The 112,027-nt window shown below is 70.5% G+C and carries 108 protein-coding genes, 2 pseudogenes and 1 riboswitch; of the genes and pseudogenes, 43 read left to right on the plus strand and 67 right to left on the minus strand.

Features of this window, described 5'->3' with window-relative positions:
• Nucleotides 1-283: 283 nt before the first annotated feature.
• From ACIHFD_RS34755 to ACIHFD_RS34780, 6 genes are all read right to left on the minus strand, one after another.
• Entirely contained in the window at nt 284-1,921 is a 1,638-nt protein-coding gene (locus ACIHFD_RS34755) for a CotH kinase family protein (protein ID WP_397370547.1), read from the minus strand.
• 10 nt (nt 1,922-1,931) lie between these two features.
• A complete protein-coding gene (locus ACIHFD_RS34760) occupies nt 1,932-2,609 on the minus strand; it encodes a DUF4956 domain-containing protein (protein WP_355199756.1) in 678 nt (225 codons plus the stop codon).
• Nucleotides 2,610-2,616: 7 nt separating this feature from the next.
• Nucleotides 2,617-3,495 (minus strand): polyphosphate polymerase domain-containing protein, encoded by an 879-nt coding sequence (locus ACIHFD_RS34765; protein ID WP_397370548.1) that lies wholly within the window; start codon nt 3,493-3,495, stop codon nt 2,617-2,619.
• A gap of 143 nt (nt 3,496-3,638) precedes the next feature.
• Nucleotides 3,639-5,096, minus strand: coding sequence for a sensor histidine kinase (locus ACIHFD_RS34770; RefSeq protein WP_397370549.1), 1,458 nt, complete (start codon nt 5,094-5,096; stop codon nt 3,639-3,641).
• On the minus strand, nt 5,093-5,794 hold the full coding sequence (locus ACIHFD_RS34775; protein WP_397370550.1) for a response regulator transcription factor: 702 nt from the start codon (nt 5,792-5,794) through the stop codon (nt 5,093-5,095). The genes ACIHFD_RS34770 and ACIHFD_RS34775 overlap by 4 nt, the downstream gene beginning before the upstream one ends.
• A 54-nt stretch (nt 5,795-5,848) precedes the next feature.
• Entirely contained in the window at nt 5,849-6,094 is a 246-nt protein-coding gene (locus tag ACIHFD_RS34780) for a hypothetical protein (protein WP_397370551.1), read from the minus strand.
• 150 nt (nt 6,095-6,244) lie between these two features.
• Here ACIHFD_RS34780 and ACIHFD_RS34785 point away from each other — a divergent pair, with 150 nt between their 5' ends.
• Nucleotides 6,245-7,177, plus strand: a complete 933-nt coding sequence (locus ACIHFD_RS34785; protein WP_397370552.1) for a hypothetical protein — start codon at nt 6,245-6,247, stop codon at nt 7,175-7,177.
• A gap of 84 nt (nt 7,178-7,261) precedes the next feature.
• Here the strand turns inward: ACIHFD_RS34785 and ACIHFD_RS34790 are convergent, their stop codons facing one another.
• The 5 genes from ACIHFD_RS34790 to ACIHFD_RS34810 all read right to left on the minus strand — a co-directional run bounded on the left by ACIHFD_RS34790 (nt 7,262) and on the right by ACIHFD_RS34810 (nt 10,562).
• Nucleotides 7,262-7,459 carry a hypothetical protein gene (locus tag ACIHFD_RS34790; protein ID WP_397370553.1) on the minus strand — a complete coding sequence of 66 codons (198 nt, stop codon included), beginning with the start codon at nt 7,457-7,459 and terminating at the stop codon, nt 7,262-7,264.
• Nucleotides 7,453-8,238, minus strand: a complete 786-nt coding sequence (locus tag ACIHFD_RS34795; RefSeq protein ID WP_397370554.1) for a hypothetical protein — start codon at nt 8,236-8,238, stop codon at nt 7,453-7,455. Before ACIHFD_RS34795 ends, ACIHFD_RS34790 begins: the two co-directional genes overlap by 7 nt.
• Before the next feature lie 144 nt (nt 8,239-8,382).
• Nucleotides 8,383-9,069, minus strand: a complete 687-nt coding sequence (locus ACIHFD_RS34800; RefSeq protein ID WP_397370555.1) for an SDR family NAD(P)-dependent oxidoreductase — start codon at nt 9,067-9,069, stop codon at nt 8,383-8,385.
• 266 nt (nt 9,070-9,335) lie between these two features.
• Nucleotides 9,336-9,728 (minus strand): ester cyclase, encoded by a 393-nt coding sequence (locus ACIHFD_RS34805; RefSeq protein ID WP_397370556.1) that lies wholly within the window; start codon nt 9,726-9,728, stop codon nt 9,336-9,338.
• Nucleotides 9,729-9,821: 93 nt separating this feature from the next.
• Nucleotides 9,822-10,562, minus strand: a complete 741-nt coding sequence (locus tag ACIHFD_RS34810) for an SDR family NAD(P)-dependent oxidoreductase (protein ID WP_397370557.1) — start codon at nt 10,560-10,562, stop codon at nt 9,822-9,824.
• A gap of 94 nt (nt 10,563-10,656) precedes the next feature.
• Between ACIHFD_RS34810 and ACIHFD_RS34815 the strand changes: the two genes are divergently transcribed.
• Nucleotides 10,657-11,265, plus strand: coding sequence for a TetR/AcrR family transcriptional regulator (locus ACIHFD_RS34815; RefSeq protein ID WP_397370558.1), 609 nt, complete (start codon nt 10,657-10,659; stop codon nt 11,263-11,265).
• Here ACIHFD_RS34815 and ACIHFD_RS34820 read toward each other — a convergent pair.
• The 3 genes from ACIHFD_RS34820 to ACIHFD_RS34830 form a co-directional block, all read right to left on the minus strand.
• On the minus strand, nt 11,154-11,861 hold the full coding sequence (locus tag ACIHFD_RS34820; RefSeq protein WP_397370559.1) for a hypothetical protein: 708 nt from the start codon (nt 11,859-11,861) through the stop codon (nt 11,154-11,156). The genes ACIHFD_RS34815 and ACIHFD_RS34820 overlap by 112 nt on opposite strands.
• The gene (locus ACIHFD_RS34825) at nt 11,830-12,141 is read right to left on the minus strand and encodes a hypothetical protein (RefSeq protein WP_397370560.1); all 312 of its coding nucleotides are present in this window, start codon (nt 12,139-12,141) and stop codon (nt 11,830-11,832) included. Before ACIHFD_RS34825 ends, ACIHFD_RS34820 begins: the two co-directional genes overlap by 32 nt.
• Before the next feature lie 228 nt (nt 12,142-12,369).
• Nucleotides 12,370-13,185: a type II CAAX prenyl endopeptidase Rce1 family protein gene (locus tag ACIHFD_RS34830; RefSeq protein WP_397370561.1), complete on the minus strand. Its 816-nt coding sequence runs from the start codon at nt 13,183-13,185 to the stop codon at nt 12,370-12,372.
• 835 nt (nt 13,186-14,020) lie between these two features.
• Between ACIHFD_RS34830 and ACIHFD_RS34835 the strand changes: the two genes are divergently transcribed.
• Together ACIHFD_RS34835 and ACIHFD_RS34840 are read left to right on the plus strand one after the other, a co-directional pair.
• Nucleotides 14,021-14,344, plus strand: coding sequence for a hypothetical protein (locus ACIHFD_RS34835; RefSeq protein ID WP_397370562.1), 324 nt, complete (start codon nt 14,021-14,023; stop codon nt 14,342-14,344).
• The gene (locus tag ACIHFD_RS34840; RefSeq protein WP_397370563.1) at nt 14,344-14,574 is read left to right on the plus strand and encodes a hypothetical protein; all 231 of its coding nucleotides are present in this window, start codon (nt 14,344-14,346) and stop codon (nt 14,572-14,574) included. The genes ACIHFD_RS34835 and ACIHFD_RS34840 overlap by 1 nt, the downstream gene beginning before the upstream one ends.
• A 27-nt stretch (nt 14,575-14,601) precedes the next feature.
• On the opposite strand, the gene ACIHFD_RS34845 is transcribed toward ACIHFD_RS34840, so the two are convergent.
• On the minus strand, nt 14,602-15,132 hold the full coding sequence (locus tag ACIHFD_RS34845) for a DinB family protein (RefSeq protein ID WP_397370564.1): 531 nt from the start codon (nt 15,130-15,132) through the stop codon (nt 14,602-14,604).
• Between the two features lie 63 nt (nt 15,133-15,195).
• Here ACIHFD_RS34845 and ACIHFD_RS34850 point away from each other — a divergent pair, with 63 nt between their 5' ends.
• From ACIHFD_RS34850 to ACIHFD_RS34860, 3 genes are all read left to right on the plus strand, one after another.
• Complete coding sequence (locus tag ACIHFD_RS34850) at nt 15,196-15,336, plus strand: hypothetical protein (RefSeq protein WP_397370565.1); 141 nt, start codon at nt 15,196-15,198, stop codon at nt 15,334-15,336.
• 78 nt (nt 15,337-15,414) lie between these two features.
• The gene (locus ACIHFD_RS34855; RefSeq protein WP_397370566.1) at nt 15,415-15,666 is read left to right on the plus strand and encodes a hypothetical protein; all 252 of its coding nucleotides are present in this window, start codon (nt 15,415-15,417) and stop codon (nt 15,664-15,666) included.
• Between the two features lie 366 nt (nt 15,667-16,032).
• Nucleotides 16,033-16,281 carry a hypothetical protein gene (locus ACIHFD_RS34860; protein ID WP_397370567.1) on the plus strand — a complete coding sequence of 83 codons (249 nt, stop codon included), beginning with the start codon at nt 16,033-16,035 and terminating at the stop codon, nt 16,279-16,281.
• Nucleotides 16,282-16,351: 70 nt separating this feature from the next.
• Here ACIHFD_RS34860 and ACIHFD_RS34865 read toward each other — a convergent pair whose 3' ends face one another.
• The 3 genes from ACIHFD_RS34865 to ACIHFD_RS34875 form a co-directional block, all read right to left on the minus strand.
• Nucleotides 16,352-16,579 carry a hypothetical protein gene (locus tag ACIHFD_RS34865; protein WP_397370568.1) on the minus strand — a complete coding sequence of 76 codons (228 nt, stop codon included), beginning with the start codon at nt 16,577-16,579 and terminating at the stop codon, nt 16,352-16,354.
• Nucleotides 16,580-16,664: 85 nt separating this feature from the next.
• Nucleotides 16,665-16,835: a hypothetical protein gene (locus ACIHFD_RS34870; protein WP_397370569.1), complete on the minus strand. Its 171-nt coding sequence runs from the start codon at nt 16,833-16,835 to the stop codon at nt 16,665-16,667.
• Nucleotides 16,836-17,369: 534 nt separating this feature from the next.
• Nucleotides 17,370-18,827: an FAD-binding protein gene (locus ACIHFD_RS34875; protein WP_397370570.1), complete on the minus strand. Its 1,458-nt coding sequence runs from the start codon at nt 18,825-18,827 to the stop codon at nt 17,370-17,372.
• 410 nt (nt 18,828-19,237) lie between these two features.
• On the opposite strand from ACIHFD_RS34875, the gene ACIHFD_RS34880 reads away from it, so the two are divergent.
• The 3 genes and pseudogenes from ACIHFD_RS34880 to ACIHFD_RS34890 all read left to right on the plus strand — a co-directional run.
• Nucleotides 19,238-20,182, plus strand: a complete 945-nt coding sequence (locus ACIHFD_RS34880; protein ID WP_397370571.1) for a zinc-binding dehydrogenase — start codon at nt 19,238-19,240, stop codon at nt 20,180-20,182.
• A gap of 35 nt (nt 20,183-20,217) precedes the next feature.
• Nucleotides 20,218-21,060: an LLM class flavin-dependent oxidoreductase gene (locus ACIHFD_RS34885; RefSeq protein ID WP_397370572.1), complete on the plus strand. Its 843-nt coding sequence runs from the start codon at nt 20,218-20,220 to the stop codon at nt 21,058-21,060.
• Nucleotides 21,061-21,592: 532 nt separating this feature from the next.
• Nucleotides 21,593-21,979, plus strand: a pseudogene (locus ACIHFD_RS34890) (SDR family NAD(P)-dependent oxidoreductase); the annotation flags it as partial.
• A 346-nt stretch (nt 21,980-22,325) separates the two neighbouring features.
• On the opposite strand, the gene ACIHFD_RS34895 reads toward ACIHFD_RS34890, so the two are convergent.
• The 7 genes from ACIHFD_RS34895 to ACIHFD_RS34925 form a co-directional block, all read right to left on the minus strand.
• Nucleotides 22,326-22,550 carry a DUF4158 domain-containing protein gene (locus tag ACIHFD_RS34895; RefSeq protein WP_397370573.1) on the minus strand — a complete coding sequence of 75 codons (225 nt, stop codon included), beginning with the start codon at nt 22,548-22,550 and terminating at the stop codon, nt 22,326-22,328.
• A 7-nt stretch (nt 22,551-22,557) separates the two neighbouring features.
• Complete coding sequence (locus tag ACIHFD_RS34900; RefSeq protein WP_397370703.1) at nt 22,558-22,725, minus strand: DUF4158 domain-containing protein; 168 nt, start codon at nt 22,723-22,725, stop codon at nt 22,558-22,560.
• Complete coding sequence (locus tag ACIHFD_RS34905; protein WP_397370574.1) at nt 22,664-22,918, minus strand: DUF4158 domain-containing protein; 255 nt, start codon at nt 22,916-22,918, stop codon at nt 22,664-22,666. The genes ACIHFD_RS34900 and ACIHFD_RS34905 overlap by 62 nt, the downstream gene beginning before the upstream one ends.
• Nucleotides 22,919-23,297: 379 nt before the next feature.
• Nucleotides 23,298-24,419, minus strand: coding sequence for a low temperature requirement protein A (locus ACIHFD_RS34910; RefSeq protein ID WP_397370575.1), 1,122 nt, complete (start codon nt 24,417-24,419; stop codon nt 23,298-23,300).
• Between the two features lie 120 nt (nt 24,420-24,539).
• Complete coding sequence (locus ACIHFD_RS34915; RefSeq protein ID WP_397370576.1) at nt 24,540-24,911, minus strand: hypothetical protein; 372 nt, start codon at nt 24,909-24,911, stop codon at nt 24,540-24,542.
• Nucleotides 24,912-24,921: 10 nt separating this feature from the next.
• Nucleotides 24,922-26,211 (minus strand): sensor histidine kinase, encoded by a 1,290-nt coding sequence (locus ACIHFD_RS34920; protein WP_397370577.1) that lies wholly within the window; start codon nt 26,209-26,211, stop codon nt 24,922-24,924.
• A gap of 591 nt (nt 26,212-26,802) precedes the next feature.
• Nucleotides 26,803-26,976: a hypothetical protein gene (locus ACIHFD_RS34925; RefSeq protein ID WP_397370578.1), complete on the minus strand. Its 174-nt coding sequence runs from the start codon at nt 26,974-26,976 to the stop codon at nt 26,803-26,805.
• 302 nt (nt 26,977-27,278) lie between these two features.
• Between ACIHFD_RS34925 and ACIHFD_RS34930 the strand changes: the two genes are divergently transcribed.
• The 7 genes and pseudogenes from ACIHFD_RS34930 (at nt 27,279) to ACIHFD_RS34960 (ending at nt 32,053) form a co-directional block, all read left to right on the plus strand.
• Complete coding sequence (locus tag ACIHFD_RS34930) at nt 27,279-27,500, plus strand: hypothetical protein (RefSeq protein ID WP_397370579.1); 222 nt, start codon at nt 27,279-27,281, stop codon at nt 27,498-27,500.
• Between the two features lie 29 nt (nt 27,501-27,529).
• Nucleotides 27,530-29,161: a serine/threonine-protein kinase gene (locus tag ACIHFD_RS34935; RefSeq protein ID WP_397370580.1), complete on the plus strand. Its 1,632-nt coding sequence runs from the start codon at nt 27,530-27,532 to the stop codon at nt 29,159-29,161.
• A gap of 367 nt (nt 29,162-29,528) precedes the next feature.
• On the plus strand, nt 29,529-29,693 hold the full coding sequence (locus ACIHFD_RS34940; protein ID WP_397370581.1) for a hypothetical protein: 165 nt from the start codon (nt 29,529-29,531) through the stop codon (nt 29,691-29,693).
• Nucleotides 29,694-29,702: 9 nt separating this feature from the next.
• Nucleotides 29,703-30,341, plus strand: coding sequence for a hypothetical protein (locus ACIHFD_RS34945; RefSeq protein WP_397370582.1), 639 nt, complete (start codon nt 29,703-29,705; stop codon nt 30,339-30,341).
• A 61-nt stretch (nt 30,342-30,402) separates the two neighbouring features.
• Nucleotides 30,403-30,555 (plus strand): annotated as a pseudogene (locus tag ACIHFD_RS34950) (DUF2278 family protein); the annotation flags it as partial.
• An 89-nt stretch (nt 30,556-30,644) separates the two neighbouring features.
• The gene (locus tag ACIHFD_RS34955; protein WP_397370583.1) at nt 30,645-31,232 is read left to right on the plus strand and encodes a lamin tail domain-containing protein; all 588 of its coding nucleotides are present in this window, start codon (nt 30,645-30,647) and stop codon (nt 31,230-31,232) included.
• A complete protein-coding gene (locus ACIHFD_RS34960) occupies nt 31,232-32,053 on the plus strand; it encodes a class I SAM-dependent methyltransferase (RefSeq protein ID WP_355199806.1) in 822 nt (273 codons plus the stop codon). Before ACIHFD_RS34955 ends, ACIHFD_RS34960 begins: the two co-directional genes overlap by 1 nt.
• A gap of 276 nt (nt 32,054-32,329) precedes the next feature.
• On the opposite strand, the gene ACIHFD_RS34965 is transcribed toward ACIHFD_RS34960, so the two are convergent.
• Complete coding sequence (locus tag ACIHFD_RS34965) at nt 32,330-32,530, minus strand: hypothetical protein (RefSeq protein WP_397370584.1); 201 nt, start codon at nt 32,528-32,530, stop codon at nt 32,330-32,332.
• A gap of 180 nt (nt 32,531-32,710) precedes the next feature.
• Between ACIHFD_RS34965 and ACIHFD_RS34970 the strand changes: the two genes are divergently transcribed.
• On the plus strand, nt 32,711-34,999 hold the full coding sequence (locus tag ACIHFD_RS34970; RefSeq protein ID WP_397370585.1) for a polysaccharide lyase 8 family protein: 2,289 nt from the start codon (nt 32,711-32,713) through the stop codon (nt 34,997-34,999).
• A gap of 80 nt (nt 35,000-35,079) precedes the next feature.
• Entirely contained in the window at nt 35,080-36,879 is a 1,800-nt protein-coding gene (locus ACIHFD_RS34975) for a cytochrome c oxidase assembly protein (protein ID WP_397370586.1), read from the plus strand.
• A 10-nt stretch (nt 36,880-36,889) separates the two neighbouring features.
• Here ACIHFD_RS34975 and ACIHFD_RS34980 read toward each other — a convergent pair whose 3' ends face one another.
• Nucleotides 36,890-37,408 (minus strand): PadR family transcriptional regulator, encoded by a 519-nt coding sequence (locus tag ACIHFD_RS34980; RefSeq protein WP_397370587.1) that lies wholly within the window; start codon nt 37,406-37,408, stop codon nt 36,890-36,892.
• A 127-nt stretch (nt 37,409-37,535) separates the two neighbouring features.
• Here ACIHFD_RS34980 and ACIHFD_RS34985 point away from each other — a divergent pair, with 127 nt between their 5' ends.
• On the plus strand, nt 37,536-37,757 hold the full coding sequence (locus ACIHFD_RS34985) for a hypothetical protein (protein ID WP_363975334.1): 222 nt from the start codon (nt 37,536-37,538) through the stop codon (nt 37,755-37,757).
• A 259-nt stretch (nt 37,758-38,016) separates the two neighbouring features.
• Here the strand turns inward: ACIHFD_RS34985 and ACIHFD_RS34990 are convergent, their stop codons facing one another.
• From ACIHFD_RS34990 to ACIHFD_RS35015, 6 genes are all read right to left on the minus strand, one after another.
• Complete coding sequence (locus ACIHFD_RS34990; protein WP_397370588.1) at nt 38,017-38,484, minus strand: aldehyde dehydrogenase family protein; 468 nt, start codon at nt 38,482-38,484, stop codon at nt 38,017-38,019.
• Nucleotides 38,445-38,912, minus strand: a complete 468-nt coding sequence (locus tag ACIHFD_RS34995) for an aldehyde dehydrogenase family protein (RefSeq protein ID WP_397370589.1) — start codon at nt 38,910-38,912, stop codon at nt 38,445-38,447. The genes ACIHFD_RS34990 and ACIHFD_RS34995 overlap by 40 nt, the downstream gene beginning before the upstream one ends.
• A gap of 245 nt (nt 38,913-39,157) precedes the next feature.
• Nucleotides 39,158-39,415 carry a hypothetical protein gene (locus ACIHFD_RS35000; protein ID WP_397370590.1) on the minus strand — a complete coding sequence of 86 codons (258 nt, stop codon included), beginning with the start codon at nt 39,413-39,415 and terminating at the stop codon, nt 39,158-39,160.
• On the minus strand, nt 39,412-39,576 hold the full coding sequence (locus tag ACIHFD_RS35005) for a hypothetical protein (RefSeq protein ID WP_397370591.1): 165 nt from the start codon (nt 39,574-39,576) through the stop codon (nt 39,412-39,414). Before ACIHFD_RS35005 ends, ACIHFD_RS35000 begins: the two co-directional genes overlap by 4 nt.
• A 6-nt stretch (nt 39,577-39,582) precedes the next feature.
• On the minus strand, nt 39,583-40,392 hold the full coding sequence (modA, locus tag ACIHFD_RS35010) for a molybdate ABC transporter substrate-binding protein (RefSeq protein WP_355199813.1): 810 nt from the start codon (nt 40,390-40,392) through the stop codon (nt 39,583-39,585).
• Nucleotides 40,393-40,402: 10 nt separating this feature from the next.
• On the minus strand, nt 40,403-40,816 hold the full coding sequence (locus ACIHFD_RS35015) for a molybdopterin-binding protein (RefSeq protein WP_397370592.1): 414 nt from the start codon (nt 40,814-40,816) through the stop codon (nt 40,403-40,405).
• A gap of 81 nt (nt 40,817-40,897) precedes the next feature.
• Here ACIHFD_RS35015 and ACIHFD_RS35020 point away from each other — a divergent pair, with 81 nt between their 5' ends.
• Both ACIHFD_RS35020 and ACIHFD_RS35025 read left to right on the plus strand, forming a co-directional pair.
• Nucleotides 40,898-41,239, plus strand: coding sequence for a hypothetical protein (locus tag ACIHFD_RS35020; RefSeq protein WP_397370593.1), 342 nt, complete (start codon nt 40,898-40,900; stop codon nt 41,237-41,239).
• A gap of 47 nt (nt 41,240-41,286) precedes the next feature.
• Nucleotides 41,287-41,418: a hypothetical protein gene (locus ACIHFD_RS35025; protein ID WP_397370594.1), complete on the plus strand. Its 132-nt coding sequence runs from the start codon at nt 41,287-41,289 to the stop codon at nt 41,416-41,418.
• A 15-nt stretch (nt 41,419-41,433) separates the two neighbouring features.
• Here ACIHFD_RS35025 and ACIHFD_RS35030 read toward each other — a convergent pair whose 3' ends face one another.
• Nucleotides 41,434-42,138, minus strand: coding sequence for an FCD domain-containing protein (locus ACIHFD_RS35030; RefSeq protein ID WP_350735496.1), 705 nt, complete (start codon nt 42,136-42,138; stop codon nt 41,434-41,436).
• A gap of 195 nt (nt 42,139-42,333) precedes the next feature.
• Between ACIHFD_RS35030 and ACIHFD_RS35035 the strand changes: the two genes are divergently transcribed.
• The 6 genes from ACIHFD_RS35035 to ACIHFD_RS35060 are packed head-to-tail and all read left to right on the plus strand — an operon-like array spanning nt 42,334 to nt 48,364.
• Nucleotides 42,334-43,620, plus strand: a complete 1,287-nt coding sequence (locus ACIHFD_RS35035; RefSeq protein ID WP_397370595.1) for an ABC transporter substrate-binding protein — start codon at nt 42,334-42,336, stop codon at nt 43,618-43,620.
• A 28-nt stretch (nt 43,621-43,648) separates the two neighbouring features.
• Nucleotides 43,649-44,599, plus strand: coding sequence for a sugar ABC transporter permease (locus tag ACIHFD_RS35040; RefSeq protein WP_350735502.1), 951 nt, complete (start codon nt 43,649-43,651; stop codon nt 44,597-44,599).
• A complete protein-coding gene (locus ACIHFD_RS35045) occupies nt 44,596-45,411 on the plus strand; it encodes a carbohydrate ABC transporter permease (RefSeq protein WP_397370596.1) in 816 nt (271 codons plus the stop codon). The genes ACIHFD_RS35040 and ACIHFD_RS35045 overlap by 4 nt, the downstream gene beginning before the upstream one ends.
• A gap of 5 nt (nt 45,412-45,416) precedes the next feature.
• Complete coding sequence (dgoD, locus tag ACIHFD_RS35050; RefSeq protein ID WP_350735507.1) at nt 45,417-46,565, plus strand: galactonate dehydratase; 1,149 nt, start codon at nt 45,417-45,419, stop codon at nt 46,563-46,565.
• A gap of 34 nt (nt 46,566-46,599) precedes the next feature.
• The gene (gene manD, locus ACIHFD_RS35055; protein ID WP_363975308.1) at nt 46,600-47,829 is read left to right on the plus strand and encodes a D-mannonate dehydratase ManD; all 1,230 of its coding nucleotides are present in this window, start codon (nt 46,600-46,602) and stop codon (nt 47,827-47,829) included.
• On the plus strand, nt 47,819-48,364 hold the full coding sequence (locus ACIHFD_RS35060) for a gluconokinase (RefSeq protein ID WP_397370597.1): 546 nt from the start codon (nt 47,819-47,821) through the stop codon (nt 48,362-48,364). Before manD ends, ACIHFD_RS35060 begins: the two co-directional genes overlap by 11 nt.
• 450 nt (nt 48,365-48,814) lie before the next feature.
• Here the strand turns inward: ACIHFD_RS35060 and ACIHFD_RS35065 are convergent, their stop codons facing one another.
• From ACIHFD_RS35065 to ACIHFD_RS35090, 6 genes are all read right to left on the minus strand, one after another.
• Nucleotides 48,815-50,119 (minus strand): vanadium-dependent haloperoxidase, encoded by a 1,305-nt coding sequence (locus ACIHFD_RS35065; RefSeq protein ID WP_397370598.1) that lies wholly within the window; start codon nt 50,117-50,119, stop codon nt 48,815-48,817.
• Between the two features lie 570 nt (nt 50,120-50,689).
• Nucleotides 50,690-50,929, minus strand: coding sequence for a hypothetical protein (locus tag ACIHFD_RS35070; protein ID WP_397370599.1), 240 nt, complete (start codon nt 50,927-50,929; stop codon nt 50,690-50,692).
• Nucleotides 50,926-51,210 carry a YrhB domain-containing protein gene (locus ACIHFD_RS35075; protein ID WP_355199824.1) on the minus strand — a complete coding sequence of 95 codons (285 nt, stop codon included), beginning with the start codon at nt 51,208-51,210 and terminating at the stop codon, nt 50,926-50,928. The genes ACIHFD_RS35070 and ACIHFD_RS35075 overlap by 4 nt, the downstream gene beginning before the upstream one ends.
• 19 nt (nt 51,211-51,229) lie before the next feature.
• Nucleotides 51,230-55,222 carry a toxin glutamine deamidase domain-containing protein gene (locus ACIHFD_RS35080; protein WP_397370600.1) on the minus strand — a complete coding sequence of 1,331 codons (3,993 nt, stop codon included), beginning with the start codon at nt 55,220-55,222 and terminating at the stop codon, nt 51,230-51,232.
• Complete coding sequence (locus tag ACIHFD_RS35085; protein ID WP_364257940.1) at nt 55,219-55,518, minus strand: hypothetical protein; 300 nt, start codon at nt 55,516-55,518, stop codon at nt 55,219-55,221. Before ACIHFD_RS35085 ends, ACIHFD_RS35080 begins: the two co-directional genes overlap by 4 nt.
• A 21-nt stretch (nt 55,519-55,539) precedes the next feature.
• Nucleotides 55,540-55,926 (minus strand): YbaB/EbfC family nucleoid-associated protein, encoded by a 387-nt coding sequence (locus ACIHFD_RS35090; RefSeq protein ID WP_364257937.1) that lies wholly within the window; start codon nt 55,924-55,926, stop codon nt 55,540-55,542.
• Nucleotides 55,927-56,123: 197 nt separating this feature from the next.
• On the opposite strand from ACIHFD_RS35090, the gene ACIHFD_RS35095 reads away from it, so the two are divergent.
• Entirely contained in the window at nt 56,124-59,210 is a 3,087-nt protein-coding gene (locus tag ACIHFD_RS35095) for a BTAD domain-containing putative transcriptional regulator (RefSeq protein WP_397370601.1), read from the plus strand.
• A 51-nt stretch (nt 59,211-59,261) separates the two neighbouring features.
• Nucleotides 59,262-60,470, plus strand: coding sequence for an FAD-dependent monooxygenase (locus ACIHFD_RS35100; RefSeq protein ID WP_397370602.1), 1,209 nt, complete (start codon nt 59,262-59,264; stop codon nt 60,468-60,470).
• A 17-nt stretch (nt 60,471-60,487) separates the two neighbouring features.
• Here ACIHFD_RS35100 and ACIHFD_RS35105 read toward each other — a convergent pair whose 3' ends face one another.
• Together ACIHFD_RS35105 and ACIHFD_RS35110 are read right to left on the minus strand one after the other, a co-directional pair.
• Nucleotides 60,488-61,780 (minus strand): condensation domain-containing protein, encoded by a 1,293-nt coding sequence (locus ACIHFD_RS35105; protein WP_397370603.1) that lies wholly within the window; start codon nt 61,778-61,780, stop codon nt 60,488-60,490.
• A gap of 10 nt (nt 61,781-61,790) precedes the next feature.
• Nucleotides 61,791-63,206, minus strand: a complete 1,416-nt coding sequence (locus tag ACIHFD_RS35110) for a condensation domain-containing protein (protein WP_397370604.1) — start codon at nt 63,204-63,206, stop codon at nt 61,791-61,793.
• Nucleotides 63,207-63,465: 259 nt separating this feature from the next.
• Between ACIHFD_RS35110 and ACIHFD_RS35115 the strand changes: the two genes are divergently transcribed.
• Genes ACIHFD_RS35115 through ACIHFD_RS35125 form a run of 3 tightly spaced genes read left to right on the plus strand, consistent with a single transcriptional unit; the run spans nt 63,466 to nt 66,468 of the window.
• On the plus strand, nt 63,466-64,377 hold the full coding sequence (locus ACIHFD_RS35115) for a thiamine pyrophosphate-dependent dehydrogenase E1 component subunit alpha (RefSeq protein ID WP_397370605.1): 912 nt from the start codon (nt 63,466-63,468) through the stop codon (nt 64,375-64,377).
• Between the two features lie 4 nt (nt 64,378-64,381).
• A complete protein-coding gene (locus tag ACIHFD_RS35120) occupies nt 64,382-65,383 on the plus strand; it encodes a transketolase C-terminal domain-containing protein (RefSeq protein ID WP_355199833.1) in 1,002 nt (333 codons plus the stop codon).
• Nucleotides 65,380-66,468, plus strand: a complete 1,089-nt coding sequence (locus tag ACIHFD_RS35125; RefSeq protein ID WP_397370606.1) for a 2-oxo acid dehydrogenase subunit E2 — start codon at nt 65,380-65,382, stop codon at nt 66,466-66,468. The genes ACIHFD_RS35120 and ACIHFD_RS35125 overlap by 4 nt, the downstream gene beginning before the upstream one ends.
• Here ACIHFD_RS35125 and ACIHFD_RS35130 read toward each other — a convergent pair.
• Genes ACIHFD_RS35130 through ACIHFD_RS35165 form a run of 8 tightly spaced genes read right to left on the minus strand, consistent with a single transcriptional unit; the run spans nt 66,458 to nt 81,486 of the window.
• Nucleotides 66,458-69,517 (minus strand): amino acid adenylation domain-containing protein, encoded by a 3,060-nt coding sequence (locus tag ACIHFD_RS35130; protein WP_397370607.1) that lies wholly within the window; start codon nt 69,515-69,517, stop codon nt 66,458-66,460. The two genes, ACIHFD_RS35125 and ACIHFD_RS35130, sit on opposite strands and share 11 nt — an antisense overlap.
• Nucleotides 69,514-71,385 carry an amino acid adenylation domain-containing protein gene (locus ACIHFD_RS35135; protein ID WP_397370608.1) on the minus strand — a complete coding sequence of 624 codons (1,872 nt, stop codon included), beginning with the start codon at nt 71,383-71,385 and terminating at the stop codon, nt 69,514-69,516. Before ACIHFD_RS35135 ends, ACIHFD_RS35130 begins: the two co-directional genes overlap by 4 nt.
• Nucleotides 71,386-71,400: 15 nt before the next feature.
• The gene (locus ACIHFD_RS35140; protein WP_364258045.1) at nt 71,401-71,565 is read right to left on the minus strand and encodes an MbtH family NRPS accessory protein; all 165 of its coding nucleotides are present in this window, start codon (nt 71,563-71,565) and stop codon (nt 71,401-71,403) included.
• Nucleotides 71,566-71,573: 8 nt separating this feature from the next.
• Nucleotides 71,574-72,869, minus strand: coding sequence for a condensation domain-containing protein (locus tag ACIHFD_RS35145; protein ID WP_397370609.1), 1,296 nt, complete (start codon nt 72,867-72,869; stop codon nt 71,574-71,576).
• A gap of 8 nt (nt 72,870-72,877) precedes the next feature.
• Complete coding sequence (locus ACIHFD_RS35150) at nt 72,878-73,117, minus strand: phosphopantetheine-binding protein (RefSeq protein WP_350735567.1); 240 nt, start codon at nt 73,115-73,117, stop codon at nt 72,878-72,880.
• A complete protein-coding gene (locus tag ACIHFD_RS35155) occupies nt 73,111-74,610 on the minus strand; it encodes a condensation domain-containing protein (RefSeq protein WP_397370610.1) in 1,500 nt (499 codons plus the stop codon). Before ACIHFD_RS35155 ends, ACIHFD_RS35150 begins: the two co-directional genes overlap by 7 nt.
• Nucleotides 74,607-76,127 (minus strand): AMP-binding protein, encoded by a 1,521-nt coding sequence (locus ACIHFD_RS35160; RefSeq protein ID WP_397370611.1) that lies wholly within the window; start codon nt 76,125-76,127, stop codon nt 74,607-74,609. The genes ACIHFD_RS35155 and ACIHFD_RS35160 overlap by 4 nt, the downstream gene beginning before the upstream one ends.
• 37 nt (nt 76,128-76,164) lie before the next feature.
• Nucleotides 76,165-81,486: an amino acid adenylation domain-containing protein gene (locus ACIHFD_RS35165; RefSeq protein WP_397370612.1), complete on the minus strand. Its 5,322-nt coding sequence runs from the start codon at nt 81,484-81,486 to the stop codon at nt 76,165-76,167.
• A 433-nt stretch (nt 81,487-81,919) separates the two neighbouring features.
• Between ACIHFD_RS35165 and ACIHFD_RS35170 the strand changes: the two genes are divergently transcribed.
• Complete coding sequence (locus tag ACIHFD_RS35170) at nt 81,920-83,152, plus strand: alkyl sulfatase dimerization domain-containing protein (RefSeq protein ID WP_397370613.1); 1,233 nt, start codon at nt 81,920-81,922, stop codon at nt 83,150-83,152.
• Nucleotides 83,153-83,451: 299 nt separating this feature from the next.
• Here ACIHFD_RS35170 and ACIHFD_RS35175 read toward each other — a convergent pair whose 3' ends face one another.
• The 3 genes from ACIHFD_RS35175 to ACIHFD_RS35185 form a co-directional block, all read right to left on the minus strand.
• Nucleotides 83,452-84,138, minus strand: coding sequence for a TIGR00266 family protein (locus tag ACIHFD_RS35175; protein ID WP_397370614.1), 687 nt, complete (start codon nt 84,136-84,138; stop codon nt 83,452-83,454).
• A gap of 304 nt (nt 84,139-84,442) precedes the next feature.
• Nucleotides 84,443-85,960, minus strand: a complete 1,518-nt coding sequence (locus tag ACIHFD_RS35180) for a multicopper oxidase family protein (protein WP_397370615.1) — start codon at nt 85,958-85,960, stop codon at nt 84,443-84,445.
• Nucleotides 85,961-86,026: 66 nt separating this feature from the next.
• On the minus strand, nt 86,027-87,493 hold the full coding sequence (locus ACIHFD_RS35185; protein WP_397370616.1) for a carboxylesterase/lipase family protein: 1,467 nt from the start codon (nt 87,491-87,493) through the stop codon (nt 86,027-86,029).
• Nucleotides 87,494-87,622: 129 nt separating this feature from the next.
• On the opposite strand from ACIHFD_RS35185, the gene ACIHFD_RS35190 reads away from it, so the two are divergent.
• The 5 genes from ACIHFD_RS35190 (at nt 87,623) to ACIHFD_RS35210 (ending at nt 92,851) form a co-directional block, all read left to right on the plus strand.
• On the plus strand, nt 87,623-88,591 hold the full coding sequence (locus ACIHFD_RS35190; RefSeq protein ID WP_397370617.1) for an Lrp/AsnC family transcriptional regulator: 969 nt from the start codon (nt 87,623-87,625) through the stop codon (nt 88,589-88,591).
• A 286-nt stretch (nt 88,592-88,877) separates the two neighbouring features.
• Entirely contained in the window at nt 88,878-89,147 is a 270-nt protein-coding gene (locus tag ACIHFD_RS35195) for a metal-sensitive transcriptional regulator (RefSeq protein WP_350735590.1), read from the plus strand.
• Between the two features lie 82 nt (nt 89,148-89,229).
• Nucleotides 89,230-90,621 (plus strand): rhodanese-like domain-containing protein, encoded by a 1,392-nt coding sequence (locus ACIHFD_RS35200; RefSeq protein WP_397370618.1) that lies wholly within the window; start codon nt 89,230-89,232, stop codon nt 90,619-90,621.
• A 355-nt stretch (nt 90,622-90,976) separates the two neighbouring features.
• Nucleotides 90,977-91,121: riboswitch (cyclic di-AMP (ydaO/yuaA leader) on the plus strand.
• 11 nt (nt 91,122-91,132) lie between these two features.
• Nucleotides 91,133-91,900 carry a glycoside hydrolase family 25 protein gene (locus ACIHFD_RS35205; RefSeq protein WP_397370619.1) on the plus strand — a complete coding sequence of 256 codons (768 nt, stop codon included), beginning with the start codon at nt 91,133-91,135 and terminating at the stop codon, nt 91,898-91,900.
• Between the two features lie 273 nt (nt 91,901-92,173).
• Nucleotides 92,174-92,851 carry a DUF4142 domain-containing protein gene (locus ACIHFD_RS35210; protein ID WP_397370620.1) on the plus strand — a complete coding sequence of 226 codons (678 nt, stop codon included), beginning with the start codon at nt 92,174-92,176 and terminating at the stop codon, nt 92,849-92,851.
• Between the two features lie 68 nt (nt 92,852-92,919).
• Here the strand turns inward: ACIHFD_RS35210 and ACIHFD_RS35215 are convergent, their stop codons facing one another.
• From ACIHFD_RS35215 to ACIHFD_RS35225, 3 genes are all read right to left on the minus strand, one after another.
• A complete protein-coding gene (locus ACIHFD_RS35215; RefSeq protein WP_397370621.1) occupies nt 92,920-93,420 on the minus strand; it encodes a MarR family winged helix-turn-helix transcriptional regulator in 501 nt (166 codons plus the stop codon).
• A 120-nt stretch (nt 93,421-93,540) separates the two neighbouring features.
• Nucleotides 93,541-94,563, minus strand: coding sequence for a patatin family protein (locus tag ACIHFD_RS35220; RefSeq protein WP_397370622.1), 1,023 nt, complete (start codon nt 94,561-94,563; stop codon nt 93,541-93,543).
• A 23-nt stretch (nt 94,564-94,586) separates the two neighbouring features.
• A complete protein-coding gene (locus ACIHFD_RS35225; protein WP_397370623.1) occupies nt 94,587-94,973 on the minus strand; it encodes a hypothetical protein in 387 nt (128 codons plus the stop codon).
• 114 nt (nt 94,974-95,087) lie between these two features.
• Here ACIHFD_RS35225 and ACIHFD_RS35230 point away from each other — a divergent pair, with 114 nt between their 5' ends.
• Nucleotides 95,088-95,684 carry a TetR/AcrR family transcriptional regulator gene (locus ACIHFD_RS35230; RefSeq protein WP_397370624.1) on the plus strand — a complete coding sequence of 199 codons (597 nt, stop codon included), beginning with the start codon at nt 95,088-95,090 and terminating at the stop codon, nt 95,682-95,684.
• A 140-nt stretch (nt 95,685-95,824) separates the two neighbouring features.
• On the opposite strand, the gene ACIHFD_RS35235 is transcribed toward ACIHFD_RS35230, so the two are convergent.
• The 8 genes from ACIHFD_RS35235 to ACIHFD_RS35270 form a co-directional block, all read right to left on the minus strand.
• Entirely contained in the window at nt 95,825-96,271 is a 447-nt protein-coding gene (locus tag ACIHFD_RS35235) for a LysR substrate-binding domain-containing protein (RefSeq protein ID WP_397370625.1), read from the minus strand.
• 168 nt (nt 96,272-96,439) lie between these two features.
• On the minus strand, nt 96,440-97,585 hold the full coding sequence (gene dgoD / locus ACIHFD_RS35240; protein WP_355199855.1) for a galactonate dehydratase: 1,146 nt from the start codon (nt 97,583-97,585) through the stop codon (nt 96,440-96,442).
• Nucleotides 97,586-97,596: 11 nt separating this feature from the next.
• Nucleotides 97,597-98,340, minus strand: coding sequence for an SDR family NAD(P)-dependent oxidoreductase (locus ACIHFD_RS35245; RefSeq protein WP_397370626.1), 744 nt, complete (start codon nt 98,338-98,340; stop codon nt 97,597-97,599).
• On the minus strand, nt 98,337-99,578 hold the full coding sequence (locus tag ACIHFD_RS35250) for a cellulase-like family protein (RefSeq protein ID WP_397370627.1): 1,242 nt from the start codon (nt 99,576-99,578) through the stop codon (nt 98,337-98,339). Before ACIHFD_RS35250 ends, ACIHFD_RS35245 begins: the two co-directional genes overlap by 4 nt.
• 9 nt (nt 99,579-99,587) lie before the next feature.
• Nucleotides 99,588-100,418: a carbohydrate ABC transporter permease gene (locus tag ACIHFD_RS35255; protein ID WP_364257846.1), complete on the minus strand. Its 831-nt coding sequence runs from the start codon at nt 100,416-100,418 to the stop codon at nt 99,588-99,590.
• Complete coding sequence (locus ACIHFD_RS35260) at nt 100,415-101,356, minus strand: carbohydrate ABC transporter permease (RefSeq protein ID WP_397370628.1); 942 nt, start codon at nt 101,354-101,356, stop codon at nt 100,415-100,417. The genes ACIHFD_RS35255 and ACIHFD_RS35260 overlap by 4 nt, the downstream gene beginning before the upstream one ends.
• Nucleotides 101,353-102,684 (minus strand): ABC transporter substrate-binding protein, encoded by a 1,332-nt coding sequence (locus tag ACIHFD_RS35265; protein ID WP_397370629.1) that lies wholly within the window; start codon nt 102,682-102,684, stop codon nt 101,353-101,355. The genes ACIHFD_RS35260 and ACIHFD_RS35265 overlap by 4 nt, the downstream gene beginning before the upstream one ends.
• Nucleotides 102,685-102,800: 116 nt before the next feature.
• Nucleotides 102,801-105,146: a beta-galactosidase gene (locus ACIHFD_RS35270; protein ID WP_397370630.1), complete on the minus strand. Its 2,346-nt coding sequence runs from the start codon at nt 105,144-105,146 to the stop codon at nt 102,801-102,803.
• A 77-nt stretch (nt 105,147-105,223) separates the two neighbouring features.
• Between ACIHFD_RS35270 and ACIHFD_RS35275 the strand changes: the two genes are divergently transcribed.
• Nucleotides 105,224-106,096: a helix-turn-helix domain-containing protein gene (locus ACIHFD_RS35275; protein ID WP_363975156.1), complete on the plus strand. Its 873-nt coding sequence runs from the start codon at nt 105,224-105,226 to the stop codon at nt 106,094-106,096.
• A 26-nt stretch (nt 106,097-106,122) separates the two neighbouring features.
• On the opposite strand, the gene ACIHFD_RS35280 is transcribed toward ACIHFD_RS35275, so the two are convergent.
• The gene (locus ACIHFD_RS35280) at nt 106,123-106,314 is read right to left on the minus strand and encodes a hypothetical protein (protein ID WP_397370631.1); all 192 of its coding nucleotides are present in this window, start codon (nt 106,312-106,314) and stop codon (nt 106,123-106,125) included.
• 91 nt (nt 106,315-106,405) lie between these two features.
• Here ACIHFD_RS35280 and ACIHFD_RS35285 point away from each other — a divergent pair, with 91 nt between their 5' ends.
• Nucleotides 106,406-108,043, plus strand: a complete 1,638-nt coding sequence (locus tag ACIHFD_RS35285) for an arabinogalactan endo-beta-1,4-galactanase (protein WP_397370632.1) — start codon at nt 106,406-106,408, stop codon at nt 108,041-108,043.
• Between the two features lie 101 nt (nt 108,044-108,144).
• Here the strand turns inward: ACIHFD_RS35285 and ACIHFD_RS35290 are convergent, their stop codons facing one another.
• Nucleotides 108,145-109,077 carry a U32 family peptidase gene (locus tag ACIHFD_RS35290; RefSeq protein ID WP_350735634.1) on the minus strand — a complete coding sequence of 311 codons (933 nt, stop codon included), beginning with the start codon at nt 109,075-109,077 and terminating at the stop codon, nt 108,145-108,147.
• A gap of 137 nt (nt 109,078-109,214) precedes the next feature.
• Here ACIHFD_RS35290 and ACIHFD_RS35295 point away from each other — a divergent pair, with 137 nt between their 5' ends.
• Nucleotides 109,215-109,979, plus strand: a complete 765-nt coding sequence (locus ACIHFD_RS35295; RefSeq protein WP_397370633.1) for an IclR family transcriptional regulator — start codon at nt 109,215-109,217, stop codon at nt 109,977-109,979.
• A 194-nt stretch (nt 109,980-110,173) separates the two neighbouring features.
• Here the strand turns inward: ACIHFD_RS35295 and ACIHFD_RS35300 are convergent, their stop codons facing one another.
• On the minus strand, nt 110,174-111,634 hold the full coding sequence (locus ACIHFD_RS35300; RefSeq protein WP_397370634.1) for an MDR family MFS transporter: 1,461 nt from the start codon (nt 111,632-111,634) through the stop codon (nt 110,174-110,176).
• Nucleotides 111,635-112,027 lie beyond the last annotated feature (393 nt).

Genomic DNA, 112,027 nt, shown 5'->3' on the forward strand with positions numbered 1-112,027 from the left:
AGGCAGATGTACGGGCGGGCCGGCTTCGCACTCCTGCGTCATCGCATCCTGCTCGGCTAACCACGTTCCGTCACCACCGAAAGTGGGCCAGAGCCAGTGACCGTACAGACCCCCGTAACTCAGTATTCGAGCGGTACAGGGCTGTGCGCTGGGCGGGCAGCACGCCGAGCGTGACGGTGGTCAGGCGATGGAGTCCATGATGCGTTTCCTTGAGCGGCCCTCGCAGGTGGTGATGGGTCCGCCGGGGCTCTGAGGCGCGGCGGACCCATCGCTGCGGGGGGTGTTACGTGCCGCTGATCGCCTTGTCCGACCCCAAGGTCTTGGTCCGGGTCTGCAGGAAGATGCGCAGGGTCTTCGCCTCTTCCTCGATCTTGGCGGTGTCGGCCTTCTCGTTCAGCTTGTAGGCCGCGACGAGGTCGTCCAGCAGGCCGGAGGCGGTGCCGCCGGCCAGCAGTTTGGTGTACAGGGCCCGGTACTGCTCCTCATAGAGCTTCTTGAAGGTGGCATTCGCAAGGAACTTCTCCTTCAAGGGGTGGCCCATGCGCATAATGCCGCCGCCACCTTCCGGGCGCGTCTGCTCGCCGCCGTCGGACGGAGTGAAGCCCCGAGCCTGCTGGGATTGCTGACCTTGCTGCTGGGTCTGCTGGGGGCGTCCCCGGCCGAAGCCCATGCTGATCGTGTCGTTCACGCCGCTCTCCGCGTTTCCGCTGAACGCGAGGTTGAGGTCCCAGGTGACGACCTTGAACTTCTTGGTGTCCAGGTCGTACCACAGGTAGTAGTTACGCCCGGGCCCCGCCATGTCGTCGAAGTTCACCATGAGGTTCTGCAGGACCAGGTACCGGGCGAACGACTCCACATCCAGGCGCTCGTCGAGACCCTCGGCGAACTCGGCGTCGGAGGCTTCGTTCCCCCACCTGACCAGGTCGATGACCGGCTGCAGGTCCTTGCCGCCGACCTTGTTGATCTGCTTGAAGTCCTCGGTGTACCCGGTCTGGTCCTCGCCCTTGTAGTCGAAGGACCCCGAGGCCAGCGACTTGTACAGCACGCCGTTGCCGAGACCTTCGGCGTATCCCTCGTCCAGGTACTCCACCAGCAGCCGCGGCGCGGCAGAGCGGCCGTTGACCGTGAAGGAGGCGTAGGTGGAGCTCTGGGTCGGCTCGCCGGCGGCGCCGACCACCGAGATGCCCAGCGCCTCGTTCAGCATCGCCGTCGAGCTCGTCGAGGCCGGGCGCACGGCCATCTGGCTGTGGCCCTGGTAGCGGCGGCCGTCCACGAACTCGTCGAAGCTGATCAGCCACGGCAGGTTCTCCGGCTCCTCGCCCTTGAGTTGGGCGCCGAAGCCCCCCGGCCCGCCACCACCGCCGAACCTGCCACCGCGGCCGGTCTGTGGCTGCCCGGCCGCGGGCTGTCCATCGCCAGGCGGTTGAAAGCCTTCGGACGGCTGGAAGCCTTCGGGAACCTGGAAGCCCTCCGGCAGCCCTTCGGGCCGCCGGCCGCCCCCGGGCATGCCGCGCTGCTTGGACTGCCCCTTCCAGGTCAGCCCCATCAGGGTGGAGTTGCCTTTGAGGCGGACGCCCACGCTGGGGATGCGGGTGCCGTCGATGGTCAGGTCCGCCTCGACGTACTCCTTTTCGCCGTCCTTGAAGTACTCCGTCAGCATGTCCTCGTACGCCGCGTCGGTGAAGGTGAGCTTCACGTCGTGCGCCACGGAGGCGTCGAACAGGTCCTTGGTGCCGGTCAGGTTCGTGACGACGGTCTCGGTCTCGGCGGCCTGGGCGCTGGTGACGTACGGGCGGATGGTCCCGCTGCCGAACACGCCCCAGCACGCCGCCAGGAACGCCGTGCACAGCGCGACCAGTTTCCAGTTGTGCCGGAGCTTGACGGGGATGCGGTGCTTGAGCCGTTTGGGCTGTGCTGTCATGCGCGTGCCCCTACAGGTCGGTCTGGTCGTACCCGGTCAGGACGGTGACCGACTGGCCGTGGTTGCGCTCGCGCAGGGCGGCGATGACGTCCGACGGCTCGCTACCCTTCTTGATCTTGACGGTGTACATCAGCTCCGTGAGCGCGCCGGCCCTGATGGACTCCATGCTGACCAGCTCGAACTCGTCGGTGTGGCGCACCAGGACGTCCTGGATGGCGTGGGTGTAGTCGTCGTCGGAAGGCACCTGCACCTTGACGACCTGGCGGCGCACGTTGAGCTGGAACCAGTTGAACCGGTGCATGACCATGATGATCAGCGAGATCGCCACGGCGGCCACGATGGCCAGCAGGTAGAAGCGGGTGCCGACGGCCATGCCGACGCCCATCACCAGGAAGATGAACCCGACGTCGCGGGTCTCTTTGATGGCGTTGCGGAAGCGGACCACCGACAGAGCGCCGACCAGGGCGAAGGCACGGGCGATGTTCGAGCCGACGACCAGCATGATGAGCGAGATCAGCATGCCGAGGATGACCAGCGTCTGCACGTACGACTGGCTGTAGGAGACGTTGCGGTGCGTCGCCCGGTACACCCAGCCGATCATCGCGCTGAGCACGAACGAGAGGGACATCGCGATCGCGATGTCAGCCACGCTGAACGTGCCGGACAGGTCCTGGAAGGAGAAGTCCATGGGGGGGTCATGCCTCCGAGAGAACGGTCGACCGGCGGCGGTCGAGGTCAAGGTCGTAGCCGGCACCGCGACCGGCGTCCTGGTGGGCGTCGTGGTCGGGGATGTGGAAGATCGAGCGCGGGGCCAGCCCGTGGGCCTCGACGCTCTGGCAGTACTTGGAGACCCGCACCACCTGCAGGTTCCGCTTGGCGGTGAGGTCGGTCAGCCAGTACGGCACGCGCTCGTTCGCCTTGACCTCCACGATCGCCTTGCGGGCGGGCACGATGAGCCGGTTCTCGGCGTCGGCGCCGAGGTGGAAGTCCCGGTCACGGCCGCGGATGCGGCGGTCGAAGGTGACGCGCAGGCCCACGTCGGCGTCGCGGCCCACGTACGCGTGCCGCTGGTAACCGGTCATCGCGACGGCCCGCAGGTCCAGGCGCAGCACCAGGTCGAGCACCTCCTCCAGGAAGGCCCGCTGGGATGGGTCGTGCTCGACCATCTGCCGCCCGTCGCACAGGCGCAGCGCGTCGGTGTACGGCAGCTGTACCCGCCGCTTCTGAGTGACCCGATTCACCCGCTGCTTGATCTCGATGTACACCGGGGTGTCCAGGTTCACCGAGAACCGGTCACCGTAGTGGCGGATGCGCAGCTTTCTGCGGAACTTCAACCCCTCGATCTTCTCCCAGTAGAAGCGGAGCTGCCGGGTGTCGTAGTAGACGCTCCAGATGCCGTAGCCCGCGTCGCCGCTGTGCCGGTCGCGATCCAGCCGCTGCTCGATCTCCTCCCGCAGCTCGACCGCCTCTGCCGCGTCCACGAGGTACTTGATCTCGTACCGGTTCAAGGCGTGCAGCTTGCTCGGCGCCCGCAGCCGGTGACCCAGCTCATCGCCCACCTCGGCACCGGACACCGGCCGATCAGAGCCGTCAGCGGCGGAAACCGCTCGTTTACGGAACCTTTCCAGCATGTCCCTCCTTTCGTCAGCACACATCCGACAGCATGAAGCTGGGAATAATGTGTGAACCGAATCTGACGTGAAGGTGAACGGAGGGTTCAGCCGTCTTCGGGCTGCCTGAGTGGCAGGAGCACGCGGAAGGTGGTGCCGCGGCGCGGGGTGCTCGTCACCTCGATCCGGCCGTGGTGCGCCTGCACGAGCGCCGCGGCGATGGCCAGGCCCAGCCCGGTTCCACCGCTGTCGCGGGGGCGGCCCGCATCGGCGCGGTAGAAGCGGTCGAACAGGTACGGCAGGTGCTCGGGATCGATGCCCTGACCTTCGTCGCGCACCTCGATCAGCGCGGCCCTGGCGTGGGGGGCGGGTCCGGAGCCGACGTGCACCACCCCGGGAGCGGGCACCCCGGCGACCGCGCGCGGGCCGACTTCGACCCGGACCTCCGCTCCCGGGGCCGTGTGCTGGATGGCGTTGCCGACCAGGTTGGCGATGACCTGGTGCAACCGGTGTTCGTCACCGAGCACGAACACCGGTTCGTCGGAGACGGCCAGCCGGATGGGCCGATCGCGGTCCCGGGCCCGGGCGGCGTGCACCACGTCCCCGGCCAGCACGTGCAGGTCCACGACGGCCGGCTCCAGCGTGGGCTCCTGGTCCATGCGGGCCAGCAGCAGCATGTCCTCGACCAGGACGCCCATGCGGGCGGCTTCGGCCTCGATCCTGCGCAGCAGCCGCTCGGCCGCCGGGTCCCGGGGGCCTTGGCCGTGGTGGTAGAGCTCGGCGAAGCCCCGGATCGAGGTGAGCGGCGTGCGCAGTTCATGGGAGGCGTCGGCGACGAAGTGCCGCAGTCGCCGTTCGGAGCGCTCGGACTCGCGCAGCGCCATCGCCAGGCGCTCCAGCATGATGTTGAGCGCTCTGCCGAGCCGCCCGCTCTCGGTTGTCGGGTCGGTGTCACCGACTCTGCGGTCGAGGTCTCCGCCGGCGATGGCCTCGGCCGTACGTTCCATGCGGGTGAGCGGGCGCAGCCCCAGGCGCACCACCGCGAGGGCGAGCGTGCCGAGCAGCAGCAGCACCAGGCTGCCCACCGCCACCTCGATGATCAGGATCTGGTGCACGGTCGCCTGGTTGGGCTCCAGCGACATCGACACCGCCAGTCTGGTGCCGTCGGGCAGGTCCTTCACCAGCACGCGCCACTGCTCCGACCCCGTCCTGGCGGGCACGGTGACGGGACCTCGCGCGACCGTGAAGATCACGGCAGGGGGGATGGCCGGGCCATTCGTGTTCTCCGTGGGCAGGTTGCGCAGCAGAGCCCCGGAAGGACTGTAGAAGGCGATCCTGAACTGCGTCGGAAGCTCAACGGCCCGGCCCATGTCGACCGGCGGCGGAGGGGGTACCGGGCGCCGGCCGAACGTGGTGGCCACCTCGGTCAGCTGGGCGTCCACCCTCGCCAGCAGCGAACGGTCCAGGAGCAGCACGCTCGCCGTGGCGAAGGCCGCCAGTCCGGCAGCGCACAGCCCCAGCAGCGCGATCAGCAGCCGATGCCGCAGGGGCAGGGCCGGTTTCACGAGGGTCCCTGCAGCCGGTAGCCGACCCCACGCAACGTGTGGATCAGCGGCGGGCCATCGGCGTCGATCTTGCGCCGCAGGTAGCTGATGTAGGACTCGACGATCCTGCTCTCGCCGTCGAAGTCGAAGTCCCACACGCGGTCGAGGATCTGCGCCTTGCTGACCACCCGCTCGGCGTTGATCATCAGGTAGCGCAGCAGGCTGAATTCCGTCGGTGACAGATGAATCGGCCGCCCGGACCGCCGCACACTGTGGGCCTGCTCGTCGAGCTCCAGATCCGCGTACCGCAGCACGCCGTCGTCGGCCTGCTCCTCCACGGGCCGCGTCCTGCGCATGATGGCCCGTAGCCGCAGCACCACCTCTTCCAGGCTGAACGGCTTGGTCACGTAGTCGTCGCCACCGGCGGTCAGCCCCGCGATCCGATCGGACACCGTGTCCCTGGCGGTCAGGAACAGCATCATGGGGCTGTCGCCGGCCTCGCGGAGCTTGCGGGCGACCGCGAACCCGTCCACGCCGGGCATCATCACGTCCAGCACGATGATGTCAGGCCGCTCGCGGGCCACCTCCGCCAGCGCCTGGCGTCCGTCGGAGGCGGTCCGCACGGCGAAGCCGTTCAGCTCCAGAGCTTCGGACAGCAGCTCGCGAATGTTCGGCTCGTCATCGACGACCAGGACTTTCGCGGCAGGTTGTTCGTTCACGACCTCGTTCTACACGCTCATGGTGAGAGCAACGTGTGAAGCGTCGCCGCCGCATCAGTAGAGGGTCTGGCCACCGCCGAACGGCCACCTGTCCGAGGTGTCGCTCTGCCGCTCCATGCTGCCGTGCTCCGATGCGGGCACGGCCTCGCAGGTGCTGGTGATCCAGGTCGTACGGGACGCCCCGCTTCCCCGCCCGCCCACCATACGTTCCTGGCCGGAGCCGCTCAGGACGTAGCGCAGCTCGCCTGCCTTGACCCAGCGGTCGAGCTGCTCGGCGTTCGGCGCGGGGTCGGACCCCATGAATCCGCCTGAGCCGCCCCGCCGGTCGGCTCCGGGCTAGCCACCCGAACCGCCTCGCCCTGCCGCGAACGGTATTGCGCCTGCCGATAAGTTCCATCCACCCAGGTCTTGGGTCTGGGGCGATATGCCGGGAAGGCTAGGATTCCGCGCATGCAGCGCCCCCTCGCCCACAAGTCGGCCGTCGGCCTGCTTGCCGTCCTCTGGCCCGGCCTCATCGGTGGCGTCGTGCTCGTATGGCGGAACGATGCCGCCCCCTTTGAGATCTTCGCGGGGGTGTTTTGGAGCTCGGTCTGGTACTTCTGGCTTGCCCGGATCTGGCTGGGCGGCCCGATGGCGATCGGGCTGATGCGCAAGGCGCTCTTCGCGATCTGCCCGATCATGATCGCCGCCACCGCCGTGGCCATCGGCATCACCGACGGCGAGGTGTACCCGTCGCAGATGATCGGGGTCGCGGCCGCGTTGTGCGGGATCGCCGGCGGGGTGCTGCTCCGCCGCGAGGACGTCAAGAGATGGAGCCTGTCCACCGTCGCGGCGAGGACGGTCCGTCAGCCGCCCGACGGAACCGCCTTCGACCTGCGGGCCGTCGCGCTCCGGCAGAACAGGGGCATGTTCGGCTGCCTGATGATCGTCGTCACTGTGCTCATGCTGCTCGTGGTCGGCGTCATCGGCGCGATGTTGCCCGAGGGCCGGGGGATGAACGCCCCGGACTACATCGCCTTCATGGTCGGCGTGGTGCTGGTGGTGATCGTCGGCATCACCGGATATATCCGCATAAATCTCCAGGCCGCAGCCATGGGCGTCCTGACCGTGACCGAGCGGCACCTCAACGAGCATCCCTGGCCCAGGCTCCGTTCGGTCACCCTGTCGTACAAGGGCGAAGCGGCGGTCGTGGACGGAGTCCGCAGGTACCCGTCGGCGCGGCTCGACCTGTCCCTCTACGACCAGCCGGACGAGCACCACCTCAGGCTGCCCGACGACGCCACCCTGCACGGCTCGATCGCGGCGGCGCTGTCGACGCACAGCCCCGAGGGCGTCTTCGTCGGCTGGGTCCCGCGAACCGACGCGACACATCCGGTCCGGTGAGTGCCTGAACGAGTTGACCAGCAGAGTCTTGTACTGCTTCAAAACTCATCGCATACGGCTTGAGCTGGGAGTTCTCCGAAAGGGCTACGCGACCCGGTGGCACTCGTTGATCAACCCGTCGAGTAGCGTCCTGCGCTTGATCGGACCTTCCAGGGGTACGACGGTCCGCCCGTCATGATCGGGTGACAACTGCCGACAGGACTGGTGCGGGCGATGCCCATTGTAGTGATCGGCATAATCGATCAGCACCAACCGCAAATGCCGTTCGTCGTAGATCAGCACTCAGCCCGCACGGTGCGCACCCATCGTTCGGCGTAGCAGTTCGCCCGCGGCGTCCGCGGCGGCGTCTTCACCACCGCCACTCCCCCGTCGGCGAAACCCTCGTCGATGACATCGGTCAACTTGGCGTCCCGGTCACGGATGAGGAAGCGGAAGGAGCCGATCCGCCTGCCAAACTCCATGAGCAGGTTGCGAGCCAGCTGTCCCGTCCAAGCGCCGGTTGGGTCGGCGGTCACACCCAGGATGTGCACGCGCCGGGTGGCGATCTCCACCACCAACAGCACGTACAGGCGCCTCAAGGAAATCGTGTCAACGTGGAAGAAATCGACAGCCAGCAGCCCATTCGCCCGAGCACGCAGGAAAGCCTTCCACGAGGTGTCGGCATCTCGAGGAGCCGGGCCGACCCGTCGGCCACGGAGGATCCGGCGCGCGGGCCGGACCAGCCCACCATGCACCCGGCGACATCCCCAGATCGGGTTCTCCCGTGCCAGGCCCAGCACCAGGTCTCGGACCCGCTTGCTCGTCCTCGGGCAGCCGAACCGGCTCGGATATGTCCACCGGCGTCGAACCAGGCGGCGGTGCCAGGCCGGCAGGGTGCACGGCATCACCAGCCGATGAGCCCGCAGCCCGGGCGACAAGAGCCGTGCCGGCGCAGCCAGGAGCGCTCGATCGGCCCAGTCCGGCTTCGGCCGGACGACCTCACGCCGCAGCACCAGAATCTCGGCATCCTTGGCCACCTCGCTTCGGCCCAGGAGCACCAGCCGACCGAACACCCGGATCATAGTGAATGTCCTGATGCTTCAAGACGTTCTCACCGATGCCGAGTGGGCCGCCCTGCTCACCCCGGTCGACCGGCGCGGCCTGACTCGGCTGTTTCATGAGGGCAATCCGTCGCTGGGTTGTTGTTGCGATCGTTTTCCACGCGCCTACCAGCGCAATTCCCCGCTTTCGTCATGGAACGTTCCTGTTGGACCGTCCGCATCGAGGGTTGCCAGGCGTACGACAGTTCTGGCGCTCTCTTCGGGTGACCTTCCGATTCCGAAGGCCGCGGTCATGTCGGTGGCGGTGGTGCCGGGCTCGATTGCATTGAACTTGATGCCCGGCTGGGCCTTGGCGTACTGGACCGTGAGCATGGTGGCTGCTGACTTGGACGCGGAGTAAAGCGCGAGGGGCAAGTGGAACTCCGGCCGGTCGGGGTTGTTCACTGCCCAAAATGACCCGGCGCTGCTCGAAACGGTGACCACGTTAGGGTTCGATGATCTGCGCAGCAGGGGAAGTGCCGCCTCCGTGACGCGCACGATTCCCACCGCGTTGGTGTCGAACACGCGGAGAGCCGTGGGACCGTCGATGACTCCGTCTCCCAGGATGCCCGCGTTGTGCACCAGAACGTCGAGCCGGCCCTCAGCCGCGTCGATCGTCGCCAGTGCGCTGCTCACCGATGCGTCGTCGGTCACATCGAGTTGAACGAATCGTGCGCCAAGTGCCGCTGCGGCTTTCTCGCCTCGTTCGACGTCACGCGCGCCGATGTAGACGACGTGGCCCAACTCCAGAAGCTGTTTGGCTGTCTCGAAGCCGATGCCCTTGTTGGCCCCGGTGATCAGTGTGATGGTCATGTTTTTTCCTTTCGACATATCTGGAGCGATGCCGCCACGGCCGGCGTCTGACAGCAGCCCGGGCCGGGCCGTGTCCGCCCATGTGTTCGGCTTTCCGATGTACGCCACCGGCCCGGGAGGTCGAGCGCGGTGTCGGCCTGAGCCGTGCTGACGGCCGCCACCGCGTTCAACTGCGCCCGGTGCCGAGACCTGCACCATCCCTCGGACATCTGCGGGCGTCCCTGGCCCGGCGGCGTTCTCCGGGTTGCTGACGCCGATCGCGGAGGTCAGCCGGTCAGCTGCCGGTGTAGTTCGCCGGCGTCGTGCAGGGCCGTCATATGCACGAACCGGCCGTCGCGGACCTGATAGATGGCGTACTCGACGATTTCGAACGAGGCGCCGGTGGGTGTCACGCCGAGCCACTCCTTCACCGGAGTGCCCGTGTTGACCAGACGCGCGGCCAGGCGGTCACCGTCGAAGAGCAGTTCCTTGAGCTCCCAGTGCAGGTCCGGAACCGCGTCCACGTCAGCCTTCTGAACAGCGATGAGGTCGTCCCGGGTGGCCGGCTCACCGTTCAACGTGGTCCGGTCGTTGATGAACTCGTCCATGCCGTCGAACCTGTGGGCGTTGAGCTCCTGGATGTAGCGCAGGTAGAACGCGCGTAGATCGCTGTCGGACATGAGATGACCCTTCTGTATGGCAGCCCCCGAGTCGGGGCTCCGACCACATGTCGTCAGGACGCGAGGCCTTCACGGCCGCTGACGTTTCGCCTGTCAGATCTGGTTCAGGCCGCCGTCGACGTACATGCTGGAACCGGTGATGAAACTGCTCTGCTCGCTGGCGAGGAAGGTCACGGCCGCGGCGATCTCCTCCGGGCGCCCGAGCCGGCCCAGCGGCACACGCGTAGCCAGGTACTGCTCGAACTGCTCCGGGTCGGGGGTGAGCCCTCTCAAAGCAGGGGTATCGGTCGGGCCGGGCGTGACGGTGTTGACCCGGATACCACGCCCCTTGAGCTCGTTGGCCCAGGTCCGTGAGAACTGCCGGGTGGCGGCCTTGGTCGCCGCGTACACGCCGAGCCCCTCATCGCCGACGTCCACGTTGGTGGAGCCGTTCAAGATCACCGAGGCGCCGTCGTTGAGCAGCGGCAGCGCCTTCTGAACGGTGAACAGCATGCCCCGGACGTTGATACCGAACAGGTTGTCGAAGTGTTCCTCGGTGACCTGCTCGAGCGGCACGAGCGCGGCGACGGAGGCATTCGCGAACAGGACGTCCAGGCCCCGTCCCCGGCTGCGGATCGCCTCATAAAGCCGGTCCAGGTCGGCCAGGTTCGAGATGTCGCCGGTCACCGCAGTAGCCGCTGAACCGATCACTTCGACGGCCGCGTCGAGTTCGGTCTTGCGCCTGCCGGTGATGAACACGTGCGCGCCCTCAGCCGCCAGTCGCACGGCACTGGCCAGGCCGATTCCGGTGCTACCCCCGGTGACGAGAGCGGTCTTACCGTCAAGTAGCCCCACGATGATGCCCCCTTCGAGTTTTGCAGCGATCGCTACAGAAGTCCGACGCTAGCACTTCTGTAGCGATCGCTGCAAAAGACGGTAGGCTGAAAGAGTGGGGAGAAAGCAGAGCGGCCCCATGGGCCGGCCGCGAAAATTCGACGCCGACGAAGCTCTCGAGCGCGCCGTGCTGACCTTCTGGGAGCACGGCTACGAGGGGGCCAGCACGGCCCACCTGGCGGACGCGATGGGCATCTCCACCACCAGCATGTACGCAGCCTTCGGCAACAAGGAAGAACTGTTCCGCAAGGCCCTGGAGCGCTACACCGAGGGCCCGAGCGCATACCTGGTGCAGGCTCTGGAGGAGCCGACCGCCCTCGGCGTCGCCACCGCGATCCTGGCCGGCACCGTTCGAACCACCACTCGCCCGGCCCATCCCCACGGGTGCCTGGGCGTCCAGGGCGCCCTGGCCGCCAGCGACTCCGGGCGTGAAGTCCGCGACCTTCTCGTCGCCTGGCGCAACAGTTCCTACTCCTGTGTTCGAGAGCGGTTCCAGCAAGCCGTCGACGACGGCGACCTTCCCCCGGAAACCGATCCGGGGCTCCTGGCCCGCTACGTCACCACTCTGGCGTTCGGTATCGCCGTGCAGGCCGCGAGCGGTGTCGGCCGCGACGAACTCCAGGCGTTGGCCGACGCCGCCCTACACAACTGGCCGCTCTCCTGAGAACCTGTCCCGCTCGAAAACCCAGTTTCGCGCTGTGAGCTGGGGTTTCGCTGCGCGATCAGAGCGGCGGCTGCCATCATCGCGAGGTGGTGTTGTCGCTTGTCTGCCCGTTGATGAGGAGCTTGAGGTCGCCGAGCAGTTCGACCGCGCGGGACTATTCGGGAGAGGGCGTCCTGCACGCAGTATCGGACGTACAGCGAGTCGGCGAGCGTCGACTCGTCCGGGCCGTCGTCGTCGATCCGACGGGCGACGCCCTCCGCGGCTGACATCGCGCCCTCGGTCTCCACCAGTAGCCGGGTCCGCTCGGAGTCGGGTACCTGGTTGTTGAGCAGCACCCGCTCGACCAGTGCGCTGGCGGCCCCGAGGTAGCTGCCCGTCATCAGCAGCTGGAACCAGGCGAAGCCCGCGGTCAGCAGTACGTCCAGCTGCCCGTCCATGGCCGAGGTCCGCACCAGCAGCTTCTCCAGACTCGGTGCGTTGTCGAGGGTGACCTGCGGACTCTCCGTCCCCGCCCCGCTGACGCCCACACCATAGAGAAACGTGGGCACCATCGTGAACGCCAGTTCATCGCCCGTGCCCTCCTCGCGGGGGACCATCTCTGACGGCGAGCAGGTTCATCGACCGGGCCAGACTGCACGGGCCCGTCACCCCGCTGATCGAAGTCTTCGGGTAATCCTGCGTGGCGGTCATCGGAGGGGAGAGGATTCCGGCGCCGGGGCGCTCCTCGGCGAAGCCGGGCGCCACGATGCGGCGGTGGGAGGCCACATCATCGATAGCCTCCCACTCCATGAATCCGCTGTATCCGTTGATGTTGGTGGCGGCGGTGGCCAGACCGACCGCGGTGGCCACCGAGAAGTGGTGCCTGGTGGTGGCCACGGCCGGCGATGGTGTCCTGCTAGATGTACCCGGGGTGGCGGTCGGATGGTGCGAGCTGGCGGCTACACACCCCGGCTTGTGCAAGATCGCCCCGAGTGACCTGCTCCACCAGCGCATCCAGCGCCGCGGGCAGCCCGGGGTCGGCCTGCTCGGCGCGCTTGCGGCCCGCTCCGGAGCGGCGCATCCGGCCCTCGGCCAGCGGGACGGCACCCCTCGTTTCGGGCGGTCTTACATCGAGGTGGCGCCGGAGGCGAGGGCGATGACGCCGACCACGGTCATCAGCAGCGCCGAGCCGGGGTGCATGGCGATCGAGATGCGGATGTCCTGCTTCTTCCAGGCGAGCCAGACGCCCGGGTAAAGGAAGACGAGCTTCGACAGGACCGTCCAAGGGGCCCAGAAGTGGTACACCGAGAAGAAGAAGGTGTTGAAGAACGGCGCCCACTTGCCGAGCTGCGGGAGGCGGGGCAGCAGGAAGCCGCGGAAGTAGTACTCCTCGAGCAGGGGCAGGGTGAAGCCGGTGAACGGTGCGCAGATGAGCAGCGTGGTGAGCACGAGCTCCTGCGGGTAGCCCTGGAGGTAGGTGGTGCCGTCGGGGCCGGCGCCCTGGTAGTTCACCCAGGTGAAGAACCAGTCGTAGACGATGTTGTCCAGGGGGGTCAGCGAGAGCGAGACCACGGTCATCCACACGAGGCACGCGGCCCCGAGCCAGAAGACCTTGCCGCGCGAGAGCGGCTTGTCGCGGTAGTGGACGACGCCCTTCATCGTGAAGCGGCCGGTCTGCTTCTTGCCCAGCCACAGCAGGAACAGCTGAAGCGGGAAGAGCACAACCGCGAGGGCGATGGCCCAGGCCAGGAAGATCGGGAAGTCGATCGCCCGGACCAGGGGGGCGGCGATGAACGCGTACACGGCGACGATGACCGCGCCGGGCACCAGGTGCAGTGCGATCGAGAACGGGACGGAGTGACGGTCGGCGAGGAGCTTGGCGACGAAGCCTTTCGGCTGGGCGCCTTGGGTGTCGGCCGGGGGCTGCATTGCTTTATCCATGCCGGCAAGTGTGGCCCGGCGACTTGACACGGACCTGATGTCGCTCTGATACGGCTTCGAGTCGCCGTGTAAGGCGCAGGTACGGCGGGTGCGGACCGGGCGGGAGCTCAGCAGGCGGCGGTCTGCACCTGGCCTTCCTTCGGGGAGTCACCCGCCCGCGTGCTGAACAGCACGGGCTCTGGTCCCGTCTTGGCTGTGCGCCACGGCGCGGAGTAGGCCATCCTCGCCGCGCTGCACACCAGCCGAAGTCCTCCAATGTGCGAGGTTACGGCGACGGGAAACCAAACGGCCTGATCAGCTCCATACTCACCGGCGCGACCCTCCTGGCCGGCATGACCCTGATGGCCAGCGCGCCCGATCCCGCGGCCGCGGCCACACGGCCTGCCCGGCACGCACCTCAGGCCGCGGTACAGCGCACGTCCCGGCGGCCTGACCTGGCGATCAATCAGCGGGAGGGCGCAGACCACACCACACGAGCCCCTCCAGCAGGACAACGGCCCCTACTCTGGAGCGTACACACACCTCGACGGTGGTGGGAGCCGTGGCGTCGCCGATCTACACCAGCAGGTCCGAACGGCACCAACCAGCACTGACATCTCTGCACGCTTTGCCGTACTCGGCTGTGCACTACAGCAAGTACGCCGACAGCCTGTTCCTGGATCCAGTGACATCCCAGAACGGGTGCACGCCGCTGACGCATACCCGCACTCGACATCAAGATCAGAGGCGAGCTGCATCCGTCCCGAAACGTACGCCAACGTCCGCGACATCGCGACCGGCTCGACCCTGGACGACGCGGCGCTGGCAAGTTCCTGGACGAGAACGGCGGGCTGCTGTGAACCGGCGGCAGCGCGACGCGATGGGCTGGACACAGGCCGAGCTCGACGTCGCGGACGTGATGATCTGGCTGCGCGGCAACCACGGACGCGAGCTTAGCCACGCCGACATCGCCGCCGGCGTCGGCATCCCCAACGGCCACCGACTGCGGCGGGCCGTCCGCCTCGTCCGCGTGATCGCGGCCAACCGGGGTGACCGCCTGGAAAGGTTCATGCCTTCCACTGATCCGGCCCCTCGCCGGGTCTCTGTCACCCGCTGCATGCGCCACGGACACGGCGATGAGTTCAGCGCCGCGACGCCATGTCCGCCGCACGAGCGGTGATGACATCGGTCAAGGACATGCACCACGCCACCACCTTCGAGGCCGCTAACTCCTGCTCGATCGCCCGCAAAGAGTTCGCCACAATGGCCCAGGCCGCCGACGAGTGCATCACGAAGGTCGCCGGCATCGACAAGGTCGACCCGCAGGCGGTCCGGCAGGAGAACACCAGCCTGCTCACGCAGATGATCGCCGACCTGGAAGCCCGGCTCACCGAGCCGGCGGCAGGCTGATCACATCGATCTTGGGCCGAGAAGAACTCACTCCGAGAACGCGGCTCGCAGCATGCGAAGCTGGCCTATTTCGCTGACGTTCTTCATCAGCTCGGAGTTGACCCAGGCGATCACGTGGGCGACGGTGTGCTCAGAGTCCTGTGGCCAAGGGAAGGAGGGCGCCAGGGCGTCCAGGTCGGCGTCGGTGAGTCGATCCAGCTCGGTCCGCCAAGTGGTGCGGAGGTCACGCAACCATGCGACGGCGCTCGTTCCATCACCCGGCCAGGTGATCTCGGTCCTGTCCCGAGGTTTGCGTCCCTGAGCGTGATCGATGGTCACACTCCACCACCAACCGATATGCCAGCTCAACCAGCCGATGGTGGGAACCGGGACGGGATCGGGCTCGGTCTCCGCCCAGTCGGGTACCCATGCTCCGGTGGCGTCAGGGCGCACAGTCCAGCAAAGAGTGGCGGGTTCCCACAGAAAGTCCGCGGGTTGCAGGCGTTCCAGGTGGTAATCGAACAATGACCAGGTGAAGTCGAACTGCCAGCGCAGCAAATCGCATCGAGATACGTTCATCAGGGCATCTTGACAGACTCCGCCGGCGCCGGCGGGGATCACGGGTCGATGCCGTAGTACTGGGTGGATGAACTGACCCCTCAACAGTCCACCGGCGCCCGTCGCGAGTACGAGAACCGCGTCAGCGCCATCACGCCGATCGGACCGATCGATATCTTGGGTTCTTCCCCCCTTCTCGTAGGTCAGAGCGAGAAGATCTTTTGAGGCACGTAAGGCATGTTGGCCGGCGCTGTAGGCATGTTGCATCGCAGGCGTGCCCCAGTGTTTCGGCCCGCCTTCAGCGTGGCAATCAGCGACCTGGCGGGATCGATGCGGGAGGACCTGGAACACGAGGGGCCGCGGGTCGCCAAGCTGCTCACGCACAAGACGACCCTGCACTTCTACCTGCTGGACCATACGCACGCCGTCCTCGACCGCCTGCTGGAGGCGGCGATACGCCTGGGCGCCCTGTTCCATATGGCCTTCGATGGAGGCCTGCTGCAGCTGCCCGCCCACGGCGACGGCTCAGGCGCTCCCCGGTCTGCGAGGCGATGACATGACCGCCGTCCAGCACGACACCCAGACCCGTCTATGCCCGACCTGCCAGGCCACCTGCTCGCAAACCGGCGGCAACGGCACTGCCCGCCGGCCAGGCCGCCAGCCCGTTCACCGCGGCACTCGCCGCGCTGGTCGCCCTTCAGGCCAACCAGTTACACATATGATCAACGATCATGAGTGCGCCGCCGGGGAACGCGACCCCGGCCCCCGAGCGCGGTAAAGCAATCTTCGCATGAGCACTCTCGCTGAACGACTCCGCGCCGGAGCCACCTCGCCACCCCGTCCGAGGCCGCCGCCGTCGAACTCGTCATCGCCGACACCCAGAGCGCATGGCTCGACAACGATGACTTCCTCGAAGTGTGCGTGGACGACAACCTGCTCAACGACGACACGGCAACCATCGGGGGGAACGCAGCCCGCCTCTGGTTCGACGAGATGCTCGACAAAGACGATCGCAACTTCACCGACCGATACAAGAACCAACTCGCCTTCTTCAACTTCGCCATCGCGCTCGGCGAAGGCCGCTACCGCTTCGACGACATGGACGACCAGCGACGCAGCCTACTCGCCGCCGCAACAGCCCGCGCCACCGCGCCGATGATCGGGCTCTGATCACTTTCGGGGACGCCTCTTCCGCATGGGCTACTTGACCCCCGGATCGTCGGTTGGCGGCTCGCCGTTGCTATGGGAAGTCCGGGCCGTGACGATCCGGGAGCTTCGGCTCGACCACAGTGAGGCCGAACTCGGCCGCCTCTCCCTTGAGGGCCGCCACGCGTGCGGCCCGCTCGCCCTCGTGCTCGGCGTGGGTCTGCTGGACCATCGCGCCGTCCTCGACCCACAACTGGGCCACCTTGTCGGCCCGGACCTCCCATAGCGACGGCGAGCCGCGAACCGACGATCCGGGGGTCAAATAGCCCTCGTGGAGAGGGTGTACCCGCGCGTTACCAGGTGGGAGAGGGGGACCGCTGCCCCGTTCCGGCGTACTGGTCTGCCCCCTACTTGCCCTTGCTGCGGCCGCGCTCGGCGCCGCGCAGTTGCTCCAGCTCGTCGCGGAACTCCGTGACCTGTGTGTTCAGCGCGTCTTGCTTGGTGCTCTCCTCCTGCAGCGACGAGCGCGTGGGACGAAGCTGCCGGGCCAGATCCTCGCGGGCAGTGCGCTCGGCCACCGAGCACAACCCCGCGGCCTGACGTCGTGCTCGTTGACGATCAGCGGGGCTTCACCCGCTGCCGCCCTCCCCTGGGGTCGCGTCGACAAGTGTTGCGGCGATTCGGTCCAGCCCGCTGCAACACATACTCGTCGTGTCCGGCCGAACACCTGGCTGTCGGCCCCGATCGCAACATGCTGTGAAGATCAGTTAACGTGTCTCACGTGACAGAAAAGATCATCTCGCTCTGACCTGCGAGAACAGGCATGCAACCCAAGATAACAATCGCACCCTCGCGCCGCTGATCTCGGCATGGGGACGCCGCCCGGGATAGCCCGCGGCGTCCGGGCCGCGGTCAGCCACAGGCCGGTGAACACGGCGCAGGCCGGCGTCACGATGGCTTCAGCATGCCGAGCCTGACCGCCGCAGCGATGCGGCGGTCCTACCCGACCCCGGGCTGAAACGCCCAGCGCGACCCGACCGGCCGTCCCCCCCTGCAACACCGCGCCCTTCGCCTGGTGGCGAAACTCGGCACGGGTGATCCGGCTGCGGACTTCACGGTCCCGGAGGGAAGACGCCCTGGCCCGGAGTGAGGATTCGGTCGGGGTCGTAGCGTTCACGGGCCGCCTCGAAGTCGGCCCATGCGGGGCCGTAGTGGGTGCGCCACTCCTCAGGCGTGGTGGGTATGGAGCCGACCGGGTACTGGTAACCCCCGACAGCTCGGGCGCGCAGGTAGAGGGAACGGTTGGCCTCCACCATGTCCTGCGGGCTCTCGGCTCCGGGCGAGGCGGTTCTGAGCAGTGTGAAGAGGAAGACCGTCTCCTCGTCGGGCACGCGCAGCAAGGGCAGGTGCAGGCGGGCGCGGGGGAAGGGATAGAGCAGGACCACGCCGCTGGCGCCGACCTCGGTCTCGGTCAGGTCCTTGATGGCGGCCTCCACGAAGGCGTCGGTGCGGCTCGCGGGCAGGAACATGTTCCACCAGGGGTGCGGGCGGTACCACTCGCCTGTGGACTTCAGATAGGCGACGCCCGCGGCGAGCCGGTTGAGGAAGTCGAAGTAGGACATGTCCTGGATCTGCCGGTCGCCGGGCTGGTCGGCCAGACCGTCGAGCAGCCTGGCGTCGTCGGGCGGGGTCGTGCCGTTGAAGAAGGCGACCGCTTCAAGCTGGTAACTCCAGCCGGCGGGGCCGGTCGGCAGCCCGAGCTCTCCCTCCACGTAGGCGAAGCGGCCGTCGTTGACCACGCGCCGCTGGTCGGCGGTCAGCGCGGCGACGCTGGGGTAGGAGAGCAGGTAGTGGCGGACCGTCGCGGGGGCGGGCAGCAGGCGCACGGTGGCCTTGGTGATGATGCCGCACTGTCCTCTTCCGGCCAGCGCCGCGCGGAAGAGGTCGGGGCGCGACTGCGCGGAACACCTCCTCAGGCTGGCATCCCCCGTGACGACCTCCAGCTCCACCACGTTGTCCGCCTGGGATCCGTGGTGGTGGGTCTGGCCGCCGACACCGCCCACCGAGAGCGTGCCGCCGACCGAGAGCTCAAGGTAGTCGGTGAAGACCGGAGGGGTCAGGCCGTGGGCCAGGGTCGCCTGCGCCAAGCTGCTCCAGAGCGCGCCCGCCTCCACGACGGCCGTGTCCTCCCGCACCTCAACCGCGTTGAGCGGGGTCATGTCGATGATCAGACCGCCCGCGACCTGGCCCTGACCTAAGGTGGCGTGTCCCTGGCCGCGCGCGGCCACCTGCAGGCTGTGCGTCCGGCAGTACTTCATCATCGCCATGATGTCCGACACGGCGCCGGGCTCCAGCACGGCCCCGGGGATCCGATGGACCAGGTGCCCGAAGTCGTCGGCCGCCTGGCCGCGCGAGGCGGGATCGGTCACCACCTTGCCCTTCAGCGGCGGCAGGTCGACCATCCCCTGAGACTGGGCGGCGTCGGTGACCCATGTGCGCGTTGACGGGTCGAAGCCGACCACGGCCGCCCCCGCCGTGAGGAACGCCCGTCTCCACGGATACCACGTCATACCCGATCCTTTCGCAGCGCGGTCACGTCGCGTCGATCATCGCCGACGGCACCCGGCGACGCTACCCGAACGAAACCGGATGACAGCCACAAAAGGGTTACTGCGGCGCTGCGGGCCTCGACGGGCGAGCCGTGGGGCAGGCGAGCATCGTCGGGGCAGGATGGACCGATGAGTTTCGCGTGCCTGGCCGGCCTACATCGCCCTCGCCCCGCGTGGTCGCATTGTCGCTGCAACATGCTGTGAAGTGATGACAATCGACCTGCGGCGATCTTCTACCTTGTCCCCCGGGGAGGCCGACCCGAGAACCGGGCCGACATGGCGGTCGAGCTGTACTGGTGATCGCGATTTGACCTCGAGCTCGGTTGAGGTTGCATGCTGAGACCGACATCAGCTGAACAGGGGAGAGTGTTGTGCGTGCGGTGTGGCTGAAGGAGTTCGGCGGGCCCGAGGTGCTCGTACCTGGAGACGCCCCCGATCCGGTCCCGGGGCCGGGGCAGGTGTTGATCGACGTCGCCTACGCCAACATCACCTTTGTGGAGACCCAGTTCCGGTCGGGCGCCCCGTCACCGTTCAAGCCGGAGCTGCCGATGATCCCGGGCAACGGCGTCGGGGGCATCGTCACGGCGGTCGGCGAGGGCGTCGACTCCGGCCTGGTCAGCCGTCGGGTGGTGACCTCCACGGGGGGCTCCGGCGGTTATGCCGAACGGGCCGCGGTGGATGCCTCCGGGCTCTTTCTCGTCCCCGACGGCCTGGAATTGGACGCCGCGGTCGCGGTCTTGGCCGACGGGCGTACCGCGACCATGATGATCCGGGCGACCGCACCACAGCCCGGAGAACGGGTTCTGGTCGAGGCGGCGGCCGGCGGCGTGGGCTCGCTCCTCGTGCAGCTCGCCAAGTCGGCGGGCGCCACCGTCATCGGAGCGGCCGGGGGCTCGCGCAAGACCGGTGTGGCCCGCGACCTGGGCACCGACGAGGTGGTCGACTACACGGCTCCGGGCTGGACCGACGAGGTCGACCCCGTCGACGTCGTTTTCGACGGGGTCGGCGGCGACATCGCTCGGGCCGCCTTCGAACTGCTCGGCCAGGGCGGGCGGATGGTCAGCTTCGGGCTGGCGAGCGGAGAGTGGGCCGGCATCGAGGCGGAGGCCGCTGTTGCGCGCGGCATCACGCTCGTCCAGGCGAGGCCCACCCCGAAGATGATGCGCGAGTACACCGAGAGCGCCCTCGCCGAGGCGGTGGGCGGACGGCTGCGGCCGCTGATCGGGCAGCGCTTCCCCCTCGACCGGGCCGCCGCCGCGCACGCCGCCATCGAGTCGCGCGCCAGCGTCGGCAAGACCCTGCTCGAGGTGCGCTGATGCTCAAGGTCGGCGTGAACCTACCGTCGTTCGGCGTGGATGAGACCGCTGGGGTGCGCGAGCATGCCCGGCACACCGAGGAGCTCGGCCTGGAGTCGATCTGGGTCGGCGACCATCTGATCCCGGTGCGGCCGTTCCTCGACAGCACCATAGTGCTGGCCACGGCCGCCGCCGTCACCGAGCGCGTCAAGATCGGCTTCGGGGTGATGGTCTTGGCGCTGCGCCCGGTCGCCTGGGCCGCCAAGCAGATCGCCAGCCTGCAGCACCTGTCCGGCGGTCGGGTGCTGCTCGGCGTCGGCTCGGGCGGCAGCGTGCACGGCGACGCAGCCTGGCGGGCCGTCGGTATCCCCTACGCCGAACGCGCGCAGCGCACCGACGCCGCCCTGGAGATCCTGCCGAGCCTGGTCGAGGGCAAGCCCACGAACGTGAACGGCGAGGTGATCACTCTCTCTCCGGGCGCGACGATGCCGCCCGTCCTCATCGGCGCCGGCCCCATGCGCCGAGCCGCCCGTTTCGCCGACGAATGGTATCCGGCGTTCTCCACGCCGGCTGAGATCGCCGAACAGAGCCGCCAACTGGCCGGCCTCGCCGCCGAATACGGCCGCCCGGCGCCGCGCGTCACGATCGGCCTCAGCGTCGGTCTCGGCGACCTGCCCGCGTCGGTGATCGACGCTCAGGCCCGGTCGCTGATGGAGTACGGGATGACCGAGGAGGAGGCCCGTGGTGGCCTGGTCACCGGCCCACCCGCCGCGGCCGCCGAACGGCTTGCCGCACTCGCCGAGGTCGGCGTGCACCGCGTCATCGCGATGCCGTTCCCCGCCGACCGCCTCCGCCAGAGCGAGCTGCTGGCCGAGACCAACCGCCTCCTCAACCCCTAGAGACCTGGACCTGCCGCTCGGGTCCGTGCCACCAGCCTCAAAGTAGAGCGTTTCCGCAGGCCACAGCGAGTGACGGCGGCGGTGCCCAACGCCGGGTTTCGGCCCGGGCGTTCAGGGATGAGTCCGGCGCTCTCCGCCTCGATAACGACAGGCCGCCTTGTTTGCGACCGGCTTATGTCAAACCGTCCGCAAACTTCCGGTTACCCACAGCTACTTTGCGCCTGGTGGCGCGGACCCGAGCGGAGGGCCAGGTTCTGCTCCCCGTGGGCAGGCGCTGCTCGGGCCAAAAGGCGGTTCTGCAACAAGTGCCGGCTGGACGCACGCAGGCCACGGGTATTGACAGCGGGTCTTACGAAAGCCCGTAGCCGACCAGCGACCACTGTCTGCCTATCGGTACCGTGGCGCCTGATCGACCTTGAGCCATTTTGCTGTGCGGGCAACGCCTGCGAATTGATCACAACATCACAGACTCCAGTAGCCGACAGAATCCGATTGGGTCAGACTAGTTGTTCGAGTTCGGCCATTTCACTCCCTCTACTCCGCGAGCAAGGCCGCACTCAACCACTACGCTGACCCATTACGCGACGAGGTCGCGCCCTTCGGCATAGAAGTGGCGTGCATGGAGGCCACCAGCGTACGCACGGGCGCGGCGGACTCCATGAGTACGGACGAGCCGATCCACGCCTACGAACCCCGGCGAGCGCGGGTCGTCGACCGCTTCCGTCAACTCCAGCACGACGGGCGCTCACCCGAACCGCTCGCCCAGGCCATAGTGCGTGCCGTCGAATCCCGGAAAATGCGCCACGTCTATCGCGTCGGACCACGGGCCCGGTTCCTGCCGGTCCTGCGTTCCGTGCTGCCCGGACCTGTGTTCCGCCGGGTCTACGGTGGCTTCTTCGGTTTGACGCGGACTCGCTGAAACCCTCCCGCTCACAGGTCCGCGGTCCGGCGATGCGCTAACCATCGGATACCGGCGTCGGCGAGGATCTCGTCCATGAGAGCGAGGAACTTCAGTATCACCCGTAAACGCACCAGAAAAATGGTCCAATATCGCTATGGGCTCATTATTTGAGATTAACTTCCAATTGCTACGATTGCTATACATATTTGCGAAGTGCATTTAGCATCGGTGTTCCCGGCGACGAAGAAAGGGAACGCCCTCCATGCGCAACTCGCATCCCAGCCAGACCGCCACCATGGCATCCTGGTGCTCACCGCGCTTGAGGCTGCCCGGTTCAGCGCCGTGCCTTACATGCCTGACAGGATCATCTCGCTCTGACCTGGGAGAAGAGGCCAAGAGCCCAAGATAACGATTGCAGCGCGTGCAGCCGCTCGTTCTCCGCCCGCCGCACCTCGCCGACCAGTCGCACCAGCACGCTGATGCCCGGCAGCAAGATGCGCTCCTTCAGCAGATGCACTCGTGCCCGGTCGAACAACGCCCGCGGCCCTTCCACCGAGGCCCACAGCCGCGCCGCCACGTACTGGCGCACCTCGGCCTCACACGCGCCGAGCGCGGTAGCCCAGCAGCTCGCGGATCTCCCGCGCGTGCTCGTAGGCGGTCTTGGGACGCTGGCCAAAGTCGGCCAGGCAGGCCGGGTCGAGGTCAAGCTGCTCGGCGACGAAAGCGACCGCGCCGGAAGGCACCACGAGCGGGTCCTCGGTCAGGAATCCCGAGCATCCAGACCGTCCCCCACTGCACCGCCCACCCCAGCATCGTCGCAGGGCGCCGCTTGCTCGCCAGAGCGTCCAGGGCCGCACGGTCCAGCCGGAAGAACTGCTTCAGCTCCGCCGGCGAGGGCTCCTCAGGGAAGCGACCATAGCGGGCGATCTGCTCATCAGAGAGAAATTCGAAGGGCATGGCCCAGGAACGTAGGCCCCGCAACCAGGACAAACGAGAGCAGCCACCGAACCGAAACGAAGATCACGTTCCTAGCGCCAATTTCTGCACCCAGGCTCCTCAAAGGCCGATCCACACCGTCCTGCGGCGCCGCACGGCCGGCGAACCCGTCGAGAAAATCCGCAAGGACCTGATCATCCCCACTGGCAAACCAAGGGACACAACCCCTCCCTTGCCAGCGTCTACCGCGCCCTCGCAGAACACGAGAAAACCCAGCGCCACCCCGACGCCGTCGAACAGGCCCGCGCCGAGTACGCCGTCCTGCGCCAGTGGCGCTGATCTCGCTCAATCAGCCCTCACCGCCGATAACCAGGGCGGGTCGTGCCTACTGGGACCCCTGTCAGCGTGCCTCCGATGGAGGGTGGGGTACCCCGCCGCGGTGTGTGGCCACAAGAGATGCCGTCAGCGTGGCTACAGCCGCGATGCCGATGGACAGAATCACCCTGCCGACGCCTAGGACGGGGGTGGCCAAGGCCAGCACCAGCACGATGACGGCCCCGGCAACCATCAGTGTCGGATGTGCCAGGCCGGTGCGTGTCAGTCGGCGCAGCCAGCACATGACCAGGAGGAACCCGGCCACCGGTACCGCCACCGCGAACGTCGCCGTCGTCGGGGCCACGTGGGCGCGGTGCACGGCCACGTCAACGATGACCTGCAGGCCTGCGCCGAGTGCGGCGACCGCGGCGAACACCAGGTAATGGGCGTAACCCCAGGACAATGCGATACGCGGCGTGCTCAGGGCGGCGTCCGGGCCCATGAAGTAGATCCACCACATTGTGAACACCAGAATGAGGCCGCCAGCGGCTATCAGCAGCATCTGTCCGGAGACGCCGCGTTCGGACAATGCGGATTGGATGCTGGTAAGGCTAGCGAAGATGACCTCGCCGAGGACGATGATGGTGAACAGCCCGTAGCGTTCAGAAATGTGGCCAGGGTGCCACGGCGTGGCCATGCCCCGGAACTCGGCCCACAGCGGCACCACTAGTTCGGCGATCACGAGGACCGCGAACCCCGTGTAGTCCCATGGATGCGGCAGCGCCAACCGAACAAGCCAGCCTGCCTGGACCGCCATGATGCCGACGGCGTACCGGATCCCCGCCGGGCGGCCGGTGGGGTCTTGCCGAGCTACCCGCAGCCACTGGGCGACCAGCGCCACGCGCATCACCACATAACCAATGGTGATCACGGTGAAGTCGTAGGAGGTCGCCGCGGCGGGCACCCCGGCCGCCAGTACCAGAACACCCGCCATCTGAAGCATAGTCAGCAGCCGATAGGCAACGTCATCGGTGTCGTAGGCCGAGGCGAACCAAGTGAAGTTCATCCACGCCCACCAGACCGTGAAGAAAACCATCACATAGCCCAACAGTCCGACGCCGAGGTGGGCTTCGGTCACGTGGTGGTGCAACTGGGCGGCCGCCTGCGCCACCGCGACCACGAAACAGAGGTCGAACAGCAGCTCCAACGGGGTAGCAGCGCGGTGTGCCTCGCGCGGATCCCGCGCCCGCATCGTGCGGAGCCATCGCCTGGCCCGAGTCGGGTTCGCCGATCGCCGATCGCGCGTCATCCGTTCCCCTTATGATCGTCAGAGTCGGAGGCCGCGCACCTGGTCCGCCTGACCGGTGCCGATGTTCCGCCTCCCACGCCCGCAAACCCGATCAGCAGCGCAAGCCCCCGCGTCATAAACCTGGCCCATACGATCTTGGCTGGCCGCCTTGGCCTGCGCGGTACCGATGCGCTGCAGCTCAATCTGCTCGGCGCCTCGATCGAACCGGCGGTCTTCTCCCGAACGTATCCCAGCCGCCCCCTGTCCGGAATGACCACCGCTGCCCACACCGCCATCGTCCCGCTCCGTGCCGCTGGCGGAGCCGCCGACGCCGGACAGGCCCTGATCAACGCCGCGGCCGCGCTGCAGGAGGCAACCAAAGAGGCCCACCGGAAGGCGTTCGGGTGTCATGCAGCCGCATTCAGGCCGGGTGGCGTTTCATCAGCGGCAGGCGCAGGACGAAGCGCGCGCCTCGCGGAGAGTCATCGATCTTCAAGGTCCCGTAGTGGGCTGTGGCGATCGCCCGGCTGATGGCAAGGCCCAAGCCGGTGCCTGCGGGGTCCTTCCGGTGCCCTTCTTCCAGGCGGACAAAGGGCTGGAACACGCGGTCTCGGTCTTCGAGGGCGATGCCATCCCCGTCATCGCTCACTGTCACCACGGCCTGGTCATCCTCGCGGCCGGCGTTGACCTCGACGCTGGTTGCTGCGTGCCGCTGGGCGTTGACTACCAGGTTGTTCAACACTCCGATCAGCTGCATATGGTTGCCGAGAACCATCACCTCGCCCTTCACCCGCGTGCGCACCGGCACGTCCCGGGTTGTGGTGACCAGCTCATCGTGTACCAGCACGCCGAGATCGACCGGTTCGGGAGGCTCAGGAGCCGCCGTGCGGATCCGGGCGAACACCATGATGTCATCGATCAGCGCTCGTAGCCGGTCCGTCGTCGCCAGCCCTGTTCTGATCGTCTCGCGAGGATCGACGTCATCCGGATACAGCACGGCTTCCTCGAGTTGGGCCTGGAGACCGGCCACGGGGGTCTTGAGCTCGTGGGAGACAATCGAGGCGAATTGCCGTTGCTGCTGCACTGCCGTCTCCAGCCGGGACAGGGTCTGGTTGGCGGTGCGTGCCAGCTGTCCGATCTCATCACAGCCCGGTGGTTCCGGCACCCGAAGGCTCAGATCGGTGACGCTGATCTCCGAGATTCTCGCGCGGATCGCTGCCACCGGTCGTAGCGCCCGCCCGACCGCAGCCCAGGTGATCCATGTGGCGAACCCGGTCGCCAGCAGGGCTGCGGCCAGCGTGCTGAACTCGAGGATGTGGGTGGACAGGGCGGGAGGCTCGGCCGTTCCGGCGTAGACGAAATGGGGCTCTCCTCCCCAAAGGAATGAGGCCTCCTGAGGTGAGACACGGACCGACGTGAGCACGAAGCATCCACTGGGGGAGCACTCTGTGAGGTGGATGATCCGGTCGTCATGGGGCGGCCGAACGGCGCTCAGCGGGGGCCTGCCCGCGCCCGCGGGACTGGCGGCCACCACCCGACCGCGGGAGTCGACGAGTTGCAGAAGGTTGACAGCGGCCGGGGGAATCGGGCTCGCGATGCGGCCGGGCGTCATGGACGCGATCCAGTCGGTCGCCACTCGCTGCGTGTCACGGAAGATCTGGTCCCGGACTCTGTTGCGGACCGTGAGGTCGAGACCGATGGCGATCAGCACGAAGAAGATCAGGGACAGCGCCCCCGCGGCCGCTGTGAAACGTGTTTGGATTGAGCGACGACGAAAGAGGAATCTCACCCATGCACTCCCGTGACTCTCGCCGCACTCACCAAGTCCATCCATGCACTGGTGGAAGCAAAAGTCCGTTGTTACGATCTGGGACGAGTTCGGCGTGGCACGGCATTCAGCGGCGGATCACGGCCACTGGCCTGCGCTAACTGCTCCCGCGTACGCCCTATCTCCTACAGGGTTACCACACCAGGGCATCTGCTCCATCCGCCCGGCCCCTGGCCGGCCTGCTGTGCCAGGTGTTCGATGTGCGGTTGTGCCCGGGTACTGGGCGGGCTCGCCTCCAACTGGGCCCCGGCTGGAGCGAAGACGCAATTTTCCAACCTGTATACCGTCAACCTGCAGTAATAACGGTCACGGTAGGGTCGGGAGCTGGCGCGGTTGTTTCTCCTGGTGGTAGGACCTGAGGCCGTCGATGCCGCCGGTTCCCCAGTGGCCATGACCAGGTTCTGGCTCCGTTTCCAGCTCCCGCCGCTTCGAACCGTGCATGCGGTTCTTCCGCACACGGCTCTCCGACGCCCTTCACCGATGGCGTTCGGCCGTTGCCCGCCAGGACCGGAAGGGCCTGGGAGCGACGACGGCTCCATTGAGGTTGATCAGGCCGAGCTGAGTGGGGTCGGTGTAGATGACCTGAAGCCAGCCCCACTTGCGCCCTCGTTTGTGCTTCTTGCCGAGGAATAACGCCAGCCTCGCCATGCCCTTCCTCGCCGACGACGGCACCGACCCCGACCCGGACGCGCTAGCGGCTACTCCACGATCATCACGGAAAACGCCTCTGGGTACCGTTTCCCCGGCTTGGCTCGGCCGGCAACCGGACCGCGGCAACCGAGCGGGCGACCGAGTCCGGGTGATATTACGACGCTGCCTGGCAGAATCGATCAGAGTTGTCGGATCCGGGCCACGTCGTTCGTAGTTGGGGCAAGAAGCCGCCCACGAGGGCGCTGTCACGACTAAGGGAGATGCGAACGATGCCGCACCCTCAGGCCAAGATCCACCGCATGTTCGAACTCATCGAGCCGATCGCCACCGTCACCTTCTCCGAGGTGGCGAACGAGGCATTCCTGGCCCTCGGCATGCGCGACTATCGCCGGGCCGGGTCATTGGGCGGTGTACCCGCCGTCGACGGGGAGCGCGACGCCGGTGACGTAGCTGGCGCCGGGGTTGCACAGCCACAGCACGGCCTACCCTCCCGTCGTCCTGTGTGGAAGGGTGCGTTCTAGATCACCAGTGGGTGTGGGAGGACATGCGGGTGTCCAGCGAGAAACTGAAGCCGCTTGAGGCGGGCGACCCGAAGACGGTCGGTGGGTACCGGCTGCTGGCGCGGCTGGGGGCGGGCGGGATGGGTCGCGTCTACCTGGGCCGCTCGAAGGGCGGCCGGCCGGTCGCGGTCAAGGTGATCCACCCGTACCTGGCGGAGGACGCGCAGTTCCGGCGGCGGTTCGAGGCGGAGGTCGCCGCGGTGCGGCGGGTCGGGGGCATCCACACCGTGCAGGTGGTGGACGCCCGCGCCGACGCCGATCCGCCCTGGCTCGTGACCGAGTACATCGCGGGGCCGTCGCTGCACGAGGCAGTCGGCGAGCACGGCGCGTTCTCCGATGCGGCGGTCGCGGGGCTCGGCGCGGGCCTGGCCGAAGGGCTGATGGCGATCCACGAGCGGGGCGTCGTCCACCGGGACCTCAAGCCCGGCAACGTGCTGCTCGCCCAGGACGGACCCCGCATCATCGACTTCGGCATCGCCCGCGCGCTCGACGCCACCTCGCAGACCACCCGCACCAGCGTGGTCGGCACGCCCGGGTTCATGTCGCCCGAGCAGCTTCGGGGCCGCGAGGTCGGGCCGGCCAGTGACGTGTTCTGCCTGGCTGCCGTGCTGGCCTTCGCCGCCACCGGCCGGCGGCCCTTCGGCGAGGGCCCGATCGAGGCCCTCGGCTACCGCGTCATCCACGAGGAACCCGACCTGACTGGCGTGCCGGAGCCGCTGCTCCCGCTGATCGCGTCCGGCCTGGAGAAGGATCCGGAAGACCGGCCCGGCCTCGACGCGTTCCTCGAACGTTGCTCCGCGCTCGCCGAGGGCGGGGACGCTCCGCTGCCGGAGCCCGTCAGCACGATGATCGCCACGCGGGTGGCGGAGACCGAGGTGCTGGCGCCCCCGCCGCAGGACACGCCGGGGAACGGCCGGCGGTTTCCGCCGCTCGGACGAATGAAGCTCCCGGTGGCCGCGGTCGTGGGCGTCCTGCTGGTCGCCTTCGCCGCCTGGGCCATCGGGGACGATGGAAACGCACCGGCCATCTCCAAGGCCATCGCCACTCTCCAGCAGACCCCGACTTCCCCGACACCCGCGCCTCAGCCGTCCGAGACCGCGAGCGCCACCGACAGTGCCACCCCCACCCCCACCCCCACATCCGATCCCACCCGCAAGGCGTTCGAGAAGATCTCGGCGGGCGACTGCCTGGACGCCTACGAGCGTCCGTCCGGCGAGTGGAGCAGGAGCAAGCCGCGCGCGGTCGGCTGCCGCCGCTCCGACGCGTACCTGAAGGTGCTCAAGGTGGTCGACGACTCCTCCGAGTGCCTCAGGCACGGCGCCGATCTGGACGGGGAACTGTGGTGGAGTTACGGCGAGGACGCGAACGAGATCGCCCTCTGCGTGCAGCGGCGGTTCCGCACGGGTGACTGTTTCCTGGCCTCAAAGGGTGAGAACGAGAACTCGGTCACCATCAACAACGCGGATCTGATGACGTCGTGGCCGTGCGGGACCGGCTCCGCTCCAAGGGAGTACGACTTCGTCCTCCGTATCACCGCGTTCACCAGCGGTGCCTGCCCGCCGGGCGGCAGAAGGGTCCACTGGGAGGTCCGAGGCCGCACCCTCTGCACCCGCATAGTCTGACCACGTCCGCCACCACGGCACCGACACCAAACCTGGAATGGATCCTGCCGGCCGCGCGGGACCTGGTCATCGAGCGCGGACCCGCCGTGCCGCTGGACGACATCGCGCGCCGGGCGGGCGTCGGCAGCGGCACCCCCTCTACCGCTGGAGGTCCCCTCGCCGAGGCGGAGGTCGTGGCCGACGCCGGCCAGGTGCTGGTGGCGGGACCTGGCCTGGAGTTCGGGGGCGGTGCGGCCGGCGGCGGCGGCGGTCAGCGCCGCTCGCCCAGACGCCGGTCGCGGCCGCGACCCGGACGAGGAGCGGCAGCCGCCGGGCCTGGCGCAGCCGGACGAGGTCATCGAGGGTCGGCCACGCCACGATCGACGACGTGGAGATCCGGGTGGCAGGGCTGATCGGCAAGGACGATCTCAGCGGGGTCAACGTCATGCCGAGCCGCATCATCAGTGCGTGCCAGCCGGCTGATCGCAACCGCCGCAAGGCGCCCGGACCACTGCAAGCCGGGCTCAATCCCTGCGCAAGGCGCCACCCTTAGCGTCGCAGCGTGTTCAAACGACTGGTCCTCGGCGCCGCCCTCACTGCGGCTGCGACACTGACGCTCTCCTCCGTCGGCCCCGCCCTGGCCGCTCCCGTCTCGGCTGGGACGCCCGCGCCCGGCAAGGTGGCGAACAAGCTGTTCCACGCCTGGCTGGCCGCCGACCGCGCGGCCGCGGCGAAGGCGGCCACCCCCACCGCGGTCAAGACGATCTTCACTTACGTCTACCGCGCGCCCGACCGCTTCGACGGCTGCTCCGGCAACGTGTGCCGGTTCGTGCACACAAGCGTGCGCGTGCCCGGCGGGCTTGACGGCATCGCGATGGTGGTCACCGGCTCGAAGGTCAGCAAGGTCTACCTGTCGCGGCACATCACCGAGCCGCCCACCGTGGCCAAGCATCTCTTCGCCGCCTGGAAGCGCGGCGACAAGTACGGCGGCCTCGAGGTCGCCACCTCCACCACGGTACAGAAGCTGTTCAAGATCACCTACGACCCGCGCGGCGCCACCCACTTCTTCCAGGGCTGCAGCAAGGAGCCGCAGGGTTACTCGTGCGCCTACTCCTATGAGGGCGGTGCGATGCTGATGCACGTACGCGGCTCCAGGACCACCGGCTACGAGGTTCGCTCGATCTCCTACCTGGCCGACTGAGGGGGCGCCGCGTCAACCGGACCGGCGCGGGATGTGATCGTCGTTCAGGAGGAGTGGACTTATGCCGCTGCGGTCCAATGGTGTGCTGGCCGGGCGCGCGGTCGACCGGCGTCGCGAAGGGGGCGCAGACACCCCGCACTACCGGATCCACCTCACCGACGCCACAGGGACCGATTACAGGGTGGCGGTGAACGTGCAATCGCAGCAGGCCCCCTCCGAGCTGCTGTACCTGGCGGCCGAGGACTTCCGCCACCCCGTCGTCCAGGTGCTCGTGCGATCGGCGATCCCGACGCGCAGGTGTTCGTGCTCGGCGAGCGGTGGGGTCCCGAAGCCTTCCAATCCCAGGCCTGGCACACCGACGACCGCACCGGGCACGCCATCGAGACCGCGCCCGCCCGGCCCGCCGGGGGCGAAGAACCGGTGCGGATTCTGGCCGCGCTGGTCAACCCTGACGGACCGGCGCCCGAGCGCGAGACCGTCACACTGATCAACACCTCGCCCGATCCGATCGACTTGCAGGGCTGGCACCTGGCGGATCGGGCCAAGCGCACGCTGACGTTGCCGGCCGGGCCACTCGCGGCCGGGGCCACCCTGGTGGTGCCGGTCAGCGAAGCACTGCAGTTGGGCAACAACGGCGGCGCGATCACCCTCCTGGATGACGCCGGGCTCAAAATTCATGGGGAGTACCTGGTGACAGAGAGCGACTCCACGCGGCGGTCAATCGAGAAGGTACGGGGAGGCGCGCCGATCAGCCGTACCGGCTGCAGACTTTACTCATCGGGCGGCGTTTCATGCGGGAACACAGCGTCACGTTCCGCTACCCTCCCCACCGCAACCTGCCACCGCGGACCTACACAGGAGGACACCCGACGATGCCGATTGACCCGTTGATGTCAGAACGGTTCCCACGGACCTCCCGCTACAACCCGGACTGGATCCGCTCCAGCGTCAGCGGCGGGGCCAACTCGCTGTGGCTGGCCGAGTGGCTCACCGAGGCGATGTCGTTGGGGCCGGGTATGCGGGTGCTGGATCTGGGTTGCGGCCGGGGCGCCTCGTCGATCTTCCTGTACCGCGAGTACGACGTCCAGGTATGGGCCACTGACCTGTGGTTCAGCCCCGACGAACGCATGCAACGCATCTACGACGCCGGCGCCGAGCACGCGGCGTTCCCCATCCACGCCGACGCCCGAGCCCTGCCGTTCGCCGCGGGCTTCTTCGATGCCGTCGTCAGCATCGACTCGTTCGTCTACTACGGCACCGACGATCTGTACCTGAACTATCTGGCCAGGTTCGTCCGGCCGGGCGGGCAGATCGGCATCGCCGGTGCCGGACTGGTCCAGGAGATCGACGGACCGACGCCCGAGCACCTGGCGGCGTGGTGGGAGCCGAGCATGGCCAACCTGCACTCGGCCGAGTGGTGGCGCCGCCATTGGGATCGCAGCGGTGTCGCCCACGTGGACGTGGCCGACACGATGGCCGACGGGTGGAAGTACTGGCTGGAATGGCAGCGGGCGATCGCACCGGACAACCAGGTGGAGATCGACGCCCTCACCGCCGATGGCGGACGCCACCTCGGCTATGTGCGCGCGGTCGCTCGTCGCCGGCCGGACGTCGCACTCGACGAGCCCATCTCCTCGGTCCCCGTCACGTATGTCAAGCGGCCCCTGTACCGCCCCCGGACGAGGACCAACAGGCTCGACGCCGGCATTTGATGGATGCCTCGCCCGCCCGGCCGACCGACCGAACTTCAGGGCGGGCGAGGTCTCGGCTGGCATCCCGCCGTTTCAGCAGGTCGCGGCGCTGACTTAAGTGTCTTCGCCGGAAGTCGCATCACTCCACAGACTCGCCGTCCTCGGGCTGGTTCTGCACCGAACGCATCGTGTTCGCGTAGCTCTCTGCGTCGACGTCGCCCTTGCCGGCGTGCTCAAGGAGCGTGATGTGCTCCATCACAGAACGCTGGAGGTCGGAGATGGGCCGGACGCCGGCCCTCATCGACCAGGCGCGCGCGGGGTGGTTTCCGAGGTCAGTTCGGTGCTGCCCAAACCGGGCCGCGCCCTGGTCTCCGCCGCGGAGTCGGTGACGCGCAGGCGCTTGAGCAGGCGCAGAAGGCCGTCGCCGGTGACATGGGACGGATGAAGGCGGCGTACCGCCTGCTCGTACATCCCCGCGGGCACCACCCGGATGGCCATCGAACCCCCTTCGCCCGACATGCCCGCGAACCTGGCCCGCGTCGTCGACCTGTACGACTGACCGCCCCGTCTCCGGGTACGGCGGGTGCGGCAGCTGTCGACGCACCAACGAAATGATCCACCCTCCTGGGGACATATGATCGTTTCAGCAGGTATTTGCCCGATTGTCGGAAGGCCTCCATGACCCACCCCCTCAGTCGGCGGTCCGCCCTTCTGGGCGCCGCGGCCTTAACCGGCCTCTCCCTGTGGGAGCGACCGGCCGAGGCGGTCGGCGCCGCCGCGTTCGACGCCGCGCGGGAGCGGTGGGTGAGCCTGCTGGCCGGCGGGTCGTACGACGCCACGTACGCCGACAAGACGCAGGCGGTCGAAGGCTCGGCCAACGCGGTGCTGCGCAAGCTGAAACTCACCCCCGGCGCCCCGAGCCTGTGGCCCGACCTGCCGCTCGGAGACCCCCGGACGGGCAACTTCAACCGCGCCTACAACCGCATGCGCACGCTGGCGCTGGGCTGGGCCACGCCGGGCACCGCCCTGCACCGGAACGCGCAGGTCGCCGAGACGGCGGTCAGCGCGCTGGACTTCCTGTACGAGCACGCCTACCGCGAAGGGCTCGACCGGCAGGGCAGCAACTGGTACTGGTGGGAGATCGGTGTCCCCCGCGCGCTGACCGACACCTGCGCCCTGATGTACGACGGCCTGCCCAAGGACCGCATCGAGCGCTGGCTGCGTCCGTTACGCCGCTGGTGCCCCGACCCTGAGCGCCGCGTCAGCCACCCCGGCGTCGTCGAGACCGGCGCCAACCGGGCGGGCAAGGCCATGGCGGTGGCGATGCGCGGCTTGCTCACCCACGACGCACGCCTGGTCAAGCGGGCCAGGGACGCCGTCTCCGACCTGCTGCGGCGGACCAAGGGCCCGGGCGACGGCTTCTACCGTGACGGGTCGTTCATCCAGCACGACGTGTTCCCCTACACCGGCAGCTACGGCGTGGACTACCTGGACAGCGTGGCCAAGCTGATCGCCATGCTCGCGAAGTCACCGTGGGAGATCGGCGGAATCGGGAACGTCTACGACATCGTGGACCGCTCGTTCACGCCGTTCATCTTCGACGGGCTGATGATGGACTGCGTACGCGGCCGGCAGATCTCGGTGCAGGGCCACCGCGATTACCACTCGGGGCAGAAGGCGGTCGAGGCCATCCTCACCTTGCTGGAGGCGGCGCCCGAACGCTATGCCCAGCGCTGGCGGCCGCTGGTGAAGGGCTGGCTCACCCGCAACCAGGCCATCCCGTACGACACGCTCGCGCCGCTGCCGAGCATCGCGGGAGCCAAGGCCCTGCTGGCGGACCCGTCGGTGCCGGTCGGTCCGCGTCCGACGGGCACGTACGTCTTCGCGGACATGGACCGGGTCGTGCACCACCGTCCCACCTGGGCCTACGCGATCGCGATGAGCTCGGAGCGCATCGGCGCGGCCGAGGCCATGAACCTGGAGAACTTGCACGGCTGGTACACCGGCGACGGCATGACCTACCTCTACACCGGCGACCTCACCCACTGGAACGACGACCTGTGGCCCACGATCGACCCGTACCGGCTGCCGGGCACGACGGTCGACACCCGCAGACGCGCCGAGCTCCGGCACGGCAAGCGTCGCCTGCCGCCCACCCCGTGGGCGGGCGGCGTGGCGCTCGACGGCGAGTACGGCGTGGCGGCCATGAGGCTGATCGCCGACGGCTCCTCGCTGCGGGCCAGGAAGGCGTGGTTCCTCCTCGATGACGCGGTGATCGCCCTCGGCGCCGGCATCACCGCCTCCGACGGCCGCCGCATCGAGACCGTCGTGGAGAACCGCAACACCCACGACACTCACCCGCCGCTGACCCAGGGCGACGGCTGGGTCCACCTGTGCGGGGTGGCCGGTTATGTGCTGCTCGACGGCGTCAAGGCGAAGGTGATCCGCGGCAAGCGCACCGGCCGCTGGCGGGACATCGACAAGGGCGCCACCACCGGAGGCGACGACACCCCCGTCACCAGGCACTACACGACGATCCTCGTCGACCACGGCGTCGAGCCGCGCAGGGCGCGCTACGCCTATGCCGTGCTGCCCGACGCCTCCGTCGCCCAGACCGCGGCGTACCGCGGGCGGGTCGAGGTCCTCGCGAACTCCCGTACGGTGCAGGCCATTTCCCGCGACGGCGTGCTCGCCGCCGTCTTCTGGCGCGCGGGGACCGTCGAGACCGCGGACGGCCCGCTCGCCGCCGACGGCCCCTGCACGCTGCTGATCCGCCGCGACCAGAAGCGGGTACGGCTGGCGGTCTCCGACCCGTCCAGGACCGCCGACGAGGTGAAGATCACGCTGCCCTGGCCGGTGAAATCGGTCAAGGAGAGCGACCGCAGCGTGCGCAAGTCCAAGAAAGCGGTCAAGGTGGAGGTCGGCGGCAGCCGCGGGCACGCCCACACCGCTGTGGTGCGCGTCTGAAACCTCCGGGGCGAGTCCATGGGCTGATCACCGCCGGTGTGGCACGATGCGAATGGGCACACTGACCGGGCGGAGCCGCCATGAAGGCCCCGGAACGGATCTACGCCGGTGCGGCGGTGGCCGCCGGCGTGGTCGTGCTGGTCGTCGTGCTCCGGTTCGGCGGCGCGATCCAGCCGGAGCTCCCGGGGCTGCCCACCGCCGGGCCGGTCACCGTGTGGGGGCTGCCGCTGGTCCGGTTCTGCTACGACTTGTGCGCGCTCGCCTGTGTCGGAACGCTCACGGCGGCCGCCCTCGCCCCGACCGGTACGAAGGAGGTCGGGGCGTGCCTGCGCGCGGCCGGCTGGTGGGCTCTCGGCTGGACCTTCGCCGCGCTGCTGAGCTACGTGCTGACCCTGTCCAACCTCATCCCCCTGCCCGTCGCGGACCTGCTCGGGGCCCCTGACCTGCTGCGGTTCGGCACGGCGCTGCCGCAGACCCGGGCGCTGCTGTGGGTCCCGGCCGTGGCGGCGCTGGCGGCCGTCTCCTCGCGGCTGCGGACGCTGCCCGCCTGGGTACGCCCGCTGATCGCCGCCGTCGGGCTGTTGCCGCCCGCGTACGTGGGGCATGCCGCCTCCGCCGGTGACCACGACATCGCCGTGTCCGCGTTGATGGCGCACCTGGTCTCGGTCTCCGTCTGGGTAGGCGGCCTGGCCGCGGTGCTCGTCCACTTCCGCCGCTCCGAACACCTTCCGACGGTGTTGCCCCGCTTCAGCACGCTCGCCCTGTGCTGCTTCGCCGCCGTCGCCGTCTCCGGCGTTGCCGGCGCCTGGGTACGGCTCGGCAGCCCGTCCGACCTCTGGCAGAGCACCTACGGGCAGCTCCTGGTGGCCAAGACCGTGGCGCTCGTGACGCTGGGCCTGTTCGGCTGGACGCATCGCCGCCGCACCGTCGCGGGCGTCGCCGACCGGACCGTACGTCACACCTTCGTGCGGCTGGCGACCGGCGAGCTGACCGTGATGGCGGCTGTCGTCGGGCTGGCCGTCGGCCTGTCCCGCACCCCGCCACCGCCAGGCAGTGGCGGCGGCCACGACCACCTCGTCCTGGAGTACCCGCTCGCCCCCTTCACCCCAAGCGCACTGATCACCGAGGTCCGCCTGGACCCGACCGTCCTGCTGCTTCTGGCGCTGCCCGCCGTCGCCTACCTGGTCGGCGTGCGCCGGGCCGCATCGTGGCCGGTCGGACGTACGGTCGCCTGGTGCGCGGGGGTGGCGCTCATGGCGCTGGTGCTGCTCGGCGGCGTGGGCGGGTACGCGCGGGCGATGCTGTCGGCGCAGGTCCTGCAGCACGTCGTGCTCACCGCCGTCGCCCCGCTCCTGCTCTGCCTGGGCGCGCCGCTCACCCTGGCCGCGTCCTTACGCGAGGACCTCGAACTCCCCGCCCGCCGCCTGACCCACCCTGCCCTCCTCCTCGCCGCCTACCCCGTCGCTTTCCTGCTGCTGTACGCCACGCCGTGGCTCCCGTGGTCCCTGTCCGGCTACGCCCAGCACCTGCTCACCCAGGTCCTGTTCGTCGGCCTCGGCCTGCTGACCTTCTGGGTGCCGGCGGGTGTCGACCCGCTCCCCCGCCCGATTCCCTGGGCCGTCCGCGCCCGGCTGCTGGCCGCCGCCATCCTGACCCACCTGGCTCTGGGCGCGTTCCTGCTGCTCGGGCCGCCGGTCGCGAACGACTGGTTCTCCCTCGCGGCCCCGCCCGGCGTCCCGGACCTCCTCGCCGACCAGCGGCTCGCCGGAGCCGTGGCCATGCTCCTTCCACTGCCCGTGTTCGCTCTCCTGGCCGTACGCATGGCCTGGCTCAGGCAGGCGGCGCTCGCCCGCGTACGGACGAGCCCGCCCTTGAAGTGACCGCGCTCTGTCAGTGCCGGGCCGTGTGCATGAGGCGTAGCGCCGCCTCGGCCGTCTCATACCGCCAGGCGGCCACGACGTGGTCGAAGCCATGCGCCTGGTCCCGCTGCCTGCGCAGGCTGCGGATGATCGGCTCGATGCGCTCCGCCTGCGCGTCCAGCAGCGGGCGCGGGTCCGCGCCGGATCGCTGGAGCAGGGCGAACTTGATCAGGAACTCGGTACGGATGTCGCGGATGTGCTCGACCGGGCATATCAGCCAGCCACTCACGGCCGAGGTCCCGGCCGACGTGGCGGTGAATACCGTACGCTGTGGACCGCCCTGCCCCCGCTCCTTGCCGCACGGCTCGATGAGAGACAGGTCGGCGAGCCGATCGAGCGCGCGGTAGACCCGAGGCCGCGGCACCTGCCAGATCGCGCCGACGGCGCCGGTGGGAGCGGTGAGCCTCGCGACGGCGAAGCCGTACGTGGGCCCTTCGGCCACGAGCGCGAGCACGATCCACTCGGTGAGCGACAGCGCGCGAGGATTCACACGCTCAAGGGTAGGGCCAGTCGCGGGCATCAGAGGGTCGCCAAGTAGTCTCGCATTGACTAGCCACGGCTGCGGAGGACTGCTCTGTGAGGGAGAACGAGGCCGGCACCTTAGGGCGTCGCCCGGGATGAGACCCGTCCCGAACGCCATCTGCGTCGGCGGCCCGCACGACGGCATGCTGACCCGCATCGACCAGGACGTCGGCGTCGTGGAGGTCTTCGCGTTCGAGGCGGACGGCTCGACGCGCGGCGCCCCCTATCGGGTCACGGCGGGTCGAGTCCACCATCCTTCGTGTGCCGCCCCGTTCGTCGTGCTCAGCTGGGTCGAGCCCGCCCACGGCCAGCTCTGAGGTCGCGGCGCGCCGCCGCCAGCGCAACCGCGACCGCTTCCGGGTCAAGGCGATCTCCGCCGGAGGCGGCAACCTGGAGACGCTTGCGCGGCAGGCGCTGACCCTGGGTGTGGAGTACGTGGGCATCGCGACCGACCGCGCGGCCGCGTTCGAGGAGGGGTGGGCGCGGCCGGCGGCGTGCAGGTTCCCGCCTGGCAGCGCGCCGCCCGCGCCCACCCCTCGTTTCCCGGGTCCGCCAATCCCGAGCCCGGGAGGTCCTCTACAGCTGGGTGCACACCGCCTTCACCTCGGTGTACGCCTCCAGCACCTCGTGACCCATCTCCCGGCCCCAGCCGGACTGCTTGTAGCCGCCGAACGGCAGGGCCGCGTCGAAGACGTTGTAGCAGTTGATCCAGACGGTGCCCGCCCGGAGCTTGCTCGCCAGGGCGTGCGCCTTGGAGATGTCGCGGGTCCAGATGCCCGCGCCGAGGCCGTACGTGGTGTCGTTGGCCTGGGCGGCGATCTCGTCCAGGTCCGAGAACGGCGAAGCCACCACGACCGGGCCGAAGATCTCCTCACGGACGATCTTCATCTCGGGGTGGGTGTCGGTGATCACCGTGGGCTGGACGAAGTAGCCCTGGTCGCCGTGGCGGGCCCCGCCGACGACCGTACGGGCCCCTTCGCCGCGCCCGGAGTCCAGGTAGCCGGTCACGCGCTGGAGTTGTTCGTCGGAGACCAGCGGCCCCATCTGCGTGTCGGGCTCCAGCCCGGAGCCGAGCCTGATGCCGCGGGCGATGTCGGCCACACCTTGTCCGCCGACAGGGGGATGTCCGCGGCCCGTGCCACGGCCAGCGGTTTGCCGTTGTCGAGCGATTCGAGCTGGGCCGGCTCGTCCGCGTGCTCCAGGATCAGGTCGCCGATCTTCCAGATCAGCCGGCCGCGCTCGGAGGGGGTCAGCCGCGACCACGGGCCGTCGAAGGCGCGGCGGGCGGCCCGCACGGCGCGTTCGACGTCCTCGGCGTCGGGCTCGGCCACCTGGGCGAGCGGCCGGCCGGTGGCGGGGTTCGGGGTGGCGAAGGTTCTGCCGGAGGCGGCGTCCACCCACCGGCCGTCGATGAAGAGCTGCCGAGGCGTCGCCACGAAGTCTTCGACGCTCTTGTCCAAGGTCACCGTCATCAGCGTCGGCTTCCTGTCGATGAACGTGCGCTCGCCCGGGGCCTGGCTTGGCCGACCGAGCCGGCGCTTGGTAGTCCCCATGAGACTACTGACGACATAAGAAGGCAAGAGGCAGGGGCACTCACAAGCGGTGCCGGTAGCCGTCTTTCCCTCTCATCCACCATGAGAAAGCTGGTTAAACCTCGCAGATGAGTACTACGTTTCCGGGCCGCGGCGCCACAGGCCCGGCGTGCGCCGACGACCGGCTATGAGTCCAGGCCGCACGAGCATGGCGGGTCTGCCCAGTGCAGGGCGATGTACGGCTCGGCCTGGCCGAAGTAGCGCACCCGTTCGCGGGTGATGCGGTAGCGGGCGCACGTCTCGGGCTCGTCCGGTGAGAGGCGCGGCACGGGGACGGTCAGGATGCCGATGTCCTGGTCGACGTGGGTGAGGAGACCGTGGCAGGGTCCGCCGAGGCAGATGGCGTTGCAGTCGTGGCGGCCGGCGGGCGGGAGCTCGTTCATGCGGGGTGGGCGTGGGTCTCGGCGGCCTTGACCGAGGCCCAGATCTGCCGGCCGGGGGTCCACGGCAGCCGCCCGGAGACCTTGTGACCCGCGGCCGGACGCCCGGCGGGCCCGCGACGCGGGCCCGCCGAATCGTGCTGCTCCGGCGCCAAAGAGCTCATCCCGGATCAGGGGGCCTCGAAGCCGGCCTTGGTCAGCACGTCCTTGCCCTGCTGCGACACCACCAGGTCCACGAACTGCTTGGCCAGGTCACCCGCGGGAGCCTTGGCCAGGGTGGCGATCGGGTAGTCGTTGATCGCCTTGTCGGCCTCGGGGAAGGCGATGCCCTGGACCTTGCCCGCCGACGCGATCACGTCGGTCTTGTAGACCAGCGCCGCGTCCACCTCGCCCAGCTCGACCTTGGTCAGCGTGGCCTTGACGTCCTGCTCCAACGTCACCGGCTTGACCTTGAGCCCGGCCGCGTCCAGCGCCTTGATCGCCGCCGCCCCGCACGGCACCTGCTCGGCGCACAAGGCCACCTTCACCTTGCTGTCGGCCAGATCCTTCAGCTCGTCCACCTTGGCCGGATTGTCCTTCGGCACGGCGATCTCCAGCTTGTTGCGCACGAACGTGGTCGGCGAACTCGCCAGCGACGCGTCGGTCACCGTCTTCATCGTGGCAGGGCTCGCCGCGGCGAACACGTCCGCCGGAGCCCCTTGGGTGATCTGCTGGGCCAGCGTCGCGCTGGAGCCGAAGTTGAACTTCACCGTCGTACCCGGGTGCGCGGCCTCGAAGGTCTTGCCGAGCTCGGTGAACGTCCCGGTCAGCGACGCCGCCGCGAACACCGTCACCTCCTTGGCCCCGCCACCGGCGGCCGGGGCCGACGAGGCCCCGGCCGTGGACGTGGCCGGTCCGCCGGAGCCGCAACCGGCCAGGCCCGCCAGCGCGAATGCGACGGGCAGGGCGATCGCCCATCGGGAAAGACGCCTGAACTCCACAGGGGGCTCCTCACAAGTAACTGGCCACGCGCTCGTGACCGGGAATCTCCACGACGACGTTGGTGGACTTGATCACGGCGACCGCCACCACCCCCACCTCCATGCCCAGCTCGTCGGCGGCCTGGCGGCTCATCAGCGACACCACCCGGAACGGCCCGGCGGCGATCTCCACCTGCGCCATCACCGCATCGCGGATCACCTCGGTCACGATCCCGCGGAAGCGGTTACGCGCCGAGGAGCGGCTGCCGTCGCCGCTCTCCTCGATCTGCGAGCGGGCGAAGGCGGCCAGGTCGGCGCCGTTCACCTGCCGATGACCGTGCTCGTCCCGCTCGGCCCCCAGCCGACCCGCGTCCACCCACCGGCGGACCGTGTCGGAGCTGACCCCGAGCAACGCCGCGGCCTCGCTGATCCGAAACGTCGTCACAAGCTCTCACGATACCTTCCGCACATTCGAGCCTGAATACCCGACTTCCGCCGCATCAGCGGCATGATCTAAGTTCGCGCCATGGCATCCACGAGATCGGAGAGCACCCTCGTGAGTCTCGGTTCACCCCGCCGCCGGGCCGTCGCGTCCGTGCTCGCCACCGCCCTGCTGGCCACGCTCACGCCCACCGCCGCGACCGCCGCCGGCCCCGCCTCCGTCCGGCAGTCCGCCGCCGGGACGGTCAAGGTGCGCGGCCAGGTCAACCGTCCGCGCTCGTTCACCATGGCGCGGCTGCGCGGCCTGCCGCAGCACACCGCCCGCGTGCGCTACCAGACCTCCCACGGCGCGGAGAAGCACACCTTCACCGGCCCGCTGCTGGCCGACGTCCTCCAGCTCACCGAGCCGCGTATCGACCCCGCCTGACCGGCCCCTCGCCCGACCGGAACGCCCATGTCACGACGACTGCTGCGATGGGCCTGCTGGCCGCCGGCTCCGCCATCGCCATGACCGGGTACCTGCTCACCGTGGACCGGGCCGACCCGCGCGTCAGCGCGCTGGGCGCTCTGCTGGGTCTGACAGGACTCGCGCTCGCCGCGCGCTGACGCGAAGGCCGCCGGTCAGGCGCCGCCCGGCTCGGCGGTCCGCTCCCACAGCGACTTCATCTCGGCGAACCCCTGCTCCATGATCCCCACCATGGCCTCCCGGGCCCGCTCGCCGTCGCGCCGCTGGATCGCCTGGGCCACGTCGGTGTGCAGCTGCAGCGCCTCCTCGTCCGGGTAGTGAGGCATCAGGTGGTAGTGGTGCCGGCCGGCCAGCACCTCGGCCACGATCAGCTGCAGCTTCGCGAACATCTCGTTGCCGGAGGCGGCCAGCACCCGCCGGTGGAAGTCGATGTCCAGGTCGAGGAAGCGGGCCTCGTCGCCGGCCTTCCCGGCGGCCCACATCTTGGCCGCGAGCCCGACCAGCTCGCTCGCCTCGTCGTGGTCGACCCGCCCGGCGGCCAGCCAGGCGGCGTACGGCTCGATCGCGGTCCGCAGCTCGGTGATCGAGCGCAGTTGCGCCATCCGCCCCTCCGAGGCGAGCCGCCAGCGGATCACCTGCGGATCGAAGACGCTCCACACCCCGGGAGGCTGGATCATGATCCCGACCCGGCGCCGGGTCTCGATGAGCCCCATGGACGCGAGCACCCGCAGCACCTCGCGGATCACCGAGCGGGAGACCTGGTAGCGGTCGACCAGGTCTTCGATGCTCAGCACCGAGCCGGCGGCCACGTCGCCGCTGCAGATGGCGGTGCCGAGGTGGTCGAGGACCCGTGCGTGCAACCCAGCCTCCGCAAGGGCGGGCCGAGTGGGGGCGGCCCCCGGGGAGGACTGATTCACGGCATAGAACATATCAGTTGAAGGCTGACTCTTGAATAAGTCAGCTTTTTTGTCCTAGCATCCCGGCATTAAGCAGATGTTACGAGCATGTGGCGCTCTTCCGGGGGGCGGCGACCATGCCAGGAAGGCGGGATTGACGTGCGACGTCGAGCGATATTCGGTACATCTCTGGCCGTGGTGGCCGCCATGGGGCTGTCCGCCTGCGGCGGTGGCGGTGACAGCGGCGGGTCCAAGACGGTCCGGATCACCCTGGCCAACCACGTGTGGACCGACAACATCAAGAAGGCCCTGCCCGAGTTCGAGAAGCAGACCGGGCTCAAGGCCGAGATCACCCAGCTCGGCGAGGACCAGCTCTCCGACCAGTACAACGTCAAGCTGAACGCGGGCTCGTCCGACATCGACGTGATGATGTACCGCCCCTTGCAGGAGGGCAGGCTCTTCGCCAAGAACAAGTACCTGGCCGACCTGTCGGACCAGGTGAAGGCGAACAAGGACTGGGACTTCAGCGACTTCCAGGCCGGCCCCGTGGAGGCCACCACGTACGAGGGCAAGCCGGTCGGTGTCCCCATCATCACCGAGCAGGAGGTCCTCTACTACCGCAAGGACCTGCTGTCCAAGGCCGGCCTGAGCGCCCCGCCGAAGACCCTCGACGAGCTCAAGGCCGCCGCCGCCAAGATCAAGGCGGCCGAGCCGGACATGGCCGGGTTCGTCGCCCGTACCGGCAAGTCGCCGGCGGTCACCCAGTTCTCCAGCTTCCTGTACAGCTTCGGCGGCGACTTCGTCGACGGCAGCGGCAAGGCCGCGGTCGGCAGCGAGGCGGCCAAGCAGGCGTACGCCTACTACGGCGGGCTGATCAAGGACTCCGGCCCGGCGAACGTCAGCACCGACATGGGCTGGCCCGAGGCGATGGCCATCTTCACCCAGGGCAAGGCCGCCTTCTACACCGAGGCCAACTCGCTCTACAAGAACGCCACCGACCCGGCCAAGTCCAAGGTCTCGGACAACGTCGGCTTCGCGCCGTTCCCGGCCGGCCCTGGCGGTTCGAAGCCGTACAACATCCCGTCGTGGGCGCTGGGCGTCAACTCCAGCTCGGAGAACACCGCCAACGCCTGGAAGTTCATCGAGTGGGCCACCGGCAAGGCGCAGACGCTCGCCCAGCAGAAGTCCGGCGTGCCCGGCGCCCGCACCTCCGTGTGGGCCAACCCGGAGAGCACCTCGACCTTCCCGAAGGACCTGGTGGAGGCCATCGCGGCCAGCACCAAGGACGGGGTGGGTCATGACCGGCCGCTGGTCGTGAAGGTCGCCGAGTCCCGCGAGATCGTGGGCCAGCCGATCGTCGACGCGATCACCGGCAAGGACGCCGCGGCGGCCGCCGACACGGCCAACGCCGCGTTCCAGAAGTTCCTGGACGACGAGGCCAAGTAAGCGGCACCCGCCGACCCCTGGAGTCCCCATGGCAACGATCACCACACCGACCACCAAGGCGCCGCGCGGCGCCCCCGCCGCCCCCGGCACGCCCGGCTGGCTGCGCTGGGTGGACGCCCACCGCAAATGGCTCTTCGCCGCGCCCGCGATGGTCTTCGTCGCCGCGCTGCTCGTGTTCCCCCTGGCCTGGACCGGCTACCTCAGCCTGACCGACGCCGAGGGATCCGTCCGCGCGGAGAGCGAGTTCGTGGGCCTGCGGAACTACCTCGACGTCCTGTCGGACACCGAGCGGTTCTGGCCCGCGGTCGGGCGGACCGCCACGTTCACCGTCGTCGCGCTGCTGTTCGAGGTGGTCCTCGGGATGGCGATCGCGCTGCTGCTCTGGCGGCCGTTCAAGGGGCAGCGGTGGGTCCGGGTCGCCATCCTCATGCCGCTCGTGGCCACTCCGGTCGCGGTCGGCATGATGTGGCGGCTCATCTTCGACCCGAACATCGGCATGGCCAACCAGCTCCTCGGCTGGTTCGGCATCGGGCCGCAGCCGTGGCTGGCCGGCCAGCACACGGCCCTGGCCACCACGATCTTCATCGACGTGTGGCAGTGGACGCCGATGGTGGTGCTGATCCTGCTCGCCGGGCTCACCTCGCTGTCGGACGAGCCGCAGGAGGCGGCGCACATCGACGGCGCCAGCACCTGGCAGCGGTTCCGGCACGTCACCCTGCCGCTGCTGATGCCCACGCTGACGGTGGCGGTCCTGCTGCGCGGCATCGACGCGCTGAAGACCTTCGACGTCCTCTACGCCACGAAGGGCCGCGGTGGCGGTTCGTTCCATGAGGTCGAGACGCTGAACGTGTACGCCTACGGCCTCAGCTTCGACTACAACGAGTACGGCGTCTCCTCCACCGTCCTCATCCTCTTCTTCCTGATCATCATCGGGGCCATGTGGGCCCTGACCGCCCGGCGCAAGGAGGCGCAGCGATGAAGGCCCGGCCCGCGTATCGTGTGTTCCGGGTGGTGGCGCTCACCATCGTGGTGCTCTCCCTGGTCGCGCCGCTGCTCTGGATGGTCTCCGCGTCGTTCAAGACCAACGTCGACATCTACGACCCGGGCAAGGCGCTGGCCTTCTCGCCCACCATGGACAACTACGCCAAGGTGCTCCAGCAGGCGAACTACGTCGAGTTCATCGTCAACAGCCTCTGGGTGGCCTTCGCCGCCACGGTGGCCTCGCTGATCCTCGGCGTGCCGGCCGCGTACTCGATGAGCCGGTTCAACATGAAGAAGTCCGCGCTGGTGGTGCTGATGGCCCGGGTCATCCCCGGTGTCTCGCTGCTGGTGCCCTGGTACTACGTCTTCTCCAACCTGAAGATGGTCGGCGGCTTCGGGGTGCTGATCATCAGCCACATGTTCGTCGCGCTGCCGCTGGTGGTCTACATCATGATGGGCTACTTCGACAGCCTGCCCGAGGAGCTGGAGGAGGCGGCGCTGGTGGACGGGCTGACCCACGTCGGCGCGTTCCGGCGCATCACCCTGCCGCTGGCGGTGCCGGGCATCGCCACCGCCGGGATCCTGTCCTTCATCTTCTCCTGGAACAACTTCATGTTCGCGCTCGTGCTCTCCGACGCCGACACCAAGACCCTGCCCGTGGCGATCTTCGACTTCGTCGGGTACGCCAGCATCGACTGGGGCGGCCTGATGGCCGCGGCCACCGTGGTCACCGTGCCGATCATGGTGATCGCTCTGTTCGTGCAGAAGTACGTGGTCTCCGGCCTCACCGCCGGCGCGACGAAGGGCTGACCGGCATGACGACCATCGCGCGCGTGGAGACCTTCCTCGTCGCCCCCCGCTGGCTCTTCGTCCGGGTGGAGACCGACTCCGGGATCGTCGGCTGGGGCGAGGCCACCTGCGAGGGGCGCTCCGAGACCGTCCGCACCGCCGTCGACCAGCTCGCGGAGCTGCTGATCGGCCGGGACGCGCTACGCATCGAGGACCACTGGCAGGTGCTGACCAAGGGCTCGTTCTACCGGGGCGGCCCGATCCTGGCCAGTGCCGTGGCGGGCCTCGACCAGGCCCTCTGGGACATCGCCGGCAAGCACTTCGGCGCCCCCGTGCACCAGCTGCTCGGCGGTCCGGTCCGGGACCGGATCCGGGTGTACGGCTGGGTCGGCGGCGACGAACCCAGCGAGGTCCGCGATCACATCGCCGCCCAGCTCGAGGCCGGGCTCACCGCGGTGAAGATGAACGCCTCCGGCGCGATGAGCCCGGTCGCCTCGGTCGCCGAGCTGGACGGCGTGGTCGCCCGGGTGGCCGCCGCCCGCGAGGTGCTCGGCGACCACCGCGACGTGGCCGTCGACTTCCACGGACGCTTCACCCTGGCCAACGCCCGCCGGGTGGCGCCGCTGCTGGAGCCGTACCGGCCGCTGTTCCTGGAGGAGCCGGTCGTACCGGAGAACTCGCACCTCATCGGCGAGTTCGTCCGCTCGACGACCACCCCGGTCTCGACCGGGGAGCGGCTCTACAGCCGGCAGGAGTTCCTGCCGGTCTTCCAGGCCGGCATCGCGGTCGCCCAGCCGGACCTCTCGCACGCCGGCGGCATCACCGAGGTCCGCAAGATCGCCACCCTCGCCGAGGTGTACGACGTGCAGCTCGCCCCGCACTGCCCGCTCGGCCCGATCGCCCTCGCGGCCTGCCTCCAGGTCGGCTTCGCCACCCCGAACTACCTGATCCAGGAGCAGAGCATCGGCATCCACTACAACCGTGGCGCCGAGGTGCTCGACTACTGCCTCGACAAGACCCCGCTGACCTTCGTGAACGGCTACGTCGAGCGGCTCACCGCACCCGGCCTGGGCATCGAGATCGACGATCAGGCGGTCCGCGCCGCCGACAAGAAGGGACACGCCTGGCGCAGCCCTGTCTGGCGGCACCGGGACGGTTCGTACGCGGAATGGTAACCACCATGGCTCTCGACATGAGAAAGGCACCCGCTTGAAGATCATCGCCGCGGACGTCATCGTCACCAGCCCCGACCGCAACTTCGTCACCCTCAAGATCACGACGGACGAGGGGATCACCGGGCTGGGCGACGGCACCCTCAACGGGCGTGAGCTGGCGGTCGCGTCGTACCTGGCCGACCACGTCGTCCCGTTGCTGATCGGGCGGGACCCGCATCGCATCGAGGACACCTGGCAGTTCCTCTACCGCTCGGCGTACTGGCGGCGCGGGCCCGTCACCATGGCCGCCATCGCGGCCGTGGACGTGGCGCTGTGGGACATCAAGGCCAAGGCCGCCGGGATGCCGCTCTACCAGCTGCTCGGCGGCGCCTCCCGGACCGGGATCATGGCGTACGGGCACGCGTCGGGCCGGGACCTGCCGGAGCTGTTCGACTCGATCCGGCGGCACCTGGAGATGGGGTACCGGTCGCTGCGGGTGCAGACGTCCGTACCGGGCATCAACGCCGTGTACGGAGTGGCCGCCCAGCCCAGCGTCGAGGGCAAGCGGTACGACTACGAGCCGGCCCAGCGCACCGCGCTGCCCGCGGAAGAGGACTGGGACACCCGCGCCTACCTGCGTCACCTGCCCGGCGTCTTCGAGGCGGTGCGCAACGAGTTCGGCCCCGAGCTGCCGCTGCTGCACGACGGGCACCACCGGATGACCCCCATCCAGGCCGCCAAGCTCGGCAAGGCCCTCGAGCCGTACGACCTGTTCTGGCTGGAGGACTGCACCCCGGCGGAGAACCAGGAGGCGCTGCGCCTGGTCCGTCAGCACACGACCACCCCGCTGGCCATCGGGGAGATCTTCAACACCGTGTGGGACTACCAGACCCTGATCCGCGAGCAGCTCATCGACTACGTCCGCTCCGCCGTCACCCACACCGGCGGGATCACGGCCATGCGCAAGCTGCTCGACTACGCCGCCCAGTACCAGATCAAGTCCGGCATCCACGGCCCGACCGACATCTCGCCGGTCGGCATGGCCGCCGCCCTGCACCTGGACCTGGCGATCCACAACTTCGGCATCCAGGAGTACATGCAGCACGGCCAGGCGACCAACGAGGTGTTCCGGCAGTCGTTCAGCTTCAGCGACGGCTACCTGCACCCCGGTGAGCTGCCGGGGCTCGGCGTGGATCTCGACGAGGAGGCCGCGGCGCGCTTCCCGTACCAGCCGGCGTACCTGCCGTTCAACCGGCTCAAGGACGGCACCGTCCATGACTGGTGAGCAGCGGCGCACCCGGCACATCGTGGTCATGGGCGTGTCGGGCGCGGGCAAGACGACCGTGGCCCGCAGGATCAGCGAGCTGACCGGGCTGCGGTTCGCCGAGGCGGACGAGTTCCACCCGGAGGCGAACGTGGCGCGGATGCGCGCCGGCATCCCGCTGGACGACGCAGACCGCTGGCCGTGGCTGCGGGACCTGGCCGCCTGGATGGCCGCCCGGCACGCCGAGGGCGTCTCCACGGTGCTGGCGTGCTCGGCGCTCAAGCGCTCCTACCGGGACGTGCTGCGGCAGGGCCCGCCGGAGGTGGAGTTCGTCCTCCTGGACGGGCCCGCGACTATGATCCGGGACCGGTTGACCCGCCGTACCGACCACTACATGTCGCCCGGCCTGTTCGACTCGCAGCGGGCGATCCTGGAGCACCTCGGCCCGGAGGAGTCCGGGATGGTGCTGGAGGTGGCGCTGTCGCCGGACGAGCTGGCGGCGGCGGTGGCGACCCGGCTCGGCCTGCCGACGGCCACCCGCCCGACGATCCCCTGATCGGCCCCTGATCGGCCCCTGATCAGGCGGGCCCCAGTCGCCGCCGGCCGGCGTGCCCAGCCGGATCCGGAAGGTCCCCTGGCCAGGCCTGCCGGCGTCACCCACGCGATGCGGTTCGGCGCTTTCTTCAGCGTGGATGGCAGGCTGCCGGCCGCGGTCGGCCAGGGCAAGGTCAAGATCGTGGACGCCGCCACGGGAACCGTCCTGGGCGAGCGCGTGGCCTTCTTTCCCGACGGCAAGCAGCCGGCTTTCGCCAGCACCGACCAGCGTCTTCTCGACGCCGGTGGAGGTCAGGATCCGAATACAGGGCAGCTCCAGTCGATCGCTTTCACGGCCGACGGGAGGGGGATCCCTCACCACCGCCGAATGGAAGGCCTGCATCCCAGCCCTGCCCTACCGCAAGAGCTGCCCCCGAAGCTCACCACTTCAGAGGTGAAGAGCAGCAGGTCATTACTCCTTCGGTTTGAAGTAGTGCGCAACCATGTAAGCGGTGACCTTCTTGCCGATTTTCGCGCCTTCGACGTCGGCCGTTCGCGTATGGATTCCGCCCCAGATGCGTGCTTCGATGACCTCGGCGAGCGCCTGCGAGAAACTGCGGAAATACCTGGTGGTACCCGAGGCGGCGCTGTACCCGCTGAAGGGGATGTCGTTGCGGCCGAAGAAATACGCCAACGCCGACATGCTGGCCGCTGTGAAGCAGGTATGTCCGGATGTGTAGTCGGGGTGCGGTGGTGTGACGAGCAATGGCGTCCAGTCGGGATCGGCCGCCGTTCCCGGATTTCCGTCGGTGTCGGCCAGGCGGATCGCGGTGACCGGCCGCCAGAAGTTCCACGCTGCCTTCTCGTTGTAGCAAGCGATCGTGGCGTCGGCTTCGGCCAGGTCGACCATCGCGAACATCCGCGCCGTCTGCAACGTGTTCAGTTGCTGCTTCGTCGCCAGCTGGCGCTTGATCTCCCATTCGGCCAGGTGCCGGTCGTGCCACCAGATCGCGGCTTGTGTCTGGTCGGACGTCCTGACCGTGCTGGTCGCCGAGCCGATGGTCTTGACCTCGTTGAAGTCCCGGGCGTACCGGTGACTGGTGAGCGATGGCGGGCCGGACGTGCGGAACATGGAGGCGCTGCGGATAAGGAACGGTTTGAGGTCACCGACCCAGGCTCCGTCGGAGGCGAACGTGGGTGGCGCCGGCCGCCATTGACCGGGCTGGGTGCCCACAGTCCAGGTCTGGTTTCCGAACGCTCCGTCGTTCTGCCGTGCGGCGTTCATCGCAGAGGCCGCCTGAGTGCCCACGGTGATTCCGCGCTGCTTGGCGGTACCGTCGGGGATCACGGCCAGCGCCTCGTCGTACTGCGTCTTCAGCCTCGCTTGCTGTTCTGGGAACAGAGCGTTCAGCACAAGGAAGCCCGCGGTCGCGACGGCCGCGTCCGTCGACTCGGTCCCGTCGGCAGGCGGCGCGATCAGATACGGCTGATAGGGAGTGCCGGCGATCGCGTTTACGGCGTCGTAAACGGCTCCGTGCACCATTGCGAAGCTGCGCGCCTGGACCTGTGGTTGCTGGCCGGCGATGTCCCATATCGCCGTCTGGGCGTTTCTGTCCCAGGTGATGACGGCATTGGGAGGCGCGTTCGAAGTCGACGCGTTCGCGAACGACGAGCCGAGTCCGATCGGCGACCCGACGGCGATGACTCCGGCGACGGATAAGCTGACGGCCTTGCGCGGGAGGACGCCTGCCCATCCGGCGTCACGTAATTTGACCATGATGGGAAATTACTCCGACCGCCACCGATCGAGCCAGTGCGCGAACAACTACCACGTCGGCAACCAGGCCGACGGCACTGAGGCCCGTTCGTCGAAAGCGGGTCAGGAGATCGCATTGTCGTAGGCGGCGGCTCCTCGAACCCGTCCCTACCTGCAAGACCTTCCCGTGGGCGGTGCACGTCTCGCCCACGTTCCTGACCGTGATGCACGCGGCCCAGGGGCACCCCAGTCGCCGACGGTTGGAGTGTCCTCGTTCCCACCGGTCATTGCTCGGCGCGATCTCCGCTCCAGTGCTGGTGTTGCACGGATCCGACACCATGCCCTTCTACCACGCCGGCGCGCGGCACGTGGCCGCCCGTCCCGCCCAGGCTCGGCGCGAGGCCGGACAGGGAGCCGACCACGGCCGTGGCGACGGTCGCGCGGATCTCACGGAAGAAGTTGCCGGCGGAGGCGCAGCAGGGCGACCCCCATCCCGGTGCGGAGCACTTCTCTTCGACTCGGCCTCACAGAAGACCCTCCCGTGGACGCAGCTGATATGTGGACAGCCTCGGGCCGCACAGCCCTCGCCTCTCAGGTGCGGCGTAGCTCGAACGCCCGCACCGCCCCCTCGGCCGTCGGCCGCAGCGCGAACCGGACACCGCCGTCGCCGGGGTATTCCTGCCGGTGGTCGAAGCCACCCTCATAGATCTCCGCCGGGACGCCTGCGGGGAAGGCCTCGCAGTAGGGGACGTACCGGCCTGCCGCCTGCGAATCAACCCGTTGCCGGAGCCTGGCGCACGCGTCGCAGATCGCGGGCCGCCGCCGCGTCACAGCGCCGCCTCGTAGTCCTCGGCCGCCGACTCGCCGGTGTACATGGAGTCGTACTCGACGAGCCCGCCGTCGGCCCGCCGCACCAGGACCGGTCCCAGCCCGGCGTACGTGGTGCCAGGGTCGCCCGTCTCGACGAACTCCACCGTGGTGATCGTGAAGAACCACCCGTACGGCCGCTCCACCGTCACCGCGTCGTGCACGACCAGCCCCTCCCCCACCGCGCTCAGTTCCTCCGCGATGTACGCGCGCACGATCTGCTCGGCCTCCTCCTTGCCGATCATGATGGTGATCCGTCCTTTCTCAGCGGGTCTGGAAGAAGTCGTACTCGCGGTACTTGCCCTCCATGGGGTGCCGGTCGATGTACACCCGCTGGTGCTGGCCGTCCGCGTAGTAGATGTTGCCGTTGACGTTGAGGACGTTGCACACGTGCCCGATGCCGGAGCCGCTGTAGCCGATCACCACGCCGCGTGATCCCGGCCCCTCGTTCTGCAAGATCTTCGCTACCTTCTTGAGATTGCTGAGCCGCAGGTGCTTCTCGATCGCCCGCCTGCCCATCGTGGTGCGGATGACCGGGACCGGCGCGGCGTTCAGTGGCCCGGCCACGGCCGGCTTGCCGCGCAGGATGTCATCGATGGCCAGGCTGGTCTCCGGGCAGTTCCTGTTGTGCCCGGTCGGGTTGACCTTGTTGATGATCGCGAGCAGGTCACCGAACCTGATCTCCCTGGAGCCGAGGTCGTCGATGAACTTCCGCAACTCCCCGTACGCCTTCCGCATGGCCTCCTTGTGCTCCTCGCTGAGCGGCTGGGAGGCTTTGTCGTAGTCCTCCACCCGTTGCGGGCGCAGTCCGGCGAGGGGCACCTTGGTCCGGCGCTCGACATTGACCTTGCCGAAGTCGTCGTGGTCGGAGATCGGCGGCTCGTACCCCTTCGTCCCACTCTGACCGGCGGCACCGGTGCCCTTGAGGTCGTCCGGCTCCAGGTCGAAGTCATAGAGCAGGATCTCGCTGATGAAGCCGATGCCGGTGCTGGTGTCCTCCCTCTCGCGGAAGGCCATCCAGTCGTCCATCTCCGCCGCGCCCTTGAACTTGTACCAAGGCGTCCGGCTGGCGTCGGCCAGGCCGTGACGGCGGACGAACGCCTGGGCGTTGTCGATGGCGTCCTGGAACGCGTCCGCGTCCTGGTCGCGGTCGGCGGCCGTGTACTGGTGGGCGAGATGGTCGGCCTCCCGCATGACATCTTTCCAGTGGCGCCGGTCGGCCTGGGAGTCGTACAGGTTCTCGGCCTGGTAGGCGGCCTCCTGTGGCTGGCCGCTCTGGCCGCTCCGGCCCAGGGGCCGAGGCGTCTGTGCCATTGACTGCTGCTCGCCGCTCGGGCCGGCCAGGCCGTTCTGGCGGGCGGCCCAGACGATGCCGTCGCGTACGTACGGGGAACGCGCCTGGAACGTATCCAGCAGCCACTGGGTCCCGTCGCGGCCCCAGGTGTTCGCCATGCGCTGGAGGATCTTGCCTGCCTGGCGTTCGGCGTCCTCGTCCCGATAGCGGGATTCGCTCATCCGCCCGTCCATGGCCCGCAGCGCCCACAGGTCCGGATCCGCTTCCGGGTCGTCGGAGGGACCGCGCCTGCGGGCATAGACCTCTTCGCGGGAGCGCGTCGTCAGCGCGGTGTCCTGTGTCCGGGGTGCCTGCGTGGTGTGCAGCCGATCGATCAGCTCACCGACCGCCCTGGCCAGGGGACGCGGGGTCGCCGAGGCCCTGTACTCGGTGAACGCCTCCGCGATCAGGTCGCGGGGGGTGGTGGCGCCGTACGTGGACAGGCGGGACTCGACGGCGGTCACGGTCTCTTGGTCGTGCACGCCTGTGACGTCGTACGGGCGCCCCAGCGCGGCCGAGACGGTGGCGTTCAGGGCGGTGCGCGCATCGGGGTCGCCGATGATGCGGTCGGCGATGTGCTCGCCCACCTCGTGGTAGAGCACACCGCGCACCGACCCACCGCCCGGCACCGTCCACCCGGTCGCCTCCTCCACCCGCCCGGCCTCCATCTGGTCGGCCATGGCGACAGGGTTCAGGTGGATGCCCCGCTCACCGCCGTCCATGACCGCGTAGGCCACCAGGTCCGGCTGGGTGACGAAGTTCCCGTGCGGGTCCGTGGTGCTGACGGCGCCGAGGGCGCGCGTCAGGTCCGGGTAGTCACGGGCCAGCTCACGTAACGCCTGATCAATGTCATTCGCCGCCTCCGGCCCGATCCCCTCAAGCCTCGGTACGGACGGGGTGCCCGCCCCACTGAGCGCCAGAGCCAACGCCTCTTTGGACGGCACCAACCCCCCGCCCTCGACATCCACCCCAGGCCCTGTCACGTTCGGGGCGCCAGAGGCCGTCGGCACAGAGGCGGCAGCGGCCGGGGCGGTCGGCCCGGCCCCCGCCGTGGCCGAGGTAGTGGGCCCACCCGTCCCGGCGACCGAGCTGCCGGCAGCCGCGCCGATCGGGCTGGTCTGTGCCGATGAGCCACCTGGCGCACTGCCGGCCGCCGACTGGCCGCTCGTTCCCGCCTCTTGCGATGCCGCACCAGCCTGCGCCGTCCCGCCGGACGAGGTGCCCGGTGCCGATCCTTGCGATGCCGCACCAGCCTGCGCCGTCCCGCCGGACGAGGTGCCCGGTGCCGATCCTTGCGGTGCCGTACCCGCCTGCGCCGTCCCCCCGGGCGCGGTGCCCGATGGCGCACCCTGCGACGCCGCGCCGACCTGCGCGGTCCCGCTGGACGCGGTGCTCTGTGCTGATCCTTGTGGTGTCGCGCCTGCCTGGGTGGCGCCGCTGGAGGTGGTGCTTGGTGGTGCTCCGGTAGGTGCGCTTCCGGTCTGGGCCGACGCGGTGGGGGCCGACGCGGTGGGGGCGCCGGCCGGTGTCGGGGTGAGGCCGCTGCGCTGGGGGGTGCCTGTCGAACCGGTCCCGTGTGCGTCGCCGGCCAGGGTGGGTGGGGTGGTGGTCATCGGGGTGACCCCGCCGGCCCCGTGGGTGGCGGTGTTCTGGGTGCTCCCGACCTGGCCGGAACCGGCGGTGGGTGCCGAGGGCGAGGGGGTGGGGTCTTGGGCGCGGACGGTGGATTCCGCGCGGGCGAGGGCCGTTGACGGGTTGGCGAGGGCGGAGAGGACGTCGGTGCTGAGAGGGCTGATGGTGCCCACTCGGCCGGCGCCGGCCGCCATACTGCCCACCAGCCCCTCCATCGTGGGGAGTTGCCAGGTGCCGTACACGACGCCGTTGGAGATCATCCCGGCGGGGGCCGAGACGAGCGCGTTGGTGGCGGCCGCGCTCGCGGCCTTGGTGGGGTACCGCATGAGGACGTTCGCCAGCCCACCGGCGTCCCCGGCCGCGGTGTCGAGGTGGCGCAGGCCGGGGAGGCCGGAGACGTACTTGGAGACCGCGGGCGCGACCCGGGACGCCAGCAAGGCGCCGGTCGCGTCGCCGAGGACGTTCGCGGCCGTCATGCGGGTGTCCCAGCTCGTACGCGTCCCGAGGTCCATCTGCCGGCGCTGGGCGAGCCCGTCCATGAGCAGGCCCTCGCCCACCTCCTCCGGCAGTTCGCGCAGCATGTGACTGGTGACCGCCCTGGCCAGCAGCCCCTGGCCGAGTTTTCGCCCGCCGAACTGGGCCGTCTGGACGGCGGCGAGCTTCGGCGCGACGGTCGTGAGCCCGCGCCCGGCCCCCGCCGCCCGTTCCAGCGAGCCGAACACCTGGTTGAGGAAGGTACGCAGCCGCTGCGCGTACGCGGCGAGCAGCGGTGTGGTCGCGCCCGCGGTGAGGAAGCTCGCCGTGACCCCGACGGCGGCCGCGCTGACCGTGATCCAGTAGCCGACGTTGATGGACAGCTTGCCGTACTGCGTGGCGCGCGCGAAGGAGTCCTGCTGCAGCGCGTACGCCCGAGCGGCCTGCGCCATCCCCGCCAGCCCCGTCTCCCCCGACGCGAGCTCGTCGGTGTGCTCGCGGAAGGCGTCGGCCGACGCGCCCGACCACCCGTCGAGCATCGTGGCCCGCGAACTCACGTCCTGCCCGGCCAGCGCCGCCCGCGACAGGTCGTCGAAGGCCACCGCCAGCTCCGCCAGGCCTTTCTCGCTGCCCTCCGGCCACATCTGCCCGGCAGCCACCAGCGAGATCAGGACGTCCACCCACTCGGGCGCGCCCTCTCCCCAGGCCGGCGTGACGTCGGTCGCGTAGCCGCCGCTGCCGATCGTGTCGTCGCCACCGCCCGGCGGGCTGGTGACCGGTGTGCTGCGGTTGTGCTCCGCCCCCGCGTGGACGCTCACACCCGATCGCCCTTCGGCGTGGAGGCGGCCTCGCTCGTGGTCTCCACGGTCTGCCGTACACCCTCGCCAGTGGCCTCGTGGTCTCTCATGAGCTGCCCGGCCCAGGCGATGAGCGTGTCGGGCCCTCCTTCGGCCGAGTACGCCCGGTAGAACTCCTGCCCGGCAGAGTCGCCGCCCCAGGGGGCGGCGGCGTTCAGCCGTTCGATGCGGGCGGTGGCGTCGCGCAGAGCGTCACCGAGTCCGGCGGCGTGGCCCTGCCAGCCCTTGAGCCCGGCCTCGACCTGAGACCGCTCCATGCGTACGTGCTCGGCCATCCGCTACCCGATCTCGCGCAGCCGGTCGTCCAGGTGCCCCAGCACGCTGTCGAGGTCGCCATCCAGGTGGGCCCGCATCTGCTCTGGCGGGACGAGGGGCGCGAACATCCGCACGATCTCCTCCTGGGCCATCGCCGCGGCCTGCTGCACGGTGGCGGTGATGAGGCCGGCCAGCCTGCCGCTGTCCCGCAGGCGGGAGACCCGGGGGTCGAGCTCGAGCCGGATCAGGTCACCGCGGGCGCCCACGGTGGCGGTGACGAGGCCGTCGGGCGAGCTGTGGGTGACCTGCAGGGCTCGGGCGCGTTGGTGCAGTTCCAGGGATTGATCCTGCAGTCGCAAGAAATTGTCACGCAATTGGTTCGCGTATTCATGCAACTGGTCAGCGTTCATTTCTCGCACCATAATGGGGGAAAGTCGGCTCTTAGCCCCATTTCAGGATTCGTCGAAGTGACCCGGCCCGCGCGGTCAGAGGAGCTCGGCCACGGTCTCCGTCCTAAGTACGGGAGACCACCTCGGAGCGCTGAGCGGCCCGCGGCTGGGATAATTGCCGGCATGTGCGAAGCCGGGGGCTTTTGATGCGGTTCGGCGTGTTGGGTCCGGTTGAGGCGCGCCTGCCCGACGGTGGCCCGGTGGCGGTGGGCGGCCCGCAGGTGCGGTCGCTGCTGGCGATGCTGTTGCTGGAGGCCGGTCGCCCGGTGAGCGTCGGGCGGCTGGCCGCCGGCCTGTACGGCGAGGACGCGCCCGCCGACGTGGCGCACGCGCTGCAGTCGCAGGTCTCCCGGCTCCGGCGAGGACTGCGCGACGGGGCGGCCGTGGAGTTCGGACCGGCGGGCTACCGGCTCGCGGTCGACCTCGACGCGGTGGACGCGCACCGGTTCGCCCGGCTGGCCGGGCAGGGCAGGCAGGCGCTGGCCGGCGGGGACCCGGCGGGCGCCGCGATGGTGCTGGGTCAGGCGCTGGACCTGTGGCGCGGGCCGGCGCTCGCCGACGTGCTGGACGCGCCGTTCGCCGAGGCGGCGGCCGCCCGGCTGCTGGAGGAGCGGCTGGCGGCGGTGGAGGACCGGGCCGAGGCCGCGCTGGCGCTGGGCGAGCAGCACGCGGTGGCCGCGGAGCTGACGGAGCTGGTGGACGCGCACCCGTTGCGGGAGCGGGCGCGGGCGCTGCTGATGCGGGCCCTGTACGCCGGTGGCCGGCAGGCGGAGGCGCTCGCCGCGTACGAGCAGGCCCGCCGGTTCCTGGGCGACGAGCTGGGCGTCGATCCGTCCGCCGAGCTGGCCGAGGCGCACCTGGCCATCCTGCGCGCCGAACCCGCGGCCGCCCCCGCGCTCCGGCGGCTGCCGGCCCAGCTCACCAGCTTCGTCGGAAGGGCGGAGGAGCTGCGCGAGCTCGCGGCGCTGCCGGCCGGATCACGGCTGGTCACGCTGACCGGTCCGGGTGGCACCGGCAAGACGCGGCTGGCGGTGGAGGCGAGCGGCCGGGTGCCCGGGGAGGTGTGCTTCGTCGACCTGTCCGCGTTGAGCGACGGGGCGCAGGTGGCGCCCGCCGTGGCCGCCGCGCTGGGCCTGCGCGAGTCGGGACCGCCGGAGGATCGGCTCGTCGCGGCGCTGGCCGACCGGCCGGTGCTGGTGATTCTGGACAACTGCGAGCAGGTCGTCGCGGACGCGGCCGGGCTCGCGCACCGGCTGCTGGCCGCCTGCCCCGCGCTGCGGATCCTGGCCACCAGCCGGGAGGCGCTCGGCATCACCGGTGAGGTCCTCTTCCCGGTCGGGCAGCTGGCCGTGCCCGCACCCGATGCCGCGCTCGCCGAGGCGCTGGCCTACCCGGCGGTGCGGCTGTTCGCCGACCGGGCCGCCGCCGTACGGCACGGGTTCGTCGTGGACGCCGCCACGATCGGCGCGGTGCGGCGGATCTGCGCCGCCCTGGACGGGCTGCCGCTGGCCATCGAACTGGCGGCGGCCCGGCTGCGCTCGTTCACCCTGGACGAGGTGGACGCTCGGCTGGCCGACCGGTTCCGGCTGCTGTCGCGCGGCGAGCGCACCGCGGCGCCCCGGCATCAGACGCTGCGCGCGGTGGTCGACTGGAGCTGGGGGTTGCTCGACCCGGATGAGCAGGCGCTCGCGCGCCGGCTCACCGTGTTCGCGGGCGGCGTCACCCTGGCGGACGTGGAGCGGGTCTGCGGCCTGGACGGGCCGGCCGGGTCCGACGACGTGGCGGCCGTGCTGGCCGGCCTGGTGGACAAGTCGCTCGTCGAGGCACACGACGGCCGCTACCGGATGCTGGAGACGGTGCGCGAGTACTGCGCGGAGCGGCTCGCCGAGACCGGGGAGCGAGAGGAATGTCTGCGGGCGCACGCGGAGTGCTTCACCGCGCTGGCCGAAGCCGCCGACCACCACCTGCGGGGGCCCGGCCAGCTGGATCGGCTCGCGCGGCTGGACGCCGAGCACGGCAACCTGCTGGCCGCACTGGGCTGGGCCGTCACCGCCGACCCGCCGCTGGCCGCGCGGCTGATCGCGGCCCTGTCCTGGTTCTGGTGGCTGCGCGGCCTGCGCGGCGAGGCCGCCCCGCTCGCCGCCCGGCTGCTGGGCGAACACGCTCCCGGTGCGGAGAAAGTCGAGGAGTACGCGTGCTGCGTCGTGACCGCCGCCGCGACCGGCAACTCCACCGACGCCGGCCTGCGCGACCATCTGGACCGCGCCGCCGCCGGCCTCGCCGCGCACGACCGGCCACTGCGACGACCCCACGTCGTGTTCCTGCTCTCGATGGCCGGACGCCTGCTCGACGTCGACCCCGCGCTTCAGCACCGGCTGTTCGACACCGACCCGTGGTCGCAGGCGTTCCTGCGCATGGGCGACGGACTGCGGCTGCTGCTCGGCGGGCGGACCTCCGCCGCCGAGGACGCGCTCACCGCCGCGCTGGCCGGTTTCCGCACGTCGGGCGACCGCTGGGCGATCGCGAACTCGCTGGACAAGCTCGCCGGGATCGCGGCCTGGCGCGGTGAGCGGGCCCGCGCGGTGGCCTGGATGGACGAGGCCATCACGCTCATCGAGGAGCTGGGCCGTACGGAGGACGCCGCGGACCTCCTCACCCGCCGCGCCGACCTGCTGGCCCAGGACGGTGACCTCGCCGCCGCCGGGACCGGCTACGAGCGCGCCGCCGAGGTCGCCCGCGCCGTCGGCGCGCCGGACCTGCTCGCCGACGCCCGCCGTGGCCTCGCCGACCTCGCCCGCCGATCCGGCGAACCCGACCGGGCCCGGCAGCTGTACGAGGCGGCGCTGGCCGGCTGCGGAGGCGCCTCGATCACCGGGAGCCGGATCCGTGCCCGCATCCTCACCGGACTCGGCTGGGCCGCCGCCATGGACGGGGACGCCGCGCAGGCCCGCGCCCACCACCGCGCCGCGCTCGAGACGGCCGTGCGCAGCGGCAACCTGCCCGCCGCCGCGGACGCGGTGGACGGCCTCGCCGGGGCCGCGCTGCTGACCGGTGACGCGGAGCGGGCCGCGACGCTCATCGGCGCAGCGGCGTCCCTGCGCGGGGCGGAGCTGGTCGCCGACCGCGACGTGGACGAGACGGCCGCCGAGGCCGAACGCGCGCTCGGCCCCGGCCGATATGCCGAAGCACGTCACCGGGGCCGCGGGCTGAGCGCCGAGGAGGTGCTCGACCTGGCCGGTGAGTGACGGTGAGCGCTTGGTGAGCGCCCGGCGAGCGGGACCGGCGACGCTGTCGCCATGACACAGCACCTCGTGAACAAGACGGTCCTGATCTCCGGCGCCAGCGTGGCCGGTCCCGCCCTCGCGTACTGGTTGCAGCGGTACGGATTCACCCCAACCGTCGTGGAGCTGGCCCCGGCGCTGCGGGAAGGCGGCTACAAGGTCGACCTGCGCGGCGTGGCGATGGACGTCGTCGACCGGATGGGCCTCACCCCGGCCGTCAAGCGGTACAGCACTCAGATGCGCGGGGGCGCCTGGGTGAACGCGGCCGGCAAGCCGCTCGCCACCCTGGGCCCCGACCTCATCGGCCTGCGGGCCCCCGGCGACGACGAGGTGCTGCGCGGCGACCTGGCCCGCATCATGTACAACGCGACCAAGCAGGGCGTGGAGTACCTGTTCGGCGACAGCATCACCGGCCTCACCCAGGGCCACGACGGCGTCATGGTGACCTTCGCGCGCTCCGCGCCGCGCATGTTCGACCTCGTGATCGGCGCCGACGGGCTGCACTCGAACCTGCGGGCCCAGGTCTTCGGCGAAGAGGCGACGTTCGTGCGCCCGCTCGGCATGCACGCGTGCGTGTTCACCGTGCCCAACCACCTCGGCCTCGACCGCTGGGAGCTGATCTACCCGACCCCGGGCAAGGTCGTGAACCTCTACAGCACCCGGCAGTCCGCCGCCAAGGCCCAGTTCATCTTCCCCACCCCCGCCGTGCTGCCCGACCGCCGCGACGTCGCGGCACAGCAGCGCCTGGTCGCCGAGACCTTCGCCGGCGCCGGTTGGGAGAGCGCCACGCTGCTGGCCGCCATGCCGCACTCCCCCGACTTCTACTTCGACTCCGCCAGCCAGGTCCGGCTGGACCGCTGGTCGGCCGGGCGGATCGCGCTGGTCGGCGACGCCGCGCACAGCCCGTCGCCGCTGTCGGGGCAGGGCACCAGCCTCGCCCTCGTGGGTGCGTACGTGCTGGCCGGCGAGCTGAAGGCCGCCGGGGGCGACCACCGGGTGGCGTTCGCCCGCTACCAGGAGGAGATGAGCGGGTACGTCGACGTGAACCTCAGCCTCGGCGAGAGCAACGCCAAGCAGATGGTGGCCGGCAGCCCCCGCCAGATCCGCATGCAGACCACCATGATGCGGATGGTCAGCCACCTGCCCTGGAAGGACCTGGCCCTGCGGCCGATCCTGAAGCCGCTCAACGCCGCCGCGAACGCCATCACCCTCAAGGACTACTGAGCGGGACTCGGCCCCCGTCAGGAGTGAGCCGCGCCGATCACGAAGCACTCCAGCCGGTGCAGGAGGGCGGCCATCTCGCCCTCGGGCAGGCGGGTCGTGTCGGCGCTCAGTTCCACACCGAGCGTGCCCTTCCAGCGCATCAGGGCCACGCAGAAGTCGCAGCTGCGCCGGTCCATGCCGGGCAGCCATTCCAGCTCGGACTCCCCGTCCCCGCGGTCGGCGCCACCCGAATTCTCGCCGGGGCGCAGGTCGTTGAAGCAGCACAACGGGAACATGGGGACGCCTCGGTCGGCGCTCATCCGGTCGACCATCGCGTGCAGGGCCAGCGAGTCGAAGCGGGCGCGCCGGTAGGACGCGAGAACCGCCGAATACGCGCTAACGAGGGTCTCGGCAAGGCTTCCGCACGGGCCCAGGGTGAACAGTCCCAGCTGATTCAGGCTGGTGACCAGGCCCCGGGTCCGGCTGTTGAAGCGGTTGTGCACGATCGGGGTGATCGCGGACACCTCGTGCCCGGTCAGCTCGCGCAGCAGCATGGCGACCGCCACCAGCAGGACTGTGGCGGTGCTGACGCCGGTGCGGCGGGCGAGCACCTGTGCGGCGTGGTCGAGCCGGGGCGACGACAGCACGGCCCGCGCGAACCTCGGCGTCGCGCCGCTGCCGACCACGGTGGGGAACATGGCGGACGGTACGGTCCGCAGCAGCGCCTCCCACTGGGCGATCGACCGGTCCGAACGGGCCGAGGCCGCCTCCTCCTCCCGTACCAGGTCGAGCAACTGCGACGACGGCGGTCGCGTGATCACTCCGCGGAGCAGCAGCATCCGCAGATCGCGTACCACGACGTCGGCCGCGCGCCAGTCCGCGACGACATGATTCATCACGAGCGCCACCTGGGTGGCGACGCCGTCGCAGACCACGATCCCGGCGCGCAGCGGCTGCTCGCCGTCGCCGAAGGGTCGCCCGGCCAGACGGGCGACAAGTCCGGCCGCGGCATCGTCCACGTCGCCGCGTGCGGCCTCGACCAGCTCGATCGCCAGGGTCCCGGCCGCCGCCACCTCCTGGTACGGCCCGGTCGCGCCGAGCCGTACCACGGATCTCAGGGCGTCGTGCCGACCCATCACCTCGGCCAGAGCGGCCGCCACGGCCCCGGGATGGCGCGGGCCTCCCGCGCTCGGGACGGTCAGCAGCCGGGGCACGTTGAAGTAGCGTGCGTCCGGCCCCACCCCCTGGATAGCCGTCCAGACGTCCCGCTGTCCCCATGCGAGCTCCGCCGTGCCGGAACGGCCGGAGGCGAAGTCCACCGAAAGCCGCATGGCGCTCTCCTTAGTTCCGGACCGCTGCTCCGAGCTCGGACAGCCGCAGGCTCGGGTCGCCGCCCGCGCGCGTCACCACGCGGGCGAACGCCTCCACCAGGCGGTGCGCGGTGGCGGCGTCGAACAGGTCGGTCGAGTACTCCAGCCAGCCGCCGATCCCCTCGGGCCCCCGGTACACGTCGAGGGACACCTCCACCCGGGCCCGGCCCAGGTCGGGCTGCGGACACACCTCCACGGCCAGGTCCCCCAGCTCGGTGCGGAGCAGGTCGCCGGTGGGCAGGTTGTGGGTGAGGTTGAACATCGCCTGGCACAGCGGCGGACGGCTCAGGTCGCGCGGCACCCGAAGCGCGCCGAGGATGCGGTCCAAGGAGGTTCCGGCGTGGGCGAGGGCCTTCATGGTGCTGATCCGGGTACGCCGCAGCAGCTCGCCGAAGGTCGGGTCCCCCGACAGGTCGGCCCGCGCGACGAGCGTGGTGGAGAAGTAGCCGATCAGCGGGGCCAGCTCGGGCCGGTCCCGGCCGGCCACGGGCACGCCCACGCAGAAGTCGTCCTGCGCGGCGGCCGCGCCCAGCGTGACCTGCCACGCGGCGAGCAGGGCCATGAACGGGGTGGCCCGGTGGGCGCGCGCGAGGAGTTCCAGGCGGGTGACGTCCGCGTCCGGCACGGCCACGTCCGCCTTCGCGCCGCGGCCGGTCCAGCGGGCCGGGCGCGGGTGGTCGAGGGGCAGGTCGAGCGGGGGTGCTCCGGTGAGCCGTTCGGTCCAGTAGTCCAGGTGGTCCCGGCCCTCCTCGGCCCGCCGCCGTTCGGCCGCGGCGAAGTCGCGGTACTGCGCGGGCAGCTCGTCCAGCAGGGGCGCACGGCCCTCCCGGTGGGCGCAGTAGCACTCGCCGAGCTCGCGCATGAGCACGTCGAGCGACCAGTGGTCGACCACGATGTGGTGCAGCACAATGCACAGGACGGCGTCGTCGGCGGCCAGGCGCAGCAGGCCCGCCCGCCACGCGGGGGCCGCCGCGAGGTCGAACGGCCGCCCCGCGTAGCCGGCGACCGCCTGTCCGAGGTCGGCGGAGGCGGGATCCAGGCGGTCCAGCCGTACCTCGCCGGGCTCGTCCACGACCTGCGCGGGCAGGTCGCCGTCCAGGACGAAGCGGGTGCGCAGCACCTCGTGCCGGGCGGCGATCGCGGTGAACGCCGCGGCGAGTGCGTTCTCGTCGACGGGGCCGCGCAGCCGCACCGGCCAGGTGATGTGATAGGCGCAGTCGTCAGGATCGAAGCGCTGCAGGAACCACAGCCGCTCCTGCCCGGTGGACAGCGGCCAGGTGCGCTGGTCCCGGCCGCCGAGCAGCGCCCTGCGCAGGGCCGCACGGCGTTCGGGGGGCAGCGTGGCCAGGCGGCGCCGCAGCTTCTCGCGCTCGAGGTCGGGGCTCACGTGGGGGTCACCTCGAAGGTTGGGAACGCTCCCACCGAAGCCTAGGTATCGAGCTCGAGGCAGGTCAAGATCCCCCACCGCGACGCCATGTGACCGGAAGCGGACGGTGGGCGATCAGTACACGTAGCACCGGCCCTTCATTCTCGGCATTTGACAGTCTGGAAAGCTCCCCGTCCGACCATTGCCGCTCCTCACGGTGATCGATAGAATTTGTGGGAGCGCTCCCAAAGCCACCATTCCCTCTCAAGGAGTGCCGATCGTGCCGGAACGCCTGCTGGAAGAGATCACGGAGGACCTGTCCGACGACGACCTCGGGCTGCTCCTGCTGATCAGGCACTTCGAACGCAAGCTGCTCGACCTGTTCGGCCAAGGGCTCGTGCAGGGCACCACCCACACCTGCCTGGGGCAGGAGTACGTGCCGGTCGCGCTGACGCCGCTGCTGGGCGAGCGGGACCACGTCTTCAGCAATCATCGCGGACACGGCCACTACCTGGCACGATTCCGGGATCCGTACGGACTGCTCGCGGAGATCACCGGGCGGGAGGGCGCGGTCTGCGGGGGCGTGGGCGGCAGCCAGCACATCCTGTCCGGCCGCTACCTGTCCACCGGGATCCAGGGCGAGAGCCTGCCGGTCGCCGCGGGCGTGGCGCTGCACCTGCGGGACGCCGAGCCGGGCGCGCTGGCGCTGGCGTACATCGGCGACGGGACGTGGGGCGAGGGCGCCGTGTACGAGGCGCTCAACATGGCCGCGCTCTGGCGGCTGCCGCTGGTCGTGGTGACCGAGAACAACGGGATCGCGCAGACCACGCCGACGTCGGCGCAGCTGGCGGGCACGATCGGGGATCGGGCGCGGGCGTTCGGGTGCCGGTTCCTGCACGTGGACTCGCGGCATCCGCACGAGATCCGGGACGCGCTGCGGCCGCTGTTCGAGCAGAGCAGACAGGGCGCGGGGCCGCTGGTGGTGGAGTTCGCCACGCACCGGATCGGGCCGCACAGCAAGGGCGACGACACCCGCTCCGCCGAGGAGCTCCGGCACGCCCGCGACCACGACTGGTACCCGCGCGAGGGCGGTTCCCCCCGCTTCGCCCGCCTGGACGCGAAGGCGCGCGCGTTCGTCGAGGTGGTGGCCGGTGAGGTGCTCGGGCGGCCGCTGTCGGCGCGGGAGGGCTGAGGCGATGCGGGTCGCGGAGAGCCTCAACCGGGCGCTGCACGAGGTGCTGGCCGAGGATCCGTCCGTGCGGGTGCTCGGCGAGGACGTGCTCGATCCGTACGGCGGGGCGTTCAAGATCACGAAAGGGCTGTCCAGCCGTTTCCCCGGCCGGGTGCTGGCCACCCCGATCAGCGAGAACGGCATCGTCGGCGTGGCCGGCGGCCTGGCCCTCGCGGGCGGCAAGGCCATCGTCGAGATCATGTTCTCCGACTTCGTGGCCCTGGCCTTCGACCAGATCGTGAATTTCGCCAGCAAGTCGGTCTCCATGTACGGCAGGCCGCTGCGGCTGCCGCTGATCGTGCGCTGCCCGTCCGGGGGCGGTCGCGGCTACGGCCCCACGCACAGCCAGAGCCTCCAGAAGCACTTCATCGGCGTCCCTGGTCTCGCGGTGTACGAGGTGTCCCCCTTCGACGACCATCGCGAGCTCTTCGGCGAGATGCTCGCGCGCGGCGAGCCGTGCCTGCTGTTCGAGGACAAGATCCTCTACACCCGGCAGCTCTTCGGCGGCGGGGTCGCGGACGATCTGTTCCAGTACGACGTGCTGCCCGGGGCCGGCGGGGTGGCCAGGGTGTACGTGGACGATCCCGAGCAGGCCGACTGCGTGATCATCGCGCCGGGCGGGCTGGCGCACCGGGCCCTGGCCGCGATGCGCACGCTGCTGCTGGAGCGGGAGATCTCCTGCCTGCTGCTCGTGCCCCGGCGCCTGTACCCCTTCGACGTGGCCCCGCTGTCGCCGCTGCTGGAGCGGGCCGGCGCCGTGGTCGTCGCCGAGGAGAGCACCGCGGGCGGCACCTGGGGGGCCGAGGTGGCGCACCAGGTGCACAGCCGGCTCTGGGGGCGCCTGCGGCGTCCCGTGTCCCTCGTCCACTCGGCGGCAAGCGTGATCCCGGCGGCCGCCCATCTCGAGCGTGACGTGCTGGTGCAGGACACCGCCATCGTCCGCGCCGTACAGGAGCTCCTGCCTTGACCGAGCTGCGCGTGCCCAAGCTCAACAACAACGACACCGAGTACCTGTTGGTCGAGTGGCTGGCCGAGGACGGCGCCGGGGTGGTGAAGGGCGATCCGGTGGTGGTCCTGGAGACCTCCAAGGCGGCCGAGGAGCTGATGGCCGAGGCCGACGGCGTACTGCGGCGGACGGCGGAGACCGGCGCGACCTGCCGGCCCGGGGACGTGATCGCGCACATCTCCGACGGCTCGGCACCCCCGCCGGCGGTCCCCGACCCCGGTGCGGCGGCCGAGGGGCCGATCGTCACCGCGCCCGCCCAGGCGCTGATCGACGAGCACGGCGTGGACCCGGCCCGGATCCGCGCGCTGGGCAAGAAGCTGATCAAGCGAGCCGACGTGCTGGCCCTGCTGGAAACCGGCACACTGGAAACCGGCACAGGCGACGCGCAGCCGCTGCCGGCCGTTCAGCGGGCCGTGGCCGCCGCGGTCACCCGTTCCCACCAGACGATCCCGGCCGCCTTCACCGCCGTGAAGCTGGACGCCGGCCCCGCGATCGCCCAGGCCCGCGCCCTCAGCAAGGAGGCCAGGGCGCTGATCGGGCTGCCGGAACTGCTGGTCTCGGCGGTCGCGGCGCTGCACGGGCAGTTCCCGATGTGCTTCGCCGAGCCGGTGGCAGCCGACCCCTTGGCCGTACGCCCCTCGACGGCGCCGAACGTCGGCGTCACCGTGGACGTCGGCAACGGCCTGTACGTCCCGGTGCTGCGCGACGCCGACCGCCTGTCCGTCAAGGAGATCGCGGAACGGCTCACGGCGTACCGGACGAAGGCGGCACAGGCGGCGTTCCGCGAGGACGACCTGGCGGGCGGGAACATCGTCGTCACCCTGCACACCGACACGGCCGTGCTCCTCGCCGTGCCGATCGTGTTCCCCGGGCAGACGTGCGCGCTGTCGCTGTGCGCGCCACAACACGAGTTCGCCCTCGACTCCGCCGGGAACGTCGTGAAACGCACCACGGTCACCCTCGGGCTCGCGTTCGATCACCGCCTCGTCAACGGGCGCGAGGCGGCGATGTTCCTGAACGCCATCCGGAAGACGATCACTCCCTGAGCCCGGACGGCCCGGTCAGGGCGCGCCGCGCGTCCTCCTCGCTCATCGCGTCGATCTCCGCGATCAGCAGGTCCTCGACGGCCTCGGCGAGCTCGGCCACGGTGCCGCAGCCGAACACCACCCGGATCGGCACCTCCACCTCCAGCATCGCCCGCAGCCGCGCCGCGACCCGGGTGGTCATCAGCGAGTGCCCGCCCAGCTCCAGCAGGTCGTCCAGCACGCCGACCCGTTCGAGGCCGAGCACCTCGGCCCAGATCTCGGCGACCAGCGCCTCGCTGTCGGTGCGCGGCGCCGTGTAGTCCGTCCCGGTGACCCGGTCCGGCTCGGGCAGCGCGGCCCGGTCGAGCTTGCCCCGGGAGGTGAGCGGCAGCTCCGCCAGCCGTGACCACCGGGTCGGCACGAAGCCCCTCGGCAGCCGGCCCGCGGCGTGCGCGCGCAGCTCGGCCGGGGCGGCGGGGCCGGTGAAGTACGCCACCAGGTCCTCGCCGCGCGCGGCCACGGCCACCTGCCCGGCGCCGGGGTGCTCGCGCAGGGCGGCCTCCACGTCGCCGGGCTCGATGCGCACGCCGCGCACCTTGACCTGGTCGTCCAGGCGGCCTAGGAACTCCAGCTGCCCGTCCGAGCGCCACCGCGCCCAGTCACCGGTGCGCAGGCGCCGGGCCCCGGGCTCGCCGTACGGGTCGGGCTCGAAGGCGGCGGCGGTGCGGCGAGGCAGCCCGGCATATCCGCGGGCCACCCCCGCCCCGCCGATCGCCAGCTCGCCCGCCGCGCCCGGCGGCACCGGCTCCCCCCGGGCGTCCAGCACCCGCACCGACGTGGCCGACAGCGGCCGGCCGATCGGCGGGCGCCCGCCGGGGTCGGTCCCGTCCAGCTCGGCCCACGTGGCGATGACCGTGGCCTCAGTCGGGCCGTACGTGTTGACCAGCCGGGCCCCGGGCCCCTCACGATGCCGCAGCGCCTGCCATCGGGTGATGGCCGCCCCGTCGGCCTGCTCGCCGCCGAGGATCACCAGCCGCAGCGCGGGCGGCCAGGCCACCTCCGAGGGTGACTCGACGAGCCGGTGCCAGTACGCGGTCGGCAGGTCCAGCACGGTGATCCGGTGCCCGTCCGGCCCGGCCAGCAGGTCGGGCAGGCTCGCGGGGCCGTCCGGCAGCGGCATCACCGTCGCCCCGGACGCGAGCGCCGGGAAGATCTCCTCGACGTGGGTGTCGAAGCTCAGCGACGCGAACTGCACCACGTGATCCCCGGGCCCCAGGCCGTACTCCCGCCGCATCCACCCGACCCTGGCCGCCACCGAACGATGCTCGACGAGCACCGCCTTGGGCAGCCCGGCGGACCCCGAGGTCGTCATCACGTAGGCGATTCCCTTCATCGGCCCCTTGGCCGCGCTCCCCTCGGCCACGGCGCGCACCCGGTCCTCGCCGATCAGCCAGGCGGCGCCCGCGGCGGCCATGGCGTCGGCGTGCCGGGCGGGCGGGTCGGCGGGGTCCAGCGGCAGGTACGCGGCGCCCGCCCGCCACACCCCCAGCAACGCCGCGATCACCTCGGCGGACGGGGCCAGCCGCACGGTCACCACGTCGCCCTCCCGGACGCCGCTCTCCCGCAGGGTGCCGGCGAGCGCGCCGGCCTGGTCCCAGAGGGCCGCGTACGAGACCACCTGATCGCCGCAGCGCACGGCCACGGCCTCCGGCATCCGGCGCACCACGTCCGCCACCAGCTCCAGCACCCCGTCCGCGACCGGCTCGGCGGGACCGTCGGCCAGCTCGGCCATCGCCTTCTCGTCCCGCTCGGTCCACGCGGGCAGCCGCGAGATCGGCGTGTCCGGCCTGGCCACGGCCCCGGCCAGCAGCGTCAGGTAGCGCTCGGCGATCGTCGCCACCTCGCCGGCCTCGAACACCGCGCCGTCGTAGCCGAAGCAGATCGCCAGCTCCTCCCCCGCCGGCCAGACCTCCACCAGCAGGTCCACCACGATCTGCTCGTGGCGTCCCTCGAAGTCCGACACCCGGACCCCGCCGTACGCCCGGTCCTGCCCGGCGGCGTAGTCCTGCAGGATGAACACGGTCGGCAGCAGCGTCTCGACGCCGCGCGCCAGCCGCTCCAGCAGCGGCGCGGGCCGGCCCATCGCGTCCAGCACCACCCCTTTGACCCGCCCGAGCAGCTCGGCGAACGTCGGATCGCCCGCCAGGTCGCCGCGCAGCGGCAGGGTCTGGGTGAGGTAGCCGACCATCCGCTCCAGCTCGACCCGATCCCGCCCGGCGACCACGGTGCCGACCACCAGGTCGTGCTGCCCGCTGTGCCGGAACAGCAGCGCCTGGTAGGCCGCCATGAGCACCATGAACGGGGTCGCCCGGTGGGCCACGGCCAGCCGCTCCACCTCCGCGAGGTGCCGCGCGCCCAGCCGTACCCAGTGATGGCCACCCTCCCGGACGGCCGCGCGCGCTCCCGGACGGGCGAAGGGCAGCTCGGTGACCGGCGGCGCGGCCAGCGCCTCGGTCCAGTACGGCATGGCCTTGTCCGCCCTGCGCCGCTGCCAGCGGGCGTAGTCGCTGGACTGGATGCGCACGTCGGGCAGGCGGGCGGGGCGGCCCTCCACGGCGGCGGCGTAGTGCTCGCCCAGGTCGTCGAGCATGATCTCCAGGGAGTGCCCGTCGGCCAGGATGTGGTGCAGCGTCAGGCACAGCACGTGATCGTCCGGGGCGACCTCGATGACGGCGACCCGCAGCGGGACGCCCGCGGCCAGGTCGAAGGCGGCGTTGGTGCGCTCGGCGACCAGCGCGCCCACCTGCTCCCCCGCCGCCGTCAGCCACTCGATCGGCGGCGCCCAGCCGGCCGGCCCGGCCACCGCCCAGGGCATGCCGTCCTCCTCGGCGAAGGCGGTGCGCAGGCTCTCGTGCCTGGCCACGAGCGCGCCGACGGCGGCGGTGAACGCGTCGCGGTCGAGGGGGCCGCGCAGGCGCCGTACCAGGTACATCGTGTACGAGGCGTCGCCGGGCTCCAGCCGCTGGAGCATCCAGAGCCGTTCCTGCGCGGGCGACAGCGGCGCCCTCATGACCCGGCCGCCAGGTCGTCGAACAGCCCCTGGAGCTCCTCGGCGCTCAGGCCGTCGAGCTGGTCGCGCAGCGCGGCGACGTCGGCCAGGCTGAGCTCGGCGTCGTCCAGGTCGTCGAGCCGGGCGGCGAACCCGGCGATCGTCGGACGCTCGAACAGCACGACGATCGGCACCTCGAGGCCGTACCTGGCCTGGACCCTGGCGATGATCTGCGTGGCGGCCAGGGAGTGGCCGCCGAGCTCGAAGAAGTCGTCGTCGGCGCCGATGGGCTCGGTGGCGCCGAGCACCCCCGCCCAGATCTCGGCGAGGTCGGACTCGACCCCGGCGGCCGGGGCGCGGAAGGCGGCGGTGCCGGGGCGCGTCCAGGACGGGGTGGGCAGGGCGGCGCGGTCGAGCTTGCCGTTGGGGGTGAGCGGCAGGGACGTCAGGGTCGTGTGCCGGACCGGGATCATGTAGTCGGGGAGCGAGGCGCGCAGCCGTTCGCGCAGCGCGGCCCAGTCCACGGCCTGCGCCCGCGGGACGAGATAGGCCACCAGCCGCCCGTCGCGGACGGCGGCCGCGGCGTCCTTAACCTCGGCGGCCGATCGCAGGGCGGCCTCGATCTCGCCCAGTTCGATGCGGAATCCGTGGACCTTGACCTGCTGGTCGGCGCGACCGAGGTACTCCAGCCGGCCGTCGGGCGTCATCCTGGCCAGGTCGCCGGTGGCGTACATGCGGGCGCCGGGGACGCCGGCGTACGGGTCGGGCAGGAAACGCGCGGCCGTCTGGCCGGGCAGCCCGTGGTATCCCCGGGCGACCCCCGCGCCGCCGATGTGCAGCTCGCCGGCCTCCCCGTCGGCGACCGGCGTCCCGTTCCCGTCCAGCAGGTGGAGCGAGGTCCGCCCGATGGGCGAGCCGAGATCCACGGCCTCGGGTCCCGGCCGCACCCGGCCGGCCGTGGACCACACGGTGGTCTCGGTGGGGCCGTACACGTTCCACAGCTCGGCGCCGTCGGCCGACAGCGCGTCCGCGAGATCGCGGGGCAGCGCCTCGCCGCCGCACAACCGGGTCCTGATCGTCGCGGGGACCCCGCCGGACTCCAGCAGGATCCGCCAGCCCGCCGGCGTCGCCTGCATGATCGTGACCCCCTCGGCGACGGCCCGTTCGCGCAGCGCCCACCCGTCGGAGACCTCCCCGGCGGCCGCGATCACCACCCGGCCGCCCGTGAACAGGGGCAGCAGCAGCTCCAGGACCGAGATGTCGAACGACAGCGTCGTGACGGCCAGCCACCGGTCCTCCGGCCCGATCGGCAGCAGCTCGGCGAACGACTCCAGCAGGTTCGCCACGGCCCGGTGCGGCACCGCCACCCCCTTCGGGCGGCCGGTGGAGCCCGAGGTGAACATCAGGTACGCCAGCCGGTCCCCATCGGCCGCGACCCCGCCGGACGGGGCGGGAGCGCCGGTCAGCGGCCTACCCCCGGGCGAGAGCGTGACGACGGCGGGAACGCCGTCCAGCAGCGCGGGATCGACGCCCGCCTGGGTCAGCACCAGGCCGATGCCGGCGTCCTGGCGCATCATGCGCAGCCGTCCGGCGGGGAAGGCCGGATCCAGCGGCACGTACGCACCGCCCGCCGTCCACACGGCGAGGATCGCCACGAGCATCCCGGTGGTCCGCTCCATGCACAGCCCCACGGGCGTCTCGGGGCCGACGCCGTGCCCGCGCAGCACGGCGGCCAGGTCCTCGACGCGCCGGTGCAGCTCCCGGTAGGTCACCTGGCCGTCGGAGCCGGTCACGGCCACCGCGTCGGGCGCCTTGTCCAGCCACCGCCATATCGTGCCCACCGTCCCGTTCGCGGCACTGCGCGGGGGCGGCGTCGTGTCGTCACTCAACGTCGGTATCGCCTTTCAGTTTCGCAGGCTGAGCGGGCGCATGTCCGTCCAGACGGTCTCGATGTGGGCCAGGCACTCCTCCTGGGTGCCCGCGAACCCCGCGTCGGACCAGCCGGGCGGCAGTTCGCGATCCGCGGCCCAGACGGAGTACTGCTCCTCGTGGTTGACGACCACGCGCATCTCGGCACTCACGTGTTCTCCTCGCTGACCAGTAGCGTCTCGACCTCGCGCAGCGTCGCCTCGATCGCCTCCCGGGGCAGGAGGGCGGTGTCGGCGAGCAGGTCCAGCCGGCAGGTGTGGGTGGCGGGCCCGGCGGTGCAGAACACCTCGGCGTCCACCTCCGGCCAGGCCCCCACCGGGAAGATCCGGCCGGGGGTCGCGGGCGGGTTCGGCGGCAGGTTGGGCCAGCCCCCGGCGACCCGTACGTCGTTGAAGTAGGCGGTGGGCGGCGGCCCGGTCTCCTCGATCAGCGCCCGCTGGCCGGCCGGGTCGTAGCGGGCGTGCCGGTACGCCGCCAGCACCCCCCGGTGGGCGGCCCGCACCACCTCGGCGAGCGGCTGGCCCGGGGCCACGTCCAGGACGAAGATCCCGTCCTGGACGAGGGTGGCCACCATGGGCGCCAGCCGGGGATCGTGCCGGTTGCCCACGATGAGCTGCAGCGCGACCGTGCCGCGGCCGGTCAGCCGGGACAGCAGCGTCGCGTACGCCCCGAGCAGCACGCTGCTGGTGCTCACCCCCCAGCGCGCGGCCAGCCCGGTGGCCGCCGCGCCGAGCGCCGCCGACTCCATGCCGAGCTTGACGAACCTGGGCTCCTCGGGCCTGCCCGGCGGCGTGGCGAACAGCGGGCGCGGCATCCGTTCCAGCGCCGCCCGCCAGTACCTGAGCGCCCGCTCGCCGCGCGCCGTGCCTTCGGGCGAGCGTTCCTCGGCGGCCAGGTCGAGCGGCTGCGGGACGTCCTGGGGCAGCGGCTCCCCGGACAGCAGCCGCGGCCACTCGCCGGCGATGACGTCGAGCGCCCGCCCGTCGACCGCCATGTGCGTGAACGCGAACGCCACCGCGCGCGGCCTGCCGCCGTCCATGACGACGGCGCAGCGCACCGGCAGCTCGTCGGCGTAGTCGAAGCCCTTGGCCGCGAGCTCGGCGGCGATCTCCCCGGCCAGCACCCTGGGCCGGGAGCCGGCGGCGTCGACCAGCTCGACCGTCAACCGCCCCTGCCCCGCGACCCGCTGCACCATATCGGCCTGCTCCGGGCCGGGGAGCCAGTTCGTCCGCAGGCTCTCATGCCGTCCGAGCAGCCGCGTGAGGGCGGCGAGTACGGCCGGCAGGTCGGGCTTGCCGTGCACCGGCAGGGCCCACGGCATGTTGAAGTACGGGTCGCCAGGGGGCAGCCACTCGGTGAGCCGCCAGATCGCCCGCTGGCCCCAGGTGAGCGACCCCTGGCCGGACCTGGCGCCGGTGAACTCGACCGTCACGGGTCCGATCACGGGGCCGATCATGACGGGCGGCCCGCGAACCGGGACAGGTGGTCGACCAGCCCGTCGAGCGTGTCGAGGCTGCCGTCGAATTCGATGTCGAAGCCGAACGCCTCCTCGATCGCGTCGATCAGCCGGATGTAGCCCAGCGAGGTGAGGCCGAGCGCCGTCAGCGAGCAGTCGGCCGCCAGCACCTCCGCCGCGGTGAGCTCGCCGTCGCTGGCCTGGGCCACCAGCGCGGCCACACGCTCCCTCAACATGCCTGCTCCCGCAGGCGGGCGACCTCCGCCGCGATGCTCGTCGCGGTGGCGTCGTCGATGAACACCTCGAAGGAGAGCTCCACGCCGTACCGCTCCCGGGCCCTGGCCATGATCTGGGTGATCGTGAGGGAATGGCCGCCGAGATCGAACAGGTCGTCGTCGGGTTCCACGTCGTCCAGTTCGAGCTCCTTGGCGAAGATGGCCTGGATCTCCCGTACGAGCTCAGCGGCCACCGGCCCGCCCGCTCCCGTGTCGGCAGTGATCACGGACGCCGCCGGCACGGGGGCGGGCAGCGGCAGCCGGTCCAGCGGCGCGTCCGGGTCCGCGGCGACCGCCGCCAGCAGCGCGGCGAAATCCTCCCGGATCCGCTCGGCCCCCGCCGGGTCGAGGAGCGCCGGGTTGTACTGCAGCCGCGCCGCCGTGCCCGCCGGGTCGTCGACGATCTGCAGGTGGAGGGTGTTGCGCACCCAGCCGTTGAACATCATCCACTCCACCGACGCGCCCAGCCCGGGGAACAGCGGGCCCGTCTCGGGCCGCCGTCGGTAGCTGAGCGACACGGGGGTGAGCGCGGCGCGCGGGCCGATCCCGTCCACGGCCCTGGCCAGCGGAACCTCGCGGTGCCGGTACAACCGCCGCAGCTCGACCCGCAGGCTCCGCGCGAACTCGCCGAACGTGCCCGCCTCCGGCGCCCCGATCACGGGCAGCTCGTTGACGAAGGCGCCCACGTGGTCCCGGCTCCGCTCGGTCCGCGTGGACAGATCCACGCCGACCGCGGGCCGCGCGTTGCCGTACGCGCGCAGCAGCGCGACGAACGCGGCCAGCACCGCCTCGAAACGGGTGACCTCGAGCCGCCCGGCGAGCCCGCCGAGGTCTTCGACGACGAAGTCGAGGGCGCCGCCGGGCGCCGCGGCCACGGACACGCCGGTCAGGCCGGGCAGGTGCAGCTCCCGCTGGTCCTGCCACCGGTCCTGCCAGTAGCGCTGCGCGTCCGGCAGCGCGTCCGCCAGCCTGACCTGCTGCTGGACCGTGACCTCCGGGTGCGTCAGCACCAGCGGCGCCGGCGCCGCGCCCCCGTACCAGGAGGCCAGGTCCCGCAGCAGGATGTCCTTGGACTCCCCGTCGAACACCGCGTGATGGGCCTGGAACAGCAGCACGTGCCGCTTGGCGTCCTCCCGGATCAGCGTGAACCGCGCCGCGGGGCCCTCCCCCGGATCGACCGGCCCGGCCAGCTCCTCCTCAAGGTCGCCGCCTTCGCGCATCGGCGGCACCCCGTGGGGGACCACCCGCAGCTCACCGCCGTCCTCGGCGAGCACGCCGCCCAGCACGGGATGCCTGCGCGCCACCTCCTCACACGCCTCCCCCAGGGCCATCACGTCGAGCGGCCCGTCCAGCCACACGGCCAGCGGCATGTGAAAGGCCCGCCCGGCGACCCCGGCCCGCTCGGTGAGCCACATCCCCTGCTGCGCAGGGGAGGCCGGCCACGATCCGGTCATCTCCCGCCTTCTTTCTCCACAGCGCCTGTTTCCATAGAGCCTGTTTCCAGCACGGAGTCCGCCTGCTTCAGCAGATCGCGCAGGCCGGACTTGACGACCTTGCCCGAGTGGTTCCGGGGCAGGTGGTCCACGAAGATCACTCGTGTCGGCAGTTCGTGCGCGGCCAGCCGGGTCATGAGAAAGGCCCGCAGCTCCGTCACGCGCGGCGCCCGCGAACGGGGCACGACGGCCGCGGCCAGCACGGTGCCCAGCACGGGGTGCGGCACGCCGGTGACCGCCGCCTCGGCCACGTCCGGGTGTTCGTGCAGCGCCGCCTCCACCTGCACGGTCGACACCTTGTACGCCCCGGACTTGACGACGTCGCTCTCCCGGTCGACGAGATACAGGTAGCCGTCCGCGTCGAGGTAGCCCAGATCGCCCATCCGCACCCACCCGTCGCGGAAGGTGTGCGCGCTGGCCTGCCGGTCCCGGTAGTACGAGCGCGCGGCGGCGGGAGAGCGCAGCCAGATCTCCCCCGTCTCCCCGGCCGCCGGCGGCGTGCCGTCGGGGCCGGTGATCCTCAGCCCGCTGCCGAGCGCCGGCCGGCCCAGGGCGGCGGGCCGCGACGGGTCGTAGATCATGACGGTCTGGGCGGGCGCCGCCTCGGTCGAGGTGTAGTAGTTCGTCACGGTCGCCTTGGGGAACGCCGCCGCCAGCCGCGCGCACAGCGCCGCCGGCAGCGCCGAGGCCGCCGACCCGAGCAGGACCACGCCGGAGAAGTCGTGCCGCTCGTGCAGCCCGGCGTTGAGCAGCTCCAGGGCCATGGCCGGCACCAGGAACACCGTCCCCACCCGCCGCGACTCGATCAGCCTGGCGAACCTGCCCGGGGTGAACCGCGCCAGGGTCAGCACCGAGGGCCGCGCGTCCAGCGCGTTGATCAGCATGGCCTGGCCGGCGTTGGTGCCGATCGGAAAGGCGTGCAGCAGCAGCCGCGAATGCCCGAACCTGCGGCGATTGGCCCGGGTGGCGCTGCCGTAGGTGAGGTTGGCGTGGGTGGCCGCCACCGCCTTGGGCCTGCCCGTGGTGCCGGAGGTGTAGAGGATCTGCGCCAGATCCGCCGGCCCCGGCGGCTCGGGTTCGCGCGAGCCGGGCTCCAGCTCGGCCGGCACGGCGCTCCAGTACCCGCCGTCCGGCGGCGCGGCCGGCCCCTTGCCGGCGTGCAGCACGCCGGTCGCCGAGCAGTGCTCCAGCATGTACGCCACCTCGGCCGGCGCGAACCGGTCGGAGATCGGCACGGCCACCCCGCCGGCCAGCTGTACGGCGCAGTAGGCCACGGCGAAGCCGGTCCAGTTCTCGGCCCCGAACAGCAGCCCCACCCGATCGCCCCGCCGCATCCCGCGCCGGACCAGCCCGCGCGCCAGCGAGTCCACTTGCGCGTGCCAGTCCGCGAAGGTCAGCGTGCCGCCCCCGGCGACCTCCAGCGCGACCCGCTCGGGCTCCTCCGCGGCCCGCCTGGCGAGCAGCTCCGGAACGATCATGACTCCCCTCCCGTACACCGCCGCAGCTCCCGCACGATCACGACTCGCCTCCCGCACGCCGCCGCAGCTCCTCGATGCCGACGAGATCGTCGGGCAGCGCGTCGGGCACCTCGCGATCGAAGCGCGCCAGCACCCGCACGCGCATCGCGCACACCGCGATCAGCGCGATGGCCAGCCCGAAGACCACGTACATCAGCCCGATCCCGCGCCCCTCCCCCGTCCCGAGCAACGCCCCCGCCGTCGCGGCCAGCGGCCCGTCCGGCGCCATCAGCGGCTCCAGCACCGTCGCGCCGTACGGCGCCACCAGCCCGAACCCGATCGGCAGCGTGGACCAGGCGACGAGCGTGTTGAGCGCGATGACCCGCCCGTGGAACCGCTGCGGCACCTTGACCTGGATGATCGTCGCGTACACGCCGTTGAGCAGCGTCAGGCACAGCGACATCCCGAACGCCCCCGCGGCGATCGCCACGAGATCCGCCCGTACGCCGACGACCACGCAGAACCCCGCCAGCGCGAGCGTGAACAGCAGCACCCCGCGCAGCCGCCCCCGGCGCGGCCCGCCCCACACGGCCATCAGCAGCCCGCCGGCCAGCACGCCGATCCCGCCCGCCAGCGACACCCGCCCGACGTCCTGCAGCGTCGCGAACGACAACACCAGCGGCGAGATCATCAGGAACAGCGGCGACAGGAACACGTTCAGGACGGCGAAGAACACCAGCATCCCGCGGAAGCCCCGGTTCCCCCAGGTCAGCCGCCAGCCGCCGGCGATCTCCGCCATGACCGTCTCGCGCCGCCGCCAGGCCATGCTCCGGGGGAACCGGACCGCCAGCACGACCGCGGCCGCGAACACGTACGACAGCACGTCGACGACGAGGATGCCCTCCAGCCCGATGACCGCCATCAGCCCGACCGCCAACAGCGGCACCGCCACCTGGGCCGTGCCGGTGACGAGCTGCACCACCCCGTTGGCGTGGCCCAGGAACCGTTTGGGGACGAGTTGCGGGATCGCCGAGGCGTACGCGAACCGCTGGAAGGTCAGCGCGACCGACAGCAGCGCGAGCAGCGGGTAGATGTGCCAGATCTCCAGGTTGCCGGTCCACAGCAGCACCCCGAGGACCAGCTGCACGCCGCCCGCGGTGACGTCGCCGGCGAGCATCACCGCGCGCCGGTCGTGCCGGTCCACGATGGCCCCGGCCAGGGGCGCGACCAGCATGCCGGGCAGCAGCCCGAGCACCGCGAACAGCGCGAAGTTCGCCAGCGAGCCGGTGGTCGTGTAGATCCACAGCGGCACGGCGAACTCGGTCAGCGCCGACCCCAGGATCGACACCAGCTGCCCGGCCGCGACCAGCGCGAACCTCCCCATGCCCGGCCGCGCCCGGCGTTCCTCCGAAGGGGCCGGCAAGTCTCCGGATGACACGCCCTCCAGCCACCACGTCGATCGCGGTGTGCGTGCCAGCGGCTCGGTCCGCCCCTCGGCGATGGCGCGGTGCGTGCCGGTCACGATGGCCGCCAGCTCCTCCGCCCGATATTTCAGGAAGAAGTGCCCGGCCTCGTCCAGCACGACCAGGGCCGTCAGCTCCGACAGCACGTGCCATTCGCGATAGCGCTCCTGGTAGAACTCCATCGCCGGGTCACGCTCGCCGGCCAGCGCGATCACCGGCGCCCGCAGCGGAGCCGCAGCCTCTTCGAACATGCGGGTGAAGTACCGCTCCGCCTGCCGGGTGCCGCGCCGCCGGTTGCGGACCATGAGGTCGAGCTGGTCGCGCCCGACCTCCTCCACGTCCAGGCCGGCGGAGCGCAGGTCGTTGATCCAGGCCTGGTCGCCGCGGATGCGCTCCATGAGCTCGGTCAGGCCCGAGAGGCGGCCGCGGGGGCGGGCGAAGGGGAAGACGCCGCCGAGGTAGACCGCGTCGACCTCGCGGCCGGCGTCCTCCAGCCTGCGGGCGATCTCCGCGGCCAGCATCACGCCGAGGCCGCAGTGGCCGTACAGGGTGACGGGGCCCTCGATGCCGTCGAGGATCTCCTGTACGCACCCGTCGGCGACCTCGTCCAGCGGCCGGGACTCCTCGCCCAGCTCGTGCCCGGGCACGGCGATCGAGTAGAGCGCCCAGTCGGCCGGCAGCGCGTCGGCCAGCGGCTGGTAGATGACCGCGCTGCCGCCCCCGTACGGCGCGCAGACCAACGTCGAGGTGGCCGTCCTGGCGGGGGTGAGCCGGTGCAGCAGGTGGCGCGGGCCGTCGCCGTCCGACTCCAGCAGCGCGGCCAGCTCGCGTACGGTGCGGTGCTTGAACAGGTCGAGCACGGTGACGGTACGCTCCGGCAGCTCCTGCCTGAGCCGGGCCACCACCCGCATGGCCAGCAGGGAGTGGCCGCCGAGCTCGAAGAAGTCGTCCGTGGCGCCGACCTCGGCGGCACCGAGGAGTTCGGCCCACACGGCGGCGACCGTCCGTTCCGCGGCGGATCGCGGTGGCTCGAACCGGCCGGTCGTCTCCGGCGCCGGGTCGGGCAGGGCGGCCCGGTCCACCTTGCCGTGCGACTTCAGCGGCGGCGGCTCGTCCAGCCACACGTACCGGGCGGGGATCATGTAGTCGGGCAGCCGCTCGGCCAGCCACGTCCGCATCTCGGCGGCCTCCGGCCGGGCCTCACCGCACTCGGCGAGGAGGTAGGCCACGAGGAGACCGCCGCGCATGTCGGCGATCGCCGACGTCACGCCGGGATGCCGGCCGAGCACCGACTCGACCTCGGCCAGCTCCACCCGGTAGCCGCGGATCTTCACCTGCAGGTCGCGGCGGCCGAGGAACTCCAGGTTCCCGTCGGGGAGGTGGCGGGCCAGGTCGCCGGTGCGGTACATGCGAGCGCCGGGCGGGCCGTACGGGTCGGGCAGGAACCGTTCCGCGGTCAGGGCGGGGCGGTCGAGATAGCCTCTGGCCAGCCGATCCCCGCCGAGGTACAGCTCCCCCGCGACGCCGATCGGCACCGGCTCCAGATGCTCGTCCAGCACGTACGCCCGAGCCCCCGGCAGCGGCCGGCCGATGGGCAGCGTGGTGGTCGTGCCGGCGTCGCCTCCGACCGGGCCCTCGACCGGATAGGTGGTGACGCCGACCGTCGCCTCGGTCGGGCCGTAGTGGTTGACGACCCGGCAGCGTCCGGACGCGGCCAGCTCCTCCGCCCAGTCACGGGGCGCCGCCTCGCCGCCGAGGATCAGCAGCTTGCGCGGCAGCACGTCGGCCTGCAACGCGGCCAGATGGGACGGGGTGATCTTGAGATAGTCGATGCCGGCGTCCCGGACGTACTCGGCCAGCTCGTGCCCCGCCGTGCGCGGCGGGATGATGTGCAGCGTGCCGCCGGTCATCAGGCACGCGTAGAAGACCGTCACCCCGAAGTCGAAGGCCAGCGACTGCAGCAGCCCGTACGAACCGCCGGGTTCGATCCCCAGCCGCTCCCGCAGGCCCGCGAGATAGACCAGCGCCTGCCGGTGCTGGATCGCGACGCCCTTGGGCCTTCCGGTCGTGCCGGAGGTGTAGATGACATAGGCCAGGTCGTCGGGGGTCACGTCCTGAGGGACCGGCGCCTCGTCGCCGCCGGGCTCGTCGAGGCCCACCGTAAGCAGGCCATCGGGCAACCGCTCCCTGGAGGCCGAATCGGTCACTGCGATCCGCACCCCGGCGTCCTGCACCACGTACGCCAGCCGCTCGGGCGGATGCTCCGGATCCAGCGGCAGGTACGCGGCCCCCGCCTTGAGCACGCCGAGCACCGCCACGGCCAGTCCGGCCGACTGCTCCAGGCACAGCGCCACCCGTTCCCCGGGCCCGGCGCCGAGGGTCCGCAGCCGCCGGGCCAGCCGGTCGGCGCGGGTGCCGAGCTCGCCGTACGTGAGCGAGGCCTCCCCCGCGACCACCGCGACCGCCGCGGGATCCTGCCCGGCGACGACCTCGTGCAGCAGCCCGATCCCGGCGGGCGGCGCCGGCTCGGCGGCCCCGAGGGCCAGCACGCGCCGCCGCTCGTCCGGGCTCAGCAGCGGCAACCGGGAGATCGGCAGGCCGGGGTCGGCGACCGCCGCCCGCAGGAGCGTCTCCAGGCATCCTGCCAGCCGCCGCGCCGTGTCCTCCCGGAACAGCGCGGTGCTGTACGTGAGCTGCCCGTGCAGCCCGCCGCCACCCTCGAAGAGGTAGAGCGCCAGGTCGAACCGGCTGGCCACGGTCGGGATCGGGTACGGCTCCGCGCCCAGCCCGGAGGTGTCCAGGGTCCGGCCGCGATAGTTCTGCAGCGCGAACATGGTCTGGTAGACCGGCGTGCGGCTGACGTCCCGCTCCACGGCCAGCTCGGTGACGAGCCGGTCGAACGGCAGCGCCTGATGCGCGAAGGCGTCCAGGGTGGAGTCGCGGACCCGGCCGAGCAGTTCGCCGAAGGTCGGGTCGCCGCGCAGGTCGGCCCGGAGGGCCAGGGTGTTGATGAACGGCCCGACGACCGTCTCCAGCTCGGGCAGCTCCCGCCCGGACACCGGCGACCCCACCGCGAAGTCGTCCTGCCCGGCGAACCGGCCGAGCAGCACCTGGAAGGCGGCGAGCAGCGTCATGTACGGCGTGGCCCGGTGCGCCTTGCCCAGCTCCGCGATCGACGCGGTGAGGGCGGGGTCCACGACGACGTCCACGGCGGCGCCGTCCCAGCGCTGCTCGGCGGGCCGGGGCAGGTCGGTCGGCAGCTCCAGGGCGGGCACCCCGTCCAGCTTGGACACCCAGTAGCGCACGTCGTCGTCGAAGGTCCGGCCGCGCTGCCAATGCGCGTAGTCGCCGAACTGCAGCGGCACCGGCGCCGGTTCCCGGCCCGCGTGCAGCGCCAGCAGCTCCTGGAACAGGATGTCGCACGACCAGCCGTCGGTGATCGCGTGGTGCATGGTGAGCAGCAGCACGTGCTCGCCGGGGGCCGAGCGCACCAGCAGGGCGCGCAGCAGCGGCGGGCGGGCCAGGTCGAACGGCCGGACCAGCTCCCGGTCGATCTCGCCGGGGTCGTCGGTGACGCGGAACTCCACGACCGGCTCCTCGGCGACCACCGCCTCCGGGCGGCCGTCCGAGGTGGTGACCAGGCTGGTACGCAGGCTCTCGTGCCGCCTGGTGAGCTCTGTCAGGGCCCTGGCCAGGGCGTTCTCGTCGAGGTCGCCGGTCAGCCGGACCGCGAACGGCACGGTGTAGGCGGCCGTGCCTGGGACGTACTGCTCAAGGAACCACAATCGCTCCTGCATGGCCGACGGCGGCGGCGCGGTGCCGGGGTCACGGCGGGGAACACTGACCTTGGTGCCGCGCGCCCGAAGGCGACGCTCCAGCAGGGCCTGCTTGGCCGGTGAAAGGGAGCTCCTGGTCACGCGTCTTTCTCCTCGGAACACGCGGTGGTACACGTACACGTACGGAGGTCCGCGGCGATGACGCGGATGTGCTGCAGCCGGAACGGCGAAGCCTGATGAGGCCGTGGGAACGCTCCCACGAGGGAGGCTAGGTTTCGGCTCCTTCGAGGTCAAGGGCTAGATCCGCATTTCCGGATGCCCACCGTGGTCTAACAAGAACAATTCGCGATGTGCGCACGTCGCACCCGTGTTTCCGTTAGCTCTGTCTTTCGGGTCCTTGACAGCTCGGAAACATCTTCGTCATATCTCTGGGAGCGCTCCCACAGCGTGTCATCATCTCTGACCTGCCTCTGCAAGGAAGCCGAGCGCCTCCGCCCTTTGACCGCGCGTCAAAGGCGAGATCCTGCCGTGAACCCCTTGCCCAGAATGAGGTTCTGGAAGCAGGGTTGGGCCCATGATTATCGAGTACGCCGAGCGCGTGTGGCGCGGCGAATCGGACGACAGCGTCGTGGACGCGGGCCTGCAGGGCAAGGGTGTTCAGCCGATCGCCGACGGTGTCGGCTGGTGGCCGGGGTTCGGCAATGTGACCGCTTTCGAGACCGAGGGCGAGCTGGTGCTGTTCGACACGAGCAGCGCGTTCTCGGCGGCGAAATTGCACGAGGACGTACGGGCCTGGACACGGGCGCCATTGACCACGGCGTTCTACTCGCACGGGCACGTCGACCATGTCTTCGGGACGGGGCCGTTCGAGGAATCGGGGCCTCGGGCCGCGATTTATGCCCATAAAGCGGTTGTTGACCGGTTCGAGCGTTATGTGTTGACAAATGGCTATAACTCGGTGATCAACCAGCGGCAGTTCCAGGCCGCCGGGCTCCACTGGCCCACCGACTACCGCCGTCCGGACGTGACCTACACCGACGCGCTGACCGTGCGGCGCGGCGGGCTCACGTTCGACCTCGTGCACGCCAAGGGCGAGACCGACGACGGGACCATCGGCTACGTGCGTGAGCACAAGCTGCTGTTGCCCGGTGACCTGTTCCTCTGGGTGACGCCCAATTGCGGCAACCCGCAGAAGGCGCAGCGCTATCCCCGGGAATGGGTGCACGCGTTGCACCGGATGGCCGCCATGGACGCCGAGATCATGCTCCCCGGCCACGGCGCCCCCGTCTTCGGCCGCGACCGCATCCGGCAGGCGTTGCTGGAAACGGCCGAATGGCTGGAGGCGCTCATCAAGCAGACCCTGGAACTGCTCAACGCGGGCGCCCGGCTCGACGAGATCGTCCACTCCGTGAAGGCGCCGGAGCATCTGGCCGACCGGCCCTATCTGCGGGCGCGTTACGACGAGCCGGAATTCGTCGTACGCAATCTGTGGCGCCTTTACGGCGGCTGGTACGACGGCAATCCGGCCCACCTGAAGCCCGCTCCCGAGGCGGTGCTGGCGAAATCGGTCGCGGAACTGGCGGGCGGGGCGCAGGCCCTCGCGGACGCGGCACTCAAGGCCCTTTCCGAAGGCGATGAGCGGCTGGCCGGGCATCTGGCGGAAATGGCCGCCCTGGCGGCTCCAGACGACGCGGGAGTGCATCGCGTACGCGCGGAGGTCTTTTCCACCAGGGCGGCCGGCGAACTGTCCCTCATGGCGAAGGGCATTTTCGCCTGGGCCGCCGCCGAGTCCCGGAAACGCTCGTAACGGCCGGCCTCCACTCCGGCGGCAGCGGGCGTTTCCTGGCGGCGGACATGGTCACGTCCCATCGCCCCGGCCGTCGATCCCATCGTCGCGGCCGAGAAACCCACGGTTCCCACATCCGCACCCCACCCGGCGTGACCGCTGGGCGGCCCGGCGCCAGCTCGGCCCACCGCAGCCGGCAGCCCATCGCCGCAGCGGCGGGACGCAGGGACCGGGCCGATGGGGCTGCGCGGCGGCGCGCGGGCGACCTCGCCGCGGCGATCCCCATCGCCCAAGAGGCATGCCGGGCCGCCGGCACGGGGTCAGACGCGCTCGAAGGGGAGCACTTCCGTCAGGTGGAGGATCAAGGCCCCAGGGTTCCTGGTCTGCGTCATGATCCTGCCCGGCCCGGTGAACTCGAAGACCAGACCTTCGCCCGACTTGAGCGATTGGATCGTCTTCCCTTCGACCGCCCGGCGCAGATTGCTCTTGACCGTCTCGTCGTAGGCGACCAGATGCCCCGAGTCGACCACGACCTGCTGCCCGGCCGCCAGGTCGATCACGTCCATCGCGCCGTAGCAGCCGAGCACGACGACGCCGTCGCCCTGCGCCTTGATGAGGAAGCCGCCCTCGCTGCCGATGAGGTTGGACATGCCGCCCCACTTGGTGGCGATCTCCACGCCGTCGCTGGACGCGATCCACGATCCCCTGGTCAGCAGGAGCGCGTTGTCGCTTCGTACCTCGGCGGCCTGGACATCGCCGGGCAGGTGATGCGCCACGTCCACCCAGCCGCCGCCTTCCGGAGCGGTGTAGCGCGTGGTGAACAGCGACTCGCCGCCCAGCGCCGAACGCGCCAGCCCACGCAGCAGACCACCCTCCACCTTGGCCCGGAGCTGGACCCCCGCGCTCGTCGCGTACATCGCGCCCGCCTCGACGCGCAGGGTCTCCCCGCCGTCCAGGTGGCAGCGCGCGACCGCGAACGAACCAGGGTGACGGATCTCGGTCTTCATGTACCCCTCCATCCCGATCATCTTGTCCGGAGCGACTCTGCTGTACGGCCGTACACGATTCGTTGACAACACGTAAACGCCCCAGACGCTGCGCGAACGCCACCCGGGCGTTCCCGGGGTCTCCGACGGCTCGGCCCACGTGGAAGGGATCCGCGAGCGCATCGGGGCACGGCCTGTTCCCGCCGCGGTCGACCCCGTGGGCGACACGCCGGCCGGAGACCTCCTGCGGTTGCTCTCGCCCGACAGAGCGTGCCGCAGATCTACCGCCGCCTGGGCCTACCCGATCAACACCCGGTAACCGCTGTCAGCGGACGACCTCGACGTTGGCCATCATGCCGCGGTCCTCGTGGTTGAGGATGTGGCAGTGCAGCGGGTACTTCCCGAGGAAATCCCTGAACCTCGTCCTCATCACCACTTCGCCGCGCGCGGGGAGCTGCACCGTGTCCTGCCAGTTACGGGCGTTGTACGGCCTGCCATTCACGCTGATCACCTGGAAATCGTTGACATGCACGTGGAAGGTGTGCTCCTCGTTGGCGAGGTTGCGCACCCGCCACTCCTCGGTGGTGTTCAGCCTCGCCCGCACGTCGATCCGGTTCGGATCGAACGACTTGCCGTTGATGAAGAACTCGTCGGCGCGGGTGTTCTCCGAGAACGTGACGACCCGCCTCTGGGCGATGGGATCCTTCCTCAGGTCGTCGAAGTACCGGGCGGCGAACGTCGTGGGCAGGCGTGCGGGCGTCACGGCGCGCCCCGCGGACACCAGGGTGGCCAGGGTCGCCTCAGGGTAGGAGTCGCCGTCCTTGCCGGTGCTGTAGGGCCGGGTCACCAGGCGGGTACGGCCGGCCGGCGGCCCTTGCACGAGCACGTCCCACCGGCTGCCGGGAGGCATGAGCAGCGTGTCGGCGCTCCAGACCCTGGCAACGGGGTTGGCGTCCTGGGCGATGACGTGGAAGCGCACGCCCTGGAGCTGGACGTTGTAGGCGATGTCGGCGCCGATGTTGGCCAGCCGCCACATCTGCGTCTCGCCGGGCCGGATGTGGATGATCGGGTTGATGAGCCCGTTCACGGTCCGGGTGGTCGGGGCGTTGCTGTCGATGTTCGCCGTTGGTATGGCGCCCGCGCGCACCTGAAAGTCCTTGAGCGCGATGAGCAGTTCGGCCGTGTCATGGAGGTCGGACGGCAGGTACCGGTTCAGCCCTTCGATCACGATCGCGCCCGACAGTCCGGCGAACACCTGCCCCTCCGAGAGCGGGTGCGCGTGGGAGTGGTACCAGTACGTGCCCGGTGCCAGGTCCTCGGGCAGCCGGTAGGTGTAGCGGTAGGTCTGGCCCGGCCTGATGTGCAGGTAGATGTTGTCGGAGCTGTCCTTCGGTGAGACGTGCCAGCCGTGCGTGTGCAGGTTGGTGTGCTCGCCCAGCCGGTTCACCAACTCCAGGTCGACCCGGTCGCCGGGAAACAGGCGCAGGGTCGGCGGCATGAAGTCGCCGTTGTAGGTCAACGCGCGGACGTCTTGGCCCGCGAGCCGTACCACGCGTTGCTCCACGACCAGCCGCACGTGCAGGCGGCCGTTGTGGCTCGACAGTTCGCGCGGCTGGCGGAAGGCCGGCTGCGCCTGCGCGGTCGGGGTGGCCGGACTCGCCGGGCCGGCAGGACCGCCTGGGGTGGCCTCCCTTGTGGCGGTGGTGCCGCAGCCGGTCGCCATCAGCAGGGCCGGTCCCAGCAAGAGGACGGCTCTGGACAGGGACATGGCGCTCCTTGTGACGACGAGGTCGGCTACGTGGATGCCCGGCGTCGGCTCGCCCACGCGGGAGTTGGCCCGCATTTTCACAAAGATTGGCCGTTGGAGCGGCTGTGCTGCGAGGCGCGCGGACCAGGAGGCGGCGGAATGTCAGGCGAAGTGCCGGATGGTCGCAGGGTTGGCGGCCTCGTACGGGTGCCACTGATCTGCGGCGGGCCGGCCAGAGGCCGTGAAGGCCGCTACCGCGTGAGAGAACGTGTGGCCGAGCGAGCGGGCCGCGACGGTGGCCTCGCCAAGCATGGGACTGTCGGGGTAGGCGTCGATGGTGTCGAAGAAGAAGGGGAGTTCCACGCAGTGCGCGGCGCCCAGGTGTGCGGGGTCCTGAGCCGGGGCGTAGTCGAACTGGTAGACGTAGGTGGGGTTGCCGGCCGCGGCGTGGTGATCGGCGATGGCGAGGGCCCCGTCGCGGAAAATGATCTCGGTCTCGACCTCGGTGAAGACGTCGCTCGGTGTCGCGTGCGGAAGCCGGGCGGCGGCGGCGGCGCGGTCGAACCGCTCGGCGCCGCCGTCGATCTGGCCGGCCACGATCGAGCTCGCCTGGGCGGCGGTGACGGCCTGGATGCGCGGGTCGAACGCGAAGAACGCCGCCATCTCGTTCCTGGTGGTCCCCGTCAGCAGCTGCTTGCCGTCGAGGCGTCCGCAGGCCAGCGCCTGTTCCCACGCCTCGGGCATTCCGAAGGCGCCGAGGACGGGGTACATCGGCGGAGCGACGCTGCCCGGGCGGAAGACGTCCTGGGCAAGCTGCTGGTAGGCGGTGAGAAGCCGCTCGGCCGGGATGGCGCGCAGGGTGGCGATGGGATCCGGGCCGCGCTCCAGGCCGAGGATCTTGAGGAAGCGTCGGGCATGGTCGGCCGCCTCCCCGGGGTCTTGCGGGGGGAGCCCCCAGGGACCGCTCTGGGTGATGACCCGCTTGATCTCCGGGCCGGTGACCGGCGAGAGGGCGAGGTAGAGGGCGGAGAAGGCTCCGGCGGACTGGCCGCCGACCGTGAGGTTGCCGGGATCTCCCCCGAAGGCGGTGATGTTGCGCTTCACCCAGGTGAGGACGGCGGCCTGGTCCTGCACGCCGAGGTTCTCGATGCCGAGTTCCGGGAGGTAGAGGTAGCCAAGGGGACCGACGCGGTAGTTGGCGGTGACGACGATGATGTCGCCGGCGGCGGCCAGGTTTCGGCCGTCGTACCAGTCCCAGCCACCGGATCCGCTGGTGAATCCGCCGCCGTGGAACCACACCAGGACCGGGAGGGCGTGCGGGGTGGGTCCGCCGGCCGGCAGGCGGGGGGTCCACACGTTGAGGGTGAGAGAGCCGTCCTCGTTCCAGTCGGGGGTGCGGTGTCCCATGACCGCTTCGAGACGGGAGGGGGCCTGGGGGACGGACGGGCCGGGGCAGGCGGCATCCCACTGGCCCGACCAGTCGGGGTGCTGCGCGGGGGCGGCGAAGCGCCGGTCCCCCAGCGGGGAAGCCGCGTAGGGGATGCCGCGGAACGCGGCGACGCCGTCCTCGACGATGCCCCGCACGCTCCCCGACTCGGTGTCCACGACGGGGCGTTCCCTCACGATCATTGATGTCACCTTCCTTGCCGGAGTGGTACGCCTCCGTTCTACGGTCGTTCGGCGGAAAAGAGCGAGCAGGGGCGCCACGGCTTCGTGATATGCGTCATGGATCATGGGATTCTGGCGAAAGTAAGACACATGAGACCTGAGTTGGATGCGACGGAGCGGCGGATCGCCGCGGTGCTGATGGCGTCGCCGCGGGCGTCATGGCGAACGGTCGCCCGTGTCCTTGGGATCTCCGAGCGCACGGTCGTGCGCCGTGCGACACCGCTCCTGCACGACGGCACGCTGCGGCCCACAGCGATCCGCAATCCCGCTCTCTTTCCCCGGCTCATCCCCATGGTGTTGCGGATCCGGTGCCGGCCCAGCCGCATTCAGGCGATCGCCGCGGGACTGGCGCGGCGTGCCGACACGGTGTGGGTCGACATTCTCGGCGGCGGTGACGAGATCAGCAGCGTGCTCTTTCTCGACGGGCCCCAGGCCCGGACCTCGCTGCTGCTGCGGGACCTGCCCGCCACAGCCGCCGTCCGTTCGTGGGACGCCTACGACCTGTTGAAAGTGTTTCCCGCGGGGTTCGCCTGGAGCGCGGGACTGCTGCCCATGGATCAGTTCGAGACCCTCGCCAGCTTGCCGCGAGAGCCCGTCGACGCGCCGCAGATTCAACCGCTCGATGACGCGCTCATCGACAAGTTGACCACGAACGCGCGCGCCGGCTACAGCGACCTGGCCACCCGACTGGGAACGTCGGCGTCGACGGTGCGCCGTCGGCTGGACCTGCTCATCTCTGCCCACATGGTGCGTATGGCGTGCGAAGTGGACTTGAGGCTGCTGGGCATCGGCAGCGAGGCGCTGCTGTGGATCGCCACCGGTCCGGGCAGCCTGGAAGCGACCGGGCAAGAGCTGAGCCGGCATCCGCAGGTGCGGTTCACCGCGGCCACGACCGGGGCGGCGAACCTCCTGGTGGCCGTCGCGGCCGACGATCTGGGCGGGCTGTACTCCTTTCTCACCGAGACTGTCGGATCGCTTGACGATGTCCGCGGGCTGGAGGTGACCCCGATCCTGAGCTCACTGAAACGGACCGGCCTCCTTCGCCGATCCGAGATCTGAGTTCCTCAACCTGTCGCCGCCCACGACACCCTGCGTGTCATGACGTATCGTTCGCCAGACCTCCTCGCCGCCGCCCGAAGGAGCACGTCAGGTCCCGAGATCACGGATCGGCCCACGTTCTCGTTCCCTTGCTCCCGTCGGAGATACGCGCGGCTCCAGCACGTCATCCGGTACGTCACCGCGCCCGGCCGGAACCCTGATCAAGGTGGACCAGCGCTCTCAGCGCCGGTGCCCTCTACCGATGGAGATTACCCCCGGGGGTATATTGGGCGCGGAGGTGGTGCGGATGGAGATGGACGCGACCGTTCTGAGGGATGCGCTGACGCGGCTGAAGCGGGCCCACGGCCAGCTCGGCGGAGTGATCGCGATGATCGAGAACGCCGAGGACTGCGAGAAGGTGCTGACGCAGCTGGCGGCGGTGTCGAAGGCGTTGGACCGGGCCGGATTCAAGATTATCTCGACCGGGTTGCAGCAGTGCCAGGTGGCGCGCGAGCAGGGCGAGGAGCCACCGATCAGCGTTGAGCGGCTGGAGAAGCTGTTCCTCGCTCTTTCGTGACTGTGTGATCGGGTGAGCCGGGGCACCCATATGTTCTCTTGATACCCCCCGGGGTATTTGACGATCGAAAGGAGACAAGGAGATGACGATCCAGGTCGAGGTGATCGAGACCTCCTCCCTGGGGGACCGCAGTTATCTCGCCCATGACGGGCGCGTCGCGGTGGTGGTCGATCCGCAGCGCGACATCGACCGCGTTCTCGCCCTGGCCGGTCGCCTGGGGGTGCGGATCACCCACGTGGCGGAGACCCATCTGCACAACGACTACGTCTCCGGCGGCCTGGCGCTGGCCCGGATGAGCGGGGCGGCGTACCTGGTGGGCGGGCTCGAGGAGGTCGGCTTCGACCGTGTGCCGGTGCACGACGGAGATCGGATCGCCGTCTCCGAGCGGATGTGGCTGGACGCGGTGACCACGCCGGGACACACCTTCCATCACCTGTCCTACGTGCTGGCCGGTCCGGGTGGGCCGGAGGGGGTGTTCACCGGAGGATCGCTGTTGTTCGGCGGCACCGGGCGTACCGACCTGCTGGGCGCCGAGCATGCCCGCACCCTGGCCCGCCACCAGCACGCCTCCGCGCGGCGGCTGTCCGGCCTGCTGCCTGACGGCGCGCGGCTCTGGCCGACGCACGGGTTCGGCAGCTTCTGCGCGGTCACGCAGTCCGGCGCGTCCGCCTCGACCATCGGCCGGGAGAAGGACGTCAACCCGGTGCTGCGGATGGAGGCCGACGACTTCGTCACCCACATCCTGGAAGGCCTGGACGCCTACCCCGCCTATTACGCCCACATGGGCGCGCGCAACGCCGCCGGAGCGGAGCCGATCGACCTGACCCCGGCGCGGCCGGCCGACAGCGCGGAGCTGCTGGTCCGCCTGCGGGCGGGCGAATGGGTGGTGGACCTGCGCTCACGCAAGGCGTTCGCGGACCGGCACCTGGCCGGCACGCTCAGCTTCGGCCTGGACGGGCCGATGACGACCTGGCTGGGCTGGCTGGCCCCGTGGGGCACGCCCCTCACGCTGCTCGGCGAGTCGGCCGAACAGGTCGCCGCCGCCCAGCGCGAGCTGGCCCGCATCGGCATAGACCGCCCGGCCGCCGCCTCGACCGGCTCCGTCGAACAGTGGGCCGGACACGACCCGGACCTGATCGCCGAGCTGACCACCGCAACCTTCGCCGACCTGGCCGCCGCCCGCGCGGGGGAACCGGACGGCGGCCCGACCGTCCTGGACGTGCGGATGGGCAACGAGTGGCGGGCCGGTCACGTGGCCGGCGCCGTGCACATCCCGCTGCCCGAGCTGCCGGAGCGCCTGGCCGAGGTGCCGGCGGGAACGGTGTGGGTGCACTGCGGCAGCGGCTACCGGGCCGCGGCGGCCGCGAGCCTGCTGGCCCGTAGCGGCCGCCAGGTGGTCCACATCGACGACGCCTACCCCCGGGCCGCCGACGCCGGCCTGCCCATCACCACCTCCGACGAGAAGCCCTCTTGACCACCTCGGGTTCCTCCACGCAGGGCCGAAGGACGCGGCTGCCGTCACGGTTATCCGTACAACGGCGTTCAGTCACAATGGCAACGCATGAATGGCCTGCCCCACCTGTGCCGAGAGCGTAGGGCCTGGAAGGGACGGCCCCGATTTTTTTGCCAAGTGCCAGATTCCCTACCGGCACGGCATTTCAGCGCCACTCAGTCACCGACAACCGCGAATCCGATTTGCCCTACTTGCACCATCTATGGATATATGTCTATCTTTTGCCTAGTTGCGGCACGGATGTGGCGCCCTTTCACCACATCGTTGCCGCTTCGTTGACCGGACCGCGCGCTGCCCGAAGAAGCCCTTCGGGGACAGCGTCCGGCCGCCGAATCCGCGCCTCGCGGAACCGGGGACCCACGTTCTTGGGGTGAATCGGACGCCAGCCCAGGCTGCGCCATGTAGGGCACTTCCAGGCCCGAACCCGTCAGCTAACCCGGTAGGCGGTATGGAAGCAAGGAGTCAATGCCTCATGTCCAAGCCCCGGCTTGCCACCATCGCCTACATCCTCAAGAATCACCGCGATCTCCTCACCAAATACCTCAGCTTCGCCGTCGCCGTCGCGATCCTCGCCGCAACCGCCGCCATCGCCACCTTCGCATTCGCATCGCCCACCGCGCAGAGCCCGGCGCAGGCGACTCGTCATGGAGCCGGACCCCTCATCTACGGCCTGGACATCTCCAATTACGAGCCCCTGTACGACTGGAATGCCAGCCCGGCCAAGTTCGGCATCATCAAAGCCACGGAAGGCACGTCCTTCCGCGACGCCTCATTCGCCAGGCACTGGCGCGAGCTGGGCAAGAAGGGCATCGTGCGCGGGGCGTACCACTATGGCCATCCCCGCAACAATCCCATCGCGGAGGCCGAGCACTTCCTGTCCGTGGTGAACTCGCAGCCCGCCAAGGCCGGCGACCTGCTGGTCCTTGACCTGGAGACCGCGAACGGCAGATCCGTCGCCGAGGTCAACGCCTGGGCCAAGACGTGGCTGTCGTACGTGAAGGACAAGACGGGGATCACCCCGATGTTCTACAGCGGCTGGAACTTCGCCAACAAGTACGGCAAGGGCCTGTCCGAGTACCCGCTGTGGGTCGCCCACTACAGTAAGGCCAAGGGGGCCATCACCCCGCCCGCCGACTGGAAGTCCTGGGCCATCCACCAGTACTCCGAGTCCCCTGTCGACCAGAACGTCTCCGCGCTGACCGCCGACCAGTTGCGCGGCCTGGGCCGCCCCACGGCCTGAGCCGACACGGCGGGTCCGCACCGCGATCGGTTGCTCCCAGGTGAACGCCGCCCCGCGTGCTTCTCTCGGCCCGGAGGAGCACGCGGTGGACGCCGGTCACGGATGGCACCGGTGAAGGCCGCCTCGGACAACGGCTCAGCGGACTCCGGCAGTCTTGCCCAATGCAAATCTTGCACAATGCCATGAACACTCCCGCACCCTCCCGCGTATCCCTCAGTGACCGGCGCCACTCACGAAGGCCGCGTCCAAGGGACCGGAAGGGGATGACGGCGTATGCGACTCCTTGACAGCCGTCGCGCTCTCATCAGTTGCGGCATTGCCGCCCTCTGCACTCTGACCGCCTGCGCCGACTACACGCCGACGCCCGTCGCTGACACCGCCGGCCTCAGCACCGAGCCGACCGCCGTCGAGACCGGACCGACCGACGCACCCACCGTCCAACCCGTGGAGGACGAGCCGGAGGCCCGCACCCGGCAGACCAAGTGGGGACCGCTGTCCGAGGCCGACCAGGAGCTCATCAAGAAGGTCCGGCTCGCCAGCCTGTGGGAGATGCCCATGGCCCAGGACGCGATACAGCGCGCCAGCAGCGCCCGCGTCCGCCAGGTCAGCAAGGAGATCGCGGCTCAGCACGACATGCTCGACGGGCAGGTTCGCGACGTGGCCGCCAAGCTGAAGGTCAAACTGCCGGTGAAGCCCACGCCTCAGCAGCAGGACTGGATGACAGATATTTCCGGCAGGTCCGGATCCGCCTACGACAAGACGTACGTCAAATGGCTGCGCCTGGCGCACGGACAGATCTTCACCCTGATCGGCACGGTACGCGGCACCACGCAGAACACCCTGGTCCGGCGCTTCTCCGAACAGGCCAACGCCGCGGTGCTCAACCACCAGCGCCTCCTGGAGAGCACCGGCCTGACCACACCCGAGAGCTTCCCCACCCCGTCCATCTGACGGCCGAGGAGGGAGCCCACACAGTGCTCAGCGGGCATCGGCCGGCGGCCGGGCGCCGCGTGAGCGATTCAGACGGCGGACCAGCCCAGTGGGTTCGGCACGTTCACGGGCGGCTCGCCGCCCGCCTCGTTGAAGGCGTTCATGGCCGAGATGAGCGCCCGGCGCTGCCTGGCCGACATCCGCGCCACGATCGCGCCGATCTCCTCCCTGCGGCGCGCGGTCACCTCGTCCACGATGCGGCGTCCCTCGTCCGTCAGCCGCATCAGGCTCTCGCGCCGGTTGTGCGGATTGACCTCCCGTACGATCAACCCGGCGGCCACCAGCCGATCGGCCATCCGCATCGCCGTGGAGGAGTTGACACCCAGCAGCTCCGCCATCGTGACCAGCTTGGTCTCGCCATGGCCGGCCAGCACCACCAGCATCCTGAACTGCGGCAACGTGACCCTGTCCCCGACCGCCCCCAATGACCTCACCGCGACCGCCACCAACAGCCGCGACCCGGTCAGCACCGCCGTGACGACAGCCGAAAGATCCTCTCCCTGCGCCTGGAGGTCATCGTCATCCTTCATAGGCACTGTTGTACATGCGCGGGACGGATCACGGGCACGAGATCCCCATCGCCCGCAGCACCTCCGCAACGCCAGGATCAGGAACGCCGGCGCCGGCGAGTTCACGTGGCGGGGGCGCGTCTATGGTGCGGCGGTCGGCCGGCCGAGCGGTTGCAGCAGCAGGTTGACGGCTGCGCGGCCGGCTTCGAGCGCGGCTTTGAGGGGCTTGCCGTCGCGGGTGAGGCGGCCGATGCGCGGGGAGTCAGATGCGGGCCGCACGGACAGCACCGCAGGATCGGGCGCGGCCTGACCGTCGGCGGGTGGAGGGGTCGGGGGCTCGGGTCGGTCGTACCGGGCGAGCAGCGTGTCGTCGTGCAGCAAGCGGTGGTCGCGCGCGAAAAAACTCCGGTGCAGTGCCTCCGGATAGCTCCGCAGAACGGTCGCGGCGATCAGGCGCGTCCCGTAGGACGGTCGCGCGGCCGGTGCTCCGGTCGCGGCCGCAGGCGCGGGACGTGACCGCAGCACGAGGACGTGGCTGGCGCCCTGCGCCAGGGCGGTGCGGTACGGGATGGACTCGGCGAGTCCCGCGTCGTAGAAGAGCCGCCCGGCCAGCTCGACCGGCGGACCGGCGAGGAACGGGAGTGCCGCACTGGCCCGCAGGGCCAGCCGCAGCTCGACGGGACCGGTCAGGTGCGGGCGCAGATCGGTGGATTGCCCGGTCTGTACGTCGGTGGCCAGCGGGTGGAACTCGATGGGGTTGGTCAGGACCGCGTCGAAGTCCATCCGGGTCACTTCGCAGTACAGGTACTCGACCAGGTTCCGCACGTCGACCATCGGACGGCCGCGCAGGAGGTTGGACGGGCGGATCATCGCTCGCGCGTAGACGGGCTCGGCCCAACCGGTCAGGTTCTCGGGGGTTCCGCTCAGCAGCCAGGCCCCGGTGATGGCCCCGGCCGATGCCCCATAGACCGCGTCGAAGGCGTGCGCCGCTCCGGCCTCGTGCAGGGCCAGGGCCATGCCGGCGGACACCGTGCCGCGCATGCCGCCGCCCTCGATGGCCAGGGCCACCCGGTAGCCGTCCTGGCGGGCGCCGGGACGGCTGCCGCTACGGACCCGGTCGGCTATGACGCGCAGCACTTCGTGTTCGCCGGTCTCGGGTGGCATATGTCCTTCTTTGTGTTGTGTGGCTAGTCACGGTCGCCGGACAGGTACGAGCGGGCCCGGGCCCAGACGCCAGGGTCGGGTTGCGTGGTCGTCCATGCGGTGGACCTGAGCTTTCCCCGGCCGCGGTAGCGCCGCACGATGGCGACGTGGTCCGGCCAGGCGACGAACGTGCGCAGGGCCTGCTCATCCTGCCAGATCGACACCGAGCCGCACCTGCCCGCCAGCGGCTCCGTCCACAGCCACATGCCGACCGCGCCGGGCAGGTCGGGCCACGCGCGGCGCAGGGTGAGCCCGGCGTGGTAGACGCCGGGCAGGTCGATCAGCCGGCTGATCCGGAAGTCGGTGACGCTGACCAGCACCGGGCCGGTGGCGCCGGCCGCCGGTCCGGGAGTCCATCGGGATCTCAGCATGCCACTGCTCCAGTCCTTTCTTTGTACGAACGTTCGTGCCGAGAATAGGAACATACCGAAGACGACGTCAAGCCGCTATCCTGGGCCGAACGTTCGTACGCAGAAGGGGTAAAGATGGCGGGACGGCCGCGGGACGAGCGGGCCCGCAACGTGATCCTGCGCCGGGCGGCGGACATCGCCTCGCAGGACGGGCTGGAGGGGCTGTCGATCGGCCGGCTGGCCACGGAGCTCGGCGTGAGCAAGAGCGGCCTGTTCGGCTACTTCGGTTCCAAGGAGGAGCTACAGCTCGCCACGATCCGCACCGCGATGAGCGTGTACGTCGACGAGGTCGTCCAGCCCGCGCTGACCGTGCCGCCGGGCCTGGGGAGGGTGCGGCGGCTGTGCGAGAGCTGGTTGAGCTACTCGCAGCGGCGGGTCTTTCCCGGCGGCTGCTTCTTCTTCGCCGTCACCGCGGAGTTCGACGCCCGCCCGGGCCGGGTGCGGGATGCCGTCGCCGCGGCCGGCCTCGACTGGATCCGCTTCGTGACGCGTACCGTCGACGATGCCCGCCAGCTCGGCGAGCTCGCCGACGACACAGACGCCGACCAGCTCGCCTTCGAGCTGATCTCTTTCATGGAGAACGCCAACGCCGTCTCCTTGCTGCACGACGACCCGAACGCCTACGAGCGCGCCAGGACCGCCATCAGCAACCACGTGAACACCTACACCTGACGACGAGCCGGGCGCTCGAATCGCCTCATCCGGAGAGACCCAAAGGAGTCAGGTCGATCTCGGGCACCCACACCTCAGGGTCGGACGGGGCGGGAAGCGGTCGCAACTGCCACAGGAGCGCCCGCAGCAGCGGCCGGGGATTACGCCGGTGCCAGACGACCGACCAGGGCATCAGCGGCGTCGGCTCGACGATCGGGATGCGGCGCAGGCCGCTCCCTGCCGGGTCGATGCTCATCTCGCCCAGCCCCACCGCGCCATTCCGCCGCGCCCGCCGGGTCGGGCATCGCGATGCCCGCCTCGCGCAGGTCAGCCGGCCGCAGCACGTCCCTGGCGGCCAGGCGGTGGTCCTCGGGCACGAACGCGTGCAGCGGCTCCAGACGCACGAGCCGGTACGCCAGCTCGGCGGGCCAGGGTGCCGGCGTGTCGTGCACGCGCCCGAACGCGGCGTCGAGCTCCAGCCGCCGCAGGGCCGGCAACGCCACGGACAACCCCTGCCGCATGCTCAGCTCGATCCGTACGCGAGAGTCGCGCTCACTCGCCTGACGTACCATCCGCAGCGGCGTGAACCGCTCGTCGTACACGTCCACCCGCAAAGGCTCGTTGCCCGGGCGGACCGCCTGGATCGCTCAAAGCTGCTCCGTTCCTTCCGCAGGCTCGCGGAGATCGACGCGCGGCTGGCCTGCGTCGGTCATGGCGAACCGCTCCCCGACGCCCGCACGGCCCTCAACGCGGTCGCGGCGACCCTGCCCGCCTGATCACCATTCGGCGAAGGAACCGTCCGGGTGCCGCCAGACCGGGTTGCGCCAGCGGTGCCCGCGCTCGGCCGCGCGCTCCACGGCCGCCGCGTCGACCTCGATGCCCAGGCCCGGTACGGCGGTGCGTTCGGCGAAACCTCCGGCGAACCGGAACGGGGTACGGTCGACCAGGTAGTCGAGCACGTCGTTGCCCTGGTTGTAGTGGATGCCCACGCTCTGCTCCTGGATCAGGAAGTTCGGGATCGCGAACGCCAGTTGCAGGCTCGCCGCCAGCGCGATCGGGCCGAGCGGGCAGTGCGGGGCCATCGTGACGTCGTACGCCTCGGCCATGGCGGCGATGCGGCGCACCTCCGAGATGCCGCCGGCGTGGCTGACGTCCGGCTGGGCCACCGCGATGCCGTCGCGCAGCACCTCGCGGAAGTCCCAGCGGGAGTAGAGGCGCTCGCCGGTGGCCAGCGGGATCGAGGTCGACCGGGCCAGGGCGGCCAGGTTGGGGGTGTGCTCGGGCAGCACCGCCTCCTCGACGAACAGCGGGAGGAGCGGCTCGATGAGCGGCAGCACCCGCCGGGCCATCGCCGTCGACATGCGCCCGTGGAAGTCGATGACGACGTCGTTCTCCTCGCCGACGGCCTCGCGGACCACCGTCACCCGTTCGACGACCTCGCGGATGCGGGCCGGGGTGTCGATGGGGGTCAGCGCGGCCGAGCCGTTCATCTTGACGGCGGTGAAGCCCGCCTCGATCTGCGCTCGGGCCTCGGCGGCGACGTCGGCGGGGCGGTCGCCGCCGATCCACGCGTACATGCGGACCCGGTCGCGGACCGGGCCGCCGAGCAGGGCGTGCACGGGCAGCCCGGCGGCCTTGCCGGCGATGTCCCAGAGGGCCTGGTCGATGCCGGCGACCGCGCTGGACAGCACCGGGCCGCCCCGGTAGAAGCCGCCCTTGGTCAGGACCTGCCAGTGGTCCTCGATGCGCAGGGGGTCCTCGCCGACGAGATATTCGCTCAGCTCCGCGACGGCGGCCCGGACGGTCTCGGCGCGGCCCTCGACGACCGGTTCGCCCCAGCCCGTGATGCCTTCGTCGGTACGGACGCGCAGGAACAACCAGCGGGGCGGGACGAGGAAGGTGTCCATGGACACGATCTTCATGGGGGTCCGTTCTAGGAGGAGGTGGTGGAGATGCTCCAGCCACCGTCGACCTTGAGGCAGGCGCCGGTGATGAAGGAGGCCTCGGCTGAGGCGAGGAAGGCGACCGCGGCGGCCACCTCTTCGGGGCGGCCGAACCGGCCCGCGGGGGTCTCGGCGATCGTCGCGGCCCGGCCCTGCTCGCCGATGCCGTCCCAGGCCCCGGTCATGATCGGCCCGGGGACGACGACGTTGACCCGCACGTCGGGGGCGTACTCGACGGCGAGCTGGCCGGCCAGTGACTGCAGGCCGCCCTTGGCCGCGGCGTAGGGGCCGCAGCCGGGGATGCCGGTCTGGGCGTGTACGGAGGAGGTGATGACGATCGAGCCCCGGTTCTCGGCCAGGAGGGGGCAGAAGACGTGGGCGGCCAGGTAGGCGGCCTTGAGCGAGACCGCGATCTGCCGGTCCCAGTCGTCCTCGGGCAGTTCGTGGACGGGGACCGACGGCACGACCCGGCCGGGGCCGTTGACGTGCAGGACGTCCAGGCGGCCGTACCGTTCGGCGACGAGATCGCGGGCGGCGGCCCAGGCGGCCGCGGAGGCGACGTCGCCGTGCAGGTAGTGGCCGCCGATCTCGGCGGCGAGCTCGGCCCCCGCGTCGTCGGCCACGTCCATGACGACGACGGCGGCGCTTCGCTGGGCCAGCAGCCGGGCGGTCGCCGCGCCGATCCCCGACGCGGCGGCGGTGACCAGGGCGACCTTCCCCGCGAAACGGATCATCGTGCGGCTCCCGTGAACAGTGCGTTGACCTCTTCCTGGAGGGCGCGGTCCTGCCACATCGGGTGATGGGGCGCGGCGTTGGAGCACACCACCGTGCCCCATGCGCCGACCCTGGCCGCGTGGGCGACGGCCTCCAGGCAGATCGCGCGGCCGACCGGACCTTCCTCGAAGGTCCCGTGGAGAGGGGTGTACCCGATCCAGCCCTCGCCGAGCACGAGCGGCACCTCCGCCTGGGCGGCCCAGTCGGCGGCGGCGTCGATCCAGATGCGCAGCCGTTCGGACATGCCGTAGCGGTAGGTCGAGTAGCGGTCGTACAACCACTGGTCGAACCGGACCGGGTCGCACCAGTCGTGGACGTAGACCTCCCGGGCGGGCACCACCGTCGCCGCGCGCCGCCACTCCTGGTCGGGGCCCCACTCCTCCAGTAGCGGGGCGTCCGGCCGCAGCAGCTCCCGGTAGGCCCGCTCCTGCGGGAACGGCCGCGCGGCGTCCCGCAGGGCGAAGGTGTCGATCAGCTCGTCGAGCACGCCGTAGACATAGGGGTGGAACACCCCGACGTCGGCGTTGCGCGGCAGGCCGCGCATCTCGCCGACCGGCACCCGGGCGTAGTTGGCGGTGACCGGCTCGGGGCGGCGGGCCTTGAAGGCGTCGATCGCCGCCTCCAGGTAGGGCCGCAGCCCGAGCACCTTCGGCTGATCCGGCTCGACCACCTCGTTGAGCCAGGTCGACTGGATCTCGTTGTGCAGCTCGACGAACGCGATCCGGTCGGCCAGGCCGTGCGCGTCGAGGAAGTCCACGAGGTCGGCCAGCGCCGTGGCCAGCGCCGACGCCCGGTCGGCGGGCGGTACGGCACGCAGCGCCTCGTACCAGGAGGGATCGTCCAGGAAGACCGAGCTCTGCTGGAACTCCCAGCTGGAGACGATCACGTGGCAGTCGTGCCGCCGGGCCGCCTCGAACAGGGCCAGCAGGTGGCGGCGCCCGTCGAGCGTGGTGCGCTCGCGGACGTCGTACCAGCGGGTGCGCCCGCCGTAGCCGCCGAAGGGGCTGAAGGTCAGCGCCGTGGTGTCCAGGCCGGAGCCGAACAGCAGGTACGGCATCGCGCAGATCCGCACCGTGTTGTACCCGCGCGCCACGGCCTCGGCGAAGGCCGCGTCCAGGTCGGCGAACGGCTCGCCGGGCCCGGTGCGCGTGTACCAGGTGAAGTCCCAGAGGGTGATGGTCAGGCGGGAAGGGGTCACAGGGATCTCCTAGGACTTGACGGCCCCCGCCGTCAGTCCGTCGAGCAGCTGCTTGCGCAGCAGCAGGAACATGATCAGGCTCGGGATGGCCGCCAGGACCGAGCCGGCGAGCACCATGTCGACCTGGCGGCTCTCGGCGCCGTAGAGCGCCTGGATGCCGAGGGGCAGGGTGTACTGGGCCGGGTCGGAGACCACGATGAGCGGCCAGAAGAAGCTGTTGTAGCTGTTCAGGAAGCTCCACACGGCCAGCGCGCCGAGCGCCGGGCGCAGCAGCGGGAGCACGATCCGCAGGAACAGGCCGAACTCGGAGGCCCCGTCGAGCCGGGCGGACTCCAGGATCGAGTCGGGCACCGACTGCTCGACGTACTGCCGCATCATGAAGATGCCGAACGCCGGGGCCAGCCAGGGCACGATCAGGGTGAAGTAGACGTTCGTGACCCCGGCCTTGATCAGCATGATGAACAGCGGCACCACGATCACCGCGAACGGCACCGCCAATGAGCTGAACATGACGTTGAACAGGAACTTCTTGCCCGGGAAGCGGTACTTCGCGAAGGCGAACCCGGCCAGCGCGCAGACGAACACCGACACCGCCGTGGAGACCACCGCGACGACCGTGCTGGTCAGGAACCAGCCCCAGAACGGCTGGGTCTCCAGCAGCCGGGTGTAGTTCTCCCAGGTGAACGGGATCGGCAGCGGCTGCGGCGGATAGGCGAAGATGTCGCCGCGCGGCTTGAACGACGAGCTCAGCGCCCACAGCAGCGGCACCGCGAACAGCACCACCAGCATGGCCAGGAAGACGTAGACCAGGCCGCGGCGGGAGCGCGGGGCGGCCTTCATCGCTCCCTCCCCACGCCGTACACCGCGTTGGCGGCCCGCCCGAGCACGAAGACGAGCAGGAACATGACCACCCCGGCCGCGGCGGCGTAGCCGAGCTGCTGGCGGGTGAACGCCTCGCGGTAGATGAACATCGCCACCGACAGCGTCGCCTCGCCGGGGCCGCCCTTGGTGAGCAGCATGGGTTCCTCCAGGATCTGCGCCGTGCCGACCAGCACCGTCACCGCGACGAACGCGGTGACCGGCTTGAGCATCGGCACGGTGACGCTGAAGAAGGTGCGCACCCGTCCGGCGCCGTCGATCTCGGCGGCCTCGTAGAAGTCGCGCGGGATGTTCTTCAGCCCGGCCAGGAAGAAGATCGTCAGGTAGCCGGTCCAGCGCCACAGGACCAGCAGCATCACGCTGACCTTGGCCCAGCTCGGCTCGCCCAGCCAGTCGATGCCGCCCCAGCCGAAGAACCCGCGCAGGGCGGCGTTGAGCAGGCCGTACTCGCGGTCGTAGAGCAGGGTGAAGACCAGCGCGATGATGATCGGCGACAGCACCACCGGCATGAAGAACGTCAGCCGGAAGAAGTCCCGGCCCTTCAGCCCCCGGGTGTTGAGCGCCTGGGCGACCAGCAGCGCGACCGGGACGACCACGCCGACCGAGAAGGCCACATAGATCACGGTGTTGCCCACGGCGGTGCGAAAACTGCCGTCCGACAGCAGCCGCTCATAGTTCGCCGGCCCGACCCACTGGGGTGTGCCGAGGCCCGCCCACTCGGTGAGGCTGAGGTAGCCGCCGATCCCGATCGGCACGACCAGGAACAGGCCGTACAGGACGTAGAACGGCAGGACGAAGACGTAGGGTGCGGCGCCGGGCCCCCGGAGGCGGGCGGTGAGCGGCGGCCTCGTCATCCGCCCCCGGGAGACACGGGAGACACGGACCTCGGTCACGCTCATCCGCCGTTCTTCTTGTACGCGGCCGCCGCCTCCTTGATCGTCTGGGCGGCGGGTTTCTTGCCCTGGAGGGTCTCCAGCATCGGCCCGCCCAGCGCCTCGATCAGCGTGTTGAGCTTCTCGTTCTGGTAGAAGGTCGGGCTGTCGGCGGCGGCGGGGGTGTAGACGTCGAACACGCGCTGGCCGAGGTAGGCGTCCTCGGTGCTCAGCAGTTTCCGGTCCTTGTAGAGCGACTTGAGGGTGGGCAGGAAGCCGCCCATCTGGAAGCGGAGGAGCTGGCCCTCGGGGGTGAGGTAGGTCTGCTTCAGCAGCTCCAGCGCGGCGGCGGTGCCCGGCTTGTCCTTGAGGACGGCGAAGCCGGTGCCGCCCATGGCCGAGGCGATGTGGCCGCCGCCCGCGAACTTCGGCAGGTTGCGTATCTTCCACTTGCCCTTCTGCTCGGGCAGGTTCGCCTGGAGGCCGTAGACGTTGTACCAGTTGGGCATGACGGTCGCGATGAGCTTGCCGTTCTTCAGCGCCGCGGTGTTCGGGGCGCCGTACGGGTCGGGCAACGCGATCAGGAAGCCGCTCTGCACGCCCTTGGCCATGAACTCCAGCACCTCGACGGCCTCGGGCGAGTCGAGGACGAGGTTGCCGCCCTCGTCGTAGTAGCCGCCGCCCCGCTGGAGCAGGAGCTGGAGGAACTGGTTGGTGATGGAGGTGTTGTCGCCGGTGGAGACCATGCCGAGCGACTGGCCGGACTTCTCGTGCAGCTTCGCGCCGACCTCGGCGAGCTCCTCCCAGGTGGCGATGTCCGCGGGGATCTTGTTCTTCTTCCACTCGTCCTCGCGGTAGTACAGGACGCTGAGGCAGGTGTCGGACTCCAGCGCGTACAGGGTGCCGTCGATCGAGTAGGGGGCGGTGCGCAGCAGGTCGTCCTTGACCGGCGCGGCCAGGTCGTCCAGCGGGGCGAAGAGCTGCTTGCCGATGCCGCCGGACATGACGCGCGGGAAGACGCTGATCACGATGCCGATCATGTCGGGCGTCCCCCGGCCCGCCGCACCGGTCGAGATCATGCGGGTCACCAGCGCCTCGCTGTCGGCGTTGGTGAACTTCATCGTGTAGTCATACCGGCCGCCCGGGGCCTCCGTGAGGCGCTTGGCCTGCTCGGTGAAGGTCTTCACGTAGCCCGGGTCGTGCGTCCACAGGTTGAGCTCGACCTTGCCCGACGACACGGACGCCGAGCCGCCGCCGCTCTCACCGCCGCAGGCGGCCAGCACGCCCGCCGCCAGCAGGCCGCCACCGACCGCTCCGCTCCGACGTAGGAACACGCGACGCGATACGTCGGTCATCTGGAACTCCTTCGAGGATGGGGGATTCGCCTCAGGGGGCGTGTCGAGCAGCATGCTCGGCGGCCGGTGCCGGTGTCAATGAATCAGTACTACTATTTTCTGCATTGATACGATTTTTAGAGGTGCAAGGTGACGCGGCCCACCCGCACGACCTCCGCGGAGGCGACGGCGATGCCGTCGGGAACGTTCCGTACGGCCGGGTCGACCCACACGCCGGTGTCGCGACGCCACGGCAGCAGTTCGAGCCGCACCCCCTGTCCGGCGACGTCGTCACGCCACGGCGTGAGGTCGATGTCCCAGGTGCGCCCGTGCCAGAAGTGGTCGCTGACGAGCCGGTCGCCCACGTACGCGCGGCCGGCGTCGCCGGTCCAGGTCACCCGCAACAGCACGCGGTCGGCGCCGTCGAGCACGTCACGCGGCACGTCCAGGCGTACGTGCGCCGCGCCGGAGTAGTCGGCCGGCGCGCTGAGCCGGTCCATCGGCCCGCCGCGCACCGGGTCGGGGGGCGCGGGGGCGTTCGGGTGCAGGCCGGCGGCGACCGTTCGGGCCCCTGCGCCGGAAACGTTCACCGACCAGGTGCGCCACAGCCCCTCTCCACGTGGGCCGTCGAGCTCGCCGCCGTCGGCCGTCAGCCGGGCGGGCGCCGGCAGCAGGGCCACGGTGCACCGCTCGGCCTCCGACCGGATCACCAGGGCGCCGTCGAGGGCGTACACCGGCGCGTCGGACAGCACCAGCCGCTCGCGGCCCGCGACCTCCAGCCGGTACAGGCGGTTCGCGCTCGCCTCGTCGAGGACGAGGACACGCGCGCCGGGCAGGTCGACGACGCACTCCGTCCCGGGCTCGGCGACGTCCACCACCGTCGTGTCGCCGACGGACCGAGCCCCCTCGACCCGGACATCGCCGTCGAGGACGAGCTCCACCGGCACGCCGTCGGTGGCGCACAGGACGACCAGGTCGCCGTCCTCGTCGGTGATCCGGGTGACGAGTTGCGCGGTGGCGCTGCGCAGGACGAGCCCCGGGGCGAGCGGGTAACGCAGCGGCCACACCAGGGACACCCCGGCGGGAAGGTCGAGCGGCCTGGTCGGAACGGTGACGTCGGCGTCCTCGAACGACACCGTGACCTGGACGTCCTTCTGCGCGTCGAGCGGCCGCTTGGGCGGCTGGTACGTGGTCAGGAAGAGGTAGCCGCTGCGCCCGTCCGAACGGACGGCCCATCGCAGCTCGCCCGGGTCGTCGCTGCCGCCGCCGACGGCGACGCTCATCGGCGCGAGCCGGGCGCCTTCTCCGGCCAGCCAGAGGTGCAGGCGGCGCAGCAGGTGGTGGTGCGGGCGGATCTGGCCGTGCTCCCCGATCGGGGCGTAGAAGTCGTAGCTCAGGGTCGGCACGTCGTTGGGGTAGCCCGTGGCCTGGGACTCCTGCTCGGTGCCGTGCGGGCCGACCCGCTGGGTGCCGCCGGCGTACATGTAGTAGCCCTGCCAGATCGACCCGCTCCCGATCTTGGCCAGGGCGAGCGCGGCGACGTCCTGAGCCGTGACCAGGGGGCGCCGGTGGTAGGCGACGTGCATGCCACCCCCGATCTCGCAGGTGGCGAAGGGGGTCGCGGCGTCGTCCTTGAGCGGGACCGCGTCGGGGTCGAGCACGATGCCGTCGAGCGCCTCGCGCAGGTCCGCGCCCACCGTCAGATCGTCGCGGACCTCGCTGTAGCGGAAATGGTGGGCCGCGAACCGGGGCCACTCCGTCTGGGAGTCCTCCCAGAACCCGTCGGAGTAGGCGCTGTAGAGCGGGAGCAGCGTCTCGGGCACCAGGGCGCCGCCCCAGCCCGTCGCGGTCCACAGGGGCACCCGCAGTCCCAGGTCCTCGGCGATGCGTCTGAGCATGGCGAGATGCTGCGGCTGGTCGTACAGCTCGTTGTCCATCTGGGCGCCCACCACGGGCCCGCCCTCGGCGTGGGTGAGGCCGGCCAACTGGCTTATCGTCCGGGCGTAGAGCGCACGTACCAGCTCCAGGTAGGCGGGGTCGTTGGTGCGGGTCTTGAGCCCGCGTTCGACGAGCCAGTCCGGGAATCCGCCGCGGCGCGCCTCGCCGTGTGCCCACGGGCCCATGCGGACGACGACGTCCAGGCCGTGGCGCGCGGCGAGCTCGATGAACGCCCGCAGATCGAGGTTGCCGTCCCACCGGAACCGGCCGGGCTCGGGCTCGTGCGCCTGCCAGAACACGTACGTCGCCACCGTGTCCAGTCCGCCGGCGCGCGCGTGCCCGAGGACCTCGTTCCACCGCTCGCGCGGGATGCGGGAGTAGTGGACCTCCCCGGTCACCGGGAACCAGGGCTTGCCGCCGCGTTCGAGCCACCGGCTCGTGACCTCGATCCGGTCCGACGTCCTCGTGTCGTCCCCCAGCGGGAGGTGCCCCCGGCGGGGCGGGGACTGCGGGGAGACGCGCACGGTGCGGGCCTTGTTGTTCATTGTTCTCCTTCGAGAGGGGCGTGGGCGATCGTACGGCCGGTTGACCCGGCGAGCCGATGGGCGTTTCACTGCCTCATATGGACGAAACGACGCTGCCTGAGGGGTTCGCCGGCGGACGGATGCTGGTCGTCCCCCGGCCCACGGTGCGCAGGGCCCTTGGCCGGCCCGTGACGAACCGGCTCCTTGTCACCGATACCGGGATCTTTCTCCGCGCCGCACGGCATGGAGCGGCCCGGCCCGGCGGCGCCGGACAGCACATCCTGCTGGTCTGTACCGACGGTTCGGGATGGGTCGAGACGGGCGATGGACGTTTCGCCGTTCAGCGAGGCGATGCGGTCCTCCTGCCCGCCGGAATGGCCCATGAGTACGGGGCCTCGGACACCGACCCCTGGACTCTGTGGTGGTTCCACGCCGTGGGCGCCGACGCCGCCGACCTCGTCAGCGCCGGGCTGGCGGCGGCCGGTGGGATCGTCACGCATCTCCGGGATCCCGCACCCGTCGCCAGTCTCATCTCCCAGGTGATCGACGGTCTCGACGCCGGGACCACGGGCGGCCTCGTACGGGCCGCCGGGGCGGCGTGGAACGCGCTCGCCCAGGTCGTCGCCACCGGCCGCCGTCCCCTCGGGACCTCGCTCAGCCCGGTCGAACGCGCCGTCGAGCACCTGCGCGCGACCACGCCCCAGCGCACCTCCGTGGACTCGCTGGCGGCGATGGTCGGGCTGAGCACGTCCCAGCTCGGCGCGCTCTTCCGGGAGCAGCTCGGGGTCTCTCCGCTGAAGTACCAGACGCAGCTCCGCATGGCGCGCGCACGGGAGCTGCTTGACCACTCCGGCCTCGCGGTCAAGGCCGTCGCCCGCGAGGCCGGGTACGACGACGCCCTGTACTTCTCCCGCAAGTTCGCGAGCGTCCACGGGCTCGCGCCTACCGCGTACCGGAACCGCCCGCGCTGAGCCCGCGCCACTCCGCGTTGTGCGGTCTACCTCACGATGACCCGGCTCTCCCACGGGCCCAGCCGCAGCGTGCCGCCGTCCTCGGCGGCCTCCGGGCCCTCGATCACCCGGCTCAGCGCGGCGAAACCGATCTCCCCGTCCCGGGGTTCGTACGACTCCTTGCTTCCCGACCTCGGCGAGGTCCGGCCGACGGTGGCGACCATACCTTCAACAAGCATACTTTTGTATTGAAAAATATTATTAATCCGTTGACACTCCCGAAACAGCAGAGCCACACTGGGCCCCCACCCCCGTTCCGAAGGAGCCCTGATGCCCACGGCCAGTTGGAGTGTTCGCGCAGGCCTGGCGGCCGGACTGGTCCTCAGCCTGCTCGGGCCCGTGGCGCCGGCCGCCGCCCAGGCGGCCCCCTCCCCCGAGCTCCGCAACTCCGGCTTCGAGACCCCTCCTACCGGGCCGGCCGAGTTACCGGGCTGGCGCGCGGCGGGCACCCGCGGCGCGGCGACGATCGCCGGGCCCGCCCGGACCGGCGTGTTCGCGTTGCAGCACAACGGCACGCGGGCGTACACGGTCACCACCACCCAGACCGTGCGCGTGCCCGACGGGCACTACACCCTCACCGCCTACGCCCAGAGCGGCGGCGGGCAGCGCGCCAATTACCTGTTCGCCGAGCCGGCCGGTGGACGCCAGGCCCGCACCGCGGTGCCGGTGTCGTCCGCCTGGACGGTCGTCACCGTCCGCGGCATCGAGGTCCGGCACGGCCGGCTCACCATCGGCCTGCGCACCGAGGCTCCCCAGGGCGGCTGGACCCGGCTCGACGACGTGCGGCTGACCGCCGGAGCGCCGTACGACTTCCTCGCCGGCGGCGACATCACGATGCTCAACTGGGTGGAGGACAGCGGCGGCCGGTACTACGACGAGCGCGGCCGCCGCGAGGACCCGCTGAAGATCATGGCGGAGAACGGGACGGACATCGTCCGCCTGCGCCTCTACAACGACACCGGCCCCGACCACCCGCGGGTCGGGTATCCCGGCCACTATCTACCCGAGGGCTACCAGGACGAGGAGGACATCCTCGACCTCGCCCGGCGCGCCACCCGGTACGGGATGCGGATCCAGCTGACGTTCCACTACAGCGACTACTGGACGAACGGCGAGATCCAGGACATCCCCAAGGACTGGCGCGACGTCACGGACCTGCCCCGTGACCAGGCCGTCGACAAGCTGGAGAGCCACATCTACGACTACACCAGGTACTTCCTCCAGCGCATGGCCGCCCAGGGGACGCCGCCGGCCTTCGTCTCGCTCGGCAACGAGATGCAGGGCGGGCTGCTCTTCCCCTACGGCTACTCCTACACCGCCGACGGAGCGCCGGCGCTCGCGCGGTTCCTCAAGGCGGGCTACCGGGCCACCAAGGAGGTGTCGCCGGACACGCAGGTCATCATCCACATCACCGATGCCGGCGACTACGACGAGTACCGCTGGTTCTTCGGCCTGCTCAACCGGCTCGGCGTCCCGTACGACCTCATCGGCTCGTCCTACTACCCGTTCTGGACCCGCCGCGACATCCCCACCGTCGTCCAGTTCTTCGACACCATCAGCCGGGAGTTCAACAGGAAGATCATGGTGATGGAGACCGGCATCAACTGGAACCCGGTCACCCACGAAGGCCTCGAAGGCCAGCTCCACGACAACGGTCCCGTGCCCTACGGGGAGACTCCCGCCGGGCAGCGTGACTTCCTTTATGAGCTGTTCGCCGCGCTCAAGAGCGTGCCCGACGGCGCCGTGATCGGCGATCTCTACTGGGACCCGGTCATGATCCCGGCGCCCGGGGTCGGCTGGGAGGTCGGCGAGCCGAACTTCGTCAGCAACACGACCCTGTTCGACTTCACCGGCAGGGCGCTGCCCGCGCTGGACGCGTACCGCTACAACGTCGACGGCGGACGCTGACCGATCCGGGTGGGGCACGACCTCCCAGGTCCGCCCCACCCGGCATCAGCCGCTGACCGGCGGGTCGGCCGGGCATGGCCCGCCGACGTGGCCCGCCGACGTCAGCCGGTGACCGGCAGGGCCAGTCCGGCCGCGCCGGCGACGGAGCACACGGCCTCAGAACCGGCCCGCGCCAGCAGGTCCAGCCCCAGCCTCGCGCGGCGGACCCGCTCGATCGACAGCGCCACCGAGGTGGACTCCAGGTGGCTGCCCGACGGGTAGATGTCCGGGGCATTGCGCAGGCCGAACTTCGCATACACCGGCGCCGCCAGCTCCACCAGCCGGGGCAGCTCGTAGTGTCGGACGAAACCACCCAGGTTGTCCGGCGACTCGACATAGATGTCCAGCGGCTGGGTGACCGCACCGCGGATGGCGCGGATCTGCGCGAGGGTCAGGTCGGTCGGCAGATTGAGCGTGTCCGCGCCGAGCCCGGCGATCACCTTGGCGGTGGCCGGGTTCGCGATCGGGAGCATCACCGAAATCTTGGCCTGCATCTCCGCGGGCAGCTCCCCGCTGTCACGCAGCCGGCCGAACACCGAGAGCACACCCACGTCGGCGATCAGAACGCTGCGCACGCCCAGCTCAGCGGCCCGGCGGATCTCGTCCACCACCGCGACCAGCTGGTCCTGCCCGCGCACCGCCGGCGCCAGGCCACCCCCGGCAGGCGCGCGGCTCATCGCGGAGGTGTCCCAGCCGGCACACGGCCGGGCGAACAACGACAGCTCCACCCCGGCGTCGGCGGCCATGCCGACCATGTCGGTGATCTCGCCGTCCGTGAGCAGGCCCACCCCGCTGCCCTGCGAGACCCGGGTGACCGGGACGTCCAGCCGTTGTGCCTCGCGCAGGACGGCGGCGAGGCTGGCCGGCCCCTCCACGCTGGGGATCTCGACGCGGTATTGGGCCCCGTCGGGGAACCGGCCGGGAGACGGCGGAGGCGTGGACCCGTCGTCAGCGGGCAGCCCAAGACGAACGAGCAGCTCATTGGTGGTGGACATCGCGCTCCCAGTCCCGTATTGTTCGAAATCTCGAACAAGGTTCGGTATATCGACATGCGGAGGCTAACGATTCCGGCTCGCGGTCGTCAATGCCGGCCGATGGACATGCCGCGCCCCCCGACCAGCAGGAGACAGCGATGGCCCGGACGGTTCCGGCGGTCAACCGAGCGCTCGACATCCTCGAGCTGTTCCTCGCCGAGGACGCGCTGGCCGCCTCCGACATCACCGCCCGGCTCGACCTGCCCCGGACCACCGTCCACGAGTTGGTCAACACCCTGGTCGACCGCGGCTACCTGGTCGCCGAGCCGAGCGCCCCGATCCGGTATCAGCTCGGCATGAGGCTCTTCGAGCTCGGCGGGCTCTTCGCCGACCGCCTCGACCTGGCCAGACAGGCGCAGGCGGCGGCCACCGAGGTGGCCGCCGCCTGCGACGAGAGCGTGCACGTGGCGATACTGGACGGAGCCGAGGTGGTATACATCGCCAAGGTGGACAGCACCCATTCGGTACGCATGGTCTCCGCGGTCGGCCGCCGACTCCCGGCGCACTGCACCGCGGTCGGGAAGATGCTGCTGTCCGCCCTGGCCCCGGCCGCACTCGATGCGCGCTACCCGCCCGACCGGCCCCTCCAGTCGATGACCCCGAACAGCATCACCACGCCCGCCGGGCTCCGCACACAACTGGCGGAGATCCGGCAGGCAGGCGTGGCCTACGACAACTGCGAGTCCAACGAAGCGGTCGCCTGCGTCGCCGTCGGCGTGCTCGATCACACTGACCGCATGGTGGCCGCGATGAGCGTCTCGGTGCCCACCGTCCGCTGGACCGACGAGCGCCGAGAGCAGTGGACCGACCTCGTCCGCACCGGCGCCGCCACACTCTCCCACCGCCTCGGCCACCGCTCATAATCCGTGGACGGCACTACTCTCTCGGCACGGAGCAGCCGGTGACGATCGGCCAGGCACGCCGACTCACATCTCAAAGAGCTGCGCCGGGGTCGAGGACACGCCACCCGTACCCCGGAGCGCGTAACCCGACCCTGCCGCGGGTCGGGTGACGTGCTCATCGGGCGTCGGTCGCGGTAAACGGCCTCCTGACCAGGTCAGGCCGGACCGGCTTCCTCCAGCTCGACGGCGTGTTCCGCCCGGGCGGGAAGGAGCAGGGCGGTGATGACCACGGCCACGGACAGCACCGCGCCGAGGATGAAGGCCAGTCGCATGCCGTCGAGATTGGCGAGCGCCTCGGCGACCCCCTCGGCCTTCAGGGCGTCGGCGCGCGCGCTCATCACGGTGATGACGAGCGCGGTGCCGAGGGCCGCCGAGACCTGCTGGAGCGTGCTCAGGATCGAGCTGCCGTGGGAGTAGAGGTGCGGGGGAACCGCGCCGAGCCCGAGGGTGAACACCGGGGTGAAGGTCGCGGCCAGGCTCACCATCAGCAGCGCGTGCAGGCCGAGGATCTGCCAGTACGGCATGGTCATCGTGACCTGGGTGAAGCCGGCGAGCGAGAGCATGATGCCGATCGCGCCGGGGATGACCAGCACCCGGCCGCCGAACTGGTCGAACAGGCGGCCGACGGTCGGACCGAGCAGGCCCATCGCCAGGCCGCCCGGCATCACGAGGAGCCCGGTCTCCAGGGCGCTGAGCCCGCGGACGCTCTGCAGGTAGAGCGGCAGCAGGATCATCGAGCCGAGCATCGCCATGAAGGACACCGACATCAGGATCAGCGCGACGGTGTAGGTGCGGTGGCGCAGGGTGCGCAGGTCCATCAGCGGCACGTTGCGCTTCTGCAACGACAACTGGCGGAAGACGAAGACGGTGATGGTGACCAGCCCGGCCGCCACGATCCCGGCGGCAAGCCGGACGTCACCGCCCTCGAACTGGCTGAGCCCGTAGACCAGGCTGCCGAAGCCCGCCGCGGCGGTCACCACGCTGAACCAGTCGATGGTGCTGAACTTGGGCTCGCCGATGTTCTTGAGCCGCTTCAGGCCGCTCCAGGCGATCAGGGCGGCGATGGGGAACACCACGGCGAACAGCAGGCGCCAGGACCCGAACTGCAGGATCACCCCCGAGATCGCCGGGCCCATCGCGGGCGCGACCGAGATGGCCAGGGTGACGTTGCCCATGACCTTGCCCCGGTCTTCCTCGGGCACCACCTGCATCAGCGTGGTCATCAGCAGCGGCATCATCACGGCCGTCCCGGACGCCTGGATGATGCGCGCGCCCAGCAGCACCTCGAACGTCGGCGCGACGGCGGCCAACGCCGTGCCGATCAGGAACAACGCCATCGCCACCGTGTAAGCGCTGCGGGTGGACACCCGCTGCAGGAACCAGCCGGTGATCGGGATGACCGCGGCCATGGTCAGCATGAAGGCGGTCGAGAGCCACTGCGCGGTCTGCTCGGTGATGTGCAACGCGTCCATCAACCGCGGGATCGCGTTGATCATGATCGTCTCATTGAGGATGACCACGAACGTGGCGAGCACAAGCAGCCGGATCACGGCCGGGGTGCGGCCTGAACCGGCGGCCGCGGACTTGGCGGGTGAGTCGAGCTGTGAGCTGGGCACGGTACCTCTATCAGAGTTGTCGGAAATAGTGTCGTCACGGCCGGCATTCCAGCCTTGGGTCTCACGAGTAGTCGTGGTCATACACAGACTGACCTACACCACCGACAAAACTCATCGCCCCCGTCCAACATTCCGGCACGTGATGCGAAATGTCACCCGCTTTTAACCCGGGTCCCGTGTCACCCCATGACCTGCGGCGAACGCCATGCACCCCGTCGATCCCGGCGCCGAAGCCGGGGCGCGGCCGGTCTGCCGCCGTCAGGACGACGAGGGGGATGTTCCCGCCCCTCGCCGTCCACCTGCGGGCCGTGGCCGGACTGCGCGCCATGCCGACGACCGTGCCCATGCCGGGCGTCATGGGCCATGCCTCATCGCCCCGGACGACGACCGGCC

The organism is Nonomuraea sp. NPDC051941 (genome assembly GCF_044593615.1).

What these genes read in the sequence shown, in the direction of transcription:
- ACIHFD_RS34755 (WP_397370547.1), bottom strand. Translation starts at nt 1,921, where the DNA reads ATGACAGCACAGCCCAAACGGCTCAAGCACCGCATCCCCGTCAAGCTC.
- ACIHFD_RS34760 (WP_355199756.1), bottom strand. Translation starts at nt 2,609, where the DNA reads ATGGACTTCTCCTTCCAGGACCTGTCCGGCACGTTCAGCGTGGCTGAC.
- ACIHFD_RS34780 (WP_397370551.1), bottom strand. Translation starts at nt 6,094, where the DNA reads ATGGGGTCCGACCCCGCGCCGAACGCCGAGCAGCTCGACCGCTGGGTC.
- ACIHFD_RS34785 (WP_397370552.1), top strand. Translation starts at nt 6,245, where the DNA reads ATGCAGCGCCCCCTCGCCCACAAGTCGGCCGTCGGCCTGCTTGCCGTC.
- ACIHFD_RS34795 (WP_397370554.1), bottom strand. Translation starts at nt 8,238, where the DNA reads ATGATCCGGGTGTTCGGTCGGCTGGTGCTCCTGGGCCGAAGCGAGGTG.
- ACIHFD_RS34800 (WP_397370555.1), bottom strand. Translation starts at nt 9,069, where the DNA reads ATGACCATCACACTGATCACCGGGGCCAACAAGGGCATCGGCTTCGAG.
- ACIHFD_RS34805 (WP_397370556.1), bottom strand. Translation starts at nt 9,728, where the DNA reads ATGTCCGACAGCGATCTACGCGCGTTCTACCTGCGCTACATCCAGGAG.
- ACIHFD_RS34820 (WP_397370559.1), bottom strand. Translation starts at nt 11,861, where the DNA reads ATGGTCCCCCGCGAGGAGGGCACGGGCGATGAACTGGCGTTCACGATG.
- ACIHFD_RS34830 (WP_397370561.1), bottom strand. Translation starts at nt 13,185, where the DNA reads ATGGATAAAGCAATGCAGCCCCCGGCCGACACCCAAGGCGCCCAGCCG.
- ACIHFD_RS34840 (WP_397370563.1), top strand. Translation starts at nt 14,344, where the DNA reads ATGACATCGGTCAAGGACATGCACCACGCCACCACCTTCGAGGCCGCT.
- ACIHFD_RS34845 (WP_397370564.1), bottom strand. Translation starts at nt 15,132, where the DNA reads ATGAACGTATCTCGATGCGATTTGCTGCGCTGGCAGTTCGACTTCACC.
- ACIHFD_RS34875 (WP_397370570.1), bottom strand. Translation starts at nt 18,827, where the DNA reads ATGACGTGGTATCCGTGGAGACGGGCGTTCCTCACGGCGGGGGCGGCC.
- ACIHFD_RS34905 (WP_397370574.1), bottom strand. Translation starts at nt 22,918, where the DNA reads ATGCCCTTCGAATTTCTCTCTGATGAGCAGATCGCCCGCTATGGTCGC.
- ACIHFD_RS34915 (WP_397370576.1), bottom strand. Translation starts at nt 24,911, where the DNA reads ATGACACCCGAACGCCTTCCGGTGGGCCTCTTTGGTTGCCTCCTGCAG.
- ACIHFD_RS34925 (WP_397370578.1), bottom strand. Translation starts at nt 26,976, where the DNA reads ATGGCGAGGCTGGCGTTATTCCTCGGCAAGAAGCACAAACGAGGGCGC.
- ACIHFD_RS34930 (WP_397370579.1), top strand. Translation starts at nt 27,279, where the DNA reads ATGTTCGAACTCATCGAGCCGATCGCCACCGTCACCTTCTCCGAGGTG.
- ACIHFD_RS34960 (WP_355199806.1), top strand. Translation starts at nt 31,232, where the DNA reads ATGTCAGAACGGTTCCCACGGACCTCCCGCTACAACCCGGACTGGATC.
- ACIHFD_RS34965 (WP_397370584.1), bottom strand. Translation starts at nt 32,530, where the DNA reads ATGGCCATCCGGGTGGTGCCCGCGGGGATGTACGAGCAGGCGGTACGC.
- ACIHFD_RS34970 (WP_397370585.1), top strand. Translation starts at nt 32,711, where the DNA reads ATGACCCACCCCCTCAGTCGGCGGTCCGCCCTTCTGGGCGCCGCGGCC.
- ACIHFD_RS34975 (WP_397370586.1), top strand. Translation starts at nt 35,080, where the DNA reads ATGAAGGCCCCGGAACGGATCTACGCCGGTGCGGCGGTGGCCGCCGGC.
- ACIHFD_RS34985 (WP_363975334.1), top strand. Translation starts at nt 37,536, where the DNA reads ATGAGACCCGTCCCGAACGCCATCTGCGTCGGCGGCCCGCACGACGGC.
- ACIHFD_RS34990 (WP_397370588.1), bottom strand. Translation starts at nt 38,484, where the DNA reads ATGGGGCCGCTGGTCTCCGACGAACAACTCCAGCGCGTGACCGGCTAC.
- ACIHFD_RS34995 (WP_397370589.1), bottom strand. Translation starts at nt 38,912, where the DNA reads ATGACGGTGACCTTGGACAAGAGCGTCGAAGACTTCGTGGCGACGCCT.
- ACIHFD_RS35000 (WP_397370590.1), bottom strand. Translation starts at nt 39,415, where the DNA reads ATGAACGAGCTCCCGCCCGCCGGCCGCCACGACTGCAACGCCATCTGC.
- ACIHFD_RS35005 (WP_397370591.1), bottom strand. Translation starts at nt 39,576, where the DNA reads ATGAGCTCTTTGGCGCCGGAGCAGCACGATTCGGCGGGCCCGCGTCGC.
- ACIHFD_RS35020 (WP_397370593.1), top strand. Translation starts at nt 40,898, where the DNA reads ATGGCATCCACGAGATCGGAGAGCACCCTCGTGAGTCTCGGTTCACCC.
- ACIHFD_RS35025 (WP_397370594.1), top strand. Translation starts at nt 41,287, where the DNA reads ATGGGCCTGCTGGCCGCCGGCTCCGCCATCGCCATGACCGGGTACCTG.
- ACIHFD_RS35040 (WP_350735502.1), top strand. Translation starts at nt 43,649, where the DNA reads ATGGCAACGATCACCACACCGACCACCAAGGCGCCGCGCGGCGCCCCC.
- ACIHFD_RS35045 (WP_397370596.1), top strand. Translation starts at nt 44,596, where the DNA reads ATGAAGGCCCGGCCCGCGTATCGTGTGTTCCGGGTGGTGGCGCTCACC.
- dgoD (WP_350735507.1), top strand. Translation starts at nt 45,417, where the DNA reads ATGACGACCATCGCGCGCGTGGAGACCTTCCTCGTCGCCCCCCGCTGG.
- ACIHFD_RS35060 (WP_397370597.1), top strand. Translation starts at nt 47,819, where the DNA reads ATGACTGGTGAGCAGCGGCGCACCCGGCACATCGTGGTCATGGGCGTG.
- ACIHFD_RS35065 (WP_397370598.1), bottom strand. Translation starts at nt 50,119, where the DNA reads ATGGTCAAATTACGTGACGCCGGATGGGCAGGCGTCCTCCCGCGCAAG.
- ACIHFD_RS35075 (WP_355199824.1), bottom strand. Translation starts at nt 51,210, where the DNA reads ATGATCGGCAAGGAGGAGGCCGAGCAGATCGTGCGCGCGTACATCGCG.
- ACIHFD_RS35085 (WP_364257940.1), bottom strand. Translation starts at nt 55,518, where the DNA reads ATGGAGCGGTCTCAGGTCGAGGCCGGGCTCAAGGGCTGGCAGGGCCAC.
- ACIHFD_RS35090 (WP_364257937.1), bottom strand. Translation starts at nt 55,926, where the DNA reads ATGAACGCTGACCAGTTGCATGAATACGCGAACCAATTGCGTGACAAT.
- ACIHFD_RS35100 (WP_397370602.1), top strand. Translation starts at nt 59,262, where the DNA reads ATGACACAGCACCTCGTGAACAAGACGGTCCTGATCTCCGGCGCCAGC.
- ACIHFD_RS35105 (WP_397370603.1), bottom strand. Translation starts at nt 61,780, where the DNA reads ATGCGGCTTTCGGTGGACTTCGCCTCCGGCCGTTCCGGCACGGCGGAG.
- ACIHFD_RS35120 (WP_355199833.1), top strand. Translation starts at nt 64,382, where the DNA reads ATGCGGGTCGCGGAGAGCCTCAACCGGGCGCTGCACGAGGTGCTGGCC.
- ACIHFD_RS35130 (WP_397370607.1), bottom strand. Translation starts at nt 69,517, where the DNA reads ATGAGGGCGCCGCTGTCGCCCGCGCAGGAACGGCTCTGGATGCTCCAG.
- ACIHFD_RS35140 (WP_364258045.1), bottom strand. Translation starts at nt 71,565, where the DNA reads ATGCGCGTGGTCGTCAACCACGAGGAGCAGTACTCCGTCTGGGCCGCG.
- ACIHFD_RS35150 (WP_350735567.1), bottom strand. Translation starts at nt 73,117, where the DNA reads ATGTTGAGGGAGCGTGTGGCCGCGCTGGTGGCCCAGGCCAGCGACGGC.
- ACIHFD_RS35155 (WP_397370610.1), bottom strand. Translation starts at nt 74,610, where the DNA reads ATGACCGGATCGTGGCCGGCCTCCCCTGCGCAGCAGGGGATGTGGCTC.
- ACIHFD_RS35160 (WP_397370611.1), bottom strand. Translation starts at nt 76,127, where the DNA reads ATGATCGTTCCGGAGCTGCTCGCCAGGCGGGCCGCGGAGGAGCCCGAG.
- ACIHFD_RS35170 (WP_397370613.1), top strand. Translation starts at nt 81,920, where the DNA reads ATGATTATCGAGTACGCCGAGCGCGTGTGGCGCGGCGAATCGGACGAC.
- ACIHFD_RS35175 (WP_397370614.1), bottom strand. Translation starts at nt 84,138, where the DNA reads ATGAAGACCGAGATCCGTCACCCTGGTTCGTTCGCGGTCGCGCGCTGC.
- ACIHFD_RS35180 (WP_397370615.1), bottom strand. Translation starts at nt 85,960, where the DNA reads ATGCGGGCCAACTCCCGCGTGGGCGAGCCGACGCCGGGCATCCACGTA.
- ACIHFD_RS35185 (WP_397370616.1), bottom strand. Translation starts at nt 87,493, where the DNA reads ATGATCGTGAGGGAACGCCCCGTCGTGGACACCGAGTCGGGGAGCGTG.
- ACIHFD_RS35190 (WP_397370617.1), top strand. Translation starts at nt 87,623, where the DNA reads ATGAGACCTGAGTTGGATGCGACGGAGCGGCGGATCGCCGCGGTGCTG.
- ACIHFD_RS35195 (WP_350735590.1), top strand. Translation starts at nt 88,878, where the DNA reads ATGGAGATGGACGCGACCGTTCTGAGGGATGCGCTGACGCGGCTGAAG.
- ACIHFD_RS35200 (WP_397370618.1), top strand. Translation starts at nt 89,230, where the DNA reads ATGACGATCCAGGTCGAGGTGATCGAGACCTCCTCCCTGGGGGACCGC.
- ACIHFD_RS35205 (WP_397370619.1), top strand. Translation starts at nt 91,133, where the DNA reads ATGTCCAAGCCCCGGCTTGCCACCATCGCCTACATCCTCAAGAATCAC.
- ACIHFD_RS35210 (WP_397370620.1), top strand. Translation starts at nt 92,174, where the DNA reads ATGCGACTCCTTGACAGCCGTCGCGCTCTCATCAGTTGCGGCATTGCC.
- ACIHFD_RS35215 (WP_397370621.1), bottom strand. Translation starts at nt 93,420, where the DNA reads ATGAAGGATGACGATGACCTCCAGGCGCAGGGAGAGGATCTTTCGGCT.
- ACIHFD_RS35220 (WP_397370622.1), bottom strand. Translation starts at nt 94,563, where the DNA reads ATGCCACCCGAGACCGGCGAACACGAAGTGCTGCGCGTCATAGCCGAC.
- ACIHFD_RS35225 (WP_397370623.1), bottom strand. Translation starts at nt 94,973, where the DNA reads ATGCTGAGATCCCGATGGACTCCCGGACCGGCGGCCGGCGCCACCGGC.
- ACIHFD_RS35230 (WP_397370624.1), top strand. Translation starts at nt 95,088, where the DNA reads ATGGCGGGACGGCCGCGGGACGAGCGGGCCCGCAACGTGATCCTGCGC.
- dgoD (WP_355199855.1), bottom strand. Translation starts at nt 97,585, where the DNA reads ATGAAGATCGTGTCCATGGACACCTTCCTCGTCCCGCCCCGCTGGTTG.
- ACIHFD_RS35245 (WP_397370626.1), bottom strand. Translation starts at nt 98,340, where the DNA reads ATGATCCGTTTCGCGGGGAAGGTCGCCCTGGTCACCGCCGCCGCGTCG.
- ACIHFD_RS35255 (WP_364257846.1), bottom strand. Translation starts at nt 100,418, where the DNA reads ATGAAGGCCGCCCCGCGCTCCCGCCGCGGCCTGGTCTACGTCTTCCTG.
- ACIHFD_RS35260 (WP_397370628.1), bottom strand. Translation starts at nt 101,356, where the DNA reads ATGAGCGTGACCGAGGTCCGTGTCTCCCGTGTCTCCCGGGGGCGGATG.
- ACIHFD_RS35265 (WP_397370629.1), bottom strand. Translation starts at nt 102,684, where the DNA reads ATGACCGACGTATCGCGTCGCGTGTTCCTACGTCGGAGCGGAGCGGTC.
- ACIHFD_RS35270 (WP_397370630.1), bottom strand. Translation starts at nt 105,146, where the DNA reads ATGAACAACAAGGCCCGCACCGTGCGCGTCTCCCCGCAGTCCCCGCCC.
- ACIHFD_RS35275 (WP_363975156.1), top strand. Translation starts at nt 105,224, where the DNA reads ATGGACGAAACGACGCTGCCTGAGGGGTTCGCCGGCGGACGGATGCTG.
- ACIHFD_RS35280 (WP_397370631.1), bottom strand. Translation starts at nt 106,314, where the DNA reads ATGCTTGTTGAAGGTATGGTCGCCACCGTCGGCCGGACCTCGCCGAGG.
- ACIHFD_RS35285 (WP_397370632.1), top strand. Translation starts at nt 106,406, where the DNA reads ATGCCCACGGCCAGTTGGAGTGTTCGCGCAGGCCTGGCGGCCGGACTG.
- ACIHFD_RS35290 (WP_350735634.1), bottom strand. Translation starts at nt 109,077, where the DNA reads ATGTCCACCACCAATGAGCTGCTCGTTCGTCTTGGGCTGCCCGCTGAC.
- ACIHFD_RS35295 (WP_397370633.1), top strand. Translation starts at nt 109,215, where the DNA reads ATGGCCCGGACGGTTCCGGCGGTCAACCGAGCGCTCGACATCCTCGAG.